This is a genomic window from Exiguobacterium profundum (assembly GCF_001909285.1).
Lineage (GTDB): Bacteria > Bacillota > Bacilli > Exiguobacteriales > Exiguobacteriaceae > Exiguobacterium > Exiguobacterium profundum.
The window spans coordinates 1033482-1148824 of record NZ_MRSV01000001.1 but is presented as its reverse complement, the minus strand read 5'-3'; the positions used below and the strand labels follow the sequence as shown (position 1 = coordinate 1148824).

The window sequence follows — 115343 nt, the reverse complement described above, 5'->3', positions numbered from 1 at the left end:
GTTTCCCTCGTAACGCATTGTCCGAAATTCCGTCCAAAAATACTTTAATGTCTTCCGTTTCGTATCCCCCATGTGTCGGTGAGCCGATGATGACCAGGTCGACATGTGCCAAGTCGCCTAATCCAATATTCAATACGTGTTCCATACGTGCCTCATGGTCTTTCGACAGCTCTTGCTGCATCGCATGAGCAATCTTTTCAGTATGACCATATAGTGAGTCAAAAATAATCAAGATGTTCATGATAAATCCCCCTTTACCGAACCTTTCTTTATTCCCGTTCCCATTTCCACGTTCGTTCATGCTTCTTTTTGGTACAGCGAACTTCGCTTGAAGAACGACCAACTTATCATGATGATGCCCATCCCGAGCAGCAAATAGCCGAAGAAGGTGATAAAATCACGTGAATGATACGGTGCTTCGAATCGATACTCCGCTCGCTTCCATTCCGAACCGTCCTCGACCGCAATGACGTCTTCCACAGACTCCCCGTCGACTTCACGGTACACCGTCCCAATCGGATATCCGTTCGAAGCATTCCCGTAGTAACGTCCCGTCTCATCATTGACCACTGTCTCCACTTCACCGATCACGTCACCGAGTGCATCCTCTTCGATTGTTGTGTCGAGCACTTCATATGCGTTTCGGTCGAACACGACAAACGTATAGGCCCAGGAAAGGGCAGATGCGGGCAGCGCAATCGAGAGTGAAAGGAGCATCAAGAAAATCAGTCGCCTCATTTGAGACTCCAGACGAATGTCGCCGAATCACTGACGTCAATGTCATCTGGTTCTAGTTCGGGCATCCGTGATTCCGAATAGACGACGTCCTGACTATAGAGGACGTTTGTAGGCGAGAACAGATGAATCTCTCCCCATGTGTAGTCAATTTGAAGCAAGTCTCCGAGTTCAGCGCCTGCTCCTTTCGCAAGAAGCTCTGCTCGTTTCCTCGCATTCTCCGCAGCACTCACCAATAGCTGATCCTCGATCGCATTCGGGTCTTTCATCGTGAAGCGAATGGAGAGTGTAGGATTTGCCCGAGATTGACTGATTTGTTCGATGACGTCCGATAGTTTAGACGTGTCGAGCGCAAATTCGAGCTTCGTCTTCTGTTTACAGACATATCCGACAAACCGCGACCGATAATTCTCATCTCGATCACGATAGCTCTCGTATTCCGTATCGATGGAAAAGTCACTCGTTTTGAGGTCCGTCTTGTCAAAACCAGCACGCGTGATGGCTTTTTGAAGATGGGACACCGCACTTGCCGCCTCAGTCATCGTATCTTCGCACCGTGGCGCTTTCGAGACGAGATCCATATGAATCACAATCAAATCCGGTCGAGATGAGACGTTCCCCGTCCCTTTTACGGTAATCTTTCGTTCCATATCCATTTCCCCCTTATCGATTTGAGTTCTCCATTATTCTGAAAATCGCGTCATCATCCAGTCCTCTACTTCATCGAGTGAGTCCACACCTTGTAAGGACGGGTAAGCATCCCGCTCGAACAACAATCCGTTCGGCGTATCTAAAAACAGATAGCGTTCCCCATCCGGAAAACCGTAATCGGCAATGTCTTTCAATCGAAGTGTCGCTTCATTTTGTTCCCAGACAAACTCGTCATCGTATGGAATCGGCATGAAAATCCCTTCCATGCCTTGTTTCACTTGCGAGATAACGGACGCATCTGTTGTCTGTCCGGTTTCCTTGATGGCATCAGCACGAACAATCAAATCTCGCCCGATTTGCACATCCCCACGATACACATTAGATACGTGTATCGTGATAAGTGACTGATATTCGGTCTCTCCATTGAAATCAATCTCGATATGTCGAATGTCCGTGACCGTTCCTCTGACCACGACCGGATTCCATTTCGAAAAGAGTTCATCCTCGGTCATGTCCATCATATTTTCCTCGGAAATATCTGATGTCACTTTTGATTGGTCGACAATGTGAACGGAATTCGCAGTGGAATCCGTAGATAATGGGATGCGTTCGTTCCAGACATTCGATGTGAAGAGCATGAATCCCGCAGCGACAGCGATGAGGAGTCCTGCTCCCCATTTCAGTCGTTGATAAGGTTTTCGCTCTATCATCATCGATTCCTCTATATACCGGTCATCGACTTCCCCGAGTAGTCGAAGGATCTGCTCACTTTTCATACGCGAACTCCTTCTGCTTCAAGCGCTCGCTGTAACGCATCCCGCGTGCGCTTCAAGGTCATTTTGACATGGCTCTCACCGAGCTGATGTGTCGTTGCAATTTCTTGAATCGAGTGTAAATAGAAATAACGTTGCATGAACATCACCCTTGTCAGTCGAGGTAGGTCTGCTAGAAATTCATTCAACACGTCGACGAGGTCTTCGTCTTTCATCGATTCCGTAAGGACATGTTCTAGTTCTTCATAGACGAGCGGTACTTCCCCACCGCCACGTTTTTTTGCATGATTCTTCTTATAACGCTGTAGTGCGAGATTTCGCACGATCTTCGTCAAATACGCTCCGAGTCGAAGCGGACGTGTCGGCGGGATCGACTCCCACGCTTTCATATATAAATCGTTCAAACACTCCTCTGTGTCTTCGCGATTCTGTAGAATATTATAAGAAACACGATGACAATAGCTTCCGTATTTCTTCTTCGTCGCGATAATCGCATACTCCGATCGTTCCCAGTACCAATCGATAATGACCTGGTCATCCATCCAGTTACCCCCTTCGTAATAACCCCTCTATAACTATAGATCCCAATCTCATATCATCCGTCAAAAAAAATCAAAAAAACCTCGTCATCGAGACGAGGAATGTTATCCTGATTCATCATTGCTTCCAAATCGATACGACAAGCCCGCCAATGTAGCCAAACATCGCCCCGCTCGCAATCCCATATGTCAATTGAATATGAAAGAAGAACGAGAGGATTACACCGAGTGTCGTCCCCGCAATCAACCCAAAACAAATGATACAATCTTTCCATTCTGGTGAATCCATCTTGCTCCTCCTAACCTATGCGCTCAATCTGACGACTTCATCTCTCCAATCGCTTTGAGACATTTTAGTGTCCTAACTTTCCGAGTATGATGTTGGACCGCATAAGCCAACATCGCGACGACAGCTATGTTCAATAGGATGGTCCACTGCGCATATGGATTGGAAAGATTCGCTACCACCACAACAAAATTGGCGAGTCCCACTGCTCCATACAGTTGGATGATTCGTTTCTCCCGCTGAATCATCGAATCAAAATCCGAATACAATTGGAACGGTCCGTCACTCGTTAATTTTCGTAAAAAAATCCACCGATACGACGTATCGACCACTTCGACTCCAACTTCATCTAAGAATTCCATATACGCCTTCGACTCGGGGTGAGAAGGTAAGTTGGACAACAATTCGATTCGGTAGGTGAACGTCCCAGGTTCAACTTGTTTGAACACATATCGCATCAAACGAAAGGATTCGAGCGCCCAACCGGTTTGAGCCATCTCATTGAGCCACTTCTCTTCCTTCTCATAATCAACAAATATGCGATAGACCGTTTTCGTCTTCATGTATCCAACTCCTTCGTCCATTCATGTCCGTGCTGCACCAGTTCTTCTAGTCGCCTTAATTCCGACCGAAGTGCCTCTCGACCAGTTGCCGTGATCTCATACTCTTTCTTCCGCCCCGTACCTTCGAGCGCCTGAATCCAACCTCTCTCTACTAGACTACTGAGGGCGCCGTATAATGTACCTGGCGCGAGTTGAACCCGCCCATTGCTCAATTCTTGAACGAATTGCATCATCCCATACCCATGCCTCGGGACTTGCAGAGATAATAATATATAATAAACCGCCTCGGTTAATGCGCCTGTACTTGACTGTTGTGTCACGTATCCCGCTCCTTTGTATCGTTCTTCGTTATATCGTCATCCGATATATCAAAAATATCCTATTTTTGGTTAATTAACAAGAGCTGTGACATAATATTTTTATTTTGGTCGTTCTTCGTATAGTTTTGGCAATCTTGTTTTGTTTGTCATGACATCATAAAAAAGGGACTCAATATGTACTGAGCCCCTTGATTTGTACTTCATGGTTTGTCATGAATTTTTCAATAATCTACTTAATCATTTTCTTGTTTCAATCGGTCGATAATGTTATCTTTCTTTATTTTTGAAACGGAATATAGCATCGAGGCACCCACAATCATGAAAATCATGATGACGACAAACAAAATGCTATTCCACGGCAAGGTAAACGGAGCATCAAACGTATTGATTTGCGCTCGATAGATGAGGTACATGATGAGAAGACTGATGGGAATCCCATACGCAAGGGCTTTCACCCCATAAAAAATGCTTTCATAGTACACCATCTTATTGAATCCTTTCGGAGTCATCCCAACCGAACGAAGCATCGCAAACTCACGACGACGAAGTGAGACGCTCGTTGAAATCGTATTAAAAATGTTCGCAATCGAGATTAGCGAAATTAGCACGATAAACCCGTACACAAATATTGATAAAAGTAACAACATCTGTTCTTGTTGTTCCCGTTGTTCCGATACGTTAAAGACATACAAATCCAAATTCTGTTCCGCTTCAATCACTTGTTGTGTGTCCTCGGGATCATCTGTATTCAACGCGATTGACGGACTCGATTGTTTCATCAAATCCCCGATTGCGTCTTCTTCAAACGTCCCTTCTCGTACTATCACATCGAGCCATCCAAGAGAACCTGTCATCACACCGGTCGGGGCGATATCTGTCATAGCACCAATTTGAATCGTTCTAAGCGGTGCCGCGTCGCCCGTTGCATTCTCGTCCCTCAATTCAAACGTATCACCGATTTCTGCTTCGACCGTCTCTGAAGTGATGAATTTTTTCTGATCCATGTCTTGATACGAGATCTCATCAATCAAGACGGCTCCTGGTACGTCCCCGTCTTCAAAACGACTGACAGGCGCTCCGATTTGTTTCAAGTACGCATTGAAACTTTCATCATCTAATTGATAGAGGGATACGTAGTACATAAATTTTCCGTCAACGATCGTTGATGCCAAATTCTCGTTCTTGGTAATCGCACTCGGTAATTGAGATTTGCTGACCATCGTTTGGACCGTTGCATTTTCAAAATATGTTCCGTTCGTCACATGATCTAACGATTCATAACGTCGTAAATCATTTTGATCAAGCGTTGAACCATTCACAAGAATATCGAAATCATAGTCTGCTTGAGACATGTCAAGGGACTGTTCGAGACGATCAGTGAAGTAACTGACCACTAAAAACAGGACGATACTGATGACGAGCGAGAAGACGGTAACCAGATACCGTTTACGGTTGCGCTTCGTATTCTTCAACCCAATCTCTGCTTCTAAACCGAAAAGACGACGAACTAGTTTTGACGTCTTCACTTGTTTTGACGTCAATCGTACATCTTGCGTTTGCCGAATGGCGTCAATCGCAGAAATCTTTGAGGCTCGACGCGCCGGAAGATAGCAGGAAATGAAAATGGTTACGCTCGAAATGAAGAGAGTTAATAGTAAAGTAATCGGTGTGACGACAACTTCAAACTTCTCCGTCACGTTTAACGCTTTTTTGGCAAATGCATTGATGAATAGGAATGTGAACGCAATACCCGTAATCCCCGCCAGGATACCGAGTGGAATGCTAATCCCCCCAATGACCATCCCTTCAAAATAGACCGAGTTCCGCTTTTGTCGCTTCGTAGCCCCGACACTTGCCAACATTCCGAGGTAACGAGAACGCTCCGACACACTGATGGCGAATGCGTTATAGATTAGAGAAATCGAACCGATCACAATGACCGCCATGATGATTCCACCAAATCCATATAGCGTTTTACGCAATCCATCGTCATTTGTCACTCCATAATAACGAAGCAACGAGGAATTGTAGGCGACACGTTCTATGTTCTGTTCGGTCATCAACTGTTTCGCTTCCGAATAAATCGAGTTGTCTACATCGTTCAAGGCGACGAACGTATCGACTCTTGCTCCATTCAATTCTTGATCATCGATGAATCCGACGACTGTATACCCTGGCGACCAAGTCGGTTCCCAGTCAGGTCGAGCCATCGTTCCAACAACCGTCAATGTCACCGTATCCTCAACGTTTAATTGTTCGAGAATCGTCTCATCTTCTCGGATCAAACCATCATTTTGTGTCAACACGTGACCTGATGACGGATCAATCCGCTCTCCAATCTCAAGTGTCAATTCATCACCGATGTTATAGGTGACGAGGGCATTTTGGCGAATCCCTTCTGAAATGACGACTTCGCCTTCTTTTTCCGGTAGACGCCCCTCAGTCAAGTCAATTGGAAAACTCTTCAATCCGGATGTGTTATAGTTTCGAACATATAAGTATGGTTTGTAAGCATTTTGTGACTCTTCTAGTTGAGCATAACCATCATTTGAAAGGATGACAGCCTTCGTGTTCGCATCATCCCGAATAGCTTCGACTTGCTTTTCGTTTGTATCTAGATACTGAACATGCCATTCTCCGTTATCTGCGATGTCTTGACGAATAAAAAAATCCAAAAAAGAAGATCCGAGCGTTGTGACAGCTGTAATCATCGATACAGAGATGATGACTCCGATGATTGTAACAAGCGAGCGTCGTTTGTTCTCGCGCAAATGCCGAAGTGTCATTTTATTGATGATGTTCATGCGCGGACGACCTCATTCTTCGCAATCTTGCCATCTTCAATCGAAATGATACGATCCGCCTGTAAGGCAATCCGTTCGTCATGGGTAATGATGATGAGCGTTTGATTGAATTTCTTATTGAATAGTTTTAACAGGCTCATGATTTCTTCACTATTTTGACTATCCAAGTTTCCTGTCGGCTCGTCGGCTAAGATAATAGCTGGATTACTAATCAGTGCCCGACCGATGGAAACGCGCTGCTGTTGCCCTCCCGATAATTGATTTGGTAAATGGGTCAATCGGTTTGACAAGCCCAAGATGCCGATGATGCGTTCCAAGTGAGCGATATCCACTTTTTGTTCATCTAATAGCATCGGTAACGTGATGTTCTCTTCGACCGTTAAAATCGGAATCAAGTTATAAAACTGATAAATCAAACCGATTTGTCGACGACGGAAAATGGCAAGCTGCGTCTCGTCCAATGCATAAATGTCTGTTTGATCAATCAACACCTGTCCACTCGTCGGCACATCGACACCACCAAGTAAATGCAACAATGTCGATTTCCCCGAACCCGAAGGCCCGACGATACAGACAAATTCACCTTTCTTCACCGTGAACGAGACGTCATCGAGCGCTCTGACCTCCATCTCGTCCTTGCCGTATACTTTCGATAAGTTTTGTACTTCTAATATGTTCATGTTTGCACCCTCCAGTACTTGATCTACTTCGAGTGTACCGAGTGAGTGTGACTCGTCTGTGACTCGAAAGTGACGATTTCGTCACTTAGCGGTCAGACAACTGCTTTATAGAAGCGAATATGAAAATCCGTTCCGACCCCAGGTTCGCTTCGAACAGTCAACTCACCTTCCTGGCTCATAATGATACTGTGTGCCATGGCAAGCCCAATCCCGACACTTTCTTCGCTCGCATTCACACCTTTATAAAACCGTTGGAAAATGTACGGGAGGTCTTGTTTTGCGACGCCAATCCCCGTGTCACGAATCACAATTTCTGTATACAGCGTATTTTCACTAAACTCGATGAATACATCGCCCTGTTCCGGCGTATGCTCCACGCAATTTTTTAAGATGTTGATGAGTGCCTCCGTCGTCCACTTCAAATCACCCTCGAATGTAACATCTTTTTCGCCTTGAACATGGAGTCGTTGCATTTTAATATCAATCGGTACGAGCATCGGTTCCGCTACGGCTTCAATGAGCGCAGGGACAGATACCAATTCGCGCTTGAAATGTATTGTCCCGGCATCAATTTTTGATAGTTTGAGAAGAGAAGACAAGAGCCACTCCATTCGTTCAAGTTGTACTTGTACGTTATGGGTGAATTCTTGACGCTTTTCCTCGGATAGACGAGGGTCACTGAGGAGATCCGCCATGACGGTCATCGAGGTGAGCGGTGTCTTCAATTGATGGGAGATATCGGAGATCGCATCCGTTAACTTCTGTTTATCTTCTTCAAGATACACGCCTTGTTCAGATAGCATTTTCGTCACTTTGTAGAGTTGGCTCTTTAACAAACTGAGCTCCCCTTCGCGATTATCACGGACATCCAATGTATAGTTGCCATTACTGATTTCTTGAAGATATCCCGAGAGCTGCTCGATTTCTCGATAACGCCATGCCGTGAAACGATACGTAACGCCGAAAAGTATGATTGCTAATAGGACGACCAGAACGGCCGCCTCTATGGACATGAATAAGACGGCAATACCTACAGCTATTCCAATAAAAAATAGACAAGTGAACAAGTATATTCTTATTTCTTGGTTTCGCAACATATTAACGCCCCACCTTGTATCCGATTCCACGCACAGTCGTAATAAGCATCGGGTGTTGTGGATCATCCTCTAGTTTCTCGCGGAGTCGCTTAATATAAACGGTCAACGTATTATCGTTCACGAATTCCCCACCCACATCCCAAATCTGATCGAGTAGTTGGGCCCGTGACAACACTTGCCCTGTATGCCTCCCAAAGATGAGCAACAAACGATACTCGAGCGCTGTCAACAAAATTTCGTCCCCATTCTTTTTTACTTTTGCATCTTGCGTATTGATTTCAACTGGACCAATCGTCAACAGAGGCGAGCGTGCGTTTTTATTGTATCGACGAAGTACCGAGTGAATTCGTGAAACGAGTTCTCGGACACGGAACGGTTTCGTGATGTAGTCGTCCGCTCCCATATCGAGTCCCATCACCACATTCACTTCATCATCGAATGCCGTCAGAAAGATGACAGGGATGTCTTGTTGTTGCTTCACGAGCCGACATAAGTCATATCCACTCCCATCTGGCAGTGACAAATCAAAGAGGCATAAATCAATTGTATGTAACTGTTGTTCAATCATAAGCGTCGCGTCAGCCACGTTTTGGCATAACGTTGTTCTAAATTGTTCTTGTTCGAGTGAATATTGGAGACCGGAGGCGATCGTCCGGTCGTCTTCTACGATTAGAATATGCATGGTATTCCCTCCTGACTCTTCTCCCCATAATATAGCAGTCTTTATTCAAGTGAAATGAGAAATCAAAAATCCCTAACGAGAAATCTCGTCAGGGAGGACAATACGTTATTTGCACGCGGATTAGGATGTTGTAACTCGAAGGCACTCCGGTCGTACGAATCCGACTTCGCCTAAGAATCGTAATGCATCTATCGTCAACTCGTCGAGCTTGATGGATTGAACTTTCGGCTTGGTCTGTTCATCGACCCACACTTTCCAAATCTCGATTTCCTCCGCCGTCTTCAAATGGTCGGTTATATATTCGACGAGCTGTTCGGCTCTCACATCGGAATAACGCCAACGCAACTCTACTATGTGCGGTTTTGAAGAATACGCCTCGACGTTCTCCATCGTATAATAGAGACTATGTTTAATCTCAATCTCGTCAAGTTGCTCTTCCGACTCGACGTTCATCAAAATCTTTTCATCACGGTCGAGGTCCTCGACGTCTGTCAGAATGTCAGGCAACACGATGCCTTTTTTGATGGCCTCGTTGATAGATAAGAACTCACCATATGGATTTTCGACTTCTTTTAGTGGGTGATCGCTCACAATAAATTGGAATTCACTCATGTAAAAGCCCCCTCTTGTTTTAGTAATGGGTCGCTATCGTTTGATCGCACGAATGGATATGAAAAGACCAATCACATATCCGATGATTGAACCGATGACAATACCGTATATAAACGGAAAATCAACTAATAAAGAGATGACGATTCCGCTAACCGTGCCAAATACAAGTCCTAGCCCGACTGCTGATTCGCGCCATTCGCTCATCTTCACCCCTCCTCTTCTTTCCACTCATTACATACGAATCAGCCAGATTAAACGTTTCATCGCCATCTACTAAAATTCATATAAAAAAGGGACCCAGTATTCACTAACCCCCTTCAAAAAACTATTCGACTGTCGAGACCGCCTCAGCGAGTGCTGCCTCTTCTTCATGATATTTCTCGACAAAGGCATCGAGTAACGCTCGTACCTCATCCGTCGATTTCGTTTCCATCAAGTTATGGCGTAGCTCGCTCGCCCCACGGAATCCTTTGACATAAATCTTGAAGAAACGGTGCAAGTTCGAAATCGAACGCGGCACGTCTTCTTGGAATTTATCCTGAAGGTCCAGTTGCAGACGCAATAGATCAAGGTGTTCTTCCATCGAGTGTTCGCGAGGCTCTTTCTCGAACGCGAACGGGTTCTTGAAAATCCCGCGACCGATCATGACACCATCGACCCCGTATTTCTCAACGAGCTCGAGTCCCATTTGACGGTCGAGGATGTCCCCGTTGATGGTGATGAGCGTATCCGGGGCGATCTCGTCCCGCAACTTCACGATGTCCGGGATCATCTCCCAGTGCGCGTCGACTTTACTCATCTCATTGCGCGTGCGCAAGTGAATCGACAAGTTGGCGATGTCTTGTTTCAAGAGATGCGTCAACCAGTCACGCCACTCATCGAGCTTCGCGTAGCCGAGTCGCGTTTTGACGCTGACAGGGAGACCACCGGCTTTTGCTGCTTGAATGAGCTCAGCCGCAACTTCCGGACGGAGAATAAGACCGCTCCCCTTCCCACGTTTCGCCACGTTCGGGACCGGGCAACCCATATTGATATCGAGTCCTTTATAGCCCATCTCGGCCATCCCGATACTCATTTGACGGAAATATTCCGGATTGTCTCCCCAGATGTGGGCGACCATCGGCTGTTCGTCCTCAGTGAACGTCAAACGACCACGGAGGCTACCTTTTCCTTCCGGATGGCAATAGCTGTCCGAGTTCGCGAATTCTGTGAAGAAGACGTCCGGGCGTCCCGCGTGGGCGACGACATGACGGAAGACGACATCGGTCACATCTTCCATCGGGGCAAGTATAAAGAACGGACGCGGAAGGTCGCGCCAAAAGTTTTCTTTCATCGTAAAATCAGTTCCTTTCATCCATACAGTCCAACAAAATCACTCATCTATTCTATTATGTCCGTCGGATTGTATCAACTGACATTACTCATGATCCGTTTCTTTCGAGAAAATGAGTTGAAAAAAGTGCGGGAATCCTTCGGTCAATAAGTAATGAAGCACACGATTCGTGTATTCCGGTTCAATCGTTCCCGTGCGAAGTAGCGTCTGGAGCACCATCCCGTCAATCCCGGCCATCGTCCATGTGGCGACCGCCTGAGTCATCGGCCCTTGCTCGACTCCGTAAGCCCGTACAAAGATCGCCTCAATCCGTGTAATCCAGTCTTGATATTTCTCTCTGAACTTTTGTTCGATGTCCTCATTGCCAATCATCGCTTCGTGGGCGAGATAAAATTGAAGTCGGCTCTCCGCATCTTTTTGAAGGCGCTCCTGCATACCTTCATAGATTTCCTGAATAATCACCGCCGCTTCCTTTCGATCGTCATGGGAGACGGTCTCAATGCGTTTTACCTCACCGAGCCCCTCGTCCATCACGTCATATAGAATCGCCTCTTTGGACGTGTAGTAATGATAAATCGCACCCGTACTGAATCCGGCCCGCTCCGCAATCCCTCGGAGCGTCGTGCCTTTGATGCCCTGTTCGACGATGATTTCACGCGCAGCTTGTAAGATTTTCAACTTTCCTTCGTTCATCATCATCTCGCACCCTCCTCTGTTTTCAACGCTCATTATACCATAATGATGTGGCAAACTTTCGACACTTCCATGTGAGCTCCCACCCCCTATTGACAGCGCTTACAATAGTTTGTTACACTTTTCACATAAACATAACGAACGTTCGGTATGTTTAGTCACTGCATTTATTTCTGTTTATCTCATTTTCGAAAGGAGTGTCATGTTATGTTTTTCTTCGAATCAATGCCTTGGTATAACGTCGTCATGTGGTTCGTCGTCCTTGGACTGCTGATGGGGTTTAACGAGTTCGTCCGTTCTGGTAAACGGGCGAGCCAACTTATGTTCATGGCGTTACCGATCGCACTGACTCCAATCTGGTTGTTTGTCGTCGATTCGGAAATCACGTCGTGGTTCCATTGGGTGAAGGTGTATTCGGCACTCGCCGGCGCGCTCATCTACATGGTCATCCGCTTCACGAACTACCATAAGAAACATCCTTGGTATTTAGTACTCGTCCCGGCCATTCTTGCCATCAATATCATGGAGGCCGTTATACGGGAGTTTCAAGTCGGCTTCATGGGATTTGATGGGGTCGTCGACGGCATGAATTACATCTCCGGTGGGTGGAACTACGTCAACGCCTTCGCCGGAATTTTGAACATCCTCACCATTTGTGGCTGGTTCGGTATCTTTGCGACGTCCGGTAAGCGAGTCGATATGATTTGGCCGGACCAGACGAAATTGTGGATCATCGCATATGGAATCTGGAACATCTCCTACGTCTATTCGTGTGCACCAGGTAACGCATTTTATTCCGGATTTGCGTTGAACATTGCCGCAACCATCCCTGCTCTCCTTTGGGCGAAAGGAACATGGATGCAGAACCGTGCCCAAACGCTCTCGATTTGGATGATGTGGGTCATGACCTTCCCTTACTTCTTTGCGGTCGGCAGTACGTTCAATGTGAGCGTCTCGTATAATCCGGCAGCGAACTGGACGCTCGCCCTCATCAGTCTTGCCCTCAACGTCGTGCTCGCCGTCATGCAGGTATCACGTATTATGAAACGACGTCTCAACCCGTTGAAAGACGAGCTGTGGACCGATACTGAAGAATACAAACGAGTCGATGCGTTACGAGAAACAGAATCTCCTAATCCTAAGACAGCATGAAAAAGACGAGCCGCGGCTCGTCTTTTGAGTTCCTAGAAATCAAGATGTTGTACGCTCAGAGTAGTCGCCTTTCCTCCAACCGTGACGTGTGAGATTTCTTCTCCTGCTACAGTTAGTTCTACCAAAATTTCTGACGGAAATTTCATTCCATATCCTTGCTCCATGACAAGCGTAGACGACTTCTTCAAAACAAGAGATTGCTCGAACAGATAACAAGCCAGCGCACCGTTCGACGTTCCAGTGGCAGATTCTTCATCGATTCCATATAGTGGCGCAAAATTTCGTGTATGGGCGATGCCATCCTCCATCGTTTCAAGAGTGAAAAGATGGTACCCAACCACGTGAGATTGTCGACTGATTTCCTTCACTTTTTCGAAGTCCGGTTGAATAGACAATAGTTCAGTAAGCGATTTGATAGGAATCAGGATATCCCGGAGTCCAGTGAAACCGATCAGAATCGGAAAACGATCATCTAATACCTCAAGCGGAACCTTAAGTGAATCAGCAATTTCTTGATGATTTGTCACGGGTAAAAATTCTGGGAGTCGCTGCTGCATCATAATAGTCAAATCATTTCGGATCTCGACCTCTAACACACCAGCTCTCGTCTCTTGTGTAAATCGTCCACTCCCAAGTAGACCTTGTTCTTTCAATACATGAAACGTTGCAATCGTTGCATGACCACAGAGGTCGACTTCCTCTTCAGGTGTGAAAAAACGGACGCGGACATCCGCATGATGCGATTGACTCACGAAGGCAGTCTCACTGTAACCGACCTTCTTCGCAATCTGTTTCATTTCTAATTCGGTTAAGGCATCTGCATGTAATACGACCCCAGCCGCATTCCCTCCTTCACCATCTTTTGAAAAAGCATGGACAACATATACATCAATCGATAACATGTTTCAATCTCCTTTAGTCAATCTATAGGATTCTGCAAACTCAACTATACGTTATAATTGCAAGAAAACATGATGAAAAATGGGGGGACTTTGATGATTATATGGATTAACGGCGCATTCGGTTCGGGCAAGACAACCTGTGCCAAGCTACTTGAGAAACAGTTGCCGAATGCGTTTCTCTACGACCCGGAACAAGTCGGCTTTTTCATTCGGAACCAATTGCCAAAAAGCCTTCAACAGCCCGATTTTCAGCACCATCCGGAATGGCGGGAGTTCAACTATCGGATGTTGTCGAAGATTGCCACGTCCTTCGATGGGGTCATCCTCGTTCCCATGACATTGGTGGACGCAACGTATGTAGACGAAATCATCGGTCGGCTTCAGCGGGACGGGATCGACGTACGTCATTTGATCCTTGAAGCGCATCGACAAACGCTCGTGAAACGATTGAATAAACGTTTCGAATGGTTCAACTCTTGGGGGAAAGCGCAGATTGTTCGCTGCCAGTCCGCATTTCAATCTGAAATCCATGCAGAAAAAATTGTAACAGATCACCTATCAAAACAAGATGTTGCGCGAGCGGTCGCCGATCATGTCGGTCTCACACTTGCCTCAAAATGATTCAGATTCATACATCGCTTCGGACGGCTCGTCTTCCCATCGGATGACGAGCTCACTTGAATGGGATAGACTCAGCTCCACCGCCTCACACATCGTATCGGTCAACCACATGCAGCGGAACAATAGTTGCCGATATCCGTACAGTTCATCGATGATTTCGAAGCGCCCCATTTTAACAAACTGACCTAATTGTTCGATCGGACATACCGAATAAGACGATTCACCGAAGCGGACGAGCGACGAAGAATCCCGGTCTACGTTCGAGATTGTCACGACGGCACGTCCCGTCCATACCGCTTCTTTCTTGAACAAGTCACGGATGCCATCCGCAAAAACGAGACGGATTGTCGAACCCATAAAAGTCGCTTCCGTGATGACCGCGTCATGCAGGGAAAGCGGGACGTTACGAGTTCGAATCGTATATTGCTTCATTCAATCCCTCCTTTTTTGAAACACATAATTCTCAACTGACTTCGTATACATTGGACCTTTCATCGTCTTCTTCACTTCGGCTACATCGACGTCTTTCCCTTTCGGCAATCGGAAATAATCGTCGAGCCCTGTCTGAATGAGTTCATTTGTACTTCCCATGACCCCAATCAGCTCGAACGTTTTATCGAATTGCGCCAACGTCGCATCTCCATGGCTATCGTTACAGAGCAAGATGCCACGCGGCTTCAAATATTGTTTCGTCGCCTGACCGACAAACCCCGCATATTGCGAGATGATCAAGTCAACGGGTTCGATGTCGAGCGGCTGCGTATAGTCCTGACCAAAAAATTCAATCGTACACGGCTCATTATATTCCTTTCGTTGATCCATCAGCTCCTGTACCGTTTCAATTTGCTTGAAGAAACGAATCGTCCCTTTGAAACTGTCGACATAGATGACATGAGGGATGACGAGGGAAGGGGCGACGTCGACGTGACTCCGGATAGAGCGCCTGCTTTACGTCAAAAGTATCAGCAATCGTTTCATACACTTGTTTTCGGTCCCCGATTTTTTGTTTATACGTCTCATACATTTTTGTCACTTGTTCAAGATTCATCGATATCCCCCTAGTATAAATATCCAAGCAAATCGAGTGTTCCGTCGCTCCATCGTTTGTCTCCCACCTGACGAATCATCAATTCTTCAAACGATGCCTCACCGATTCCGCGTGTCGTCTGATTCTCGTCATTGATTTGAAGCCACGTGCATGTGTTAGATACCGTGTGAAACCCAATGCGTTCGTAGAGGTCTGGTCGGTCTGCGAATAACAGAAGAAAATCGATGGGGTACGTTTCCCCAAGAGCAATGACTTTTTTCATCAGTGCCCGTCCGACCCCACGTCCCCGAACTTCTTCCCGGACACACAGATCGATGATGCCGAGCACGTGAATCGATTCCCCGTTCATATTCATCACACGAAAGTCTAACCCGACTTGTCCAATGATCCGTTCGTCTTCATACGCGATGAGTCGGAAATGGGGTAATTGCTTGAAGTAGCGGCGATTCGGATAAATTGAGGGAAACGCATGTTGTAATAGCTCAGTTAGCTCCTTATCCATCGATTCTGATACGGTCATTTCGAGGTGTTGCTCGATTCTCATATCTTCCCCCCTACCGATTGAAGGCGCCCATACCGAACAACATGGACCCCGTTCGGCATCAGCTGTTGCTCGATCACGTCGAGGTGTAGTGGCAAGATGTTGCCGTCTGGGAAAAGTCGTTTGCCTGAACCGATGATGATGGGATATACAATCAGTCGAACTTCATCGATGAGGTCGTTCGCGAGTAGCGTATGCACAAGTTCGCTGCTTCCCCAGACGTGTAAATCGGGTCCCTCTTCTTGTTTGAGTCGTTTCAACGCTTCGACTGGTTCTGTCAGAAGCATCGTTGACTCCCATCGTGAATCCTGTGATTGCCGTGTTACCACATACTTCATCGCCCGGTTGGCTTCCGGCCAGACGTCATCGTGGTTCGGCCAGTAACTCGCCCATTGGTCATATGTCTTTCGACCGAGCAACAAATCAAACTCACTATGCATTTGCGTCCGAATCCAAATTCCGAGATCTTGGCTCGAAAAAGGTTCCGTCCATCCCCCATGCATGAAATCCCCACTTAAATCTTCTTCTCTCCCACCTGGTGCTTGAATCACACCGTCTAACGACAGGTGTTCCAGAACAATGATTTTCCTCATCTCCGACTCTCCTTTCAGTTATCAATAAATATAGTAGAGAGCAATTAAAAATCTCTTCTTTATTCGACCATGAAAATAAGAATAGGTGCTTAGTCCGTTCACTAGAAAGAACCCTTTAAAAAAGCAGTCACTAAATATTTAATTGAAATTTTTTATAATAATATAAGGGTGATATCTATATAGAAATCACCCTTAATATTATATTCGACTTCTGAAAAATCCAAATCACTCAAAATATTCTTTTACCTGTTGATACATATAGTTCTTATTTAGCCAAAATGCTTGTTTAACCATATAATCATTCGTCAAAACGTTCTCCATATTTTCCGGTCTATTTTTCCAACGAGCAGGCGTAGGAAGGCGACTAGAATTTTTCCCTTCAAAATATTCTGATTTTTCTGCCGATGGTCTTATATGAAGAACTCCAGTGTTATTTGAATTACTAGGTAGATTATTTATTACTACAAATCCTTTTTTGTTATTTACAGGTTTATATGTTAATTCAACACCTTCGATAAGAATTTTTTTTTTTTTTCTCCACGTTTCACTAACCCTCTTCACAAGATCTTCTTCAGGCATATACCAGAACTTTGCCCCTTTGAATATCTCTCCTTTAGAAGTTTCCTCATAAATGAATAATAAAAATTTTGTTGTTGAAAGATAATCATATACTCGCGTGTCTTCCCATTCTAAATCACAAATATCTTTAATAAAGCTAATATCCGACTCAAGTTTAAACCCTTCAGTTGTTAATCTTTTTTTAGATTCCTTTTTCCTCTTATTTGACTTCACGGTAATAATTTTCAAAACAATCCCAGCTTTTTTAAACTCGTCAGTTTCTTCTAAATCATTTTGTAAATTAAACATTTTTTGTGTTATCAATCGAGAACTAGCTTTATCATTCTTAGCTGGTATGTTTACTCCAAATTCTTCCCCTAATATCTTTTTGTTCATTCCATGATATGGTTTTAGTCGATTTAGAATGATTTCTTCAAACGTTTTTGTGTGTAATTCAGATGGGTTAGTTATTATATGTTCTCTAGTGTCATACTGCGTGTCAAATGATTGTTCATGTAGCTCTGGATAGTCAATGACATATGAATCATACGTTGTCGAACTTGTTAACTGTCTATTGACGATACGTCTCGTGATTTCTTTCATATACGACGGTTTCAGCGAAAAAGCTCGTCTATGTGCCCTTTTGTCACTGAAAGGTTGTGATGTAAGGTTTTTTTTTTTTTTTCCTCCCTTAGTAACAGCACCAAGATATTGTGTCATACCTTCAGAAATTTCATCAGCACGTCCTTCCCTAATCATATTCATTATTAATTCCCAGTCATTTCTAATTATATCTAAATCTTCTTCCATTAAGTCGTATAAATTAAAAAGAATGGAGTCAGACACAATAAAATCAGGATAGATTGGATATTCTTTTCCTTCAAAACTATAATATTCAATCGGGTCATATTTATATAACACCAGTTTTATTAAGTTAGATTTTTTTAAAAAAGAAGAAGTTTGAAAATCTTTTTTGTTTTTCTCATCGTAATCAAAGATATTAAGTACTAACCTTTCATTCGCAGCCCAAAAACCATCTCTTTTAAAAAATTTAAGTCCTGCACACTTAAGCTCTACACCTAATGTGTCGAAGTCAGCTTCTGGCCTACTATTATTTTCTAATCCAAACCAATCTTTTTCGATAGAATTACCAATCCACCCTTTATTTTTGGGGTTTACATACCAACTATTAACGCTCTCTTTTGAAACAAGTTCTCGAATCCTCTTTCCTATAGCAGCTTCACCATGTTCTTTTATCTCTCGAACCGACTTGTATTCTTTGTTCATAATAAGCCTCCTTTAAATAAAAAATTTTACATTTTCAATTACTTTCACTATGTACTTCGACTAACAAACTAACAAAGTTAACTTAAATCATAATAATATAGTCATTATCCGAGTTCGTGAAAGTAACATTTTTAAATTCTAAAAAGATACACCATATCTTTTCGGAATAAAACTAATATTTAATTATTTTCATCCTATTCGTATTTCATAAATATTTATAACTTCTTTTTTAACATATTACATAACTAGAGAAATATATACGTATAAACCCATACGTAGTGCACTTAATAATTTATGCTCTATAATCATAAAAATAGGTTGTAAATAATAAAACATGCCCTTGATTGAATCAATCGAAGGCATGTTACATTCATCTTATTCTACTTTCTCCATCCACGCCACTGTCTCCACATGAGCCGTATGCGGGAACATGTCGACCGGTGTCACTTCCATCAAGCGATAGCCACGGTCGGCGAGGTAACGCATATCACGAGCCTGCGTCGCGACGTTACAAGAAACGTATACAATCCGTTTCGGTCCCATCTCGACCATCGTCTCAAGGAACGATTCGGCACAGCCTTTACGTGGTGGGTCGACGACGATGACGTCCGGGTTCACACCGTCTTTCTTCCACTCTGGAAGCACGTCTTCCGCCGCGCCACATGCGTACGTCACGTTATCGATCTCATTGACGAGCGCATTCTGTTTCGCATCCTCGATCGCTTCTGGAACGACTTCAACACCATACACGTGCGCCGCTTTCCGGGCGAGGAACAGACTGATCGTCCCGATGCCGCAATACGCATCGACGACTTGTTCCGTACCTGACAGTTGTGCGTACTCCAGCGCTATCCCGTACAACTTCTCCGTTTGAACCGGATTGACTTGGAAGAACGAGTGCGGAGAGATCGTGAACGTGAGTCCTGCGATTTTATCCTCAATCGTCTCGTGGCCGTAGAGCAACTTGTTCGTCGCCCCGAGGATGACGTTCGTCTTGTCCGGGTTGACGTTTTGCATGATCGACGTCACGTCTGGAAGACGCTCGACGATATCGGCGACGATCTCATTCACACCTTTTAGCTTCGTCGTCTTCGTGATGAGGACGATCATCAGTTCACCCGAATGGTACCCGTAACGGGCCATCACGTGACGGATGACCCCACGTCCTGTCTTCTCGTCATACGCCGGCACACCGCGAGCATCCAACACATCACGGACGACTTGGATCGCCTGATCATTGCGCTCATCTTGAATCAAACATTCGCTCATCTCGACGATATCATGGGAACGAGGACGATAGAAGCCTGAAACGAGACGGTCTCCTTCTTGTTTGAACGGGACTTGCGCCTTGTTGCGGTAGCGCCAAGGTTCTGGCATCCCGATCGTGTCATGGACCGGCACGTCGAACTGACCAAGACGCTTGAGCGCATCGACGACACGTTCTCGTTTCTGGCGAAGTTGTCCTTCATAACTGAAGTGTTGCAGCTGACAGCCGAAAAACTGATAAAAAATCGGGCACGGTGGCTCGACGCGGTCAGCGCTCGCTTCTTTCACGTTCAACAATCGGGCGAACCCGTACTGCTTGTTCGTCTTCGTCACGACGATTTCGACCGTCTCACCCGGTAACGCGTTCGGGACGAACAACGTATAGCCGTCGACACGTGCCACACCCGCCCCTTCATGGGTCAAGTCGTGGACGTGGACATCGAGACGATCATTCTTTTTCACTGGTAGCATACGAATGCTCCTTCCATTGCAAATAGGAATGACAGATGTCGTCATTCCTATCTTTTCACTCTGCTTTATCGAGCGAAACATTGAACAATTGCTTGATCATCTGTTCGCGTTCATATTGTGCATTCAAATCTTCCATCTCGCGAATTCGGGCGTTCGGCGCGAGCACCGTCAAGTGACGGAATAAGTTCCGCATTTCACCTGTGCATTCCCCGCCGTACTCACCGTCGATGTTGAGACTCATCGGCTCGGTCGTCTTCATCCGGACGCGGCTCGTCTTCACATGCTCGACGAGTGAGCTTGATAAGTGCTCACCCCGAAGGAGTAAACGGACGACGTGGATGAATTCGAACAAGTTACATTTCCGTAAAATGAACAGATCGAACAACCCGTCATTCAACGACGCGTGTGGTGAGATTTTTTCATATCCACCGACCGAGTTCGAGTTCGATGTGAGGAAGACCATGACCTCGCCTTGGAACGTTCCTTCATCGTGTTCGAGCTCGATATACGTCGGTTTGATGAGAGGCAGTTTCTCCATCCCTTTCACGTAATACGCGAGCTGCCCGAGTGCTGTCTTCAACTTCGATGGCACCTCATACGAGAGCTCGGTCATGATGCCGCCACCGGCGATATTGATGAAATAGTGAATGTCACCTTTCTCGCCTTCGATTTCCCCAAGGTCGACCGGCATCTCGAATCCGTCACAGATGACGTCGAGTGCACCGACCACACTTAGTGGGATCCGCATCGCCCGGGCAAAGTCGTTCGTCGTCCCGACCGGAATGAGTCCGATCGTCGGACGATTCTCTAGCGGGGCGAGCCCTGAGATGACTTCGTTCAATGTCCCGTCTCCGCCTGCGGCGATGATGAGGTCGAACTCGGCCGCTGAGGCCCGTTTTGCTTCGAGCGTGGCATCACCAATCGCTTTCGTCGCATACGTCGACGTCTCATAACCCGCATCCTCGAGGCGGTTCAAAATGTACGGGAGTTCCCGTTTGATCACTTCTTTACCAGATGTCGGGTTATAAATGACCCGCGCACGTTTCCGTTGCATATTGATTCTCTCCCCTATGCTCAACTCGAGCGAAAAGCGAGACACAAGTGTCTCGCCGCCTGCTTAGCGTTTTGCGATCTCTTCGTGGAACAAACCATCGAGGAGTGCCGGGTTCGCCATCCCTTTCGTCTGTTTCATGATTTGGCCGATGATGAAGCCTTTCGCACGGTCTTTCCCGTTCTTGAAGTCTTCGATCATTTGCGGATGCGCGTCGAACAATTCGAGGATGTAGCCACGGAGTAAGTTCTCGTCCGAGATTTGGGCGAGTCCGTTCGCTTCCACATACGCTTTCGGATCAGCGCCTTCTTCCATCATCGCCGTGAAGACACGCTTCGCGATTTTCGATGAAATCGTCCCTTCTGCGATCAAGCGGATGAGCTCGGCGAGTGATTCCGGTGTCAACTTCATCGTCTCGACCGTTTCATTCGACTTGTTCAAGTGACCGAGCACTTCACCCATGAGCCAGTTCGCTGCCGCTTTCGGCTCCGCACCGGCCGCTGTCGTCGCTTCGAAGAAGTCCGAGAACTCTCGCGTTGACGTGAGGGCTTTTGCGTCGTATGCCGAGAGACCGTATTGGCTCATGTAGCGTTCACGACGAGCTGCCGGCATCTCTGGAATCGTCGCGCGGATGCGCTCTTTCCATGCCTCATCGATTTCGAGACGGACGAGGTCCGGTTCTGGGAAGTAACGGTAGTCCGCTGCCCCTTCTTTAACACGCATGAGAATCGTCTTTTTCGCCGCTTCGTCGTAACGGAGCGTCTCTTGACGCATGACGCCACCTGAAAGAAGCAATTTGCGATGACGCGTCTCTTCATAGTCGAGTGCCTTTAAGACGTTTGAGAACGAGTTCAAGTTCTTGAGCTCTGTCTTCGTACCGAACTTCTCCTGCCCGAATGGACGGACCGAGATGTTACAGTCACAGCGAAGTGACCCCTCTTCCATCTTGACGTCCGAGACGCCAGCGAACGAGAGGACTTCTTTCAAACGCTCGAGATACGCGACCGCATCTTTCGGTGAGCGCATGTCTGCCTCACTGACAATCTCGATGAGTGGTGAACCGGTCCGGTTGAAGTCGACGACCGAGTGCTTCTCGCCCGTGTGGTTCATCTTCCCGGCATCTTCTTCCAAGTGCACGCGCTCGATGCGGAATCGTTTCATCTCTCCGTCTACTTCGACGTCGACGTGACCGTTTGAACCGATCGGCTTATCAAACTGCGAGATTTGATATGCTTTCGGCGTGTCAGGGTAGAAGTAGTTCTTGCGGTCGAACTTCGTATCTGTCGCAATCTCACAGTTGAGTGCCATTGCCGCTTTGATGGCGAGGTTGACCGCTTCTTCGTTCAATTTAGGCAAGACGCCTGGGTGTCCGAGACAAATCGGACACGTCTGTGTATTCGTTTCGGCACCGTAAGTGCGTGAGCAGCCACACCAAATCTTCGACTTCGTGCTCAGCTCGGCGTGCACCTCGATCCCGATGATCGTTTCAAAGTTCATCGTACGTCCTCCTTAGAGCTGTGGCATCTTGAAACCGCCGTTTGCTTGTTCAAAAGCATGGGCCACGCGGTAAAGTGTTGATTCATCAAAGTAGTTCCCGATAATTTGAAGACCGACCGGAAGTCCTTCTGAAAGACCTGCCGGGACCGAGATGGCCGGGATACCGACCAAGTTGACCGGAATCGTCATGATATCGTTCGCATACATCGTGAGCGGATCGTCGAGCTGTTCGCCGAGTTTGAACGCTGTCGTCGGAGCAGTTGGTCCAACGATGGCATCATACTCTTCGAACACTTTCGCGAAGTCCTGCTTCATGAGGGTACGGACTTGTTGGGCTTTCTTGTAGAACGCATCGTAGTAACCAGAGCTGAGGGCATAAGTCCCGAGCATGATCCGGCGTTTGACCTCGTCCCCGAACCCTTGTTCACGCGAATACGTGAACACTTCGTCGAGCGTGTCCGCTTCGGCGCGACGTCCATAACGGATACCGTCGAAACGAGCCAAGTTCGAAGAAGCTTCTGACGACGCGAGCAAGTAGTACGCCGAGAGGGCATACTTCACAGACGGAATCGAAACCGTCTCGATTGTCGCACCGAGAGACTTGAGCGTCTCGATTGCTTTTTCAATTTGTTCACGGACGCCAGGTGCGACACCTTCTGCCATGAACTCTTCCGGAAGTGCGAACTTCATGCCCGTCAAATCCTGGTTGAGCGCTGCCGTATAGTCCGGCACCTCGACTTCAGCCGACGTCGAGTCCATGTCGCAATGGCCCGCAATCGTATTCAATAAGTAAGCATTGTCTTCGACCGTGCGCGTGAGCGGGCCGATTTGGTCGAGTGACGACGCGAAGGCAACGAGACCGAAACGTGAGACGAGACCGTATGTCGGCTTCATCCCGACGACACCACAATACGCGGCTGGTTGACGAATCGAACCACCCGTATCCGAACCGAGGCTGAAGAGGACTTGCCCAGCTGCGACCGATGCTGCTGAACCGCCTGAAGAACCTCCTGGTACACGAGTCGGATCCCATGGGTTACGGACAGGCTTGAACGCCGAGTTCTCGTTTGATGAACCCATCGCGAACTCGTCCATGTTCAACTTCCCGATTGTGAGGGCACCCGCATCATGAAGACGCTCGACGACCGTCGCATCGTGTGCCGGGACGAAGTTCTCGAGGAACGTCGAGGCACATGTCGTCCGCATCCCTTTTGTAACGATGTTGTCTTTCACACCGATCGGCATGCCGAAAAGCGGGTTGTCTGACGTTTTTGCGAGCTCATCCATGCGCTTCGCTTGCTCAAACGCATCCTCATTGAGCGTCAAAAACGCACCGATTTGATCATCCGTCGCTTCGATGCGGTCGAACGACTCTTTGACGAGGTCCGTGACCGTGACTTCGCCTTCTTTTAATAACGTATGCAGTTTCGCTACACCGTGGTCAAATAAACTCATGAAAGGCCTCCTTACTCAAAGACCGCAGGGACACGGACTTGACCGTTCTCCCAGTCAGGTGCCATCCGTTCGACTTCCTCACGTGGAAGCGATGGACGGACCTCGTCTTTGCGTAGTACGTTTTTCAAATCTAGGGCATGGGTCGTTGGTTCGACGCCCGTTGTATCCAGCTCATCGAGTTGCTCGGCGAACTCGAGAATTTTTGTCAATTGCTCCGTGAAGTGCGTCACTTCTTCATCCGTGATCGCAAGTCGGGCAAGTCCGGCGACGTGCCGAACTTCAGCTTCTGTAATACGAGCCAAAATTCCCACCTCCAACAGTTTTCAATACATCGTTCATTATCATACCACTTTATCATAAGACAAAAAAGGAAATCTATCTTGTGAGAAAATGTCTCCTTTTTGAGAAACTAGGGAAATCTTCTCCGAATATTGACCCGCTTTCGAAATCAGCTATACGGTCGATGTGCGATTCTGATTATGCTAATGGTAGAAAAGATTCGTAAGGAGGAATCGTATGTCGATTCGGAATAAACTCATCACTGCGTTTAGCATCATGTTTGTGCTGCTCCTCGGTGTAAGCGGTTACTCATGGTACGCCTTGAACGCATCAAAAGCAGCTCAAGAAGACATGACCGTTTCCTGGGTTCCAGGAATGGACCAGATTCATCAAGTCGATAAGCAACTGCTCGAAATCCGTCGTCATTTGATTCGTCACGCTCTCGTGGATGACGCCGTGACGAAACAAAACATCGAACGGGATATTCAAGCATCCGTCGCCATTTTGGAACAACGGATGGACGGCTATGAAGCGACGATTATCATGGAAGAAGATCAACAGCTCTTCGATGAAGCCCGTGCGAATTGGGATAACTTTCAAACGGTCATGAATGAACTCATTCGTATTTCGAATGAAGACGGTACAGAGGCCGCAGAAGCGTATATTCGCGATACGGCAACCGCAAGTGCCGATACGCTTTCGAACTCTCTCGGTCTTCTCGTCAACTTGAACCGCGAAGCGATTCAATCGGACACCGCCGCAGCAGCTAAGATGTTTGAGCAAGTTCAGTTGACGCTCTTCATCGTGCTTGGTGTCGCGGCTGTCATGACGATCCTCATGATGCTCTTCATCTTCCGCTCCATCTTTGAGCCGCTCAAAGAGTTCAAGACGAAGATGCATGAGCTCGCCACGAGTGATGGCGATTTGACGACATCGATTCCTGTGAAGCGCCGCGACGAGTTTGCCGGACTCGCACGTGACTTCAATCAATTCATCGCCAACTTGCGTCAGTTGATTCTTCAAGTGAACGACGTGACGACAGGCGTGACGAAGCAATCTACTCATATGTATGAAGAGTTGAAAGAACTCGACACATATATGACGACGACCGCTGCGACGACTGAAGACTTGACCGCCGGTATGCAACAGACGGCCGCAAGCGCGCAAGAGATGAACGCTTCCGCCTCGGATATGGAACGGACGATTCATCACATCGTGACGATGGCCGATGAGCGGAAAACCGAAGCGAGACAAATCGATGAGCGTGCCCTCTCCCTCAAGTCACATGCGGTGGAGGCGAAAGAGAATGCCATCAGCGTCCTTCAGTCGACACGCACAAACTTAGAGAAAGCGATGCAAGATGCGAAAGCCGTCCATGAGATCGCGACGCTCACGAACGACATCCTCGACATCGCCGCGCAGACGAACCTCTTGTCACTCAATGCCTCGATTGAAGCGGCTCGTGCCGGAGAGGCCGGACGCGGATTCGCCGTCGTCGCCGACGAGATTCGAAAACTCGCCGAAACGAGCCGGGCGACCGTCGAACGCATTCAAGTCATCTCGACGACCGTCCTTCATTCGGTCGATCATTTGAACGAGAGTTCTGGACAGATGCTCCACTTCCTCGACACAAACGTCTTGAAAGATTATGACCAACTTGAAGAGGCAGCCGGACAATATAGCGAGGACGCAGGTCGCTTCGAAACGACCGCGACCGAGTTCGCCGCCGCTGCCGGGGAGCTCGAACAATTGACGTCGAACATGATCGGTGTCATCCAGGACGTTGCGACGACCGTCAACAACGGAGCGCTCGGTACGCAGGAAATTGCTGAAAAAGTGACGATGTCCGTCGAACGCTTCGCCGAGTTGAACCATGCGACGGAACAGTCGCAACAAAAGATGGAAGAACTTGATTCACTGATTCGCCAATTCAAGGTATGACAAAAACCCGCCGACACGTGCTGTTCGGCGGGTTTTCTCATCAAGCGGCAGATGACTGCCGTTCTTTTTTCCGTTCGAGTTCGAATCGTTTTGTCTCGGCGACGACCACACCTGAGAGGAACAAGAGTCCAATCAAGTTCGGGATAGCCATGAGACCGTTGAACACATCCGAGATGGACCAGATCAAATTCAAGTTCGTCGTCATCGCACCGAGTCCCGCGACTAAAATGTAGAGGACACGATATGGGACGATCACTTTTTCCCCGAGTAAATAATACGCTGAACGTTCACCGTAATAACACCAGCCGAGGACGGTTGAGTAGGCGAAGAAGACGAGCGAGATCGTCACGATGATTTCACCAATAGGTCCTAAGAAGAAAGCGAACGAGGCTTGCGTCAAGGCAATTCCTTCAAGCCCTTCCGTATATTGACCACCCATAACGATCGTGAGTCCCGTGATAGAACAGACGATGAGTGTGTCGATCAACACTTGTGTCATCGAAACGAGTGCTTGACGTCCCGGGAAGTCGGTCTTCGCTGCTGCGGCCGCAATCGGTGCAGATCCAAGTCCTGCCTCGTTAGAGAACACACCGCGCGCGACCCCGTAGCGAATCGCGGCACCTAACGCACCCCCACCGATGGCTTCAGCACTGAATGTGCTCGAGAACATTGTCGATAAGGCATTTGGTACCAATTCAAGGTTCATGATGAGAATCACGAGCCCACTCCCGACATATGCGAAAATCATGAACGGGACGAAGATTCCGACGACTTTTCCGATTGATTTGACACCACCTAAGATGACGAATGCCGTGACCGCCATCATGACGATCCCTGTCACAACCATTGGGATGTTGAACGAGTTGTTCAAGGCGAGACTGATCGAGTTCGTTTGGACCCCGTTCCCAATCCCAAAGGCTGCGACCGATGCAAAGACGGCGAACAAGACGCCGAGCCACTTTTTCTTTAGTCCGTGTTCTAAGTAATACATCGGACCCCCGGCAATCTCACCGCGTTCATCGACGACACGATATTTGACCGCCAGGATAGCCTCAGCGTATTTCGTCGCCATCCCGACGAAACCAGATAACCACATCCAAACGATAGCACCCGGTCCCCCGAGGACAATCGCCGTCGCGACACCGACCATGTTTCCGGTACCGACCGTGGCCGCCAATGCCGTCATAAGTGCTTGGAAATGCGAGATGTCCCCACGTTGCTTTTTCTTCGGTTGTTCTGGTTTTGGTATAAATGCCTCTTTCAGACCGACCCCAAGTCGCGTCACTTGGATAAATCCGAGACGGACGGTCAGGAAAATCCCTGTCCCGACGAGTAATATGAGTAAATGTGGCCCCCAGACGAGATTGGATAAACTCGTCAGCCAACTTTCAATTTGATTCACCGTGTTGCTCTCCTCCTACGTTCTTGATTTGAGCGCTCTCCCTATATTTTTCAGAACATTCACAATCGAGTCAAGGTACACCGCCTAAAGAAAGCGTTTTCAAAACGTTATATAATTGTAATATTTTCGTTGAACCCTTGTATCTAAAAGATTCTTAAAATTTATTTCGAAATATGATTGTAATATATTCAACTGCATGAGCCCGGATTTCATGATCAATACGAACCGTTAATCGATAGACTACATCTCAATCAGAAATGGAGTGGTTGCAACTGTATAAAGCACGCTCGAAACGGCTTGATAGCAACGACCAATTACGGGCAGGCGAGACTCTTAAGGGAACAAAAAAGACTGTAGACCCATGCGTTGTCTACAGTCTGAAACCGTTCATGACCTTTCCTTCAGTTTCTCGTTTTACGAACGAATGGCAGCCACGACTTCTTCGACGTGACCTTTCACTTTGACGTTGCGCCACTCTTGTTCGATATAGCCGTCCTCGTTGATCAAGAAAGTCGAACGGACGATGCCGTAATATTCTTTCCCGTAATTTTTCTTCAACTGCCAGACGCCGTAAAGCTCGGACACTTCATGTTCCTCGTCCACGAGTAAATCAAATGGGAGGTCATTCTTGGCGATAAAGTTTTGATGTTTCTTTTGACTGTCGGCCGATACCCCAAGGACGACCGCGCCTTCCATCTTCGGCAACGCATCGCGGAAATCGCATGCCTCGGTCGTGCAACCAGGTGTCGAATCTCGAGGATAGAAGTATAAGACGACTTTCTTGCCGAGATAGTCCTTTAATGAAACCATCTCTCCGTTTTGGTTCGGTAATGAAAATGTTGGTGCGAGCATCTGCTGTTCCTCCTTAGCCAAACGATGGGTCGACAAGTTGTTCGTCATAGCCATCGATCGCTTCTTCTAATTTTGTCTTTAACGGGTCAAGCACTTCGATATACTCGACTGGATTTTCCGTTGCAGCCGCTTTTCGGAGCGTCTCCTCGTTATCGGTGTACCACGTCTCATACGCTTTGAAATAGTCGGTCATGATGGTTTGGTTCTCCTCGACCGTCAACGTTTCCGCCATGAGCAGGAAGACGTTATTGTCTGCCTCGAGCGCCATATAGTCCGTCTGTGCGTTGACTTGGTCATAGATCGGACCAGCCTCATCTTCCGGAATCTCGGCGAGACGGGCGTTCGCTTCGGCATTCACTCCGTACTCGTTCGCCTGGACACCGATGAGTAACTCTCCGACCTCGGCAATCACGTCTTTTGGTAAAGCGACCGGTGTGATGACTAGTGACCACTCATCCCCTTCCTTCACAGCGATTTTACTGAGTCGGTTCGGGAGCGGGTTCCCTTCTTCATCGATCATCTCATGGACAAGGAACGCCACGTCTTCCTCTTCGTTGACCCAGCTCTTATAAATCTCACCAGGAGACAATTGACGGGTGACGGCACCAGTCGCCGGAATCTCGGTCAACCGGCCAGCATAATCAATTGATGCGAGTGCCTCAGCGTCTCCAGACTCAAGTGCCGTCTGATAGTCTGCGTACACGTTCGTGACAGCGTCCGGCAATGCGCGGTCTGTCTCTTCTACCACCGTCTCTTCCTCGTTCCCACATGCCCCGAGCATGAAGACGAGGAGTAGCGGAATGAACCATTTTTTTATGTTGTTCGTCCTTTCTAAAGCCGTGTTCTCCCCCATCCTATCACGTCTCGATTTCTTGCTCCAATGCCATGTGTTTCTGGAAAATTGTTTCACTAGGATTTCTACGATAATTTCGATACAATACAGACGTAAGCGCTTTAACGCTCAACATCACTTTAAGGGGGAACGAGAATGATTCCATACAAACATGAACCATTCACAGACTTTACACAAAAAGAGAATGCCGAAGCAATCCAAGCGGCAATCGAGAAAGTGAACGGTGAGCTCGGGAAAGACTATCCGCTCGTAATTGGTGGGGAAAAGGTTACGACGGAAGGTAAAATCACGTCTTACAACCCGGCTAACAAAGAAGAAGTGATCGGTCGCGTGTCAAAAGCGAACCAAGAGCTCGCAGAACGTGCGATGCAAGAAGCACTCACAGCATTTGACTCATGGCGCCATGTCGACCCGGCTGTCCGCGCCGACGTCTTGTTCAAAGCAGCGAACATCGTCCGCAAACGTAAGCACGAGTTCTCGGCTTACCTCGTCAAAGAAGCGGGTAAACCGTGGAACGAGGCAGATGCGGATACAGCGGAAGCAATCGACTTCATGGAATATTATGCACGTCAAATGCTCGAACTCAAACCAGGCAAGAAAGTGGAGAGCCGCCCAGGCGAATACAACCGGTATGACTACATCCCACTCGGGGTCGGGATCGTCATCAGCCCATGGAACTTCCCATTCGCAATCATGGCCGGTACAGCAGTTGCGGCCATCGTCGCCGGTAACACAATTCTCTTGAAACCAGCTTCGACGACGCCAATCGTCGCTGCGAAATTCGTCGAAGTGATGGAAGAGGCAGGTCTTCCAAAAGGCGTGCTCAACTTCATCCCGGGACCGGGTGCAGAAGTCGGGGACTATCTCGTCGACCATCCGAAGACACGCTTCATCAGCTTCACAGGATCGCGTGATGTGGGACTCCGCATCAACGAACGTGCGTCTAAATTGAATGAAGGTCAAATTTGGCTCAAACGCGTGATCGCGGAGATGGGTGGAAAAGATACGATCGTCGTCGACGAATCAGCCGACCTCGAGCTCGCTGCACAATCGATCGTGAAATCGGCATTCGGTTTCTCTGGTCAGAAATGTTCGGCTTGTTCACGTGCCGTCATCGTCGACAGCGTGTATGATACGGTACTCGACCGTGTCGTCGAACTCACGAACGAACTCTCTGTCGGAAACACAGAGAAGAACGAACACTTCATGGGACCAGTCATCGACGCATCGGCCTTCAAGAAGATCACATCGTACTTCGATGTCGCAAAAGAAGAAGGACGCATCGTCGCAGGTGGGAAAGCAGACGATTCAACAGGCTACTTCATCGAGCCGACTGTCGTCGCAGACGTCGACCCGAAAGCCCGCCTCATGCAAGAAGAGATTTTCGGACCAATCGTCGCCTTCACGAAAGCGAAAGACTTCAAAGAAGCAATCGATATCGCGAACAACACAGAATACGGCTTGACAGGGGCGGTCCTCACACGTGACCGTATAAATCAAGAATACGCTCGCCAAAACTTCCACGTTGGGAACCTTTACTTCAACCGTGGTTGCACAGGCGCAATCGTCGGCTATCAGCCGTTCGGTGGATTCAACATGTCAGGTACGGATTCAAAAGCAGGTGGCCCGGATTACATCCAACTCCACATGCAAGCGAAAACAACATCTGAAACGTTCTAATCAAAAAGGAGACGCTCCCCGAGGGGACGTTTCCTTTTTAGTGTGCTTTAAATGTCTGCTCGAACATGATGGCGATTTCTTCTTGGTGAACTAGGAATAATTCGAACAAAGTCGGGTCGAACGCTCCTTCCATGTCTCGCATCGCAAGAATCGCATCCTTATGAGTATAGGCCGGCTTATACGGTCGGACCGTCCGTAGTGCGTCATAGACGTCGATGATGGTGACGATTCGAGCCGCGAGCGGGATGTCTTCCCCTTTCAGTCCTTGGTTGTACCCGGTGCCGTCCCAGCGCTCGTGATGATACAGCGCGATGTGATAGGCCATTTGAATGAAGTAGTTCTGAGGGAACTGTGTCTGCAAATCTTTCAACACTTCGCCGCCGACACGCACATGGTCACGCATGAATACCCATTCCTGGTCGGACAGTTGATTTGCTTTGAGTAAAATTGCGTCCGGAACAGAGATTTTACCGATGTCATGTAGCGGTGCCGCAAGACGGATTCCTTCGATAAAGAGCGGTGACACTTCCGGATGATGATGATCGTATAAAATCGTCGCGAACAGCGTCGACAAATCCTGCACCCGCTCGATATGGTTCCCCGTCTCGTTGTTCCGGAGTGCGGACAGACGTAACAGCGTGCGGACTAGCCCCTCTTGATAATCGATCAATTCTTTTTCACGCTCGGCGAGGACCCGCTGCGCTTCTTCCCGTCCGGCCTCGATGCGGTGTCGCTCGACCGCCCCGAGCAGCGCATTGCTGAAATCTTGTAGCGCCTGTTGTTCGTACTCCGTGTACGTCCGTTCCGAGACGACGGAATCAAACCCGACAAATCCCTGACACGACTTCCCTTGCATCATGGGGACCGCGAGCAAACTTTGAATCGCTTGCGGTTCTAAGATGGCGCGGACGGCGCTCCCTTCAGGTAGATTGGCGACCCGTGGAATATACATCGTCTCACCCGCCACATGGGTATTCACCCACTCGGGCAGCACATCAATCGGCACGTCTTGAAGATTGTCCATTTCAGCCGTGATTCCTTCGGCGCACCATTCGAACGTGTTATGGCAGACTTGATTCGTAAAATCGTAATCGAAGACATAGACGCGGTCGACCGCGAAATAATGTCCAAGTTCGGCTAGCGATTGGTCAACCCGCTTTTTGAAATCCGCAATCTCTGTCGTTAAAAAGCGATTGAGGAGTGACGAAAGCAGGTGATGGAGTCGCTCTTGTTGTTGTAACTGTAACGTCAATGATTCGTGCGAAGTTGCCATGTGCCAAACCTCCCTTATCGTTCAAATACATGCATTCGATCCATGAACTTATTTTACCCATTTTTTTTTTTTTTTATCCTAGTTTACCCATTTGAAAAACCGGGTGGTCGCCACCCGGTTTTGATTAGACTTGCTTTAACAGATTGGCCATCTCGATGGCAGAAGTCGCCGCTTCCCACCCTTTGTTGCCTGCTTTTGTTCCTGCACGCTCAATCGCCTGTTCAATCGTCTCCGTCGTCAACACGCCGAAGATGACCGGGACTTCGGATTGATAGCTCGCCTGGGCGATCCCTTTTGCCGCTTCGTTACAGACGTAATCAAAATGCGGGGTCGCACCACGAATGACGGCTCCGAGCGTGATGACCGCGTCGTATTGTTTGCTCATCGCCATTTTTTTCGCGACGAGCGGAAGTTCAAATGCTCCTGGGACGAAAGCGAGCGACACATCCTCTTCCTTCACTCCATGACGTTTCAAGGCATCCTTCGCCCCGTCAAGCAGACGCATCGTGATCAAGTCGTTGAACCGTCCGACGACGATTCCAATCTTTAAGCCTTCTCCAACTAAGTTTCCTTCAAATGTATAGGTCATGTCCATGTTCCTCCAATATGATTCATTTTGAGTTGTTTCGTCAGGCGATACGATTCGTTCGCTTCATGCGCACCGACATGAATCGGAACGCGTTCGACGACTGTGATGCCACATGATTCCAAGGCATCGACTTTATCGGGGTTGTTCGTCATGAGCCGGACACGGGTGACGCCAAGATCACGAAGCATCGCCGCGCTCACCCGATAGTCCCGAAGGTCCGGATGAAACCCTAGTGCCACGTTCGCCTCGACCGTATCCAATCCATTCTCTTGAAGGGCGTACGCCTTCAGTTTGTTCAACAGTCCGATGCCTCGCCCTTCTTGACGCATATAGAGCACGATGCCCGATTCCTGCTCGATTCGTGCCATCGCCGTGTCCAGTTGCGGACCGCAATCACATCGGAACGAACCGAAGACGTCACCGGTCAGACATTCGGAGTGAATGCGAACGAGCGGGACCTCCTCAAGTGTCTCCGTCACGAGCGCCACATGCTCTTCACGGTCCATTCGATTCTCATACCCTATCATGCGAAACGTTCCTTTTGAGGAAGGTAGGGACACGTCCGCAACACGTGTGACGAGGTTCTCCTCCATATATCGGACTAACGCTTCGATAGTGATGAATGCCAACCCGTGGCGTTCAGCGACTTGTACCAAATCAGGTACGCGTGCCATCTCCCCGTCCTCTCGAATGATTTCACAGATGACCGCGACCGGCTCACTTCCTGCGAGTCGCGCCAGGTCGACAGACGCTTCGGTATGACCTCGGCGAACGGAGACGCCTCCCTTCTTCGCAATGAGCGGGAACAGATGTCCCGGACGTTGAAAATCGGATGGATGGGACGATGGGTTCGCTAACTCACGAACGGTGTGAGACCGTTCACTCGCCGAGATACCAGTCGTCGAATCGATATGGTCGACACTGACCGTGAAGGCGGTACCGTGTGGGTCTGTACTGTTCGTCACCATCGGCGCGAGGTCGAGACGAACTGCCACTTCTTCTGCTACGGCGCTACAGACGAGTCCTTTCCCTTCCGTGATCAAAAAGTTCATCGTTTCCGGTGTCATCTTGTCACCGAGTACGACAAAGTCCCCTTCATTCTCACGGTCCTCATCATCCACGACGATGATGGGACGTCCTCGTCTCAGTTCCTCAACCGCCCGTTCAATCGAATCAAACATTACCATCCCGCCTTTCCATATCCTTGTTCCGCCAAAGACTCGAGCGTCATCTTCGACTGCCCGACGATCTTTTCCATATATTTTGCTAACAGATCACATTCTAAATTGACTAAATCACCCGTCTGTTTCATCCCAAGCACGGTCTCGCTGTATGTGTGTGGAATCAAGGACAGGGTAAACCCACGCTCTGACACGTCAAACACAGTCAAACTCGTTCCATCTACAGATATCGAGCCTTTCGGGACAATGTAGGAAAGGAGCGCGCGGTCACACTGGATATCAACATAGACCGCATTCGCGAGAGGACGTTTCTTCGTGATTCGCCCGACCCCGTCGACATGACCGGATACGAAATGTCCGCCAAACCGTCCGTTCGCCGGCATCGCTCGTTCGAGATTGACAGGTGTTCCAGGCTTGACCCCATCTAGACTCGATGCCTTCAATGTTTCTGGCATGACATCGACAGAGAACGTCGCGTCATCAAACGTCGTCACCGTGAGACAGATCCCATTCACGGCAATGCTGTCCCCGAGCTTCACATCCTCAAGCACTTTCACAGCGGACAAAACGAGTCGTAAAGATGGTCCGTTGCGCTTGACCGCTTTGACCGCTCCGATTTCTTCTACGATTCCCGTGAACATCAGAGCGCCCCCTTTCGAAGGACGACTTTCAGGTCGGGTCCAATCGTTTCGACCTGATGAATCGTAAAACGGGATATCACATCGATCGTCCCTTCCTGCTGTGAGCGATAGACGCCATGCTTCCCACCGAACACCCGTGGTGATTGATAGGCGACCCATTCATCCACGTAGCCTCCGTCAAGTAGTGAGGTGACAAGCGTCGGTCCGGCCTCGATCAACACACGCCCAATCCCATTTGCGTATAGCGTCTCAAGAACCGTGCCGAGTGACGTATAATCGAATAATTCGATACCGACGGCTTGAGCTCGTTCACGTCGTTCTGCCTCATCTGACGAAGTGAAGAGGAGCACCGGGACGTCTTCGGCGGTACGTGCTAACGTACTAGCGAGCGGTAACCTCAGGTCACGGTCGAGCACGACTCGTTTCGGCTGTCGCGTCACGCGGTCCAATCGAACCGTAAGCGATGGGTCATCCGCGAGTACCGTTCCAATCCCGGTCAAAATCGCATCGACCGTGGCACGAAGTTCATGCACATCACGACGGGCTTCCGAACTCGTCACCCATTGACTCTCCCCCGTCTCTAAGGCAACTTTCCCATCGAGGCTCGTTGCCGTCTTCAAGATGACGTATGGTCGTTTCGTCTCAAGCGACCGCAAAAATGCCGGATTCAAGGCACGCGCCTCTTCCTCAAGCAGACCCACATCGACTTCGACACCGGCCGCTTGCAGGCGCACGATCCCATTGCCTGCGACGAGTGGATTCGGATCTTTCATGGCGACGACGACACGTTTGATGCCCGATTCTACAATCAAATCGGCGCACGGTGGTGTCTTACCGTGATGCGAGCACGGTTCGAGCGTGACATATAAAGTCGCCCCGGATGCAGCCGCACCGGCCATTCGAATCGCATGCACTTCAGCATGTGGTTCGCCCGCCTTAAGGTGGGCACCCATTCCGACGATACGTCCGTCTTTCACGAGAACGGCACCGACGAGTGGATTGACACCGGTCTGTCCATCGGCTGATTTCGCCAATTGAATGGCCTGTTCCATGTACTGTTTCATCGTTCTCCCTCCTTTTTCCGTACAAACAAAAGACCCTAAGGAGCAGTCCTTAGGGTCTTGGTGGGAGGGTTTCGTCGAATTTTGGCAAGCCAAATAAACGTTTTCTATACAGAAAAGCGTACGACGAAGCACAGGTCACGTGGACCTGTTTTTTGTTTCTTCTCCCATCCAGACTATACTGTCGGCTCTAGAGTCTCACTAGATCCACCGTTCGCACACGTGCGCCCGGGTCACGGACTTAGGGCATAGGCCCATCACCGCCGGTTGGGAATTTCACCCGACCCCGAAGGAATATTTGTTTGTACAGGTTTACTGTATCGCAATTGTTTTTAATTAACAAAACAAAAAACGCTACTCGTGAGAGTAGCGCCTCGATTATGCGAGAAAGAGGACGACGAGAAGCCCGACAATCCAGCAGTAATATGAAAAATACTTCAATTCGCCTTTTGCCATGATGTGCTGGAACCACTTCAATGAAATGGCCGTCAACACGTATGATGCGATAAATGCCAAAAGGAGCGGACCGAACAAATCACGCGTGTCTGGGTTTGTGAACAACGTCGGACCGTCCAAGATCATCGTCCCGAGACTAATCGGAATGAACAGGAAGAACGAGAACCGAAGCGCGGATTCCTGTTTGATCCCGAGGAGCATCGCCATGACGATAGTCGCCCCGGAACGGCTGATCCCAGGAATGAGCGCCACGGCCTGAGCAAGTCCGATCAATACGGCGTCACGTAGCGTAATGCCACCGTCGCCCTTGTTTCCTCGCATGTTCCGGATGAACCAGAGGGCGAGTCCCGTAATGATGAGTGTATAGCCGACTGTCGCCACGCCACCGAGCACCTCGGCGATCCAGTCACCAAACAGGACACCGAGCACACCGGCCGGAACGGTCGCGACAAGTAACAGCCCGATGAACTTCACGTCGACCATCGTCTCATCCGAACGGTCTTTCTTAAATAAAAACGTCCACAAACTCATGATGAGACGAACGACGTCTTGACGATAGATTGTTAAAACCGCAAGAAGCGATGCAAAGTTTACGAAAACTTCAAATGACAATCCCGGCAAGTCAATGTTAAATAGTTCTTGGAAGATGACAAGATGTCCGCTCGATGAAATCGGGATGGGCTCTGTGAACCCTTGAATCAATCCAAGTAACGTATAAAATAACCAAACTGTCATAGTGATGATCCTCTTTTCTGTTTTTCACTCAATGCGGCTATTTTAGCAGAATCGGTCTTTCATTGACCAGCCATTAAAATTTTTTTGCCGTAATTTCAATATTTGATTGATTAGTCTGAAAATTAAATTTATTATAGAAGGGTACTCATCTGGAGCGAAGGCGATGACCCCAACTCTCCAGCTGGGTACTTTTTTTTTAAAATATTACAAATTTGGGTGATTAAAACTTTATGTTTACATTTCTCTCGAAATTCGATTTAATTTGTAATAGAACTGTTACCATTTTTTGAAATTTTTTACTGCGACTTTAGTCCTATCCAATTCCTAGGAATTGTTTAAAATTTTTCAAAATCACGTAAAAAAATCCGAAAAACAATCCGATAGTATGATTGTAGGAGCATTTTTTTTTTTTTGTCGGTTCAGATTTGAGTCCACGGAAGGAGGAACCATCATTGAATCAAACGCTATCCACTAAATCCCATCACTTGTCTACCGAACAGCAAAGGATGATCCATTGCATTCGTCTTCTCGGGGACTTGTTGAAGGAACGTCCACGCCGTTCTGTCTATCGCCGCTTCGCAATGGAACAGAATTGGCCGTCTCCTGAGTCGATCATTCGTCAGTTCGGGTCATGGGCTGAGGCACTTGCCATCGCAGGCTATGAATGGCATGGAGAGTCAACCGTCGAATTGCCAGACAAAATGCCGAAGTATACACGCGAGGACATCATCGAGACGCTCGCCATTTATTCGCGAGACATGGGCTCGATCATCACCTTGAAGAAGTATCAGCAATGGCGAAAGCTCCATCCGAAGGCACCGAGCCATTATCATATAGTCAAGACGTTCGGTTCGTGGCATGATGCCTGTGCCGAGGCAGGACTTGAGGCGAGTGTGACCTATTCGAAAACAGAACTCTCGAACGCCCTTCGTGAAGCCATTCAGGAAATGGGCTTCTCGCTCTCATTCGAAGCTTACCGTGAATGGGCAAAGCGCAACAACAAACCTTCAACGAAAGCGATCTTGCATCGCTATGGCTCCTGGTCAGCCGCCGTTCATGCGGTTGAATCTGAACTTTATAATACGAACTCATAATCATTTCATACGAAAGGAGGATCAACCATTTTGGGGATCCTCCTTTCATCTGACCTCTGTCGACAGATCATGATAGTGGGCGACACGATCTCGCCCGTTAAATTTCGCCCCGACATACATGGCCCGGTCCGCATGTCGCAAGACTGTATCGAGGTCTTCATATTCATAAATCGTTTCAATCCCGATACTCGCCGTCACCGTGATGCGCGTGCCTTCTGTCCCAAAATCATGGCGCTTCAAGGCGTTTCGTATCTTTTCGCCGACCAGATTGGCGGCCGCCTCATCCATTCTCGGGAAGACGAACACGAACTCTTCGCCTCCGTAGCGCGTCACCAAGTCCGTCGCTCGAACATTGCGAGTAAAGAGTTGACCTGCTTCAATCAACACCTCGTCCCCGAATGCATGACCGTATGTGTCATTGATCGATTTGAAGTGGTCCAAATCGATCAAGAAAACAGAGAGCGGATAGGACGCCACATCGTTCAAACGTTCTTTCGTCCAACGTCGTAGTGCCCGCTGATTATGTAATCCCGTTAACGGATCTGTCAAACTCTCGTGTTGCAAACGTTTGCGTTCATCGATGCGTTCGATTGACCAAGATAACGTCTTGAGGAGGCGGTTCACTTCAACCGCAATCGGAGTTTCGTATGCCCCGTTTGCCGTCGTCGATACCATGCAGCTGACCGCCGTCTCCGCTCCCCAAACGGGTTGGATGACGAGCGCCGAATGGTGTAGTTCCTGTTGGTTTCGCTGCAATTCAGGATGCCATTCATGGAGCGAGTCATAGACGAAACACGGTTCGTCCTCATCATGATACCGTTCAATCGTGAAGGCATCCGGCACACTCGGGATGACGCGACCGGTCATATCATAAAACGTCCGCTCCCCTTTTCGATTGACCTGTAGCCAACCACGCTCCACTTCGACGATATCACGTAGACCGTTCCAAAACTTCTCAATCAACAATTGCTCGCTGTCCACGCGGTACAGCTGTTCTTTCAAGCGTTCGACTTGATCGACTCTCGACTTGGTTTCTTCCGTCTCCGTCGCTTTCGACATCGTCATCTTTAGGACAGATAGTACGAAGAACGTGACGATGAGTCCGACATAACCGAAGACGAGATACGACTCGATAGCAATCATCGAGAACAAAAGCTCGAGTGACACGACGAGCCAATCAAAGCGAATCAATCGCCACATAATCGGGAACGGGATCCGTTCTCCAACCATGAAGTAGGATAAAGCAAAACTCATCGTCAAGACGAGGAACAAGGTGCCTAAAAACGCCAACATCGCCACGCCTTGTTGCATCAAATGAATCGGCTCTCCGATCCGTCCACCGAGAGCGATATAGGCGAGCCCCGGCAACAGAACGAGCAGACATTCAATCACCGTGTTGAGCGGATAGAAATGAAGGAACCGTCGTCGCCCGACGCGACGATTGAAGGCTCGCGCCTGAAACGTGAAGAGGAGCAATTGCCCCATCAACAGTGCGGGCGCTAGTCCGTATAAAAAGAATGTGATAAAGACAAACATCTCATGGAACGTGAAGTGAAGATGCCTGCGCTTTAAAGGATTCATGACGAACAATGCCCCAAGCGTATAGATGAACCAAAACAACGGCCAGTCGAACGCCTCAAGGTTTTGGAAAGTCAAATACATCACTCCCGTGAAGACGAGCGTCCACGCGAACCAGCTCCGAACTAGGTACTTCCGAAATCGCATCGTCTTCCCCCCTTTTCTCGTTCATTTTTTCTAGTATGACACGTAATGCAAAAACATTCCAGCAATTGTTTGAAAGTTGAGACAATGAAATATTGAAATGATTCCCAATTTGATGTTTCGCTTTTCTAGATGTCGGCAACAACTTGGATAAAGGGGGCTAACCATGGACTTTTCTCTATTTCTGATCACGTTTTTGATCATCTATTCGCTCACTATCACACTTCTCTATTTGCGGAAACAAAAGAATACGTAAAAGGGCGATCCTCGTAGGAGGACCGCCCTTAATCATTATTTCGCTTTCAAATAAGAAATTCCAATTGACCCGGATCCCGTATGCGCCCCAAGAAGTGGTGCGAGTGTATCAACTCTGATCGGAATCGTGTCACCGAGTTGTTTTTTCCACTCCTCAGCAAGCTCAGGGACATTTCCGTGGAAAATCGAGACGTCCTGACATTCACCGGACTCGATTGCCGCACGTAACACTTCGAACAAATGGGCTTGTGCTTTCTTGTATGTGCGGACCGTTTGATACGGGACAATCAAACCGTCTTCGAATCGAAGTACAGGTTTCAATTGAAGCATGTTCCCGATGAGCGCCTTCGATTTAGAGATTCGACCGCCTTTTTGTATCTGCGTCAAATTTTGAAGCGTCAATTCGATGCGGACGTCCTCGACGCGCTTCTTCATGTATGCTTCCACGTCTTCAAGCGCATCGCCTCTTTCGACGCGTTCAATCAACTCCTCGAACATGAGTCCCATCGTATAGATACCTGCCCGTGAATCGAAGGCGAGCAACTTGAACTCCGCAATCTCAGCCCCTTGAACGGACGCCGAATACGTCCCACTCAGGTCAGACGATAGGTGAATCGCGATGCCCATATCGTACTCTTCTTTCAATTTTTCATAGAGTGTGACGAAATCCCCGATCGCGGGCTGACTCGTCGAGACGCGCTCTCCCGCGTCAATCCACTCGTAAACCGTTTTCGCGTCAACGTCGATTCCATCTTTATACGGCTGGTCCCCTTTGACGACATAGAGCGGGACAATGTGGATGTCAGGATGTTGCGCTAATGCATCTGGAAGGACAATCGTGCTGTCCGTGATGTAAGCAATCTTCATAAAGAGTTCTCCCTTAAAAAAAGTTTTTAGTACCTGGTTATATTATTTTATCACAGGTGAAGCGGTTTCACTATTTTTTCAAAACATCCTATGTGTAGCTCGTCCAATCACTTCTCGAAAAGGGTATACCTTAGATAACAAATAAAGGAGGCGTGTGTGGCATGATCGAACTACGGAACGTCAGCAAAATCTATAAGACAGGCGACGTGGAAACGGCCGCCTTGAAAGACATCGACCTCACCATCCGGGATGGCGCGTTCGTCGTGATCCTAGGTCCAAGCGGGAGCGGGAAGAGTACACTGCTCAACGTCATCAGCGGACTCGACACGGTCACCTCAGGTAAGATCACGTTCGGCGACACCGTGCTGACCGACCTATCCGTCGATCAGATGACTGCTTTTCGACGCGACCATCTTGGCTTCATTTTCCAACAATACAACCTTCTTCAAAACTTGACCGTCTATGAGAACGTACAAATTGGTTCTGACTTAACGAAAGACCCGCTGCCGATTGATGAATTGCTCGAACAAGTTGGGCTCACAGCGGCACGTGATAAATACCCCTATCAACTATCGGGCGGTGAGCAGCAACGTGTCTCCGTCGCCCGCAGCCTCGCCAAAAATCCCGCCATCATCTTTTGTGACGAACCGACGGGCTCACTCGACGAGGAAAATTCGAAGAGAGTACTCGAACTATTGGAACGATTGAACAAAACGTATCAAAAAACAGTCGTCGTCATCACACACAATAATGGAATCAGTGAGATGGCGGACGATGTCATCAAGATGAACTCCGGTCGAATCGTGGAGGTGACCCATCATGAGACCCGGGTCGCGGCACGTGACATCCATTGGGGATAAGGGGGTGGCGACATGCTGTATAAAAACGTCTGGAAGACATTAAATCGGAAGTGGATGCAACTCCTCGCCATCGCCATCATCATCGTCATGAGTTCACTCACGTACACGATGATGTTCTATGGCATAAGTGGAATCGAGGTCCCGACTGAAGAGTATCTGGAAGAATCGAATCAGGAAGACTTTGCGATTGACATGCTCAATCGGGTGACGGAAGAGGAGTTACGCGACCCCGCTGTCGCCACGCTCGCGGAAACAGGAACGTTCACATTGGCTGACATCAAACAAGCCGATGCGGAAGTCTTCAATCGTCTGATCGCATCGCGAATCGCTGCCGTCGAACAGGAGATGCCGGATGCTACGATTGAACTCCGTGACTTAAAAGCCATCACCTACACGTTCGATGATATTGAACATCGGGGATTGATCGTCAAAGAATCAGACACGATCAACCGCTCCTACCTCGAAGCCGGTGATCGACCGAGCGCGAATGACGAAGTAGCCCTCAATAAAAAATATGCAGAGGAGAACGGTATCGACATCGGAGACACAATCGACATCGGCAAACCGTTCACGGTGAGTGGATTTGTCCTCTTTCCGGACTATACGCTCCCACTCTTCGATGATAACTTCTTCAACTTGGACCCTGGTTCACAGACCCTCCTCTTGATGACGGATGAATCGTTCGAAACATTCATCGGGCAAGAGTCTTTCCGACTGTCCGGTGTGACCGATCAAGCGATCAAGACCGACATAGACCTCCCGTTTGTCGTCTCGGTCATGGAGACGGAAAATATTATCCGAAGTGGTGCCATCTACAGTGAGATTTCATCCGGCAAGGCGATGGCGCTCGGACTCAGTCTCTTTATCGTTTCCATCGCTGTCATCATCGTCGCCATCCTGATCTCAAATATGCTCGAGGCGGAACGAGGACAAATCGGACTGTTGAAGGCGATTGGTTATAGTCGTCGGCAAATCGCATCGCCTTACTTGGTGCTCATCTTGGTTTTCGCATTCTTTATGCTCATCATTGGTTATTTCCTGGGGCTTTATTTCGCGAACCCGTTGAAAGAACTCTATCTCGACTTCTATCTTTTACCGTCCATCACCATCGCCCAAAGTCCACTCGTGTTCGTGACAGCCGTGTTCGCCCCGCTCCTCTTCTTTGCGCTCGTTGCAGGAGCTGTCATCTATAAAATTATGGGTGAGAGCGCCCTTGCCCTCTTGTCACCACGGGACAATGTCTCATTGAATCGACTCAGTCGACTTGTCAGTCGCCTGTTGAGACGGGCGAGTGGCAAGACGAAGTTCAAATATTTGTATGCCGTCAAGAGCACGGGGAGTTTTCTCATCTTCTTTCTCGGGATCCTCTTCTCGACGATTCTCATCGTTTTCGCCCTCATGATGAACGGCTCCGTCGACCGTATGACCGTTGGCGGATTGAACGAAGCGGTGTATGAATACGAGGCGTATACAGACGGGACACCGGTTTTAGAAGCGGGACAAGAACCGTTCCTCACCTATCCGTTCGCCTTTGTCGAAGATAACCTGATCACCTTGAAGGGACTAGACTTCGACAACACCTTGTTCCCACTCCAAAACGAAGATGGGGATGTGTTGACACTTGAACCCGACGGCCTTGTCGTCTCCTCCTCACTCGCGCTAAAACTCGACCTCGATGTGGGTCAAGACATCGATGTCGCACTCGACGGGGACACGTTGACCTATCCTATTATCGGGATTGCCGATGAATTCTCTGGCGACTTCGCCTATTTGCCCCGGGCGACGTTAAGTGAACTTCTCACCGCTGGCGCAACGGATGACCTGTTCAACGGTATCTATGCGACGGAGCGTCCGAGCGAATCGGACTATTCGACTATTCTGTCACGCCAAGGGTTGATCGATCAGTCCGAATCGATCAACCAATATATGAATTTCATGATGAATGTCTTGATTGGTGGGGCGTCCCTCATCGCTTTCAGCATCCTGTTCGTCTTGACGGCACTGACGGTCGAGAAGAACTATTACGTCATCTCCTTGTTGAAAGTGATGGGATATCAAAAACGGGAAGTCCGCTCGATGATTTTGAACAGCTACTTCATCTACGCGCTCATCTCCGCCCTCTTGAGCATCCCCATCGCCCTGTTGACGCTTCGGGTCATCGTCGTCGTCTTCGCGGAAGATTATGGGCTCGTGCTCCCACTTGAATTTGAATGGATCTATATCGTCTATACGCTCGGTGCAGTCGTTCTCCTCTTCTTCATGAGTACATTCATCAGCCGCCGAAAAATCGATCAAATCCCACTTCAGGAAGTTTTAAAGACGTATCAAGAATAATTCATGCCAAAATAGGGCATAATAAGAGATAGACCAGGTCTCTCCTGAGGAGAGACCTGACTTTTGCAGAAAAGGATGATACACATGAATCGTACACAAGTCATGCTCGCCATTCCCGGAAACTGGTCTTCCGCAGAAGGCGTCAGCGAACAAATCAGTTTACATAGTGAAGGCTACACGATGGCCGGTCTGTTGTTGCTCGAAGATGAGACAGGGAAGGCGTTCACCGTAGAAGTCGTCGAACGTGACCCAGCTCTCGCCGAGGCGATGATTCACGCGAGTTCTGGCGGGTTCACCCCGAAAGTCGCGAAAGGAATCGCTCGTCATACGCATGTCGTCTACTTGATTGTCGACGTCAACGATTTGACAGACGTCGCCGCTGCACGTCGTGCCGCAAACGCCGTCTTAAACGCAGGTGGAGTTGGCGTCATGGTCGAGTCAGCTGGTGTCTCTTACTCGAAAGACGAGTGGCAAGAATCAAAAGAAGAAGACCTCGCACTCGACTATTCGCTTCTCACGGCTATCACAGAAGAAGAGAACGCCTATATGTCATGGGGAATGAAAGCGTTCGGTCATGCAGACGTGGCTGTGCCGATGACACTCGACATTGAAGATGCCATCCACGTAATCCATTCGTTCAACTTCCACCTCATCTCAGGTGGCGCGATGTTCGGCGATGGCGACCATTTCGCCTTTGAAGACGGTCGCGCCTTCACGGTCGAGATGGGAGAAGATGAGCGGACGACCATCGACAACTTGTTGCATAACCCGTTTGGCTTGATTTATCTCGTCCCACAAGCAGCAGAATAAGAAAATGGAGCGCCCCACGGCGCTCCATTTTTATGTGGTCGTCAGTTTCGCATAGATGGCGAAGAAGATGGCGAGTTCAATCATGATGATTAACGGTGAGACGAGGACGAATAGATGGAGGCCGGTAAACACGAGAATGAGCGCGACGAAAAACACGAAATAGCCCCAGTGCAACCGGCTTTCCGGGAAGCGATGATTGTGAAACACGAGCGTCGTCGACAAAAAGTAGACGAGAACGGCACCGAACGTCACCATCACTTCAAAGCGCTCATCCAACTCCCCGAGATACATCAGTTTCATCATGCTCGCCAGAACGCTGAGTGACATCCAAATGAACAGATGACCGTACAAAATGATTTGACCGGTCCCGACCGCGTCTTTGTCCACTTTCTTTTCGATGTTGTCAAAGTATTGCCACCAAATGGCGATGAGCACGATGAATGCTAAAATCGAAAAGCTGATAGACCGAATATCCCCGTCTTGCGGCTCGAGCACCGCCAAGATACTGATAATGGATTCCCCTAAGACGATGATGGTCAAAAGACCAAAGCGTTCGAGCAAATATCCTAAGTTTATGGGCGTCATGGCCAAGCGTTTCCGACCGATGATCGGTACAATCAAATCGATGATGATCCCGAGATACAGCACGACGTAGCGCAAGCTTCCATCAAAAAAGATGGACAACGACGAGACGCCGAATCCAATCCAAAAATAGGTGCCTAAAAAGCGTGCCGCCGGGTCTTGAATACGTCGATTTACCATCGTATACTGCAAGACCGTCATGACGCGCAAACCTAAGTAGCCAATGAGAAATGAATAGTAGTAGTCATCAAAATCCACGCTCAAGCTCGCCGTCATAATCAATACGAAGATCATCTGTCCAATTACGAACAGCCGCTGGTGAATCGCATCTTCGAAAAAGCGGTTGATGAACATCGTCTGCCCCACCCACGCCCACCAAATCGGGATGAACATGAGGACGAACTTCGAGGCATATTCGAACGGGATGACACCATGATGGGTATGAAGAAGGACATGGGTCGCCGTCGCAATCGCAGCGACATAAACCAGGTCATAGAAGAGCTCTAACCATGTGGCTCGTTTTTCTTCCATCTAGCCCACCCCGGTTCAGTTCGCCAACACGTCGTGATACTCGGCATGTCGGTCGAACTGATTTTTCGTAAAGGGACAGAGTGGGATAATCGTCTTTCCTTCTTCCCGAGCATATTCGACCACGGCGACAACAAGTTTCTCTCCGATTCCCTGTCCTCGAAGTTCATCACTGACATACGTATGATCGACAATCAGTTTGTCCGCCCCCGTCGGCACGTAGTGCAGTTCTGCCGATGGCTTCGCCTCGTCCCCGACGTAAAACGTATTTTCCTTCTGTTTAATTTCCATTTACTCACCACTCTCCTCTTCTAGTTTTAGCGGGATAAAGAAATGGTCACGCATCGTCCAATCCATCTCGTCCATCAAGATGTCAAACGATGTAGACAAAAACGCTTGGACTTCCCCACTCGTTCCTTCAAAAAGCGGCAAGAAAAATTCACTCTTCTCCGCGTCATAATAAGCCGCTTCCGGCTTGAGCGTATCGGTCGGTAGCGGTCTGAACAGGAACGGATAAGGCAAGACAAAATAGCTCGGTCGTTCCGTCACATCATCCCCAAGCCAAAATCCGAATTCAATCAACTGTTCATCGAAGGCGACGCGCTCGATCACTTTGTCTTCCGGAAACGGATGCTCGATCGGATAGATGACGAGCGAGGACACGTCGAACGTCCCCCAAAAGAGTGCCGGTTTGATTTTCCGGCATCGTAGCTTCGATAGGTACGTCAGCTGTTCGTGCGCCGCCCGTTGAAACAGCCTTAATCCTTGCCGGGCATACGCCGCATCATAAGCGAGCGGTGTCTCATCCGTATCGAGAAGTCCTTGGAAGGTCATCTCCTGTGGTTTCGGGTTGATGCGTATGTCGACCCCATGCGTCCGCAGTCGATTGAATAAGTCGTCATGATAGGACTTGATTGTCTTCCTCGCTTCAATCGGGATGGCGTCTGTCTGATCTTCGACATGAACGACAAGGCAAGAACTTAGTAGATCCACATCAAGCTGGAGTGCCCGTTCCCCTTCAAACAACAGCCCCGTCGTGAACCCATTAACCGTGAGCGGTAGCGAGACATGCCCCCATTGCGGCTCAGGTGGGGCCAGTTGGAGTCTAATCTTCCCTAGTAGTTGGGAAATCAAATGCAAGGTCAACTTTGTATCATGCCAGTCCGAGTGTAGTGGAATCTGCATCATCCATCATCCTCTCATCCTTTACACGCGCCACTATGGTCGCAAATCGGTCGCTTCCCGGATTGTCCACACCCGCAGAGCGTGGCCCGATACGTGGAGATGACCTCATCTCCTTGCTCGATTTGAAGGTCGCCACGCACCTCGATTTGTTGCCAGTCGTTTAATTTAACAGACGTCGGGACGTCCGGTTCCTCCGCATCTCCACCATCCTTCCGAACGAACTGCAGCGCACCGCTCGGGCAGCGTTCAATCACCGTCGCGACATCAGGAGCCTCGGCCCCATCCGGTAAGATCCACGGCTTCCGTTTCGTATCGAACACTTCCGGCAATCCCCGTACGCATTCCGCCGCATGGACGCAGAGCGACACATCATAGTACACATCAATCGATTCTCCCACGTATTGTTTGCCTCGCATCGAATCACCCCTTATGTGTTTGCGGGTATTTACCCGAAACAAAAAGAAAAAAACCCATCATCCCATGACAGGATGATGGGTCATATTCACGCTTGTCTCATTTCTTGCATGCGTTCGAGTTGATGCGTCAGTTCGCCGATCGGCACGAATCGTGCCCGGCGGAGCATTTCTTTCCCGTTGATGAAAAAGAGGACGACCGGCACGGTAAAGATGGAGAAGGCGCCTGCGACTTCCGGCACTTCATCCGAGTCTACCGCGACCGCCACAATTTCTGGGAACTGATGGAGCATCTCTTCAATCTGAGGTTTCAGCGCATGACAGACACTGCATCCCGGATGTGACACGTAGACGAGCAGCTGTTCCGTGCTCGCAATCCGTTCATTCAATCCAGTCAAGGTTGTCATTGCTTCCATCTTGCATTCCTCCTACTTAATTAAGAGTTGAGCCACAAGACACCGACCGTCTCAAATCCGGCATGTACCGCAATCGAGGGACAGAATCGAGTCCGTACGACTTCAAGATCTGGTAATTTCGACTCGATGAGTGCGACGAGGTCATCTTGCATGTTCGGTGCGAGTGCCGTCTGAACGAACACCCGATTGTCCTTCACACCGTTTTCCGCGTGACGACGTTCGAGTTCACCGACCATCTCCGCATAAGCCTTCTTCAATGAACGGGCCTTTTTGAACGGGATGACTTTCCCCGTCTCATCGAGGGTGATGATCGGCTTGATGTTCAAGATGTTCGCAAGGAACATCTCACCGGAAGAAACACGACCGCCTCGGCGCATCGTTTCCATGTTTCCGATGATCATGAAGAAGTTCTTCTTATCACGCCATGCTTCGAGAAGGGCGACGATTTCCTCCACTGACTTGCCTTCGGCTTCAGCGGCCTTGCCGATTCGGACGAGTTCTTGTTGCGCCTCGAGTGCGGCATGCGAGTCGATGGTATACACGGTAAAGTCAGCCGCTTCGGCAGCTGCTTTCGAATTTTTCGCCGTACTGCTCAATCCATTCGAGCAATGGACGGCGATGGCACAATCATATCCCTCTTCTTTCAAGCGTTCGTAGCGGGCGATGAAATCTCCGAAGATCGGTTGTGACGTCTTCGCTTCTTTCTTTTGGTCAATCATATACCGATGTAGGTCTTCGAGCGAGAGTTTGGTTTCACTATAGCCGTTCCCGTCCACGATCAATTGAATCGGAACGATATCGACACCGAGACTTGCTGCCTCTTCTTGAGAGAAGTTGGCCATACTGTCGGTAATCCATGCGATTTTTGTCATAACTAAAAAGCCTCCAATAGTCGTTCATTTTTTTTCAATCCCATTATACCTTATTTCCCGCCGCTATTCCTACTCGACCAAACGGGACGAAAAAACAGAGCGACACACGGTCGCCCTGCTCCTCTTCATTTGGTCGAGATCAATTTTGTATGGGCGAACTCATCATGCGGCAACTCGAGGTCTTTATTCGACTTCATCTGTTGAAGTGCACGGATGAGCGGAATCCCAAGCGTCGCCGGGTAGACGACGTCTTTATAGAGTGTCCGCTTGATGACTTGCTCCAATGAAAGCGGGCGTCCATCCGCACTCACGACCTTAATTCCGACGACACGGTCTCCTATCGTCTGACCGTTTCGATACAACATACAATAGACTTCTCCGGCCATCGTCACAACGGTCGGTAAGTAATACCGTTTCACTTCTTTGTCTGGCCAAATCTTCTTACGGACTGCCTTTTCAATCAGTTTTGCCGGTGTCTGAAAGACGAGTTGGTCGATTTGACCAGCGACGGCTCGTTTCCAAAGTGGGACTGCCACAGCAATCATCCTTTCTCTCGGTTCTAGCCTTTCAATTCCTCTTTTACCGGCTGACGAAACCCTGAGAACGGACATCCACTTCGAGCAAACAGGTTCGGTGTCTTGATCTGATTGTCGTAATGCTCGTGAAAAACGTGCGTCGTCGCAGGAGAGAGAGGCGGGATGAGCCAACTCCATTGCCCGGTGACGTCACGCCCCGCGTCCCGTTCGTTTTTTTCGAACCGCTTGAACTGTTTGGCAGCCGTATGGTGGTCGACAATGGTCACACCTTCCCGCTCGAACGATTGCAGGACGGCGATGTTCAATTCGACGAGTGCCCGGTCGCGCCAAAGCGACCGCTCTTTCGTCGTATCGAGCCCGAGTGACCGTCCGACGAGCGGCAACAAATCATAACGGTCCGTATCGGCCAAATTCCTTGCCCCGATTTCCGTCTCCATATACCAGCCGTTAAACGGGACCGAGGTAAACCGTAGACCTCCGATCTCTAGTTCCATATCCGCAATCGCTGGGACTGCGTGCCATTTGATGGTCCGTCCGTCAAACAAGTCCACATCCTCGTGCCGAATGTCCACCTCAAGCACGGCCTCACTCGGCAACTCAAACAAGCGGACGTCTCGCCCGTCCGTGATCATGAGCGGGAGGATATCGAACGGCGTGCCGGCTCCGACCCATCCGAGTTCTTTCGCGCGCTTCGTCATCGTGACGGACATCGGGTCTCCGATGATTCCGTCAGGTGTCTCATATCCCGCGTACCGAATCAATTGTGTGTTCAATAGTTTGAACTCGTTCGGAAGAACCGTCATCGTCGAACGGATTTTTCCGCCGTTCGTGGCGAACCGAAGGTGGTCGACAAGATGGGTGTAGACAGCCTCAAACGTATCGGCGTCCCGTGCGTCAATCACATGGAGTGTCTGCCAAAACAAGCGGCCGATGCAACGATTCGAATTCCGCCACGCCACCTTGGCACCCTCACACAACTCTTCCGTCGTCAATGAATAGGTGCCCGTGCGCTCAATTTCATCTTTGATTTCTCGGAGGCGTTCGGAAGGGTCGTCATGCCATTGCCGCATCCAGTCGCTCGCTTGTTCATACAGATTCATATCTAAGGTCTCCTCACTCGATTCTCTCTTTCTCCATCTTAGAGAAAAGGAGACCCCTGTTTCAACTATCTATTCTCACAGAAGACAAGTCGGATACTCAAGACCGCTCTGGCTGATGGACGAGTTCGATGTAGTCGGTGACTTCTTCGTTTTCGCTCACTTCCTGCTCGAGGGCGGTCATTTGCGCCTCGATGGTCGGACTTGATTCGTAGTCGGCGGCATATTGATACAGCCCATTCGTCACTTCAGTCATTCGACGTAAGCGGACAGGCAAGTCTGTACCGGATGCAAAACGAATGATGAACGTGACGTCTGAATTGCTTGAGTCAACCGCTCTCAATCGTCAGGATGAACCGTTTCTCGGGTTAACGCCTGTTCGTGATACGGCGCAAACTCTTCCGCATCGGCTGGAGATCATGCGCAGTTATCGAACAGCAGTCCCATCTTTTCATTCGAATCGATTAGTCGACCATTTGTATCGAGCACGTAAATGGCATCCGGATACTGTTCAATCAAGAGCGAATCCACATGGAACGGGAGAATCGGTCCAGCTGACAGCATATCCGTGACATCACCATTGACGCGATGAATCCACTTTTTGAAAATCGCCATACAACCTCTCCTTTCGAAAGAGATGGAAGTTTCAAACGGAAATTCTCGTATTCATACAAAAAACTAGTTTTTAAAGCATCAATTACCAATTACCCATAATTGTTCCATTAGAAAACCCCACTCGTTTCAAAGTGGGGTCAATGATTAGTTCCGTTCGAGGACGAACGTCTTGTATGCAGGCACGCTTACTTTTCCAGTTGCGCGCTTGATTGTCTTCGTTCCGGAACGGTCGCCATCGACAATCACGTTCCAGTTCCCTTTAGGAAGGGTGACTTGGACATTTGTCGGGTTGGCGTTATGTGTGATGAACAAGTCGTTCTTTTGACCCGGTGCATCTTCGTCAATCGTGTATGTGATGACGTTCGCTTCCGCTTTGTGGAACGTCAAGAATCGTTTTACATCGCTCGCTTTTGTCATCCGAAGACCTGGGTTGGCTTTACGCATCTCAATCAGGCCTTTCATGTATTGAACGTCCGCCTTGCGGTCGGCCGCCCGTTTCCAATCGAGCTGGTTGATTGAGTCTGGTGATTTGTACGAGTTGTGGTCGCCTTCCTTCGTGCGCATGAACTCTTGTCCAGCGTGGAGGAATGTCGTCCCTTGACTCGTCAAAATGATGCTTGAAGCGAGTCGGTGCATCTTCGTCTTGTTTAATTCTGATGCGGTTGGGTTCGTCAACTCCAGCTTATCCCATAACGTGTGGTTGTCATGGGCTTCAACGTACGTGATGGCTTGCGTCGGCTCTTTCGTGAATCCTTTAATCGTGTCGCTATAAGCGATCTCACCGACGATTCCCGTCTTCACGCGATTTTCCATGCCCTCTTTTCCGTTGACGAATCCTTTGTCCTCATCGAAGAAGACGCTGCCTTTCAAGCCGTCACGGATGTTGTCATTGAAGTGGGCGATGCCCGGCATGTCGTAGGCGTTCTTTTGATTTGCTTTTAATTCAGCATCGAGCGGCGTACCGAGGTCCCATCCTTCTCCGAAGACGAGAATCGACTTGTCAACTCGATTCAATTCCGAACGAACCTTGTTCATCGTGTCGACGTCATGGATTCCCATCAAGTCGAAACGGAATCCGTCCCAATGGTACTCTTTTGCCCAATAGACGACCGAGTCGACGATCAGTTTTTGCATCATCGCCCGTTCGGAAGCCGTATCGTTTCCGACACCTGTTCCGTTGGCAAAGTCACCACCCGCTGTGTAGCGGTAGTAGTAACCCGGTACGATTTTATGCAAGTTCGACGCCTGTGCATCGAACATATGGTTGTATACGACGTCCATGATGGCACGTAAATTGTTGTCATGCAATCCTTGAATCATCTGTTTCATTTCCATGATGCGTACTTTCGCATCGTAAGGATTCGTTGAATACGACCCTTCTGGTGCATTGTAGTTTTTCGGGTCATATCCCCAGTTGTACGTCGCCATCGGATTCGTCTCATCGACGGAGGCCGTGTTGAAGTCATAGACCGGAATGAACTGAACGTGTGTCACGCCGAGATCTTTGACGTGATCGAGCCCTGTCTTTGTTGCCGTTTTCTTTCCGTCAACGAGAAGACGCGTTCCTGGTTCGATGACACCGAGATACTTTCCTTTGTTTTGGATCCCTGAGTCGTATTTGTCCGTCTTCACATCAAAGATGGAGAAATCACGGATATGCGTCTCATAGATGATCGCGTCCGTCGATTGTTTCAACTTCGGTTTCATCGAATTCCAACGTTTTGGATCTGTCTCTTTCAAATCGACGATGACACCTTGGTCACCGTTCACGCCGACAGCCGTCGCATACGGATCGACCGCACGGACCTTCCCTGTCGCATGGGTCACTTGGTACGTATAACCGATGCCGTCCAGGTCACCACGAACTTCCGTCACCCACGTGCCGCGCTCACCGCGCTTCATTTGAATCACTTTCTTCATATCTTTGTCGTTCGTCGGTCGGTTCGTCGGCATGTTCCACAGTTCGAGCTCGACTTGTTGAGCCGTCGGTGCCCAGAGGACAAACTTCGTTTTCGACTTTTGGTACGTGACACCGAGTTTACCGTCGTATGCATATTTCGCATCGAATTCTTTCGAACGAAGAACTTTGCCGGCCTGGAGCGTCTGTTCTCCGAACTCCGGGTGCGAGGCTTTGATGACTTTCGCTAAATCGATGTCTGCTTTGAATTGAATCGTCACCGACTTGTCGCTAGCTTTTTTTATCGATTCCACCGTTGCCCCGTCTACGCTCAATTCATCGATGAACGCATCCGTGATGACGCGATTCGTTGTGAGTGTTGCTTGACGGAACGTGTCCGCCGAGAACGAGACAAGTTTTGGAGAGCGATCGATTTGTGGCTCTGAATAGTAGATTGTCGAATCTCCTTCAACGAGCCAAATCTCTTTCGCAGTCCCGAGAACGAATCGGTCTTCCCCATCCTTCTCCGTCCATTCTCCTTTTTTCGTGATCAAGCCCATGAGTTTCTTCGATTCCGGGTTGGCGAGTTTCACGTTCGCGACGGCACCGAAATCATCAGCCTCATCGAAGGCGATGCTCTGCCCGTCCCCACCTTCCGGCCAAGCCCAAAGACCCCAGTCCGTATATGTATTGTCGTAACGGAAATAATGAACTTTCATATCGATTTCCGTCGAAGCCGTCTCCCCGTCCGGGTTCGATGTATAGATGGTCGGATCGCCCGACTTGATCCACACTTCAGCGACACCATCTTGAATCATATCGCTTGTGATGAAGCGGTCGTTCTCAGAACCTTTATCTTTGTCCCAATTATCCGTGCGGACGATGAGACCGATTTTTTCAGGTGAATCGACTGGGAATTCGTAAGCCGCCACCTTTCCGAATGCATCTTCCCCGTTGAATGTGAAGCCTTTGTTCGGGAAGTAATCTGGGCCGTTCGCCCAAAGCCATAAGTTCCAATCCTTTTCGTTATCCGGCGCCTCTTGATAATGGACGACGACAAGCGTCGACTTCCCTTTATCTAAAGCAGACGTCGACATCGGAAACATTGACAGAATCAGTGCAAACGTTAGCACAACTGCCCATACGGGTTTCCATTGCTTTTTGACCATGAGGGTCCCTCCTTGTAGCACTATTTTGAGAAAACGCTTACACAGAAATTGTAAACGGTTTCTTTTAGTGAAGCAATGTTATTTTAGTAAAGTAGAGCATTAAACACCTTTCCTCCACAATAAGGATTGCTTTCCGAGAGTTCAACCTGTATATAGAATTTAAGGAGGAAAAACTTAATTGCTATCACTTACAAACTTAATTAATAACCTAATTGCCAACGCGAGCCTTTTGCTCGTTGGTCTATATCTGATCTCACGTTTTACCAAGCTCGGTTTCACAAATAAATTACCGATTCGGCGTCAGATGACCATCTCCATCCTCCTAGCAGGACTCTCTATGATCATCACGCTTCATGGTGTACTTTGGAACGCTCAAGCGGACTTTCAGTATGGATTTGTCCCACTCATCATTTCTGCTTTGTACTTTGGGATATCTGGTCTGCGTATCACGTATGTGACGAGTATTATCCTACTTCCGTTTATCGTTCCCGGAGAAATGCTACTTCTGATCACACTCCTAGATTATTCCGTAGCAGCTGGAACAGCATTTCTGTTCTTACGAATGCGCGAACGGACCCAGCCGACACAAGATATTCGAATCGTAAATATGATTAGTCTTACGTTCATTGCACTCTTCTCTATTCTCAACATGACGAACTATAAGGAGCCAAGTGCATATTTTATAACACTCATCTGGTTTTTATTCATCGGTTACGCGGCAGGATTCTTTTTGCATATCGTGTATGGTGGCATACGAAAAATCGAACGCTCTGAACGTCTTATCACAAAATATAAAGAAGCGGCTTATACGGATACATTAACGGGGTTAGGTAATAGAAGACAGTTTGATGAGGAAATGAAACGCGTCGATGAAGAAGTGTTCACGTCGCCGAACGAGATTGCGTTGTTGTTAATCGATATCGATCACTTCAAATCAGTTAATGATACGTATGGACACGATGCGGGTGATGCAATTTTAGTCGAGCTCGGTCAACGTCTCTCTGGAATCGCGCGAGCAGATGACATGGTCTGCCGAAACGGTGGAGAAGAGTTCTCTGTTTTACTTGCCGACTGCAACCTTTCGCAAGCCATGTCGATTGCGAATCGCTATTTGACCGAAGTCTCGAAACAACCGTTTCAATTACCTGACAGTTCGACGCTTGAGGTCACCATTTCAATCGGAGTATCGAGCACTTCTGAACGAAAGGTCATCACGACCGAAAAACTAATCAAAAAGGCAGACATCGGTCTTTACGTCGCCAAACGGAACGGACGAAATCAAATCGGCAAATGGAGTCAACAGAAAGCAAACTAACCTCTCACATTTGTGAGAGGTTTTTCAAAGTTTATTCCATTCATCGAGCGACTCCAAGTACCACCGATAGCTCATCTTGATTTCTTCATCTGTTAAGTCCGCTGGTAAGAGTGAACGTGGGACTAAACCTGTGAACTTGGCGCCTCCGACATGTGCAAAAATATAAGAGGCGACTTGCTCTGACATGACTCTTGTCAAAAAACCGGTCACATACTTTCCATCCTTGCTCTCGAAGACGATGTCGAGTCGGCGACCTTCCTGTTCATCGATAATCAACTGGTTGTAAAGTCGATGTGCCTCATCTTTGTGCTTATATACCATCCCACGCCTCGCATTGTCATCAATCTCCCACTGATGGTCTTTTCTCTCTTTCGCCGTGAAGACTTTATCAAGCATTCTTGGGTCATCAATCGTTAAGCAACAAAAGATATGTTCATACGACAGTTGATCGTCGTTCACTAAGTCCATGATGTCCGTCTTCGGGATAATCCTTGCCTTGTAGCGTACCATGACACGACGGACGACTAATTCTTTGTCAAAAATGAGCCACTGCTTCCGTCGCTCAAACTTCTCATGTAACATCTTATAATCCATCGACTTCACCTCACGTACAGCATATCAAAAGACGACGTCCGGCAGTTGCGGACGTCGTCTTGCTTAGTTCCCGTATTTTTTGAACAACTGATAATTCTTATTTCCACCTGACAAGTTGTACACATCGGTGAATCCGAGGTTACGGAGCACGTTCTGTGCCGCGTTGCCCGTCACGCCTCCGTTACAGTAAACAACGGTCGGTTTGTCCTTGTCCATGTCTTTCGCCGCTTCCCGAAGGTTACCGAGTGGGACGTTGACCGCACAATCGACACACGCCTTCTCGAACTGTGCTGCTTTCCGCGTATCGATGATTTGCATGTCTTCCCCGGCATCGATTCGTGCCTGAAGTTCGGCCGGCGTGATGAGTCGAGCCGCCTTGTCGATACTGTTCGAAAGCACCATCCCCGTATACATGACCGGGTCTTTCGTCGTCGAGAACGGTGGTGCGTAGGCGAGGTCGAGATGGAACAAGTCGTCCACTTTCGCCTTAAGGGTGATGGCCGTGACGAAGACGTCGATTCGTTTGTCGACTCCTTCAAATCCAACGATTTGGACACCGAGCAGTTGACGCGTCGCACGATCGGCGACCGCTTTAATCGTCATATCTTTTCCACCCATATAGGCAGGCTTATCCGGTTTCGTGTTATGAAGTACCTCGATATCGTATCCGAGTTCGCGTGCTTCTTTTTCGGCGAGACCCGTCTGTGCGACGGCAAGTCCGAACACTTTGAAGATGCCCGTTCCGAGGATGCCCCGATGTTCGAGGTGACCGCCCGTGATGACGTCCCCGGCGGTCCGCCCCATCTTGTTCGCTGTCGAACCAAGTGGACGCCAAATCGGTTTCCCTGTCACGATCGAGAAACTCTCCGCGACGTCTCCTGCCGCATAGACGTCTGGGATGTTCGTCTCCATCCGCTCATTGACGGCGATCGCACCCGTTTCACCTAGTTTGACTCCCATGTTCATGGCGAGCTCGACGTTCGGACGGACTCCGACAGACAAGATGACGAGGTCGGTCTCAATCGTCTTCCCACTCTCCGTGACGACCCGTTCGACGTGTCCGTCACCGACAAGTTCTGTAACGGTCTCTCCGAGCATGAGCTCGATTCCGTTCTTCTCGAGGTGTTCCTCAACGCGACACGCCATATCCTTGTCGAGTGGTGGCATCACTTGCGGCACGCGCTCGATAATGGTCACGTCCACACCACGAAGCTTCAACTGTTCCGCCATCTCTAGACCGATGAAGCCGGCTCCGATGATTGTCGCATGTTTCGGGTCTGTCGAATCGACGAAGGAGCGTGTCGCCTCCGCATGTTGGATGTTTCGAATCGGGAAGACGTTGTCCGACTTCACCCCTGGAATCGGTGGGATGATGCTCGACGCTCCCGTCGCAAGGACGAGGACATCATATGAGTCCGTGAACGTGACACCCGTCTCTAAGTTTTCAACCGTCACCGTCTTCGCGTCTTTGTCGACAGCTGTGACGTTATGGCGTGTCATGACGTCGATGTTGTAGCGCTTCTTGAAGAAGGCCGCATCGCGCGGTGTCAAATCGTCACGTGACTCGACTTCTCCGCCAACGTAGTAAGGAATCCCACAACCAGAGTACGATATATCGTAATCTCGATCGTAAATCGTGATTTGTGCGTCTTCGTTGTTCCGACGCGCTTTCGCCGCAACCGATGTCCCTGCAGCGACTGAACCGATGATGACTAGTTTCATATATAATCCACTCCTCAATAAAGTAATAAGCTGATGTATAGGCCGAGCAACGTGATAGCCAATGTCGGAATCGTCAAGATGATCCCGACTTTAAAGTACTGCCCCCATCCGATTTTGAGGCCTTTCGTACGAAGGACGTGGAGCCATAGAAGCGTCGCTAGCGACCCAATCGGGGTAATCTTTGGACCGAGATCGGAACCAATGACGTTCGCATAGATTAACGCTTCCCGAATCTGTCCGGTCGTATGCGTCAAGTCGATGGCGAGCGCATCAATCATGACGGTCGGCATATTGTTCATGACCGATGACAAGATGGCGGCCAAAAAGCCCATCCCGAACGTGGCACTGAAGCTGTTAACCGCGAACCAATCGATAAAGTTCGCCAATACTTGAGTGAGTCCGGCATTTTGTAAACCGTAGACGACAATATACATCCCGAGCGAGAAGAAGACGATGGCCCACGGTGCACCTTTGATGACTTGCATCGTCTGGACCGCTGACGAGCGGTTCGCCATCACGAGGAAGAACAAGGCGATGACACCCGCGACGAGCGAAACGGGGATCTCGACTAAATCACTCGTGAAGTACCCGATGACCAGTAAACCGAGTACAATCCAGGATAAGCGGAACATCGTATGATCTTTAATGACGGACGAAGGTTCAGCCAACTGTGAGGCGTCATACTGTTTCGGGATATCTTTTTTGAAATAAAGGTACAACACGAGCAGACTCCCCGCGACCGCGAACACGTTCACGAATACCATCCGCGCGGCGTACTCGGCGAACCCGATACCAAAGAAGTCGGCTGAGACAATGTTGACGAGGTTCGAGACGATGAATGGAAGACTTGCCGTATCGGCGATGAATCCCGATGCCATAACGTATGCCAAGACGACCGCATCCGGCAGTTTGAGAGCCCGGACCATCGCCAAGACAATCGGTGTCAAGATCAGCGCCGCCCCGTCGTTCGCAAACAATGCTGCGACGAGGGCACCGAGTAGTGTGATATAAACGAAGAGTTTCACCCCGCCGCCTTTGGCGATTCGCGCCATGTGTAACGCGGCCCATTCAAAGAATCCAATCTCATCTAAAATGAGTGAAATGATGATGATTGCGATAAAGGTGAACGTCGCGTTCCAAATGATGCCCCATACCGTTCCGACGTCATCAAGATTGACGACGCCCGAAACGAGAGCGATGACAGCCATCCCCATCGCCGAGTAACCGATGCCGAGGCCTTTCGGTTGCTTGATGATGAGGAAAAACGTCACAAGAAAAATTAAACTAGCAATCCACTGCACAATGTAATCCTCCAATAATCTCTATTTATTTTTTAGCAACTCGGCTGCAAACCGTGCAATACGAGTGTCATTCCCTCTTCTGTTGATTCAACGTCGAGCGTGACGTTTGCGGACAACGCTGTAGCTTCGTTCGCCACGGCAAACGTAAGGTCGTCGAAGTGCTTCACCTCATCGGTCGCTTCCGGTGTCGCTACGGCCAAACCTAGTGTCGGTCCACAGCAACCGGCCTCCGTGATGATGCGGACCGATTTTGTCTGCTCCTCCTCTAGCGCTGTTTTTAAGTAATCGATGGCTTCATTCGTGATGTTCATTTCACTTCCTCCTTCAATAGTTGGGATAACGCGGAATATCCGACTGGCAAATGTTCTTGCCAGGCGAGTATCGTCGGACGCCGATAGCTGTTCACACGTTCGAGCCATAGGACTTCATTCGCGACTTTCGCGGTCAATAGTTTGCTCGTGACATCGAGTGGCGTGAACGATTGATTAACGACCCAAGCGAACGGTAGAATCTTAGCCCGATTCAAATCTGCTACGAGTCGTTCAGCTTCATATACCGGCGTCGCTTCAGGCAAGGTCGTGATGATGACGTGCGTTTGTTTCGGATCACGTAATTTCGGCAACAAATCTCGGACTGCTTCCGGGACAACGCCAGTCGAGCGTTCGAGTTCGCGATGATAACTCTCGGTCGCATCTAACAGAAGAAGCGTGTGTCCGGTCGGTGCCGTATCGATGACGACAAAACGGTCTTTCGCTTTCGCCACCTGATTCGCAAAGGCACGGAAAACGGCGATTTCTTCGGTGCACGGCGAACGCAGGTCCTCTTCGAGCATCATACGTTGCTCTTCATTCAGGTCCCCTGCTTCCTTGAACACATCCTGTCGATACCTCTCAATTTCAACTTTCGGGTCAATGGCATCGACCGTGAACGTATCTGCAATGTTTGTCCCAATCGTGAAAGCGACATGAGCTGCCGGATCCGTCGTCGTCAAATGAACAGAGTGCCCTCTTTCATGAAGCGCGACCGCAATCAGCGAAGCAAGTGTCGTCTTCCCGACGCCACCTTTCCCCATCGTCATGATGACACTTGGACCGTCCGCCTCAATCTCATCAACGAGTCGATCAAGTGATCCGTAACGACTCGAGTCATAGCATGCATCTGCGACAGCGACCGTCTCTCCGTTCACAAAGCGCCGAAGTGCAGAGACACCGATCAGATTTTCGTAAGCATATGGAAGTTTGAATGCCTCGAGGTCAGTTATGCCTTCAGGAAGTTCACGGAGTGCTTGTTGCTGACTCTCGATGAGCCGCTTCATGTATCGGTCTGCCCCTTCATCCTGTTGGATAAGACCGTTGACGATGAGCTGCATTCGCTCGATGCCGATGGCGCGAAGTTCGGTCGCGGCACGCTCCGCTTCGATGAGTGTGGATGTTTCGGGACGGGCAACGAGAAGTAGTGTCGTCTCTTTACCATCAGTGAGCGTCTCAACTGCCTTTTTGTACTGCAATTGTTTGTCAGCTAAACCGGCAAGCGGACCAAGGCAAGACGCACCTGTCGTGTTCGTCTCCAAAAATTCATCCCATGCACTCGGCAAGGTGAGTAGGCGCAACGTATGACCGGTCGGTGCCGTGTCAAAGATGACGTGATCGTACGTCTCACGGGCTGACACGGACGTCAACAAGTCCGTAAATTGGTCGAATGCCGCAATCTCAACCGTACAGGCACCGGATAATTGCTCTTCCATCGACTGAATGGCCACGTCCGGCAATACACCTCGATAAGGTCCGACCATGCGCTCCATATATTGTTTTGCCGCTTCTTCGGGATCGAAGTTGGCGATGGCAAGCTTTGTTTCCGGAACGAGGCGCGGCGTCTCATCGAGTTCCATCTCAAACACGTCTTGTAAATTACTGGCCGGGTCGGTCGAAACGAGTAAGACACGCTTGCCACGGTCGGCGAGCGTCAGGGCGAGGCTTGACGCTGTCGATGTCTTCCCGACGCCACCTTTCCCGGTCAAGAACACATAACGGGTCGGTTCAATCGTATGAAAATCAAATGTCTTCATGAGCATATCTCCTTATTTCTTCAGTGAGATGCGAACTTTCGGCTTTTCTCCATCTTTCTTGGCAAATGCGCCAACCGGTAGTCCCGTCAACTCCGCAATTTCTTCATCTGTTAAATAGGCACCCCGTTTTACGATTTTTTTATCAACTACTGTGAGCGGGAGCATCTCGAGCCCGTTTGCAATTTCAGCTTGCACCTTGACATTTTCAACGAATCGATTCGGTTCCGATGCCAGATTATAACGAGCAACATCGAAGCCTCGCTGTTTTAACACGTAGTGAATTGTCGCCACTCGCGTCAGTTCTGGATCGATGGATGGACCACATAATCCTGTTGGACAGCACATTGCCGGTTCAAACACTTCAAGTTTCATCGTTGACTCCTCCTTAAATTGCACATTCGGTGTCACAGTCGCAACTCACATCGATTGTCTCAATCTTGTCGAGCAAATCGACGACAATCCCATAAAAAGGGCTCGTCTCATTCAATCGATAGTGGATCCATTGTTTGTCTCGGCGCTCTAATAACAGTCCAGCCTGACGCAACATCTTCAAATGACGGCTGATTGCCGGCTGTGAGATGTCAAAACAGTCGACGAAACTACACGCACACTGTTCTCCCGCTTCCATCTGTTTCAGCATGGTCAATCGAGTCGGATCACCGAGCACCTTGAGTACTTTGCTTAATTCTTCTGCAGTGTACATTTCCACTTCCCCTTCCTGTATAACCTAATTGTTATATAACGTATCCGTTATGAAATTACCATACTTTTCAACTTCATTCAAAAAACATTTCAAAAAAAATCCGTTATGATGAAACACGTTGTGAAAACACGTAACGTTGGAACATTTCCTTTCATATAATGTGGCATTTGATCTTCGTGAGACTCGAAGATCAAAGTCAAAATATAAAGAGAGGTGTGAACTTCTTGGAAAAAATGAATACAATCAAACAAGACTGGCTCGGTAACGTCCGAGCAGACGTCCTTGCGGGGATTGTTGTCGCTCTCGCCCTCATCCCTGAGGCGATCGCGTTCTCACTCATCGCTGGCGTCAACCCGATGGTCGGGCTCTATGCTTCGTTCATCATCGCCATGGTGATTTCAATCGCAGGCGGTCGCCCTGCGATGATTTCGGCTGCGACCGGTGCGATGGCGCTCGTCATCGTCTCACTCGTCGCCGACCATGGTCTTCAATATTTGCTGGCCGCTGGGATTCTAACGGGTGTCATTCAAATCGTACTCGGTTATCTCGGCATCGCCCGCTTAATGAAGTTCATTCCACGCGCCGTCATGGTTGGCTTTGTCAATGCGCTTGCCATTCTGATTTTTCAAGCGCAACTATCCAACTTTGAAGGGGAAAGCTGGATCATCTGGGCAATCGTCGCCGCGTCACTCGCCATTATCTTCTTATTTCCACGAGTCACAAAAGCCATCCCTGCACCACTTGTCGCCATCGTCGTCATGACGATTTTAGCCATCACACTCGGACTCGATACGAAAAATATCGGAGACATGGGAACAATCTCAGCAACACTCCCGGAATTTTTATTCCCGAACGTCCCGTTGACGTTTGAAACGTTGTTGATCATTCTTCCTTACTCGATTTCCCTCGCATTCGTCGGATTGATCGAGTCGCTCTTGACGGCACAAATCGTTGACGATATGACAGGAACGGACTCAAACAAAAACCGTGAATCGCGCGGACAAGGGATTGCGAACATCATTGCTGGGTTCTTCGGTGGGATGCCAGGATGTGCGATGATTGGGCAATCGGTCATCAATGTCTCATCGGGTGCTCGTGGACGTCTGTCGACACTTACAGCCGGTCTCGCGCTCTTCGTCATGATCATGACAATCAGCGACGTGCTCATGCTGATTCCGGTCGGCGCGCTCGTCGGGGTCATGTTCTTCGTCTCCTATGCGACGTTTGACTGGGGTTCGCTCAAAGCGATGCGTACCGCCCAAAAATCGGATACGGTCGTCATGCTCGTCACCGTACTCGTCACCGTCGTCACACATGATTTGTCACTCGGTGTACTCGCCGGGATTTTGACAGCAGCAATTCTCTTCGCTGCTAAAATCTCAAAAATCGATCTCGAGCGAAAGATCGATGCCGACAAGGCTCATTACATGGTGAACGGTCAGCTCTTCTTCGCCTCGACATCTGAATTCGTCAATCAGTTCGACGTGACAGAGGATGCTGAAGCCGGTATCCAAACAGTCACCATCGACTTTGCGAACACGCATCTTTGGGACGACTCCGCCATCGGGGCAATCGATAAGGTCATCTTCAAATATCGGGAAGTCGGAATTGAACCGGAACTGCTCAACTTGAACAAAGACTCGGAAAAACTGCTCAACACGCTCGCCCTTCACTTGAAGCAACAAGACGCGAACGCAGGGAACTGATTCATCATTTCCCCGTTTCGCCAAATCACCTATACTAAAAGTAGAACGTGCGAAAGAGGAGGAGTTTTTCATGGGAAAGGTATTTTTAGCGGCAGATGGTTCTGCCCACTCGAAACGTGCGCTAGAAAAAGCGATTCAGCTCGCAAAGGCGTCGAATGCATCGATTGATATCGTGCACGTCATCAGTGCGAAGGAATCGAAAGAAGCGGCCCTCAATTCGACAGGGAAAATCGACTTGGAGACGAAGCGAAAGCAGATGCTCAAGCCACTGTTCGATTTGACGGAAGCAGAAGGCATTGCCTACGAATACATCGAACTTCGTGGGGAGCCGGACGTCGAGCTCGTCAAATATGCGAACCATGAACCATACGAATACGTCGTCGTCGGATCACGTGGATTGAACACGTTCCAAGAGTTCGTGCTCGGTAGCGTGAGTCATAAACTGGCCAAACGAGCTCTCGCTCCTGTCATTATAGTGAAATGACGCATCGTCCCCATCTCCGTCGTGAGATGGGGATTTTTTGTGTCACATACAGGGGACATACCCTTCATGTAGAATGTTTTAAAGACAGCTAATTCAAAAGGAGGTTCTCGCGATGGACATCGCAAATGACCCGAATACACTTTTTCTTATCTTACTACCTGTTTTGATTTTGCAACTCATCCTGCTCGTCGTCGCCTTGATTGACTTGTTCAAACGTGACGTGACGAACGGTCCGAAATGGGTATGGCTTCTCGTCATCGTCTTCATCAACATACTAGGCCCAATCGTATACTTCTTATGGGGACGGACTCCGCGATGAAAATCACACATGTAACGAAGCGATTCGGCGCCTTCACGGCGCTCGATGATGTCAGTTTCGAATTACGACCGGGTTGCACGTCCCTCCTTGGAGAAAACGGTGCCGGGAAGACGACGCTTTTGAACTTGCTCGCCCGCGTCACCGAACCGACAAGTGGCGATATGACCGGACACGAACGTATTCGGATCGGCTATTTGCCTCAGCGCCCTGCCCTCTATCCATCGTTGACTCCCGTTGAGACGATTCGGTATGCCGCTGAATTGACGGGGACCAAACACGTCGAGCCGATTCAACTATTGAAACGAGTCGGGCTCGAACCGGTCGACCGGCCGGCAGCGAACTTATCGGGAGGGATGCGACAGCGTCTCGGGATCGCCCAAGCGCTCGTCCATGACCCGGAACTCTTACTGCTCGATGAACCGGTCTCGGCACTCGACCCACGCGGTCGACGAGAAGTACTCGATCTATTGAGTGACTTGAAACGAGAGCGAATGATCCTGTACTCGACGCACGTCCTGCCGGATGCCGAAGAGGCAAGTGACTGGGTGCTCCTGCTTCGACAAGGCAAATTGCTCATGGAAGGAACCGTGACCGACCTGCTCGGTTCGAAGTCGACCATTGAGCTACGTCTCTTTGACGATGGGACGACCGATGCAGACTGGACGCAGTTAGAAGGCGTGACCCGAACAACCAAACGTGGTTCGACGTGGACGTTTGAGTCAACGGACCGGAATCTCGCCGAACGGGCGATTTTGCGGCGCATCCTGGAACGGAATCTCATCATCCAATCACTACACGTCGGGCACCCGTCACTCGAATCTTTATTCTTGGAGGTGAACGCCTGATGCGTACCGCAATCTTTAAACAGGAATGGCGAGAGTCATGGTCGAACAAACGACTCATTTGGATCCCAATCGTGCTCATGCTCCTTGCCTCGATGCAACCGCTCACGCTCTATTTCCTACCAGATATCCTCGCTTCCGGTGGCAATTTACCGGACGGCGCCGTGATTGATCTCCCGACACCGACACCAGAAGAAGTGTTGATTTCAGTCAGTGAACAGCTTCGCCAAATCGGTCTTCTCGTCGTCTTGTTGTCGGCGATGCATACGTTCAGTCATGAGCGGACGAACGGAACGCTCGCTTGGCTCAAGTCGTTACAAATCCCGACGTCTCGCATCGTTATCAGTAAATGGGCACATTACGTCCTATTGACGGTCGGTGGTCTCGTACTCGCCCAATTAGCGGCCGCTTACTATACGGTTATTCTTTTCGAGGCGTTTGATGTAACCGCATTTCTCATATCTACAGCACTTCTTGTCTTTCATTTTGTCGTTCAGCTCTCCATCTTCATTCTCCTCGCTGCGATGATCGAGAGCGGTGTCGTTGCGGTCGTCTTGACGCTCGGTCTTCATTTCGTCATGTCGCTCCTCATCGGCTGGGTCGACCTCGATTGGATGCCATGGATGCTCGGTCCACTATCGAGTCAGATGTTCTTGACAGAAGTGAATCTCGTGTGGCCGATTGTGACCGGAACCGTTGTCGTCATCCTATCCCTGTATATGGCGTCGAAACGACTTCGGTTCATGAGTCATACGGCGTAAACGTCTGACCTTACAAATGATTCATTTGCCACAGCTTCATCTTGGATAAATATGGGTATCTCTTCTGTATGCATACAGAGGAGGTCACATGAATGACATGGAAAAGAAGGGTCGGCATCGGTCTGTTAATCGGTGCAGTGTGGACGAGTCCACAGTTCGCGTCCGCTGAGGGTTCATTCCAACAGACGGAGGATGGCATCGTCTATACATCGAGTGACGGGACGGTGTTGACAGGGTGGCAAGTAATCGAGGGTCATACGTACTATCTGAATGAAGATGGTACCCTCCTCACAGGTTGGCAGGAAATCGAAGGTGCTACATATTATTTTGAGACAGACGGTCGACTCATCACGGGTCCCCATGCGGTCGACGGCACGACATACACATTTGACGAGAACGGGAAGCTACTCACCGGATGGCAAGAACGCGATGGTCTCGTCTATTATTACGACGAAACCGGTCAAGCCGTCACCGGCTTCCAGACAATCGAAGGCAAACGATATTACTTCAACGAGGACGGGGTCCGACTCTCGGGATGGCAACAGTTTGGTGACGCCAAACATTATTTCTTCCCAGACGGCACCATTCGTACAGGCATGTACACGATTGACGGCAAGAAATATTATTTGATGGAGCAAGGAAAGATGGCGACCGGATGGCAGACGATCGGCACACGACGCTATTATTTCGGGACTGACGGGGTACGTCGACAAGGTCTCACCCGAATCGGTGAAAAAGTGTATGGATTTCATCCCTACTATGGGTATCGCCTCGAAGGGTTGCATCGGATTAACAATAGTCACTACCTGTTCGGAAAATACGGCGATCGTAAGTATGGCCTTCAACAGGTAAATGGTGTTATGTACGGCTTCCATCCGACCTATGGCTACCGACTAGAAGGTGTCCACACATTGAATGCACGCGTCTATTCATTCGATCCATATGGACGTCGTGAGTACGGATTTCAAACGGTCGATGGGAAGAAGGTCGGATTCCACCCGACTTACGGATACCGCTTGAAAGGGAAATTCCGATTAGATGGAAAGACGTATCATTTCCATTCGACCGGTGTGCCGGAGAAAGGATGGAAATATACGACCCAGTACGAATATTATGCTCAAACCTTGACGAAAAAGACGGATTGGCAAGCCATCGACGGCAAGTGGTATTACTTTGATACATACGGAAAGATGTATCAAAACCGTCGTGTCGGAAACGCCTCATTCGATGCGCGTGGTGCCTATTCTCAGGCACTGTCCGTCTATAAGATGAGCGTCCCGCTCTATCGTCAGTTCCCGATGGGGTATCCGTCAGGCTGCGAGTTCTTCTCTCTCAAAATGGCACTTGAAGAAAAAGGGCGTGCCGTCAGCGCCTCGACCTTATATAACGAGATGCCAAAGAGTATGTGGAACGCTCGCTATGAGAACCGTCTCTATCGCTGGGTCGACCCGAACGTCATGTTCACAGGAGATCCGAAAGGGACGCTCGGAAAATATAAGAACTATGGGATTTATCCAAAAGGCATGATTGAATTCGCCAGTAAGTATCGTCCGGTGAAAGACTTGTCCAATCAAGGGCTCGGCTCAATCGAACGCGAACTGTCGATGGGCAACCCGGTCATCGTCTGGGCGAGTGTCGACTTCAACAAACCATACGGCTACTTCAACTGGTATACCGCTTCGAACAAGAAGTTCACCGGCTACGTCAACTATCATGTCATGTTGGCAACCGGCTATGACAAGTCAAACTTGTATATCAACGACCCATATCGCGGTCGCTTGGTCATCCCTAAGTCAAAAGTGAGCGCCGTCATGAGCGCGACGGGATGGAAAGCGCTCGCGGTCAGATGAGTAAATAGGAACGTGTCTTTCATCGAAGGACACGTTTTTTTATGTTCGATTAGGAGAAAAGTACGAAATTAAGAAATATAAATTCCTATTTTTATGATTAAATATTGAAATTAAATTTCTGAATGGTACACTCCTGTTAAGAAATTGAAGCGCTTACATGAATCGAAGGAGGAGTTTCTGATGAAAAAGTGGTTGGGTGGTATGGCTGCGTTGACGATTCTCACGACTTCCATCGTCTGGTTGGATGCCGATGCGAAATCTGAACCGAAAAAACCAAAGGTCGAACTCGGGGTCGACCGGTTGATGGAAAACCCGGAAATCTTGAAAGGAAAACGGGTCGGACTAATCACGAATCCGACCGGGATCAACGCGGAGAGAACGAGCATCGTCGACCTATTTGACCAGTCCGATGACTTCGAGTTGACGGCATTGTACGGACCAGAGCATGGCGTTCGGGGAGATGCCCAAGCCGGATCGACGGTCAGTTCCTACATCGATGACGTGACGGGGTTGCCTGTATATAGCCTATATGGTGCCACGAAGAAACCGACTCCTGAGATGCTACAAGATGTCGACGTGCTCGTCTTTGACATCCAAGACGTCGGGACACGCTACTATACGTATATCTATACGATGGCGTATGCGATGGAAGCCGCTGCCGAGAACGGGATTCCGTTTGTCGTCCTCGACCGTCCGAACCCGCAAGGCGGGCTTCGCGTTGACGGTCCGGTGCTCGACCCGGATTACTCCAGTTTCATCGGTCTCTATCCGATTCCACTAAAACATGGGATGACCGTCGGTGAACTCGCGCGACTGTTCAACACCGAGTATCAGATTCAAGCCGACCTTGAAGTCGTAAAAATGAAAGGTTGGAAGCGTTCGATGATGTATGAGGACACGGGACTCCCGTTCGTCATGCCGTCCCCGAACATGCCGACGACCGACACGGTCAATGTTTACCCTGCGACCGGATTGTTTGAAGGAACGAACTTATCCGAGGGGCGCGGGACGACGAAACCGTTTCAGCTGATCGGCGCGCCGTATATAAAAGCGCATGAATATGCGAATGAGCTGAACGGGCTCGACTTGCCAGGTGTCGCTTTCCGGGCTGCCTCGTTCACGCCGACGTTCTCAAAACACGCGGGCAAACTGACGCACGGGGTTGAGGTCTATGTCACTGATCCAGCTCGATTCGAATCGACAAGAACTGGGATTGCGATGATTCAAACGGCTCACAGCATGTATCCGGACGACTTCGAGTTTTTAGCGAATGACTTCATCACGAAATTGACAGGAAACGCCTACGTGAAAGATATGATTCTCGAAGGAGCTCCGCTTGAAGACATCCTGACGAAAATCGAGGACGAGCGGGACGCGTTTCTCCCAATTCGGAAAGAGTATTTAATGTATAAATGAAACGAGGATGGGCTCACGAAGAGTCCATCCTTTTTGTAATGAAAAGGTAAAACCAAAAATCACCCAAACGATATAGAATATAGGGAGTCCCACAAAAGGAGTCGATTCCATTGAAGAAGCATATCTCTCTACTACTCACCATCATTCTGACACTCGGTGTGATCGGGTCGCCCTTCTCTACCGACCGCGTCCAAGCCTATTATGAGACGTCGATCAACACGACCGGTTACGTGACCAACATCAGTCAACTCAACGTTCGGCAGTCGCCTTCTTTGAGTGCGAAACGACTTGCACTCATCCCACGAGACGGTTCGATGCGTGTCCGGACTTCGTTCCAATTGGACGGTGTGCGCTGGTATAAGATTCAATGGGGCAGCGGCTACGCTTACCTGCCCGCCAAGTATGTCCGTTTGTCCACTGCTGAGGTGAAGTTCACGAAACCGACGTACGTCAAGCCGTCGAGCATTTATTTAAAGTCACGTCCGCTCACGACCTCTTCGAACGTCAAGTTCGTCCGGCAGGGTACAGAACTTGAGACCGTGTCATATCGCTATACCGGCACATCACGATGGTACAAGGTGCGCTACGGTTCATACACTGGGTACATCCTCGCCAATCATGTCAGTTTCACGTCGCCCGTCAACGTGTTGACTGAGACAAACAAAGAACGGAAGGCTGCCGGTCTCTCTCTTCTCGCCGCTTCGAGTGAGGCGAACCGTGTCGCCCAAGTCCGTGCCGATGAGATGGCGCGTACGGGTCAATTCTCGCACACGCTCAAGGAGAACGGTACACCCGGGGACACGTTAGACGCTTACGGCGTCTCGTATCGGGGCTGGGGGGAGAACATCTATAAAGGATCGAGCGACCCAGTCCGAGCGGTCGATGCGTGGATGAACAGCAGCGGTCATCGCGCGAATATCTTGAATGCGAATTATACGCACCTCGGGATTGGCAAAGCGACCGATGCCCAAGGGTCGACCATCCATGTTCAAATCTTTTTGACGAAATAACCGCCGAAGGACAGTCACGTCGTGGCTGTCTTTTTTTCGCCAATTAAAAAAGCGGATTCGCATCCGCTCTCGAGCCTTACGCACTTCTTATATCTCATGCTCTTTCACGAGCACACGAAAACGCGGTCGGACGGTCAATTCGATTGACGTCACGGTCCGCTTTCGATCTTCAGCTAGGACGATCAATAACTCTGCGTGGTCTCGCCGGTCTTCTAAAATCTCGACCTTGCTGACGGTGCGGAGCAGTTGATAATATACGAGCTCCCCGTCCCCACCTTTGATATTGATTTCAAACTCGTGATAGCTCGGTGATATTTTAAAGTAGAACGTCTCCCCATGCTTATAAAAAAAACGAAAAATCGACTCATCATAATAGAACGGGAGTGTCGAATCCATTCGTTTCGGTTCGACTGTACAAAACGCAGAAAGCACGATTTCGTCCGGGAACAATGCCCCCTCTTGTTTGTTGAATTGCCATCCTTTCATCCAAATCCCTCATTTCAACACTATAATTATCTGAATAATTAGATTATTGCACATTTCAAGTGTTCCGGACAGGTAAATTCGTGACAATCCTCGAACACCTTTGTTTAGAACGAGAAACATTTCACATGAGAAAGGAGTATCACGATGTCCATTATCTCGCTCGACCATGTCACGAAACGGTTCGGGGATACGATTGCCTTGAACGACCTCACTCTGAAAGTGGAAGAAGGCGAACTCTTCGGGTTGCTCGGACCGAATGGTGCCGGGAAGACGACCGCCATTTCGGTCATGTTGAATCTGTACGAGGCGGACTCCGGTTCGATTCACATTTTTGGAAAAGCGATACCAAAAGACGAACTGGCCATCAAACGCCGCGTCGGGATCGTGCCGCAACACGTCTCCGTCTATGACCAGCTGACCGTCTATGAGAACATCCAATTTTTTGCTTAGCTGTATGGATTCAGTCCGAAAGAAGCGAAACAAAAGACCGAGGCCGCGCTCCACTTCGTCGAACTCGATGCCCATCAAAAGAAACGTCCGCCCGAACTGTCCGGCGGTCTCCTCCGTCGCCTCAATATCGCTTGTGGCATCGTCCATGAACCCGAACTCATTTTCATGGATGAACCGACCGTCGCCATCGACCCGCAGTCGCGAAATACCATTTTAGAGAACATCCGCGAACTGAATCGCCGCGGTGCCACCATCATCTATACATCTCATTACATGGAAGAAGTCGAACTCCTCTGCGACCGAATCGCCATCGTTGATGAAGGAAGGATCATCGCAGAAGGCACGCAGGACGAATTGAAAGACCGTATCATGACACTCGAGACGGCCCGGATCAAAGTCGATGCGCTCACACCAAATTTGCTCGAACGTCTCGATGCACTCAAACACGTTCAAAAAGTAGAGTATGAAGAACCGTATATCGAGGTGTCGTTAGACAAAGACACGCCGCTTGCCCCGCTCCTTGAGACGCTCCATCAAGAACGCGTCCACTTCACCGCCATCACGGTCGACCGCCCTTCCCTCAATACCGTCTTTTTGGCATTGACGGGGAAGACGCTCCGGGAATAGGAGGGACGTCATGTGGACTTTCATCAAATATGATGTGAAACAGCGGCTTCGTGATCGTGCCACTCTCTTTTGGATGCTCATCTTTCCGCTCATCCTCATTTTCGGACTCGGGACGATGCTGTCGGCCGTCTTCAGTGACACGTTCAAACTTCCGGTCACGAACATCGCCTACGTCGAATCGTCGACCGACCAGTATCGAGCACCGCTCGAGGCTTTTTTAAATGAGGAAGACATTCAAGCCTTCATCCGACTTGTCCCATACGTTGACCTCCAATCTGCCGAACAAGGTGTGAACGATGGCGATGCCGATGTCATCTTGCAACTCGATGGACCTGACATCACACTCTTCTATGAGGAACCGACGACGGTCGAGTTCGACGTCCTCGATGCCATCCTCGGTCAGTATACAGCCGTCGCCAATCAACAGATTACGCTCGCGGAAGCAGGCGTGTCGGCCCCATATGTGAATGAGGCTTGGCTCGATACGGAAAGTGTCGACTTGGCAGGACGTACCCCGACCTCGCTCGAGTATTTCACCGTCACGATTTCAATCATGACAGCATTGTTCGGGTCGTTTTATATCACATCGATGGCACGAGAAGAGCAACCGAATACAGGCAGTTACTTACGCATCCAAGCGGCCCCAGTCCGAACGGTTCAATATCGACTTGCGCGGACGTTCAGTCGCTACGTCATCATCTTGTTGCAGCTCATCCTCTTGTTTTGGTTCAGCCATTTCGTCTATCGCACATTCGACTTGGCGAACGTACAGTTCGGCTATCTGATTCTGTCTTGGCTCGCCTTGACCGCGTACGGGGTCGCCATCGGATTTCTGATTGTCAACTTGCCGAAGTTGAGCGCGACGACAAAGGATGCGATCGTCAACGGCTTCGTCGCCATCCTCATGATCTTATCCGGTGGCTATGTCCCCGGTTTTGACCAAGTGACGCTGAACTATGCGCCGTGGGCTGCCTACGTGTTCATGCCGATTTTCATGCGGGACGGGATGCTAGCCGTCCTCCTACGTGAAGGTGACATGAATCTGTATTGGCAAAGTCTCGGATTGCTCGGGATTCATCTCCTCATCTTGATTGCATTCAGCTACATTCTCTCGAAAGGGGTGAAGCGTCATGGTTCTCATTAGACATGTGGCCAAACGGATGCTTCGAAAGAAAGGGCTGTGGGTGTTCACCTTCGTGTCGATGTTCGGTTTCGCGCTCATCCTCTCCTTCGTCGGTGGAACGTCCAGTTTGAACGCATCCATCGGGATTGTCGACCGGGACGGTGGACTTCTCGCCGAACGCCTCATTGACGAGGCCGAACGGTTTGGTCGGGTCACGTTACTCGAGTCGAACACGGATGATGTCTTGTTAGAAGGAGAAGATATCGTCCTCATCATTCCTGATGACTTCACGAAACAGGCGTTCACAGGAGAGATGCCTCGCCCTTCCTTCTCTGCAATCGCCGGGAGTGATGCCTCGTTGATCGAGCAGGCACTGAACGGTCATCTGTCCCGCGAACGCCAACTGCTCGAAGCGAGCGGCTACGATAAAGCGACGTTCGAACAGCTTGCGTCAAAAGAGACGTCGAACGGTTACACACTTTCAAGTGAACCGTTCCAGGAAAGTGTCGCCACGACCGCCCGAACACAGGCCTTCTTCGGTCTGTTGTCGTTCATCATGATGTCGACCTTTCTCCAGTTCATTCCTATGTTTGTCGCGGATGATCGGGACGAGAAGATCTATGCGCGGTTGTTCGCCTCACCGGTGACACCAAGGCGTTACTTCGCCTCCCTGCTACTAGCCTTTTATCTCGTCGGCTTCATCTACGTGATGCTGTTGATTGGCGTGAGCCTCGCTTTATACGGTCAGGATGTATGGACACATCTCCCGACCGTGTTCGCCTTGTTTTCTTCCTATCTGCTCGTCTGTCTAGCCCTCGGTGGCCTCATCGCCGTGTTTGCGACGAATCGGGAGAAGGCGAACATCTTTCAAATCTCGGTCACGATGGCATCCGCCATCACCGGCGGGGCGTTCATCAGCCTGCTCTGGTTGCCGGATTCATTGAAACTTGTCGGTCGTTTCCTGCCGACCTATTGGTTGAATAACGGTGTCATCACGATGTATGAGGGACAATTCCCGTATCTCTCCATCCTTGTCATGATTGGCATGACCGGAGTCGTCTTCCTCCTCACCATCCTCGTGTTGAAGAAACGACCCCTGACCGTCTAATACAAAAGCGAGTCCCCCATATTCAGGAGGACTCGCTTTTTATTGTTGAAGTGTCGGTACGACTTTTTCAAAGAAGACGTCGACGAGAGATGGGTCAAACTGTTTGCCCGCCTCTTGTGAGATGATGGCGAGTGCCTCGTCAATCGTCTTCGCCTGTCGATACGGTCGCCCCGTCACCATGACATCGAACGTATCCGCAATTGCGATGATTCGTGAAGCAAGAGGGATCTCAAAATCTTGTAGCCCTTTCGGATAGCCTTTCCCGTCCCATCGTTCATGGTGCGCCAAGACAATTTCCGATAAGGCGACATATTCGGGTACGGTACTTAAAATATTGTAACTGATTTCCGGGTGGCGTTTGATTTCATACCATTCCGATTCGGTCAGCGCGCCCGGTTTATCCAAAATATCGTTGCTGATTGCCACTTTTCCTATGTCATGGAGAATAGCGGCCGTTCGAATCTCATTCACTTCGGCATTCGTGAAGCCCATCGCTTCTGCCAGTTGCCCCGCTAAATTGGCGACTCGTTGAGAATGCGCTTCTTCTCGTGGAATCTTCTCATACAGCGTGCGCATGATGATTTGAATGGAATGGTGGCGTCGACTCTGCTTTTCAGAAACCTTGTGGTGATACATCCGATCTTCCGCTAAATTGAACACCTCGGTCAATTCGACATTCGAGTCATGTTTGACCGCTTCACCGAATGATGCGGAAATCGGTAATCCTTCAACCGTCTGCTCGTGGAAGAGACGACCGAGACGATCCGACAGCTGTTTCGCCTCATCGAGCGTCGTATTCGGAGAGATCACGACGAACTCATCGCCTCCGACTCGTGCCACTTCATCTTTCGCGCGCAATTCATTTCGCAAAATATTCGCCGCTTCGACGAGCAGCTGGTCTCCGACCAAGTGTCCGAACGCATCGTTCGTGAGCTTCAACCCGTTGATATCGATGACGATGAGTGTGAGCGGATAAAAGTGGTCATCATCATAGCGCTCCAACGCCTCTTCAAAGTAACGCCGGTTTTTAATGCCCGTCAATTGATCGTGGTAACTGAGATACTCAATCTCTTTCTCATATGTTTTCTTCTCCGTGACATCTCCGATATAACCGTGCCACAACACGTGACCATCCGCTATCTTTTCCGGACGGGATGATCCTAAAATCCAGACGGTTCGTCCGTCCTCGGTCAAGACGCGAAACTCAGCATCCCAAATCGTCAAGTTGCGATAGGACTCATCAATCGACTGCATGACAAGCGGATAATCATCCGGGTGCATCCGTCGGAAGACAAGACTCGCGTCCGTCTGTACCTCTTCTGCCGAAATCCCCAGCATATCTTCAAAGCCTCGGCTAAAGAATGGGAAGTTGAAACTTCCATCAGGCAATAATTCGAATTGATAGATGGCACCCGGGATTTGATCGGACAATTTCGTCAAAAGCCGATCTCGGTCTGCCAACTTTTCTTCTAACTGAACTCGGTCCGTCACGTCTTTCGCGACCGCATAAATATAATTCCCTTGAAGTTTGCAATGCCACTCGATCGATCGATACGTATCGTCGATCGTCCGGAAACGGTTGATGAAGCGGAACAACTCACCACGTTCCTCAAGTTCCATAAACGCCGCTTCCGTGATGGTATCATCATCCGGGTGAACTAGACTAAGAAAGTCGATATTCTCCAGCTCATCAAGTGAAAACCCTAAAATTCGTTCCCATGCATCGTTCAAATGGAGCACTTGTCGTGTGTTGAAGGCCATGATGCACTCCAAGTCGAGGGTCGCGAATCCACCAAACATCGATTTTTTCTTCTCTCCGATTTGATGATCGGCTTTCGTCAATTGCTCAAGGACGTGGACGAGATATAACTCTACGAGCCCTAGCCGATTGGCGACCTTCCCTTTTTCCATCACAATCGTCAAGTCTCCGTATAAAATACCGTCTTTCTCGATTTTGAAGAGAACGACTTCTCCAAGCGAGAAAATTCGAAGTAGATTTTTGACGAGACGTGTTGGAAGCGCACCATCAATAAGTGGACCAATCCCATCAAAGACACGAGGATTTGATTGTTTGAACAGGTCGCGTCGTTGGTCCGTCATTGGCCACTTCTTCCCGACTGGATGAAATCCAAGGATGTCGAGGCTTCTCTCTAACATTTCATCGATTCCTGATAATGCCACTGTCGTATACGATTCGCCATCCGCATCCATCAAATTGAGAGCGACCGCCTTCGCTCCGGTGAAGTCACGGATTTGGTCAAGAAATTGTTGATTCATTAACAAGTCACTACCCGTCGAGACGAAGCGATGCGATACGTTGACGAGCTGTTTTAACGCATTGTTCTCTTGGACGTGTGGCGTGATGTCGTGAAACATGACGGACACAAACCCCGTTCGTTGACTAAACACGGACATCTCGAACCAACATTTATTACGGCGAGAATAGTGTTCAAACGTTACCGTGCCGCCATCACTGACGACGTGTGCCACTTGAATCATCCATTCCCGCTCACTATATTCAAAGTCTTTTAGGGCGCTTGACACTTTTTTTCCGATGAAGTGTTTTCGCTTCCCTTTCATGATTTTCTCAAAGGCAGGATTCACTTCAAAGAATTCATAGTCAATCGGCTCCGAAGCGTCGTCGTAAATCACTTTAAACTCGACGTAGCCTTGGGGCATATAACGCAACAATGTATCGTATGAAGAATGAATGGGGTTTGTCACGTCACTTCCTCCTCAGCAAATAAAATCTCTACCTATTCTACCTCATTTGTGATAGATTCCCTATTTTTTCCGAAGTCATTCCCATCTTTTCATTTAAAGTTTTCGTAAACTGCATGCTCTTTCCTTGTCCCGGTTCCTATCTTTTGTTAAACTGATTTCGAAAATCGATATCGGATTTCGATATTAAGGAGATGACACGTATGGAAGACCGCGTCTTGCGGAAACTGTTTCTCGGATTCATCCACATCCATATTTTGCACCACGCCGCGGAACACCCCGTGTACGGAGCATGGATGGTCGATGAGCTTCGGGAGCACGGGTACGAAATCAGCGCCGGGACGCTCTATCCGATCTTGCACGGGATGGAGAAAGACGGGCTCTTGATTCGTGAAAACGAGACGGTCGATGGACACGTTCGCAAAAACTAAATGACGACCGAAAAAGGACTTTCTGTGTTGGCGGAAGCCCGTCAAAAGGCATACGAGTTATTCAAAGAAATTAAGGAGTGAAGATATGACGACACAACGTGTGACGTTCAAGACGTTACTAGAGATTTTATTCGTTTCAACGAGGCTCGGTCTCACCTCATTCGGTGGTCCGGTCGCCCACCTCGGTTACTTCCACGAGGAATATGTGAGACGACGCAAATGGATGGATGAGAAAGCTTACGCCGACCTCGTCGCCTTATGCCAATTCTTGCCCGGACCGGCGAGTTCACAGGTCGGGATCGGGATCGGGATTGTCCGCGGTGGCATATTAGGTGGGATCACCTCATTCATCGGCTTCACAACGCCGTCGGTCGTTGCCCTCATCCTATTCGCTTTATTGTTATCCGGACTCGACGTCTCCGATGCAGGCTGGTTATACGGCTTGAAAGTCGTCGCCGTCGCTATCGTCGCCCATGCCATCTTAGGGATGGCGAGTAAATTGACACCTGATACAAAGACACGAACGATTGCCTTTTTTGCCTTGGCAGGCGTCCTACTCTGGCAAACGACGTTCAGTCAGGTATTATTCATTCTCCTCGCGGCCCTCGCAGGATTCCTGATGTTCAAGCCGGACCGCCTCGATACGAAATCGAGTGCGTTCCCGATTTCGAAACGTCTCGGGGCCGTTCTGCTGTCGATTTTTGGGGCACTTCTCGTCATCTTACCGATTTTACGGGAGACGTTTGAGAATCAGGCGATTGCCTTGTTCGATAGCTTTTACCGGGCCGGTGCCCTCGTCTTCGGCGGCGGACATGTGGTCTTGCCACTACTAGAACGAGAACTTGTACCAGCTGGTTTCTTGAGTGAAGAAGCCTTCCTTGCAGGATACGGTGCCGCTCAGGCCGTTCCTGGTCCGCTTTTCACGTTCGCTTCTTATCTTGGAACGGTGATTAACGGTGTGCCGGGTGGTATCCTTGCGACGGTCGCGATTTTCTTGCCGGCCTTCTTGCTCATCCTCGGGGCACTTCCGTTTTGGGACGCGCTCCGTCACAACCCGAAAGTCGCCGGCGCCCTCATCGGTGTCAACGCGGCAGTGGTCGGAATTTTGATTGCGGCATTCTACAGCCCGATCTTCACGAGTACCGTCAACGATGCGGTCGACTTCGTGTTCGCTGCCTTCCTGTTCGTGATGATTGCTTATTGGAAGTTACCACCGTGGTCACTCGTCATCGCCGGGGTACTCGGTGGGACGTTGATTAATCTGATGTAAAGTGCAAGGGACCTCGTGTCCCTTTTTTTATTGGATTTTTACGTCATTTGATTGTTAATCTTTTGAAACCATTCCCTCCTCCACGCTCGTTATACTGAAAAATGGATTCAAAAATAAGGGAAATGTCCGCTTTACTAGAAAGGAAGTGGGGGCATGCAACCACTCAAACATACAACGTATATGCCTGGTCTCGACGGCTTGCGCACGTTCGCCGTCTTGGCTGTGATTTTATATCATTTAAATGTACCTTACATACCCGGGGGATTCCTCGGTGTCGATGTCTTCTTCGTCCTGTCCGGTTACTTGATTACCGGGATCTTGATTCGCGAATGGACGAAGACCGGCACAATCGATTTGAAAAAGTTCTACCTCGCGCGTTTCCGTCGTTTGTTGCCGGCACTCGTCTTGATGCTGTCGGTCGTGATGACGTATGTGACTCTGTTTGACCGCTCCTTGCTCGATACGGTGCGCCAAGATTCACTGGCGGCACTCGCCTATGTGAACAACTGGTGGTATATCTTTCACGAAGTCTCCTACTTCGAGAGTTTCGGAAAGCCATCACCGCTCCAAAATCTATGGTCTCTCTCAATCGAAGAACAGTTTTATGCGTTCTGGCCGTTGCTCCTACTCGTCGGTCTCGCGTTCCGAAAGCGATTGCTTCAACTGCTCGCCGCGCTTCTATTCGTCTCCGCCGCCTGGATGGCGTTCCGATATGTCCCGGAAGCCGATCCGAGCCGCGTCTACTACGGGACCGACACGCGATTGTTCGGTCTGCTTATGGGAGCCGTCCTCGCCTTCGGTTGGCGTCCGGACACGTTTAAAGAAACGATCCCGAATATTGGACGCCACATTTTGAACTGGACCGGCGCCGTTTCGCTCATCGTCATCGTCGGGATCATCAGTAACGTCAACGCCTACGATACATTCCTCTATTACGGAGGTTTCTTGCTCGTCTCTTTCCTATCCGCCCTATTGATTGCCGCTGTCGCCCATCCGGCGACCATTTGGTCACGACTGTTTGGAAGCGTTTGGCTTCGCGTGATCGGTACACGGACGTATGGGATTTACTTGTGGCACTACCCGGTCATCATTCTATCGACACCGCTCGATCGACTCGGGACGTTCTCGCCACTTCTTTCCGTCGGGCAAGTGGCGTTGACGCTCTTGATCGCCGAGTTGTCGTATCGCTTCGTCGAGACACCGATTCGTCGAAACGGATTCAAACAAGCGTTCCGTCAGCTCGTCTCAACACCGACGCACCCAAACGCACGCTTTGCCGCCACGGCATGTGCGACCGCGCTCTCACTCGTTCTCGTTGGGAATTTGACCATCCTGGCGTTCTCTGAGTCGAAGCCGGTCGAAGATGAAATTCCTGTCGTGAAAGTACCGATGCCAAAAGATGAGACAAAGGACGTTCCGAACGAACCGGAATCCAAGGAGACAGAGGAAGTCCCGTCTGAAGATCAACCGACAGAAGAAAACAAAGCACCAACTGAAAAACCAGAAGAACGAACATGTCCACCGGCTCTCGCGATTGGCGACTCGGTCATGCTCGGATTGAACGAATATTTGGCAGATGCTTTCCCGAACATGAAAATCGACGCCCAAATCGGACGTCAAGTTCGCGATGCGATTCCAGTTGCCTCTCAGTACCAATCGTATAATGCTCCAGGTCACGTCGTGTTCCTCCATCTCGGAACGAACGGCGCCTTCAAAATGGAGCAACTCGAGACGTTGCTCAAGCAGTTCGAACGAGCAGATGAAATCTATTTGATCAACACACGTGTCCCGCGTCCATGGGAGAGTGAGGTCAATAAAAAACTCGCCCGGGCCAGTGAGCTTCATGAGAACGTGTCCCTCATCGATTGGCATGAACGCTCAATCGGAAAGGAAGCGTACTTCGAAAGTGACGGGGTCCATTTAAATATTAAGGGCGCCGAAGCGTTTGGCCACGTACTGAACGAAGAAATCGGCTGTCAACCAAACTAGGCTCTTGCGAGTGCAAGAGCCTAGTTTTTAATTGACTCAAATACATAATCCCTCATTTCAGAACTCTTATGAAAGAGGTAAAATAATACTAAAAAATGGAAAGAGTGATTACTATGAATAAATGCACAGCATGCGGAGCGACTCTGAAGCGAGGGCAATCCCACTGTTCACAATGTGGCACGAAAATCGAAACGTCATCGACCCGACTTCCCCTTTGGAAGTGGACCGTCCCGCTCGCCCTTGTGGCCGTGATTGGATTAGGGGTATGGTTATGGTCGGAATGGAACGAACCACTCGCCTCAAAAGAGACGACGACAGCAAAAGATATACAACAATCGTTCTCTGCTTCGACGGAGGAAGAAGAATCAGAAAAAGCTTCTGAAGTCGAAGAGGACGCCGCTCTCCCGGATACCGAAGCAGAAACGGGTGTGTTCTATGAATCAGTTTCCTATGACGAAATCGATCGGTTTATGTATTCTTTTATAGACGCTTTCACCAGTGCGACTTATTCAACGGATACATCCGAAGTCGAAACATTCCTTGCTGAGGGATCAACGTTCCAGTCACAGACATTAGATTACTTGAACAACACGCTCTTCGTCAAAGGCATCAAAGAAGACCACATATACACAGAAGTCATCTCTATTCAAGTGAACGGTGAAGATCGTGACTCGATTGAAGATGATGAAACCGCGACCGTCACCACGAATGAAGAGTACCGTATCATCAAAGAAGACGACTCTAGTGTGAGAGCGACATTCGAAACGACGTATGCAGTCCGGTATGAGGATGGCGACATGAAGATTGTGCAAAACCTTGGTTCCAATGAATTATCACGGGAAGAAGAATATTGAAAACAAGCACGGACAGGAGGCTGTCCGTGCTTGTTTCGCTTAGTTGATATTCAATTTTTTCATTCCCCAACCAAGGAGCGCCCCCATCGTGATCAAGACGAGCGCAATGAACGTTCCTGCGATACTCATTCCGTCCGTGGCAACGCCTAAAATCCGAACCCCGTTCAACTCAACGAACATGCCGTTATTCAAGAACCACTGCCAGACGATGAATGCAAGGAGTGCCGGAGCCACAAACCAGATTCCTGCCTGCCATGAGTGAACATGCCCCTTAGCGAACATAGCATAAATCACGACATTCAAGACTAATAATATCAGCAACCAGGAGAAGACACCGTCCTTGTACAACGCTTCAGAACGCGTTTCATCATTTGCGAGATCCGCCTCATACATTTCGGTCAACGTCCCAAAAATCATCGGTGAGACGGTGATCATATCGACAGGCTTGCCAATTGAATTGGCCGGTCCTTCGGTATCGGAGAATGATTGCCACAAGACATCCTCTACCCCACCAAATCCTTCGCTTACTGTTTCAATTGAATTCTCAATTTTTTTTTTTGCGGTCTCCCCAAACAACGACATGCCAATTTCATAAGAACCTAATGGAGATTGAAGTGAGAGTGCTTGCTCTCCTCCATGTCCGATAGTCTGCCAATTCATACTCGCCGCTTGTCCAGTCAAATACAGCATTTCTTCGCTGTCGACAAACTCGAGGCGTTCTCCCTCATCGATTTTACTGAGTTGAAGACCAAAGTAACCAATACCGACGAACGTCGATACGAGTGTGACGGTCAATAACGCACGAACGCCTTGTTGCGCAATCTTCCACTCTCCCTGGAACGGCATCGTAATCAAATAAGCCAACCCGAGAGCAAAGAGGACCATCAACGTTGTCGCCGCAATGGTTTTGATCCATGCGACTTCAAAGAGTGGTGGATGAAAAGCGAAGGCGTAAATCAATCCATACCCGACGAGAACCGTCACCATGAATCCCGCCATACGACTGAACACATCGCTCAACGTCGATGTCTGTCGAATCAAGACATACACAACGGCAATCATCAAGAATATTCCACCATACATCATAAAGTAGTTTCCAAATTGAGCATCCACAGCCCCTTCGATTCGCAAGAAATCTCCAATCCCTGCACCGAGACTCGCGATAAACTGATTCACCTGTTCTGTCGTGACGGACCAGTACACTTTCGCACCGATGAGAAAAGCGAGGAACATCGTTGCATTAAACGACGAAATGTTAATTTCGAGTTCATCGGCAAGTGACGGAATGGCCTCCGCCGGTAGCATCGCGACTAGACTTCCTGCAATCAACAGGAGAACAAATAAAAATCCAAGACCGAGCACTGATCCGCGTATCACGTCTGTCTGATTGATACGTAATGACCGGAGCGATTCAGTTGAAAAGGACAACTTCATTGCGCCGTCTCGTTTTCCGGCCACTCGTCTCAATTGTGACATCACTTGTGTCCCGGTCGCGGCGACCGTACGAAGTGACTCTTCCATCCGATTGACACTTGTCGACGGTTCGAGTGCCGTTTGGCCGCAAGCATGACAATATAATTCATGCGCTGCCCTAGCATTGCCACAACTCGTACAAAATTGACCGGTCGATACGTCAAAACGATACGACGTATCTGTCCCTTCTAGTTGGACACCGTCCCGTTCACAATATTGATTGTGGTCCTCATTTGCATGACCACATTGGTGACAATACCTCATGCAGTCACCTCCATCTTCCCTCCACAGCATGCACAATACGAGGCATCAAGCGGTTGTGGGGAACCACAAGAATTGCATGCTTGTTTCGGACGGACGTCCGGTTGCGGGACCGGTGTACCACATGAACCACAGAATTTTGCATCCTTATCGAGCGATGCGTCACACGATGTACAGCGATGTGGTTTAAGCGCTTCTTGCATATCTCGGATGCGCCGGCTCGCCTCATAGATGAGGACATCCTGTTCCATGATCTTCGTCACTTCTTCCGAACGTCCTTGCTGCATCAATTGACGATACTGCTGTTGTCCGAGTTCAAGAAGCAATTGCCCCCGAGCCTTTTTTGTTTTTTCCATTCGAGCCTGTAAGTCCTTGATACTCTCCGCTGTATCTAATAGCGCAGACTGTTGTTGCCACATTGTCATGTTCATCTCTCCTATTCTAAATATGTCGCTTCTACGATATGATACGTTCCATCATCATATGGTTCGGCGATGACATAGCGAAACCTTGATTTCACTAAACGTTGAGGCGCGTCTTCTTCGCCATCCGTCATAAATTGACTGTTAATACCAATGACCGCTTCCGTCTCAATCGCCATCTTTTTATTCCATGTCGTAAGTTTCGTTTTTTGGTTTATCACTTCTACCCCATCGAACGAGCCATACCATTCCTGGTTTTCTGATTGCATGATGTCATAAGTTTTTTTTTTTTTGGCCAAGTAAGCCTCATCCGTGACAACCGTCAATGCACTCAAGTCCTCGTAATACATGAAGTTCACCCATTCTTCGGCGTGACGCGTGATGATGTCCTCTGTGAACCCAATTGTGTCAGCATCCACTTGCGGGTCAAACTTGACCGGCTTACTACCCGGCTTAGCGAGAACCTGTTTGGATTCTACCGTCCCCCATGGCATGTCAATATAAGTACTCAACGTTACGCCTTGTTTCGGAACGGGTCCGTATGTCTTCCATTCTCCAATCGTTTTGCCTGAGTCTTCCCCATTCACAATCAACGGAGCGTCTTCGTAGGTTTGATCTAGCTCGACACTCAATCCTTTGAATGCGACCATGAACGGTTCATCTGAATTGGACGACTCCAGACTATTGAACGTTTTGACCGCTTGATCTTGTCCATATTGACCATCGTATTTCACAGCGACTTCGACCATACCAGGAAACGCATCCCGAATGACGACTTGATCTCCTTCAGAAGCCAGTTTTTCTTTCCCATATGGGTCAGGCAAAGACACTGTGATGGCATCAAAGTTACTCGACACATACATCGTCTGAGGAATCAACTCAAGACCATATCGCTTGAATACACCGTACGATTTGCCGATCTCCCGTAAACGAAGCGGAAGTCCCTCATTCGATGCTCCGATGGAACGACTAGCACGGTCTAAATAGTCCACTGTCGATTCCATCAATTCCGCTTGGCTCAATCCTGTCAATAAGGCCGTTGCCTGTCCCTCTGTCACGTCTGCTTCTTTGAGTCGCAATAACGGGGCGAGTGCCTTGGCATCCTCACTCGTGATAGCTTTGCGAATCTGTTCGATTTGTTTTTCAGGGGTATACATGAATCGATAAAATCCAAAATATGTCGCACCTGCAATCAATAATAAAGATAATGCCGTAATCAATAAGCCTTTTCCGACTCGTTTTTTGGAAGATGGAATCTTCGTTTCAACGGGTGGTGTCGGTTTCACTTCTTCCATTGAAGCCGTTGTTTCCACCTTCGTGCCGCAATTTGGGCAGAACTGTTGCGTGGTACTCAGTTCTTTTGAACAATTTGGACAGTTCATAATTCACCTCTCTATAGCATAATACGAGTTATCTTACCATATTTTATATAAGTATACCGTTATTTATTTACAATAAAAATAAAAGAAAAAGAGTAGAATTATCTACTCTTTCCTCGTCCATGTTCGATTAAATACGTAACGTCCCAACAACTTCACATACGCCAACATTTCACGAATCATATATCGCCCTTTCGCAAGCGGTGGGGTCGGTGCATACAAAGCATCACTCTCGAGCTGAAAGTACAGTCTCGCAATCAGACGAGCGCGCGGCACATGAAAATCATTCGTCACGATCGTCACACCGGACGCCCCGTCCCAAATTGAGCGGCTATGCTCAAAGTTCTCAATTGTCGACGTCGATGTCGCTTCCACATGAATCCGTGTTGCATCGATTCCTTGCGCCATCAGTTCTCGTTCAATGACACGCGCCTCCGCCATCCCTTCATCTGGTCCCTGTCCACCTGTTGCGATCAGTTCGACATGAGGATGTGCCTTCGCATAGGCGGCCGCTACATCAATTCGATGTTGGAGCGCGCGAGACGGTCGAGTCCCATTCACTTTCGCCCCAAGGATGATGACGAACCGGTATGTACCAGTCGCGTTCTTTCTCATATTGTCACCTCATATTCGTCCATTCTCTTTTAACCATACTTAATCAAGAGAAAGATTGCACGAATCCATTCTTTTTACAAATTATAGTCAGTGTTTTGGGATATATATGAAATAAAATTACCAAATAACCATAAAATGTTTTAATATAAAGGAGATAAGACTTTTTGAGGGAGGACTGGTGACCCATGACAGATTCAGATAAATGGTTATCCACCCGCTTCTTGTATACACGTGATGCACAATTGTTTGCAGAAATCGAAGTCGTCGAGCTCGACCCATCTCACTATAAGTTTGTGATTCATCCGACACCGCTTGGCGCCGGGGAATCTCCTTATATGCGACAAGGTCCCCTCGACTCAGACCATCTCCCCTCTGCATTTTCTGATGTGAGCCGTGTTTATACGAGACAGCTGGATTGCCTACGTGCAGCGACACGTCTCGTCTCTTCGATTGGACCCGCTCGCTTCACAACACATTGACTAAAAGAACGGAGTCGCATCATGCGACTCCGTTCTTTGTTATCGTTTCGATAATTTGACGATAAATGGAATCGGTTGATCGATTCCTTCATATTTCGCTCGTAAGACAACGATATGCTCTTGGTCATCTCGTTGGATGGTAACATTGGATCCTTGAACCGTCACGAGATCCGGGTGTGAACTCTCCCAATTCGTGATGCTCTTCGCCCCGATTCCAAGTAAACCTCCATACTGCGTTGGCAGAGTGGCTGTTTGCGCATTACCCGTCAATGCGCTCACAACTGGATTCAAAAGGGTTCCAAGCGAATCGAGCAACCCACCGAGTAACCCCGTATCGACATCTTGTGTGGACATATTGATGATTTGATTTGTACTAGCATTGCTGACGGTCAAGGTAAATGGCGTGACCACATCATTTTCTCGAACGTCCCCCGTACTCGTCATCAGCGCCGGGTTACTTGAGGTCCATGTGAGCGGAGTACCATTCAAGCTCGTTGGTAACGACAAATCAAATACCGGATACAGCGTCCCGAATGACGACTTAACTTTCGTCACATCGTCTGCTAATACCAACTGAACATTCGCTGCAACCGACCCACTAAACGTCTTCGTCCGAGTCAATCCGTTCTTTGTGACCGAAGCCGTCAGGATGAACGATTTCGCATCGGTCGGATCTTGTTGAATCACCCCGGTGTTCGAGATGACACCCGGTTGATTCGAGGACCAACTGACATTGATTCCGTTTGATGCGGACGGAAGTGAGATGTTGGTCGACAGGTTAATGAGACTACCAAGGTTGATGGCATTTAAAGCCGCGTCGAGCTCGGCTGTCAACAACGCATCATCTTTTGGTACGAGCAAGTTCGAGAAGGTACGTGATTTCGTCACACCGTCCTTCGTCGCATTGACCGTAATCGACACCGTTTGATCCGTCGTGCCACGTGTGACAACCCCACTGTTCGAGACGACCGCTGGATTCGATGAGGACAGCGTCGTTGTACCACCAGTGAATGGCGGTAGGACAATGTTCGATGTGAGTGGACTTGTAATCGACAGTGCTGCCAAGTAGTCATCTACTACCCCTTCAGCCCCGCCTTCTTTCTTCGGTACAAGTAAACCGAGGAAAATTTTCGTTTTCGTGACCCCATCTTTTGTCACTGTGACGACGAGCGAAACGGATTGGTCCGTCGTACCTCGTGTGACAATCCCACTGTTTGTAATAACCGCTGGATTCGAAGACGTCAAGGTCACAGTCGCCCCAGCAAGAGGTGGGAGTGTGATATTTGAAGTCACTGGGCTTGAGATGACCAGTCGATTCAAGTAATCATCAATGATACTGTCCGCCGATGAATCTTTTTTCAGTACGAGGATATTCGGGAAGGACTTCGTACGCGTCACCGCTCCCTTCGTTGCCCGTACGGTCAAATTGACATACACGTCTTGATTTCCTCTCGTAACGACACCAGAAGTGGAGACGACTGATGGATTGCTCGATTCAATCGAGAAGACGACACCCGGATAGGACGGCAATTCGATATTCTTCGTGAGCGGGTTATCGATTTGAATGCTGTTGAGCCAGAGGTCGAGCTCTTCTTCGTCCGTCTGGGAGCGCTTCGGAATCAAAATGTTATTGTAGGTGATTGATTCCGTGATGTCCCCACGTTTCGCTTGAATCGTGAACGTTACAAGTTCATCATTCGTTCCGCGCGTCACTTTACCAGCACTCGACAAAGCCGACTTGTTTGAATCAATCGAGAATGTCACACCGTCAATTTGCGGGAAGACGATGTCATTCAACAATGGATTCGTCACTTGGATATTCAATAATAGACCTTTTAATAGATTGCGAATATCCGATTCCGAATCACCCGGAACCTGTCCGCCTTTTAATGAAACGACCACCGGTGATGTCCGCTTGACGCCCGACTGGACATACATATTATAGGATGCAGGTTTGAGCGGTAGAGATGCCACTTTGTAAGATCCATCTTGTTCAGGATAAATCAACTTTTTATACTGTACTTTGGTTTCTCTGTTTTCAGCAATCAAGTAGTGACGTACGCCTCGAGCCGGATAATGAATTTTACCTACGGCCTGAATCTGTTCATTGTTAATAAAAAAAGAAAAAACGGGTTGGGTCAATTGAACATCTCGCACCACAAGCTTCGCTTTTCCACTGAAGTATAAGTTTAATCCACGAGCTTTATAGCTGACCATTCTAGTTCCTAGCTTACTTGTGTACGCCGGGCCCCACTCCAATGGATAAGTGGAACGTTGACCATTTGCAAAATAAGCAGTTAATTTGGTCGGCAAATTCACCTTTTGACCTTTTCCGACCGCACGAATGATTGGCGTTGAAACCTTGATCGGATAGTTCTTCACTCTCACATACCAGGTCGCTTTCTTGTTCGTGCCCTGAACGCTTCCAACGATTCGTTGAGTTCGATTCAAGTACTCTTTTTGAAAACTAACTTTCGACCATTTCACTGAACGATAAGCGTACCGCCCGTTAGATAATTTGACTTTCACACTTTTTGTTTTAGTAAATTTCTTAACCGCATACGTAACTCCTCCATAGTGTGTATACGATTTTGGTGAGTAGACATGGGTCACAGATGAACTTGCCTCAACCTTCGACCCTGGTACAACGGTAAATCAAAAAAGTAAGAAAAAAAACAAAAAAAGAGCAACGACTTTTTTCATTTATGCATCCTCCTTTACTAAAAACAAGGCGACAGGTATACATGATGTGCGTGCCTCTAAGGTGTTAATCATTTTTACCCCGAAAACGAAATAAATATGTAAATTTTGTAATATAAATAATACAAAATTTACATAATAAATACTTATTTTGACTATTATGGCTGTAGAATACTTTTGGTGATATTTATCATATAAACAATGAAGAAGTTCGCTATATTCAAAAAGAGAACTTCTGATTCGAAGTTCTCTTTCCATAAGTCGCTATTCCATTTCATTAGATAATCGCTGAAGTTCCATACGTAGCTTCTCGATTTCCAACGACTGTTCCTCATTCATCATAAGCAGTTGGTCGAGCTGTCGTTTGGTCGTCACTAATTCATCGCGTGTCTCTTCAAGTCGTTGTTCCCGATCTGTCAATTTCCATGAACAGATTCGGTTCGAACGACGAGCATGAAGTTGATCATAACGAATATGAGGGTAACGCTCGACCAAATCGATTTCTCGAGCACCTTCTTCTATCACCTGTTCAAGCACCTCGAGTAGGCGTTGTTGCGATTGTTCGTCTCGAAAATGTTGATCGACGAGTGTAGCCGAGAAGCTCGCAAGGTCCCGTCGCTTCGTCTCATCCATCAACTCGAGAATCGCCTCACCGATTTGTCCTGGTGAATACCCTTCATACTTATTCCCGATGCCTCCGAAGTTCGTACTCGCGATATCTTGCCACGTCGAAGGAGTGACCAAGCCTTGATAGCTTTTGCTCCCGACAGCGATGGTCGGTTTACCGAGTGCCATCCCTTCCAGCGCAGACCGTCCGGGACCGATGATGAAATCGGCACGCCGCATCGCTTCAGGGAGTTGGCTTTGTTCTAGCCACCCAAGCCATTCGATGTTCTGACCTGTCCCTGCCAGTGCAGCTTCATAACGCTCGGCGTATTTATCTCGCTGTGTTCCGTCACCGATAATCAACCAGTCAATCGGTAAAGACCGCACCCTCTCGTCTTCTAGTGCATCTAAGAAGACATCTAGTATAAACAGTTTGTCCGCATCCAGGCGAGACGTGAATAAGCCCACGATACGTTCTGATGACGATGTTTCCTCCGACGGAACAAAAGTCGAATCGACCCCATTCGGGATGACAGTAAGTTTTGATTCGATTTCCGGACAGTGCTCAGTCAGGTGTGTAGCAATCCGTTCCGATACCGCAATCACTCGCGAAACGCTCGGATGATACTGCTCAATCTCATCATAATACATCCCGTGGATGACGAGGATGAACGGGATTGCGTTCGCCTCCGCCACCGCGAGACCAAATTGACGCGCGTCGAACGGATGCGCATACACGACATCGAACGGCTGTGATCGGATTTGATCGATGACACATTGCACGTCCTCACTCGAATAGTCCGTCTCGACGACTTGCCCGCCGATTTTCCTTACTTCATCGGCAAAGGGACCAGGTTTACAGACAACGGTCACCTCATGCCCCTCTCGTAGAAACACTTTCAAAGAAGATAAGATATGGAGGTGTAATCCTCCCAATAAGGAGTGAAAAAACACCGGTAGTAATATGTTCATAATGAGCACCTACCTTTTCTCCGTAATCGATTGATTAGGGTTACAAGCCTTCTTGATACATCGAACCAAGACCACGGATGCGATCGTTGTGAACGAACAGCACCGCATCTACCTCATTTTCTTTTGCATAATCCGCAATGCTGACATCATAGTCGTCGAAGTAACGGACATCAAGCGCTGACACCGTTCCGAATGACTCTCCAAGATAGCCAAGCATCGGGTTCGCATACGAATCTTTTAAGACGAGCAAGTGATAATCATTTTTTTTTTTGTTTTGTGTGATTTTCGATTGGGCATAGTTATCACCCATGAACAAGTTGTAGTAGTTCGTGAATTTCGTCGAGTTCTTCAAGACATCCGTATCTAGGACCGAATGACCACAGTCGTCGCCATTTCGACAGACTGTCGTAGTAAATCCGTCTTTCGGTTCAAGGTAAGTAAATTGATCAGGTGACTCGACGTAAGGCATCGAAATTTCACGGGCATGAGATCCATAAAACGGACCGTCTACCGATTTGATTTCCATATCCTCCATCGATAAGGCAGGAGCATCAGGGAACTGCTCGCTTAAGCGTTCCATGATTTGTTCATAAGCCATGAATGCCCCTTCCGGACGCCAGTGGTGATCCGTCTTAAAGTAAATATCTTTTCCTGGCTGATCGCCGAGCGTTTCTTCTAAGTCGATGAGCGGAATCTCATTCTCTTCAAGACGAGCATGAAGCTGTCCGCGGTTTTCTGCATCTGCCGACTCGATGTAATCTGGGAAGATTCCTTGTCTTGTCGCATAGACCGGTTTACTTGGGGCCGATGCGAAATAAGATGGAATGTCAGCTTCGCTCATCTCTTTTTGTAATTCTTTAAAGAAGACCCCAAGTGACGAATAGTCGCTCGCCACAGGATCTGGTGCATACAAGAACTCATCGATACTGATGACACCGTTGTTCATCTGTTGTTGCAGAACGTTACGTTGCACCCAAGCTTGTGTCTCAATCCACATGTAACGCTCAAACACCTGATCGTTTGCTGATGCCTCGAACTCTTCCATATACGTTCCATCCAGAATCGTCTCGACAGATGGATCCGGGCGCTGTGCTAGCATCCGTCCCTCACTATCCGAACGTGCTTGTTCGGTGCCAAAGGCGTAAACGGCGAGTCCATAAAAGATGGTGCCAAGGAAGCCGATCAATAGGATACTGTTGACCACCCAAGAAAGGCGCCGCCTTTTCGAACGGACTTGTTCGCTTTTGGTTTGTTGTTCCATTGTCAGCCCTCCTTAGAACCGGAAATAAATGAATGGGTTAAATGTACTCGATACGACATATGAAATCGAGATACCGAAAATGAGCATGATATACGCCGCTCGTGCAAGACCAGCGCTTGCAGCAAGCACAGGACGATCCGTACTCACTTCATGACGCAAGAAGCGGGCGACTAGCATTTTCGGAAGCGGTGTAGCAGCAATCATCGAGATGACAAGCACGACACCGTACTGAACAATGTAGTAATATGCCGTTTGATCGAATACTTCACCTCCGTGTAATCCGAACATCACTTGCAGATACTCTGTTGCGTACGTGAAGTTATCGGCACGGAAGAATACCCAACCGATGACGACGATGAAGAGCGTGAACGCGTGGGCGAGCCATGCCGGCCATGCGGCAAGCCATTTCCCAAGAAATGCCCGTTCGAGCATGATGAAAATCCCATAGTATAATCCCCATGCGATGAATGTCCAACTCGCACCGTGCCATACCCCGGTCAATAACCAAACGATGGTCAAGTTACGATATGTCTTCCATGGGCCTTGTCGATTCCCGCCGAGTGGGATGTACACATAATCTCGGAACCAGCTCCCAAGTGAGATGTGCCAGCGACGCCAAAACTCAGACACTGATTTTGAAATATACGGATAATTGAAGTTCTCAAGGAAATGGAACCCAAACATCCGACCGAGACCGATCGCCATATCCGAATAACCTGAGAAATCAAAGTAAATCTGTAGCGAGTAAGCGATGACACCGATCCAGGCGAGTGTCGTCGACAAATCCCCAGCCGATTGACTGAATACCTGATCCGCGACGTATCCACAACTGTTCGCTAGAATCATTTTCTTCCCTAGACCAATGACGAATCGTTGAATCCCAGAGACGAAGTCATCGACTGTCTCACGGCGGTCCACGATTTCATCTGCGACCGTTTGATAACGGACGATCGGTCCGGCAATCAATTGTGGGAAGAACGATACGTAAAGTGCCAAGTCAAACAAGTTCTTCTGTAGACGCCCATCGTTTCGATACACATCGATGACATAACTCATCGCTTGGAATGTAAAGAATGAAATCCCGAGCGGAAGAGGAATATCCGGGTCGTTCAGCGAGAAGCCAAATACCGAGTTGACGTTCTCAACGAAGAAACTCGCGTACTTGAAGACCCCAAGCATCCCGAGGTTCCCGAGAAGCATGAGCACCATCGTCCATTTGATTTTCTTTGCATCATCACGATACTTGTCGACCATAAAGCCGAACACATAGTTCATGACGATCGATGCGAGCATGATTAAGACGAACCGTGGTTCACCCCATGCATAGAAAAATAAACTTGTGACGAGTAAAATCGTATTTTTTAACCAGCGTGGTGATACGAAATACAGCAGCAGCACGACCGGTAAGAAATAAAATAAGAATACCGTGGAACTAAATAACATACCGTATGGTCCCTTTCTCCCTTAAGACTTGCTCCGCTTAGCGGAACGTCACATAGAGATCATCAAATCGTACAGTGGTCGGTTCAAGCGTTTCTACGATGTATTTGTAGGACATCTTGAAATACTTGGCATCTTCCATCTGTTTGACGACTTCTACAACGGGGTTCACCCCTGGGTTCAATGTGAGCATGAAACGCTTATTCGATAAACGTTCTTCGTCTGAATACTGCATGACGTACAATTCTAGTCGGATGGCGCGGTCGCCTTCGACATAAACGGATGTGTTGACTTCCATCTCTTCCCCTTCATCCATCTAGGCATCAGCCAAAAAGATTTTCGATGGGGGAATTTCAAATTTCAAGTCAAATAGTTGAACATAAATCGAGTCCTTTAGCGATTGAGGTAAAAAAGTGACCTCTGTCTTGTATTCCTCTTCGCGCATCGACATATGATTTTTATGTGGTCCACGCGGATAGTAATGGTAAATCGCCGGACGAATTCGCTTCGTTGACATGCAAGCACCTCCGAATCATTAGGATAATGATACAGAAAAGAGTTGCTGTGCCGGGCACAAAACAACTCTATTCGTTTTCATTTAGTTGGCAAGGATGGCATCGACGATTCGACGTGACGCCTCACCATCACCGTACGGGTTCGATGCTTGTGACATCGCTTTGTATGCCGTTTCGTCAGACAAGAGCTCATCCGCGAGTGAGAAAATGTTTTCTTCTTCAATCCCTGCGAGTTTGAGTGTTCCTGCAGCTACACCTTCTGGACGTTCTGTCGTGTCACGAAGGACGAGGACAGGTACACCGAGAGATGGTGCTTCTTCTTGTACGCCACCTGAATCCGTTAAGATCAAGTGCGACGTCGCCGCATAGTTATGGAAGTCGAAGACGTCGAGCGGTTCGATCAAGTGGACGCGTTCGACATCGTGAAGAATCTCGTTAGCGAGTTCACGAACGACCGGGTTCATGTGGACCGGATACACGACTTCAATGTCATCATACTTCTCGATCAAGCGACGGACCGCACGGAACATGTTACGCATCGGCTCACCCAAGTTCTCACGACGGTGTGCCGTCAACATGACGAGACGACGACCTTGTGAACGGATGCTGTCGAGCAATTCGCTCGCATAGTCGTCGCGGACTGTCGTTTTGAGTGCGTCGATTGCCGTGTTCCCTGTGACGAAGATCATCTCTTCGTTCTTGCCTTCACGAAGGAGGTTGTCACGCGACGTTTCCGTCGGTGCGAAATGAAGGTCAGCCATGACACCCGTCAATTGGCGGTTCATCTCTTCCGGGAATGGTGAATATTTATTGTGTGTGCGCAAGCCAGCCTCAACGTGACCGACTGCGACTTGGTTGTAGAAGGCTGCGAGTGATGCCGCGAATGTCGTCGTTGTGTCCCCGTGGACCAACACGATGTCTGGCTTCGTTTCAGCGATGACCTCGCCCATCCCTTTCAATACGCGTGATGTGACATCGTAAAGCGTCTGCTTGTCCTTCATGATGTCGAGGTCATAGTCCGGTTTGATTTCGAACAACTCGAGCACTTGGTCAAGCATTTGACGGTGCTGCGCTGTCACGACGACAATCGGTTCTACCCCTTCACGTTTTTTCAACTCAAGTACGAGTGGTGCCATTTTGATGGCTTCTGGTCGCGTCCCAAAGACGGTCATGACTTTTTTCATAGGTCGTTTCGCACGGTCTGACTTCGCCGTGCTTCCTCCTCCCAATTGCTCACGCTTCGTTCGATACAGCGACCGACGAATGGCGTGTTTGTAGTTGTTCTTCTGTCAAAGGCGGTAAGATGTATGTCTCTCCGAGCTCTGTCGCATCGACGACCGTCGTACGACGTTTGAGCTTGTCGGCTTTAAACGAGTCTTGTTGCTCTTTAGACAAGTTGCGGAACCATTTCAAAAACTTGTTGTACTCCCGAACGACTTCATCGACTGGTCCATATTCGCGCACTTCTCCGAACTCGAGCCAAAGGCCGAGCGTACAGAATTGGCGAACTTGTGAGACCGAGTGACTGATGAAGAAAATCGTCTTCCCACGATCTTTGAACTCGTTCATCTTGGCGAGACACTTGTCGGTGAACGTTTGGTCCCCGACCGAGAGCGCCTCATCGATGACGAGAATGTCCGGGTCGACGTTGATTGAGATGGCGAATCCGAGACGAGACTTCATCCCGCTCGAGTACGTCTTGACAGGCTGATTGATAAAGTCACCGATATCGGCGAATTCAATGATGGCCGGTGTCAAATCGATAATCTCCTGTTTCGTCATCCCGAGCATCAACCCTTTGAGCTCGATGTTCTCGAGCCCAGTCAAGTTGCCGTTCAAACCAGAAGAGATCGCAATCAACGCCGTCTTTCCGTGAAGTTCGATTTTCCCGTGAGTCGGCGGCATGACGTCAGCCAACAAGTTCGACATCGTCGACTTCCCTGACCCGTTAATGCCGATAATCCCGACCACTTCCCCGGGTGGAACTTCAAATGTGACATTGCGAAGCGCGTAAAACTGTTTGCCCCCTGCTTTACTGAAGAAGATCTCTTTCAGCTTATCAGATTGCTTGTTATAAAGCGTATATCGTTTCGATACGTTTTCAAATTTAACCTGGTACATAAGGTCCTCCTCAAATGTAATCGATGAAGTGTCGACGGAAACGCAAATGAATCATCGACCCGACGAAGAAGAGAACGAAGACGATGGCCCAGTAATAGAGACCGTAAGCCCAGTTAGTCGCCAACCAGTCGGTTCCGAGGAACATCGACCGATATCCTTCGACTAAATAATAGAGCGGATTGATTTGTAGGATATTCGCGAGCTTCGCCGACGGCACCCAAAAAATCGGTGTCAAATACATCAACATCCGCATCATCGACTGAAGAAGGTTTTGAAGATCGCGCACGATTGTCGTGAGCGCGGACGTAATCAAGGCGAGCGAGTAAAGTAGTGCAAGCGCACTGAACGCCAAGTAGATAAACCAGAGCGAATGTAGCCCCATCGGGAATCCGAATGCCCACATCAAGATAAACGAGACACCGACTAACGCCACGTGGCGATAGAAGAGTGCGAGCAAGACGTATGCCGGAATCGTCGAGATTGGGAAGCTCATTTTGGAGACCATGCCGATTTTCGAATAGACGGACCGGGCCGTCGAGGTGATCGCCGAGGCAATAAAGAACCAGACGACAATCCCTGCGACCAACCATGGCAGAAACGGCACGCCATCAATCGGCCTGCCGCTTCGAATACCAAATCCAAATACGAACCAGTAAACTCCAATCTGCAATAACGGTGTCACGAACTCCCATAAAAATCCGAGGTACTGCATCGAGTTGTTGCTTCGCGTCTCATACGTGGCGAGACGGAAAATCAAGTACAAGCTCGACTTTAGCTCTGAAAGAATAGCTTTCGCGGATTTAAACATGTTCATTCACCTGAATCAAAGAACGAGATTCGTTTCCTTTGTATATTTGTAGAGGTTGCCGTAGTTGACGACCGCTACGTCTTCACCTTCTGGTTTCACGATGTTACGTGTGTCGAAGATCATCGGACGACGCATTGATGACTTGAGCTCTGCAAAGTCGAGGACTTTGAACTCGTTGTGGTCAACCAATACGAGGACGAGGTCTGCGTCTTTGAGTGCTTCTTCTTTTGAAACGAGCTCGAAACGGCTTGATGTTGATTTTTCAACGTGTGAATCGTGAACAGAGATGTTCACACCACGGTCAAGCAAGATTTCAGCGATTTCAACCGCTGGGCTTTCACGCATGTCGTCGACGTTTCCTTTGTATGTCACACCAAAGACAGCGACTTTCGCGTCTTCGATTCCAGCAGTCAACTTCTGAACGTTGTCTGCAACGTAGTGTGGCATCGAGACGTTCGTCTCACGTGACAAGTTGATGATTTTCGCGAGGTCAGGTGATTTCGCGACGATGAAGTACGGGTCGACCGCGAGACAGTGTCCACCGACACCTGGTCCTGGGCTATGCAAGTTGACACGTGGGTGCTTGTTCGCCATCTCGATGACGTCAAGAACGTTGATGTCTAAGTCGTTACATACTTTTGCGAGTTCGTTCGCGAGTGCGATGTTGACGTCACGGAACGTGTTTTCCATGAGTTTCGACATTTCTGCCGTCTTCGCATCCGTTTTCACGATTTCACCTTCAACGAATGTACCGTAGACGCGTGCGCCTGCTTCTGCACATTCTGTCGTGATCCCACCGACGATGCGGTTGTTGTGCACGAGCTCATGAAGGATTTGTCCAGGCAATACGCGCTCTGGGCAGTGTACGAGATAGATGTCTTCACCGACAGTGAATCCAGCTTCTTCAACGAGTGGTTTGACGAAGTCGTCCATCGTACGTGGTGCGATTGTCGACTCAACGATGATGACGTTGCCTTTTTCAACGAATGGCAACACTTTGCGTGTCGCATCCAAGACGTACGTCAAGTCACATGATTTGTGCTCGTCGTCGTTGTTCGGTGTTGGGACCGCGATGATGAAGGCATCTGCTTTCTCTGGAGATAGTGATGCACGGAACTTCCCTTTTGCCACGACGTCTGCGACCATTTCGCCGAGACCTGGCTCTTCAATGTGGATCTCTCCACGGTTCAATTTATCAACAACATGTTGTGAGATATCGACTCCGACGACGTCGACGCCATAGTTCGCAAAGACAGCCGATGTCGGTAATCCGATATATCCAAGACCTACTGTACATACTTTCATTGTGTGGTAACCTCCAAATGTTTTGACGCGCTTTTTAAATAGCGCATTGTCCATCATTTTATTTCACATTCGATAATAAAACAATACTCATTATACTCTTGAACAATTCTTTGGTGCAATTACATTTTCATGACAATGTCGTCGCAAATTGTTCGTGTGTTTTGCCTGAAATGATTTGTTCCATCTCTCGATAGAGACGATCGAGCGCGAAATGTTTACGGGCATACGCCTGATAGGCTTTTGCGTCCGTCTTCAGCTTCTCGGTATCTTCTTTATAAGAGAGGATCGTATCGACAAATTTCGACGTATCCGTGACGAGTAGTTCGTCTGGGTAAATTGTTTCCGCACCCGTCCAGTGGCGGATGAGCGGGTATGACCCTGCTGCCATCGCTTCGGCCGGTGCGAGATGGAAACTTTCCAAGTCACTCGTCGAGAAGACGAATCCGATCGATTGGAGCCACGTATCGACGTCATTGCCGTGACCATCGAAGTGGACGTGGTCGCGAAGTTCTGACTCCTCGATGCGTTTCAGTAGCGCCTCATAGTACGCGCTCTCCTCTTCGCGCTTCCCGATCCAATAGACGTCTTTTGGATGGTGTCCTTTGAAGTGGAGATGGTACCGCTTGTCCGTCTTCAGCAGCTCTTCGAGGACGTCGAGCGCGAGGTCCGGACGCTTCAGTTTCGGGTTCATGCCGATCATACCGAGACGGAACGTCAAATCGTCTGCCTGTTTCGGTTTGTCGAGCTTGTCCGCGTCGACGGCGTTGTAGATGACCGTCATCTGGTGACGCGGGATTCCGAACAGACGATGCATCTCTTCTAACATATACGGTGAGACGAGGATGATACGGTCGATGTTGTCGAGCGCATATTCCCGTGGAAATGGTGTTTCTTTCTCCTGACGATGAATCCGGACGATGAGGCGTTGATGCGGCAACTTATGTTGCGAGTACCAGACGGCGTTGCCGAGGCCCCATTCACAGAAAATGACGTCTGCTTGTGCGAGACATGCCTTGCTGTGATTTACATCATGAATCTTGTGTCCATCCCACTGGTCGATGAGGACCCGGTAGCTCGGGTCGGCCTCAAAGCGTTCCATGAACATGCGGATGAACTTCAAGTCGTGACCGGCGAAGAGGATCGTCGTCTTCTGCATCTCCCAAATCGCGTCACGGAGACGTTCGAACGTGCTGGCGAACGTATAATTCTTCGCCATGTTGTAGAGCCGTTCCGCCGCATCCTTATAGATGGCTGGATGCGTGAAGGCGAGTTCAACCTTTTCGATGAATTCGTCTTCCGAATTGACGAAGAGCGGGTAGCTCGAGCCGAGCAACATCTCGTGCATCTTGTTGCGGTTAAGGAGGACCGGCTTCCCGAGCGCCCCATATTCGAGGAGCTTCGTCGACAACTCGAGGCTGTCGTCAAGGTCCGGGTGACGCCACGAGATGCCGATGTCGCTCTCTTCGATGAGCGTCTCGACGTCCGCACGCGGGATACCTTTCAACCAGTGGATCCCTTCGTCCGTTTGAAGACGATGCGTCACTTCTTTACGGAAGTTCGGATTGTTCGGGTCTTGGTTGAACTTGTCTCCCGCCACTTTCAATTCGACGTCCGGCATCCGGACCCGTACTTTCTCGAGTGCGTCGAGAATTTCAGCCGAATACCAGAGTGGCGCGAACTTTCCTGTATAGACGAGACGTTTCGCCTGACGTTTGAACGTCGGCGTCGCCTCACGCATGTTCGGGATCATCGGGTTCAAGATGAGGAACGGCTTCGGCGTCTGTAAAAACGTCTCGAAGTACGCCTTCATCTCCGTCGTCTGACAGAGCATGCGAGCCGAACGGTCCGCAATCTTCTTCAAACGTGCCAACTCTTCCTGTGACGCGGCCGATGAATCATGCGTGAAATCTGTGAGATAAGTCCACGTCTTTTTCATCGTATGTTCATAATCGGAGAGCGCATAAGCGAGCTGGAACCCACGGATGAACGTCATGTCATACTGTTTCGTCTCGACGAGCTCGTGGATGAGTTGGGCCGCCTCTTCCGGCTGGAGCACCTTCTTCTCATAGTACGGCTCGTCTTTCTTCGTCGAGTCTTCCGTGAAGACGTCGATGAAATTGACGCGGTCGAGCTGTTTGATCGACGCCGTCACTTCCGGTTTCACAATCGAGCGCTTCAAGAGCACGTCGACCTCGATGTTCGGGTCCTGGTTCAACATATGCACGACCGACGTGAGCCAGATGGCCGATCCGTCGATCAAGTTCAAATTGACGTCCCCGTATACGAGGATTCGGAGCGGTTGCTTCGTCATAATGTTACCTCCTGAAGGTCCGCTTCATCCATGGCGGCACCGGCTTTCACATATTGATACGGGTCGACACTGAAGATGCGTTTGCCAGAACGAGCAAGCTCGTTCAAGCTCTCATCCGCTTCAAAGATGTGGAGTGCCTCCTCCACCGTATAGAAACGGAGTGCCGACGGCTGCACGATTGAGCGGGACGGTGTCGCATCAAACACATAACGATACGATTCGTCATGGTCCTGTTTGACGAGCTGACCGTCATACATATAGTAGTCCTCTTTCGTCAGAACGTCCGCTTCTGCGTAGCGTGCCGCGAGCAGATAATCGCTCAAGTAGTTCGGACCGTAATAATCGTCCGACTTCAAGTGGGCGACCCAATCGTACGATTCGACCATCTCCGTGAACGAGGTATAGTGCGTCAAGTAGCTACGCATATACGTCGAGATCGACGGCGTGTTATACGTGTTGTATACATCGATGTGATCCTCGAACTTATCGAGGAACATCATGAGATGTTTATGCTCATAACGTTGCGCCTCGAACTGAGCGACGACGCGTTCTGCCTCTTCGCGCGACTTGATGAAGGCGACGACGGCAATCTTCTCGTGGTCGACACGGTACGGGATGCCGACGTCTTGGACGATTTTCGCGAGACGTTGCGTGTACGTGTGATACGTCAACACGTGACGCATACCACGCATCGCGATGTCCTCATAGAATGAGTCATCTGTCATCAAACGGCGGAATGTTTCATCCAAGTCAGATTCTCCGTCGTCAAGGAAGACGTAATCGCCAAGCATGGCATCAACCCCGACCGAGCGTGTACTGACGACCGGTGTGGCGCAGGCGAGTCCTTCGAAGACGCGACGTGAGAACATCGTCGGTGAATCGTTGACCGAGTTGACATTCAACATGACTTTATACCCTTTATACGCCTTGGCAATCTGGTTGTATTTCAAACTGCCGCGAATCGAGTGACGGAACTGTTCCGGGAATTGAAGTTGGTCGCTCTCCCCGCGTTGGTTGATCGCATAGTTGCGGTCGTAAATCGCAAGACCATACTTGTCTGCCGCCGCGAACAGTCTGTCCATGTCAGCTTTACGCGATTCGTGGCGGTTCGCATAATACGAACCGGCGAAACACGCATACGGCTCACGAGTCCCTGGTAAGCGGATCGGATTATGTTCTTTCGGCTGCGCCGCGAACGGTAACGCATCGACACGGTCATGACCACAATCTTCTTTATAGTTCGGAACGCGGTTCATGTCGGTCGTATACACATAGTCGAATCGCTTCGCCGTCTCAATGAAACGGTCGTAGTGAATCGGGTCTTCTTTGTTCCAAAAGACGGTCGGGATATTGTGATAACGGCACCAAGCGAGAAGCGCATCGAGCTCTTCCCATGTGTTCGTGCCATATTTGACGATTTTCTTCTCCCATGCACCGGCGTTCCCTTTCCACGCCGATTCGACGACGAGGACGTCCGGTTGCTCATCGAGGAGCACCGTCTTCCAGTTGTCCGGTGTGAACGTGATGAGCTGACACTCTGGTTTGTAGGATGCCATCGTAAACTCATCGAAGATGGCCGCGACCTTCAGTTCGTGTAGTTCACGTGGGATTGGTGCGAAGAAGCGAGCCTCGCGCACGTCCATCCACGTCGGGTTTTCTGTACCATCGCTGACGAGTTCTTCAGCGACACGGATGCGGTCGACCTGAGCCTCTCCGACACCGTCGACACGGAGGGCGAAACGGAGGAAGCGGATGCCCCGGTCAAAGTAGAAGACTTTCTCGCTTCCGATTTGAACCTGTTGCATAATCTGACGCTCCGTCGCCGAGTAGGCAATGATGTAGAGGACAACATTCGCCCCTTCATCGGCTACACCATCGAGCGTGACACGGTAACGACTGTTCGCCTTCACTTCATACGGGAACTCTGTCGGGAGCAGTTTGAAGCTGTTGTTCATCTCTGCATACGAGATGTAGCGGCGCTGATCGTCCTCGCCTTTCAACTGGACGACGAGTTGGTCATCTCGACTCTTCAATTTGATGAGGTCGGGTGCCGGGATCGTCCACATGTCCGGTTTGAGGGACAAGACGTCTTCACGGCGGACACTCTTTTCGCGAATCATGCCGATATTCAAGTTCTCAAGCTGTCCTGACCCGTTCACGCGGATGAAATAGCGGATGGAACGGTGTGACGGTGCGATGCGGACGATACCGCTCAGTCCGAGTGGCACTTCAATCAAACGATCCTGCCCAGACACCGTATACGTCGCGATGAATAGCGAGGCGTCCGCTGTACCCGTGCGGTCCCCTTTCAAATAGAAACGATACAAGTCATCGTCCATATCACCCGTCTCAAAATCGATGCCACGTTCTGTATCGACGTGTGGTAGCGCGATCTCATCGACGCCATAGTGCGTGTATTGGTTCCCTTCGGCACGGACGACGAGCGTGTCTCCGTCGAAGTGAGCAATCTCACTCTGTGGTTTGAGAGAACGGAGTGACGACGACGTAAGCGGATAACGGAAATCAAAAGCATCAAGTGATACGTTCGCAGCCGTCCCTTCGACTGTCCAAAGCGACAGCTTGCCGAGCATGAGCTCGACGAGGCTGAACGCTCCTGCCCCGTTGACTTCAAGATGAGCCCGGACGATTTGTTCACCCATGCCGAGCGTCACATCGACCTGATCGCCGTCCTGTACCGTCACGTAACGAGTACGTCCACCTTTACGCACGACTTCTAACGTCAACGTTGGCATCAGACCTTCGCGCGATTTGACACGCATCATAGCCGTGAACGTCTTTTGACCTGATTCGACGAGGTCGTTCACCGAGATGATATCTGAACTCGCGTTCGGTCGGTACGTGACGGTGACCGGCTCGTCCCCAGAGAAGACAAGGTCCGTCCCTTCAACGTGTACGTAAGGTGAGCGTGTATACCAGTTCGGTACGAGTTCACGTAGTTGATGCGATTTGTTCGGGCGTTTGTTCAACACTTTACGACCGAGTCGCTTCGACCGTTGTACCCCAAGGTAAGCGGCGCGACGTGCTTTTTTCTGCCAATCCATCCTCATATCCTCCAAATCATCGAGTCTTTCGAGCTCGATTCTTTATTTGCGAATGCGTCGTGCAACCGCCTGTGCCTTCAAAATCGCTTTTCCGGCTTTCGATTGCACAAGACGACGATACTTCTGATTCAACACATCATATTTACGTTTCAAGTCACTGAGCGCTTGCTCTTTCTTCTCGAACGTCTTCACGGTCCATTCAAACGTGTACAGAAGATCTCCATACTTTTGAACGAGTCGTCGATGCTTTTGACGTAATAGACGTTCATCATGTTTCAAATGACGAATCTCTTCTTCCTGCAGTTTGATTCGTTGTTTCAACAATCCGATTTCTTTTTCAAATTCGTTGCTCATGCTCTCACCTCACAAGTATGCGTCAAAGTAGAGACGCTTCAATTCTTCTGTTTGTCCTGATTCATATAAGTCGACGAATTGTTTTACAATCGGCGTCTCTAATTCCATCGGACGATACTGTTCGATGATTTCATAAAGCATACCGGCATTGTCGACAAACTCTTCCGGTTTGCTTCGGCGTAAGAAGACCAAATACCACATCGAGAAGAAGCGTTCGAATCGTGTGGAACGGTATTGATCGAGTACACCTTCCCGGGCGAATGCTTTTGCCCGTGCCGTTTCCCGAATGACACACTTCGTAAAGTACTTCTTCGTGATCGTGTTGACTGTCGAACCGGCGACAGCCGCGTAATAATCATGAATCGTCAAGTCGAGAAGAGCGACGCGTCCTGCGCTGAGGAACATCTCTTGGAAGAAGAGCGAGTCTTGCCCGACCGCACCGATGACCTGTTTCAAATCGTGCTTCTGGATGAAGTCTTTTTTGATGACCATCGTCTGGATACTCTGTACCTTGAAGTTGTGCTCGAGCAAGTACGCTCTTGGGTCTTCGATGACGCGAACACCATCTTTTTCAAGGCCGTCTAGCTCAATCATGGCCTCGCGGTTCGCAAGCTTCAACATACTTCCGACTGCGAGGTCAAGCGCGTCATTCTCTTTCATGATACGGAATAGTTCCGCATAGCCGTCGTTGACCGCTTCATTGTCCGGGTCAAGGAAAGCGATGTACGGTGTCGTTGCCAATTCGACGCCTTTGTTTCGCGGACGCGACGCACTGCCGCTGCCTCCGTCGTTGAATGAGTACGTATAGACGTTCGGATACTTCCGCACGAGGCGTTCGATATAGCCGATCGTCTCTTGGTCCGTCGAACCGTCGTCGACGAGCCAAATCTCCATGTCTTCAAACATCGAGCTACGGCGAAGACTAGAGAAACATTTGTTGTAGAGATAACGACCGTTGTTATAAATCGGTACGATCATTGAAAGCGCATAGTCGCCCGGTTCGTTCGGGACGAGTACGTCATCTGCCGCGAGCAGTTCGAAATGATCAATGGCATAGCCTTGTCCCTCGATACGCTGGTCGTCCCGAAGCGTCTCAAGCGACAGGTGGCTTGCCGCAAACATCGTTAACGCGACGTCATCGTATCCCTCTACGAATTCATGTACAACGTCCTGCCCTTTCGTCACGAAAGCGACGTCCGTGTATTTGAAGGCATTGACCATATCCTCTACATAATAGTCGAGGTAGTGATAACGGTCGTCAAATACCGTCACGAAGTCGGCTGTGCGTAAATCGACTTCTTGTAAATCTGCTTCTGCGACAAAACGTTTATGCGGATAGGATTGGCGCTCGAACAGCTCACGTGTCGCCGTCACGTCGCCGCGACCGATGACGAGGACGTCACGACGGACTTCGTGGTGAATGCCGAGAACGAATAACATTTCGTTGAAACGATCATAGATTGTATGGTTCGAGAAGATGGTGCGGACACCAGATAGTTGATGCTCGAGACGCTCTTCGTCTGTATCGAACATTTCTAAAATCCCTTGTGCATCCAATGCGCTCGTCGCGATGAATACGTTCGGGAAGTCGTTGTTGACGGCCACGTTGTAGTTCGTCAAGACGAGTTGTCCCCGTGCCTGTGCCTCATAGATGGCTTGCGCACTCATCGTCGGACTGTTTTTCACTTCATTGACGTGAAGAATCCAGTTCGAGGTTTCTTTCAACGCCTCGATCTCCTGTTGGTCCCCATGGACGAGGACATCTTGAAGTGATTTCGGTGCGAACGACACCTTCGATTCATCCGCTTCGCGAATCACATAAAGAGACTTATTCGCATCACGAACACCTTGTGCGAGCGTCTCCAAGTCTTTTGCGAAACGTTGTACCGGGAAACGGTTCGTGACGACGACCGAATCCGACTGAACACGCGTCATCCCGATTGGATTGAAGCGAAGTGGGTCGATTCCCGGACGGATGACAAAAACGCGCTCATGTCCGGCTTCTTCGATATAATCCGTCACACGCTCCTCGTTTGCCGTAAAGATATAGTCACACTGAGCGGCGAGTGAGGAGAAACGATCGTAGTGATTCGTATCGAGAGTAGTTTCAAACACGACACGAACATCAATTTGTTTGGCTTTGCGAATCAAATTCTCCAACCAGTGACGGGAGTGCGAACGCGGCGAACCCATGTGGTGGAATGCAGTCGTCTCATCTTCCACTAGCGCGGCCGAGATGAGAAGGAAATCAATCTTTTCGATTTCAGCCAGCTCTAAGAAGCCCGTCACATTCTCAAATAAATGGACATGACAAAGCCGCTCTAACTCTCTCGCTCGTTTGACCGGACCGACGAATGCCACTTGTACGTCCGCCTTCTCATAAAAATTGCTCCCATTCGATGCGATACGAGTCACATCTTGTTTCGGGAGTCGCGCTCGAGCTGATTCGAGTTCCGTTTTTAAGGTAGCTTGCTGTTCTTCAAACAATTTATCGTCAAGACGCGGGCGTTGTGCCTGTCTCGACAATGAAGGAAGGTCCTCAAGGGTGATCAAGTCATCTCCGTTCAATGCTTCTCTCCGGTCGACCCGTTCTTTTTCTTCTTTCAACCACGCAATGTGCGCTTGCACATCGCGCAGCGTCGCTTTTACATCCATACGTCCGCTCCACCTTTTTTAAGTAATCAGTATTTCTTCATCTTATCGTATCTTAACAGAGTTGTATGTCGGTCGCAATTTGATGACAAATGTACACGCCTGAATTTCCTATAAAAAAGACGGACCCATTCCTGGATCCGTCCGAAAGCAACCAATGATTGTCTTATTCAGCTGCGTTGACGTCGACGATACGTCCTTCAACAGCAGGTGTGACTTCTTCGCCGAGGCTGATCAAGTGATCGCGGAAGTTTTCCCAGTCGATGAGACCGAGGTCATTGACGCGACCGTCTTTGAATGCCGTTTCAAACTCAACATAGTTGTCTCCACCTTGCGCTGTGAAGAAGTTCGTTGCGACTTTGTAGCTCGTCGCGTCTTCGACATCGACAAACTCTGTGCCGTTGTTGTACTGCAAGCTAACGATGCGCTCGCCAGCCGGTTTTGAGCTGTCGAACAATACTTTGAATCCAGATACGTGGAGGAATCCACCGTTCTCGATTGGGTAAATGCCAACGCTACGCTCGAAAGCAGCTTTTAATTCGCTACCTTTCAAGTCCATGATGGCAAGCGTGTTTCCGAATGGAAGTGTCGTCAACACTTCACCTGTCGTGACAGGACCTGCATCGATTGATGCACGGATTCCACCACCGTTTTGAACAGCACCGATGACAGCAGAATCATACTCTTTCGCTTTCGTGAGCATACCGTCTGTAATCAAGTTACCGAGGGCTGTTTCATTTTTACGGACACTCGGTGCCGTTTCGTCACCTTTGTCACGTGGGTTATCGAGTGGAGCTGTGAGTGAGACACCGATTGGGTCTTGGCTGATTGTATCCACGACATCTTTAAATGGTGCGAGCAATTCTACCGCATATGGATCTGGTTGAAGTGCCTTCACATCAATCAAACTACCCGCATGTTTGATGACTTTTCCATCCTTGTCGAACTCGACATCAACCGTTCCGAGGAAATTGCTGTATTGGTCCGCTTGAACGATGACCGTTGGCTCTGTTTTTCCTTCTGTGATGAGGACCGGAGCGCTCAAACGAGTATGCGTGTGGCCACCGACGATGATGTCGATCCCATCTACGTTTTCAGCAAGCAACAAGTCGTTGTCGAACGCCGGGTTGTCGTTATACCCAAGGTGTGAGACAGCTACGATTTGATCGACGCCCATCTCTTTGAACGCGTCGACTGCTTTTTGTGCTTCTGCGATGTAGTTTTGGAATTCAATTGGGCCTGGGCTAGCGATGGATGCCGTCTCTTCTGTTGTCAAACCGAAGAATCCGACCTTCTCGCCATCCACTACTTTGATGACTCCTTCATAAAGACGACCGTTGTACGCTTTTTGTGTAACTTCGTCACGGTAGAGGCTCTTCATGTATTGGTCATTTGCATAGTTGACGTTCGAGCTGACGAACGGGAAGTTCGCATAGCGGACGAAATCAGCAAGTTCCTTGTGTCCTTGCTCCGTACCGAGATCGAATTCGTGGTTACCCGGCACCATCAAATCGTATTTCATGTAGTTCATGAGTTTGAGGTCAGCTTGACCTTTGAACTCGTTGAAGTAAAGCGATCCTGAGAAGACGTCCCCTGCGTCGATCAAGAGGCTGTCTGGCTTCTCTGCACGGATTTGCTTGATGGCTGTCGCACGTTTCGGTGCGAGATCGAGCGCGGCGTGCGTGTCGTTCGTGTGCATGATCGAGAGCTTGTATCCTTCTACTGTATAAGGAACTTCAAGTGTGATTGTTTTACCACGGTTTGTATATGTAGCCGTCGCGACGAATTCGCCGACTTCACTCGTGTCGATTTTGCTCCAACGTACTGCTTTTTCATACGTCCCACTTGCGAATTTCACTTGTTGCTTCACGATGCCAAGTGCCGGTTTCCCTTGTTTGAACACGAGTGGCTCGCTCGGTGGTAAAATCGCAATCGGGTGATCGAGGACGCGGACGCGTTTCTCAATGTACTTCCCTTTGCCTTTGACGATTCCCTTAGCTGTTTGGAATGTACCTAATTTCTCCAAGTTGACGCTCGATTTATACCAATGGATCGGCGCGCCCTCATATGTAGCATCGAGTGCAGCATCCAAGTCCCCTGCGTACACATACGCTGATTTCGCTTTGACGACTGGTGCTTTCGACGCAGCTTCTGTGACAACAGCCGGTGCGAGCGATGCAGTCGATACGGCCGCTACAGCGAGTGCTGTGTACAACTTACGAGATGATTTCTTTGTCATGTCCAATTCCCCTTTCAGATTTGCGAAGAGGACACACAAGAGAAAGCGCTTACATCATTCGACTTTTTACTTACCTCGATTACCCCAAAGTCGTCCGTTTTTCCCTTATATGTACAAATCGCTCTAGTTCTAACGTAACGGAAACGCGTCCAATAAACAATCACAAATTGAAGATTTTTAAGGTTTTTACAATTTCCACAAAAAACGATTCCCTCATTATGTAAAGGACGACATCACTTCGTGAGAGCGTCGTGACGGTTTGTCCTTTACACGTCACGACTTTCCTCACACGGCACATGAATGACATGCTTTCCCCCGTTTTCAATCCAATACGAGACGATGTACACCCCATCCCGCTCTTCGACCTTCGTATCGACGACACGCTTCCCGGTCCGGTCTAGTCGAATCAGAGTCAAAAAGCGAACTTCGCTACCATGTTCAATCGAAACGACTTGCTGGCGGGGAGTCCACTCCAAATCACGCATGGATACATGGCTCGGTTCAAGTGCCATATAAGCCTCTTCGCTTTTTAAAAGCTGAATGAATTGAATGGCTCGATTCGAGGCATCTTTAAATCGAACGTTGTGTTCTTCTGGTGTACCCGATACCAGGTCCAAACCGGGTGCCAGATGGAAGCGCTGGACAAAGAGGTCCGCTTCCGGCGCGACAATCCGATCAAACACGACAAGCGTTCGCGCCTTATCGTACACGACATGCCTAGTATGAATGGCCCCTTTTCCAATCAGACGGCTCACTCCGGTCGCCGTCATCTGTTTCCGCGCCTCTTTCACCTCTAGGATTCCGCTCTCTCCGATTCGCTCGATCGACAAGTCGAGCTCTTCTCCGAGTCGATGTACCGTATTGTGCGCCGCGACACGTAGTGCTTGCGCACGCTCAGGTCCGTCCACATAGCCATACCGACCAGTTTCGACGATGAAATCCCGCCCCAATCCATATAGTTCGAGACTCAAGTCGTCGGCATGTTTATGTGCACCCCCATGGTATCCCGCTGTCATCAGAATATAGGTGGCGTCACGAAACGGACGCTTTGCATGGTGCCAATATTCACGCATGACCGCATATTGAGAGCCTAGATTCGCCAGCAGTTCTTCTGGGCATTGTCCTTGTGTCCCTCCACTCATGGCAAAGGCTAGTTCGGGAAACGTTTCAATCCGAGGAATTAAACGGCTTCCGCGAAGCTGTCCTCCCGTATCCCCCACGATCGGCAAGGTTTGGTTCGGTTTAATGAAATGCAAGAGGCGCTTTGGCATCCGGTCGATGCGTCCAATCCCTTCCGGCAACGTGAATCCATTTAAATCGGCCCAGTCTCTAAATCGACTTAGCGTATGGTACACGTAAACGTGATAGCCGGGCGAGTGCTCCAAATGGGTCCCGTCCTCCGAAAGGCAAATGTCGAGTTGCTTATTCAACCGCGCACGCGCAATCCTTCTCCAATCCGCACTGCGATCAAACTCCGGAAAACAGGAAGCAATCGCAAACAGTGCCATATCTTGAAAGAGCCCATGGTTATGGAGCGGACGATAAAAGGTAGGGGTCGCCAGTAATGTCGCATGTTCATATAACAGATGTAACAAGCGGCACGTCACACGGGCATCATGATGGATCGGTGCCTGGCGATACGCTTCAAAGAAACGGAGTATATGGAATACTCGAATCGCCGTACCGTGCGCATGGTATGCTACACGCCCCCGCGGACCGCCATGCAGCGGATGATGGCTCTGCCAGCTATCGATGATTTGGTGTGCATAGTGCAAGTATTTTTCTTTTTTCGTCACCTCATAGGCATGAGTCAGTTGATTGACCGTCGTCAAATAGTGGAGTTGGAAAAGGAACGAGTTGTTGTTCACAGGTGGTAACATTTTGTTCCAATCGAACGTCCGAACATCACGGACGGCCAATGTATGCGGAAGCGATGGGATATACCATCTTCCGTTCAACGTCTCTTCCGCAAAATGAACCGCCTGTTCATCACGGATTTGTTCATAATGGTACGAAGCGAATGTGCGCTTTTGTTTCATATAGTCACGGACGAGCAGTCGCTCCATCTTGTCCGTCAATTTGATTTTCGAGAGGGGTTCGGTCATGAGGAGCATCACATCCGTCGCGCGGACGAGTGCTTCCCTTCCTTCTCTATGGACAATATAATATCGACCGTATGGACGGATGAGCCGTACCGTCTCGGTCGTCTCGAGCCGACTGTCTGGCACCATTCGTCTTCCCTTCCATTGATAGCACATCGTCCCTGCCGAGATGACGACGTCCCAACCATCGCTCGCTTTCCCCGAGAGCGAACCCCGAAGTTGAGCCACGATCTGTTTTGCATGTGAATGTTCCATTCGTTCCCTCACTTGTCAGTTGTTCTACTTGAAAATTCTACCTTAGCAAATGGTGGGATTCAACAACTACTCTCATCGTCCACGTAAAAAAGCCTGGCAGTCGCCAGGCTTCAATCATTTTGGAACGTCGAGAGTATGGGTATCGCCGTTGGAAAGTGTATAGGTAAGTTCATACTGATTAGCTTGTTCCTTGACCGCCGTGTCGACAATCGAGGTGTTCGTCCGGTCGATCCGCATGAGTGTGATGTAACGCACGTCCGTACCGTATTCAATGGAGACGACTTGGTCGCGAAGCGTCCACTCCGCATCACGGACCGAGAGATGACTTGGTTGAACGGACATATATGACTCTTCGTCCGTCTCGAGCTGCATCAGTTGAATCGATCGACGGCGGCTGTCTCGGAACGTCACGTTCTGTGCCTCGGTCGTCCCTTTATATAGCTTCAGACCCTCTCCGAGGTGGAAGCGCTGGACGAACATGTCCGGCTTCGGTGAGGTGATGCGGTCGTAGACGACGAGCGTTTTCGCCTTGTCATAGACGAGGGTGCGGCGATGCGTGGCCCCTTTCCCGATCAACGCGCTCTCTCCGATGGCGAGGCTTGTCTCTCCACGGTCTTCAGTCTTCACGATACGGCTCCGGCCGATCATGCCTTTGCTTAAATCCAAGTTTTCCCCGTATCGGTGGACGGTGTTATGGGCCTCGACTTTAAAGACTTCCTTCCGTTCCGGTCGTGCCGAATAACCGAAGCGACCCGTCTCGATGATGAAGTCACGCGCCAGTCCATAGAAGTCGATGCTCAAGTCATCGGCATGCTTGTGGGCACTGCTATGATACCCGGCTGTCATCATCACTTGTGTCGCACCCGAGAAAGCCTCAGGTGGACGCGACCAATATTCGCGCATGAAGCTGTATTGGTCCCCGATTTGCTTCGTCAACAGGGTCGGTGCCACGCCCTCTGCCCCTCCGCTCACTGCGAAACTGAGCTCCGGATATTCGTTCGTCTTTGGAATGATGTTCATCCCTTGAAGGTGCCCCGTCGTGTCACCGAAGATCGGAAGCGTCCGATTCGGCTTCAACATGTAGGTGAGCTGATCCGGCATCTTCTCGATATAGCCCGAGCGTGAAGGCAGAACGAACTGGTTAGCCTCGGCCCATTCGATAAAGCGCGACAACGTATGATACACATACACGTGATATCGAGGTGAGTGTTCAAGGTGAACCCCTTCCGGCGAGATGCTATGGGCAATCTGCGCCTGGAGCCGCGTGCTGGCGGTCGATTGCCAAACCTTACTCCGGTCAAACTCAGGGAACGTCTGGGCGATGGCGGTGAGCGCCATGTCTTGGAAGATGCCGTGGTTATGTTTCGGTTTGTAGAAGTCGGACGAGGCCAAGATCTCCCCATGCTCATACAATGTTTTCAACATGAGCTCGGTGAAGGCAGGGTCCCGATAGAGTGACGTCTCTTTATACACATCCCAGAAATTCAACAAATGGAACACACGAATCGCCGTTCCTTGGTCATTGTATCCCCACTTGAGTCGTTTGTAGTTATAGGCCGGGTGTGCCTTCGTCCAACTTTTGATTAGTCGTTCGCCATATTTCAGATAGGCGAGGTCACCCGTGTCATTGTACGCTTGCGTCAACTGATTGAGGACCGTCAAGTAGTGGAGCTGGAACGGGAACGAGTTGCTGTCCACGGCCGGGACGTCCTTATGCCAGTTGAACGTGTCGATGTTTGGGACCGACAGATTGTTCGGTTTCGTCGGGATATACCAGTTGCCGGCGAGCGCCCGATCGGCGAACTGTTTCGCCTGTTCTGTCGACAGTCGGTCATACTCATACGGGATATGGGACTTGGTCTGCCCCATGTATGTATGGACGAGCGGACGGTTCGTTTTCGATTGGATGCGTGCTTTCGTCAACGAACGGGCCGGAACGACCTCCGCCTGGCTTTTCTTGATATAGATCCGTTTGCCGCCGGACATGGCAAGATAATACCATCCGGACGGGCGCACGATGCGGTATTCTTTCGTCGTGTTCGTCTTCTGTAGTGGGACCAGTTTCTTCCCCTTCATTTGGTGCAGCGTGGTCGACGGAGCGACGCGCACGTTGAAGTCCGAGTTGGCCGAAGCCGTCGTCATCGGTGCGAACAGGAGCATCCCGCTCAACATCCCGATGGATAATCGTCTATACAAAGGTTTCATGATTTTCCTCACATTTCCGGTTTGATTTCACCCTGTAAATTATATCCATTAAACGAATACTAAACAACTAAAACTTGGATATCATTTACCTCTTGATCAAATCATCACCTGACATCCTCCTATAATGGTTGTTATAGAGAATCGATGCTTCCGATGGATAAGGGATTCAGGTTGTGCCATACAGCATTTCCTTGCTGTGTCTGATTTGGGCTGACGAAACTTCAACGTTCGTGAGGTGCGAAATCTGCATAACAACCATTATGCTGTATCCACCTAGGAAACTTGAGACGCGCGCGGGAAAGCAGGCCACCATGCCAGATGCTAACGAACAAATCAGAGAGTGGGAGCCGATGATCTTTTACGTCATCCGACAGCTCCATCTCCATCCGAACGAAGTCGACGATGCCGCCCAAACGGCACGAATCGCCCTATGGCGTGCCCTTCAAGACGGAAAAACGTTAGGAAAAACGTACTGTTTCATCCGTATCCGCGGGGCCATCCTGAACGAACGGGCCAAACAGGCGAAGACGCTCCAACACGAGGTCGCGAGCGAACGACTCCCCGAACAAGTCGACCAGCGCGAAGTGCCCCTCTCGCTTTGGCTAGACGACAAGCGATCCACTTTACCAAATCGCCATTTCACCTTACTCTGCCATATGCTTCACGGGACCGAGGCATCGCTCGGGTACTCGCCGAGTCGACTACGCGCCTATAAGGCCGAACTGCAACGGATGCTCCGTGATGACAACGAGTAAGAGGAGACAGGAAGATGACCTTACACATGAAAGACGCCGTCGCCCAGCACATCCACTATTTACGCATGACCGGAAAATCGTACAACACGGTCAGCCAGGCGACCTATAAGTTTGCCCGATTCGAAGCCATCATGGGAGAAGGCAGAACGCTCGACGAATTAAAAACGAGGCAGGACGTCATGCCGTATATCGACACGCTCCGTTCGGAAGGCTGTCAACCGGTGACCATCAACAACTACTTGAGCGCTCTTCGCGGCTTATACGATTGGGCCATCGCCGAGCATCTCGTCACCCATAACCCCTTTCATCAGTTACGGGTGAAAGTGACCGAGCGCCATTCAACGGAGATCCCCTCCCCTAGACAATTGTCCGCTGTCATCGATGCCATCGACGTCCCGTTGTATCGTACGTTTTTAACCGTTCAGCTCCATACGGGCATGCGGATCAACGAGGTCCGGCTGTTAAAACTCGATGCGATCGATTTGCAGGAGCGGTTACTCTATGTCCGAGAATCAAAGACGGGAAAACCTCGGAGAATCCCGTTGAATGACAAGATTCACTCCGTCCTCTCCACCTATCTCGATGAGGAGAGACGTCCCGTCGACTCGCCCTATGTGTTCCCATCTGCACGAGGCGCCTTGATTTGTAAGACGACCATCAATCGTCACCTGACGACGGCTGCCACAGAAGTGCTCGGCTATCCTGTCACGTCTCATACGCTCCGCCATGCGTTTACGACGCACCTTTATGACAAAGGGGTCATGGAGACGACGTTATCTGAATTACTTGGCCACTCCGAGCCGAAGACGACACGTCGGTACATCCGCGTCCGCGAGAATCATCTTCGCGATGCGGTGGAACGGTTGACGTTGGACTAAAGACCATACAAAGAAGACCGACCTGTGAATTAGATCGGTCTTCTTTTTACAATAAAGATGATATAGAAAATTAAGGGAATAAACACACCTCATGAAAAACTTTGAAAAAGAAGTAAATCCAAATTTATTGAGGTGTATGCATGAAACGAATATTACTCGTCCTCGTCTTAGTAGGGGCTTGGGGCATGACCCCGACAGACTCCGTCCAGGCTGCGACGAACCCTTTCGATATCCGCTCCATCCCGAATGCGATCGTCTATGAAATGAAGAACGGTCGATTGACGAAAGTGGCAGCGTATTCGACAACAAAACGCTATACAGCCGTCAGTACGTCCGGCTGGTACTACATCGCACTGAGTAATACGAAAAAGATCTACATAAAGAAAAGTCAGGCCAAGCTCTTACTCGGTGACCCACTCACCGCTTCGAATTTGAAGTCGAGTGGAACGGCACGACTCGCGCATGAGTATATGAAACAGATGCCACTTCACGCGCCATATGAATATGAAAAATTGACACCTGCGCGCGCCGTCGACTACGCCAACCGTGCGATTCGTGGGGATTGGTCGATCCCGTCCAAACCATATCAATTGTCCGTCCCGAACGTCGATACGTTTAACT

General features: G+C 49.3%; 106 protein-coding genes, 3 pseudogenes and 1 riboswitch (2 of these 110 cut by a window edge). Of the genes and pseudogenes, 28 read left to right on the top strand and 81 right to left on the bottom strand.

Annotation, left to right across the window (positions count from 1 at the left end; genetic code table 11):
- The 16 genes from BBB58_RS05990 to BBB58_RS05925 all read right to left on the bottom strand — a co-directional run.
- On the bottom strand, positions 1-241 hold the 5' portion of the coding sequence (locus BBB58_RS05990) for a flavodoxin family protein (RefSeq protein ID WP_074036151.1). It extends 227 nt beyond the left edge of the window; the window shows 241 of its 468 coding nt (coding positions 1-241); its start codon is at positions 239-241; its stop codon lies off the left edge, out of view.
- Positions 242-297: 56 nt separating this feature from the next.
- Positions 298-738, bottom strand: coding sequence for a hypothetical protein (locus BBB58_RS05985; protein WP_074036149.1), 441 nt, complete (start codon positions 736-738; stop codon positions 298-300).
- Entirely contained in the window at positions 735-1385 is a 651-nt protein-coding gene (locus BBB58_RS05980) for an SIMPL domain-containing protein (RefSeq protein ID WP_074036147.1), read from the bottom strand. The genes BBB58_RS05985 and BBB58_RS05980 overlap by 4 nt, the downstream gene beginning before the upstream one ends.
- Positions 1386-1418: 33 nt before the next feature.
- On the bottom strand, positions 1419-2162 hold the full coding sequence (locus BBB58_RS05975; protein WP_074036145.1) for a hypothetical protein: 744 nt from the start codon (positions 2160-2162) through the stop codon (positions 1419-1421).
- Positions 2159-2701, bottom strand: a complete 543-nt coding sequence (locus BBB58_RS05970; protein ID WP_074036143.1) for an RNA polymerase sigma factor — start codon at positions 2699-2701, stop codon at positions 2159-2161. Before BBB58_RS05970 ends, BBB58_RS05975 begins: the two co-directional genes overlap by 4 nt.
- Before the next feature lie 115 nt (positions 2702-2816).
- Positions 2817-2987: a hypothetical protein gene (locus BBB58_RS15170; RefSeq protein ID WP_167365517.1), complete on the bottom strand. Its 171-nt coding sequence runs from the start codon at positions 2985-2987 to the stop codon at positions 2817-2819.
- A gap of 23 nt (positions 2988-3010) precedes the next feature.
- A complete protein-coding gene (locus BBB58_RS05965) occupies positions 3011-3547 on the bottom strand; it encodes a DUF2812 domain-containing protein (RefSeq protein ID WP_074036141.1) in 537 nt (178 codons plus the stop codon).
- Entirely contained in the window at positions 3544-3867 is a 324-nt protein-coding gene (locus BBB58_RS05960) for a PadR family transcriptional regulator (protein ID WP_074036140.1), read from the bottom strand. Before BBB58_RS05960 ends, BBB58_RS05965 begins: the two co-directional genes overlap by 4 nt.
- Before the next feature lie 233 nt (positions 3868-4100).
- A complete protein-coding gene (locus BBB58_RS05955; protein ID WP_074036139.1) occupies positions 4101-6671 on the bottom strand; it encodes an ABC transporter permease in 2571 nt (856 codons plus the stop codon).
- Positions 6668-7351: an ABC transporter ATP-binding protein gene (locus BBB58_RS05950; RefSeq protein WP_074033830.1), complete on the bottom strand. Its 684-nt coding sequence runs from the start codon at positions 7349-7351 to the stop codon at positions 6668-6670. The genes BBB58_RS05955 and BBB58_RS05950 overlap by 4 nt, the downstream gene beginning before the upstream one ends.
- A gap of 92 nt (positions 7352-7443) precedes the next feature.
- Complete coding sequence (locus tag BBB58_RS05945) at positions 7444-8448, bottom strand: sensor histidine kinase (RefSeq protein WP_074036138.1); 1005 nt, start codon at positions 8446-8448, stop codon at positions 7444-7446.
- Position 8449: 1 nt separating this feature from the next.
- Positions 8450-9130, bottom strand: coding sequence for a response regulator transcription factor (locus tag BBB58_RS05940; protein WP_074036137.1), 681 nt, complete (start codon positions 9128-9130; stop codon positions 8450-8452).
- Between the two features lie 120 nt (positions 9131-9250).
- On the bottom strand, positions 9251-9742 hold the full coding sequence (locus BBB58_RS05935) for a hypothetical protein (RefSeq protein WP_074036135.1): 492 nt from the start codon (positions 9740-9742) through the stop codon (positions 9251-9253).
- Positions 9743-9775: 33 nt separating this feature from the next.
- Entirely contained in the window at positions 9776-9946 is a 171-nt protein-coding gene (locus BBB58_RS15165; RefSeq protein WP_159562708.1) for a hypothetical protein, read from the bottom strand.
- Between the two features lie 121 nt (positions 9947-10067).
- The gene (locus tag BBB58_RS05930; protein ID WP_374193976.1) at positions 10068-11075 is read right to left on the bottom strand and encodes a tRNA dihydrouridine synthase; all 1008 of its coding nucleotides are present in this window, start codon (positions 11073-11075) and stop codon (positions 10068-10070) included.
- Between the two features lie 84 nt (positions 11076-11159).
- Complete coding sequence (locus BBB58_RS05925) at positions 11160-11774, bottom strand: TetR/AcrR family transcriptional regulator (RefSeq protein WP_074036133.1); 615 nt, start codon at positions 11772-11774, stop codon at positions 11160-11162.
- A 201-nt stretch (positions 11775-11975) separates the two neighbouring features.
- Here BBB58_RS05925 and BBB58_RS05920 point away from each other — a divergent pair, with 201 nt between their 5' ends.
- Positions 11976-12920, top strand: a complete 945-nt coding sequence (locus BBB58_RS05920) for a DUF5692 family protein (RefSeq protein WP_074036132.1) — start codon at positions 11976-11978, stop codon at positions 12918-12920.
- A 32-nt stretch (positions 12921-12952) separates the two neighbouring features.
- Here BBB58_RS05920 and BBB58_RS05915 read toward each other — a convergent pair whose 3' ends face one another.
- The gene (locus BBB58_RS05915; protein WP_074036130.1) at positions 12953-13822 is read right to left on the bottom strand and encodes a PhzF family phenazine biosynthesis protein; all 870 of its coding nucleotides are present in this window, start codon (positions 13820-13822) and stop codon (positions 12953-12955) included.
- 93 nt (positions 13823-13915) lie between these two features.
- On the opposite strand from BBB58_RS05915, the gene BBB58_RS05910 reads away from it, so the two are divergent.
- Positions 13916-14443: an AAA family ATPase gene (locus BBB58_RS05910; RefSeq protein ID WP_074036128.1), complete on the top strand. Its 528-nt coding sequence runs from the start codon at positions 13916-13918 to the stop codon at positions 14441-14443.
- Here BBB58_RS05910 and BBB58_RS05905 read toward each other — a convergent pair.
- The 11 genes from BBB58_RS05905 to gatC all read right to left on the bottom strand — a co-directional run bounded on the left by BBB58_RS05905 (position 14435) and on the right by gatC (position 24512).
- Entirely contained in the window at positions 14435-14875 is a 441-nt protein-coding gene (locus BBB58_RS05905) for a hypothetical protein (RefSeq protein WP_074036127.1), read from the bottom strand. The genes BBB58_RS05910 and BBB58_RS05905 overlap by 9 nt on opposite strands.
- On the bottom strand, positions 14876-15265 hold the full coding sequence (locus tag BBB58_RS05900; RefSeq protein WP_074036126.1) for a hypothetical protein: 390 nt from the start codon (positions 15263-15265) through the stop codon (positions 14876-14878).
- Between the two features lie 16 nt (positions 15266-15281).
- Positions 15282-15491 (bottom strand): hypothetical protein, encoded by a 210-nt coding sequence (locus BBB58_RS05895; RefSeq protein ID WP_074036125.1) that lies wholly within the window; start codon positions 15489-15491, stop codon positions 15282-15284.
- 10 nt (positions 15492-15501) lie between these two features.
- Positions 15502-16035 carry a GNAT family N-acetyltransferase gene (locus BBB58_RS05890; RefSeq protein ID WP_074036123.1) on the bottom strand — a complete coding sequence of 178 codons (534 nt, stop codon included), beginning with the start codon at positions 16033-16035 and terminating at the stop codon, positions 15502-15504.
- Positions 16032-16625 carry a dihydrofolate reductase family protein gene (locus tag BBB58_RS05885; RefSeq protein ID WP_074036121.1) on the bottom strand — a complete coding sequence of 198 codons (594 nt, stop codon included), beginning with the start codon at positions 16623-16625 and terminating at the stop codon, positions 16032-16034. Before BBB58_RS05885 ends, BBB58_RS05890 begins: the two co-directional genes overlap by 4 nt.
- A gap of 225 nt (positions 16626-16850) precedes the next feature.
- Positions 16851-18470: a MutH/Sau3AI family endonuclease gene (locus tag BBB58_RS05880; protein ID WP_074036119.1), complete on the bottom strand. Its 1620-nt coding sequence runs from the start codon at positions 18468-18470 to the stop codon at positions 16851-16853.
- A gap of 375 nt (positions 18471-18845) precedes the next feature.
- Positions 18846-20207, bottom strand: a complete 1362-nt coding sequence (gene rlmD, locus BBB58_RS05875; RefSeq protein ID WP_074036118.1) for a 23S rRNA (uracil(1939)-C(5))-methyltransferase RlmD — start codon at positions 20205-20207, stop codon at positions 18846-18848.
- Positions 20208-20262: 55 nt separating this feature from the next.
- The gene (locus tag BBB58_RS05870; protein WP_074036117.1) at positions 20263-21261 is read right to left on the bottom strand and encodes a diacylglycerol kinase; all 999 of its coding nucleotides are present in this window, start codon (positions 21259-21261) and stop codon (positions 20263-20265) included.
- A gap of 63 nt (positions 21262-21324) precedes the next feature.
- A complete protein-coding gene (gene gatB, locus BBB58_RS05865; RefSeq protein ID WP_074036116.1) occupies positions 21325-22755 on the bottom strand; it encodes an Asp-tRNA(Asn)/Glu-tRNA(Gln) amidotransferase subunit GatB in 1431 nt (476 codons plus the stop codon).
- Between the two features lie 12 nt (positions 22756-22767).
- Complete coding sequence (gene gatA, locus BBB58_RS05860) at positions 22768-24210, bottom strand: Asp-tRNA(Asn)/Glu-tRNA(Gln) amidotransferase subunit GatA (RefSeq protein WP_074036114.1); 1443 nt, start codon at positions 24208-24210, stop codon at positions 22768-22770.
- Between the two features lie 11 nt (positions 24211-24221).
- On the bottom strand, positions 24222-24512 hold the full coding sequence (gene gatC, locus BBB58_RS05855) for an Asp-tRNA(Asn)/Glu-tRNA(Gln) amidotransferase subunit GatC (protein ID WP_012727041.1): 291 nt from the start codon (positions 24510-24512) through the stop codon (positions 24222-24224).
- Positions 24513-24726: 214 nt separating this feature from the next.
- Between gatC and BBB58_RS05850 the strand changes: the two genes are divergently transcribed.
- On the top strand, positions 24727-26430 hold the full coding sequence (locus tag BBB58_RS05850) for a methyl-accepting chemotaxis protein (protein WP_074036113.1): 1704 nt from the start codon (positions 24727-24729) through the stop codon (positions 26428-26430).
- A gap of 40 nt (positions 26431-26470) precedes the next feature.
- On the opposite strand, the gene BBB58_RS05845 is transcribed toward BBB58_RS05850, so the two are convergent.
- The 3 genes from BBB58_RS05845 to BBB58_RS05835 all read right to left on the bottom strand — a co-directional run bounded on the left by BBB58_RS05845 (position 26471) and on the right by BBB58_RS05835 (position 29537).
- On the bottom strand, positions 26471-27832 hold the full coding sequence (locus tag BBB58_RS05845; RefSeq protein ID WP_074036112.1) for an alanine/glycine:cation symporter family protein: 1362 nt from the start codon (positions 27830-27832) through the stop codon (positions 26471-26473).
- Positions 27833-28246: 414 nt separating this feature from the next.
- Positions 28247-28684: a thioredoxin-dependent thiol peroxidase gene (gene bcp / locus BBB58_RS05840; RefSeq protein WP_074036111.1), complete on the bottom strand. Its 438-nt coding sequence runs from the start codon at positions 28682-28684 to the stop codon at positions 28247-28249.
- Positions 28685-28697: 13 nt separating this feature from the next.
- A complete protein-coding gene (locus tag BBB58_RS05835) occupies positions 28698-29537 on the bottom strand; it encodes a hypothetical protein (protein ID WP_244150687.1) in 840 nt (279 codons plus the stop codon).
- A 135-nt stretch (positions 29538-29672) separates the two neighbouring features.
- On the opposite strand from BBB58_RS05835, the gene pruA reads away from it, so the two are divergent.
- On the top strand, positions 29673-31217 hold the full coding sequence (gene pruA, locus BBB58_RS05830; protein ID WP_074036109.1) for an L-glutamate gamma-semialdehyde dehydrogenase: 1545 nt from the start codon (positions 29673-29675) through the stop codon (positions 31215-31217).
- A gap of 37 nt (positions 31218-31254) precedes the next feature.
- Here pruA and BBB58_RS05825 read toward each other — a convergent pair whose 3' ends face one another.
- From BBB58_RS05825 to BBB58_RS05800, 6 genes are all read right to left on the bottom strand, one after another.
- Entirely contained in the window at positions 31255-32490 is a 1236-nt protein-coding gene (locus tag BBB58_RS05825) for a GAF and HD-GYP domain-containing protein (protein ID WP_074036108.1), read from the bottom strand.
- 124 nt (positions 32491-32614) lie between these two features.
- The gene (ribH, locus tag BBB58_RS05820; RefSeq protein WP_074036107.1) at positions 32615-33079 is read right to left on the bottom strand and encodes a 6,7-dimethyl-8-ribityllumazine synthase; all 465 of its coding nucleotides are present in this window, start codon (positions 33077-33079) and stop codon (positions 32615-32617) included.
- Complete coding sequence (locus BBB58_RS05815) at positions 33076-34260, bottom strand: bifunctional 3,4-dihydroxy-2-butanone-4-phosphate synthase/GTP cyclohydrolase II (protein ID WP_074036106.1); 1185 nt, start codon at positions 34258-34260, stop codon at positions 33076-33078. The genes ribH and BBB58_RS05815 overlap by 4 nt, the downstream gene beginning before the upstream one ends.
- Positions 34260-34901, bottom strand: a complete 642-nt coding sequence (gene ribE, locus BBB58_RS05810; RefSeq protein ID WP_074036105.1) for a riboflavin synthase — start codon at positions 34899-34901, stop codon at positions 34260-34262. The genes BBB58_RS05815 and ribE overlap by 1 nt, the downstream gene beginning before the upstream one ends.
- On the bottom strand, positions 34901-35965 hold the full coding sequence (gene ribD, locus BBB58_RS05805; RefSeq protein WP_074036103.1) for a bifunctional diaminohydroxyphosphoribosylaminopyrimidine deaminase/5-amino-6-(5-phosphoribosylamino)uracil reductase RibD: 1065 nt from the start codon (positions 35963-35965) through the stop codon (positions 34901-34903). The genes ribE and ribD overlap by 1 nt, the downstream gene beginning before the upstream one ends.
- 152 nt (positions 35966-36117) lie before the next feature.
- Positions 36118-36260: riboswitch (FMN riboswitch) on the bottom strand.
- A gap of 80 nt (positions 36261-36340) precedes the next feature.
- Positions 36341-37153: an undecaprenyl-diphosphate phosphatase gene (locus tag BBB58_RS05800; RefSeq protein WP_074036102.1), complete on the bottom strand. Its 813-nt coding sequence runs from the start codon at positions 37151-37153 to the stop codon at positions 36341-36343.
- Between the two features lie 452 nt (positions 37154-37605).
- On the opposite strand from BBB58_RS05800, the gene BBB58_RS05795 reads away from it, so the two are divergent.
- Complete coding sequence (locus tag BBB58_RS05795; protein WP_074036101.1) at positions 37606-38247, top strand: homing endonuclease associated repeat-containing protein; 642 nt, start codon at positions 37606-37608, stop codon at positions 38245-38247.
- A 45-nt stretch (positions 38248-38292) separates the two neighbouring features.
- Here BBB58_RS05795 and BBB58_RS05790 read toward each other — a convergent pair whose 3' ends face one another.
- Together BBB58_RS05790 and BBB58_RS05785 are read right to left on the bottom strand one after the other, a co-directional pair.
- The gene (locus tag BBB58_RS05790; RefSeq protein ID WP_074036099.1) at positions 38293-39972 is read right to left on the bottom strand and encodes a sensor domain-containing diguanylate cyclase; all 1680 of its coding nucleotides are present in this window, start codon (positions 39970-39972) and stop codon (positions 38293-38295) included.
- A 288-nt stretch (positions 39973-40260) separates the two neighbouring features.
- Positions 40261-41091: a DegV family protein gene (locus BBB58_RS05785; RefSeq protein ID WP_074036097.1), complete on the bottom strand. Its 831-nt coding sequence runs from the start codon at positions 41089-41091 to the stop codon at positions 40261-40263.
- 161 nt (positions 41092-41252) lie between these two features.
- Between BBB58_RS05785 and BBB58_RS05780 the strand changes: the two genes are divergently transcribed.
- The 3 genes from BBB58_RS05780 (at position 41253) to BBB58_RS05770 (ending at position 45095) form a co-directional block, all read left to right on the top strand.
- Entirely contained in the window at positions 41253-41951 is a 699-nt protein-coding gene (locus BBB58_RS05780) for an ABC transporter ATP-binding protein (protein ID WP_074036096.1), read from the top strand.
- A 12-nt stretch (positions 41952-41963) separates the two neighbouring features.
- Positions 41964-44285: an ABC transporter permease gene (locus BBB58_RS05775; RefSeq protein ID WP_074036095.1), complete on the top strand. Its 2322-nt coding sequence runs from the start codon at positions 41964-41966 to the stop codon at positions 44283-44285.
- An 84-nt stretch (positions 44286-44369) separates the two neighbouring features.
- Positions 44370-45095: a hypothetical protein gene (locus BBB58_RS05770; RefSeq protein WP_047795005.1), complete on the top strand. Its 726-nt coding sequence runs from the start codon at positions 44370-44372 to the stop codon at positions 45093-45095.
- 30 nt (positions 45096-45125) lie between these two features.
- On the opposite strand, the gene BBB58_RS05765 is transcribed toward BBB58_RS05770, so the two are convergent.
- The 11 genes from BBB58_RS05765 to pulA all read right to left on the bottom strand — a co-directional run bounded on the left by BBB58_RS05765 (position 45126) and on the right by pulA (position 54405).
- Positions 45126-46208: a low temperature requirement protein A gene (locus BBB58_RS05765; protein ID WP_074036093.1), complete on the bottom strand. Its 1083-nt coding sequence runs from the start codon at positions 46206-46208 to the stop codon at positions 45126-45128.
- A 15-nt stretch (positions 46209-46223) separates the two neighbouring features.
- Positions 46224-46496 carry a GNAT family N-acetyltransferase gene (locus BBB58_RS05760; protein WP_074036091.1) on the bottom strand — a complete coding sequence of 91 codons (273 nt, stop codon included), beginning with the start codon at positions 46494-46496 and terminating at the stop codon, positions 46224-46226.
- Entirely contained in the window at positions 46497-47390 is an 894-nt protein-coding gene (locus BBB58_RS05755) for a DUF5996 family protein (RefSeq protein WP_244150686.1), read from the bottom strand. It abuts the gene before it with no gap.
- Positions 47391-47404: 14 nt separating this feature from the next.
- Positions 47405-47806, bottom strand: coding sequence for a (4Fe-4S)-binding protein (locus BBB58_RS05750; RefSeq protein WP_074036089.1), 402 nt, complete (start codon positions 47804-47806; stop codon positions 47405-47407).
- 86 nt (positions 47807-47892) lie between these two features.
- Positions 47893-48219: a thioredoxin family protein gene (locus BBB58_RS05745; protein WP_074036088.1), complete on the bottom strand. Its 327-nt coding sequence runs from the start codon at positions 48217-48219 to the stop codon at positions 47893-47895.
- A gap of 20 nt (positions 48220-48239) precedes the next feature.
- Positions 48240-49091 (bottom strand): DegV family protein, encoded by an 852-nt coding sequence (locus BBB58_RS05740; protein ID WP_074036087.1) that lies wholly within the window; start codon positions 49089-49091, stop codon positions 48240-48242.
- Positions 49092-49216: 125 nt separating this feature from the next.
- A complete protein-coding gene (locus BBB58_RS05735) occupies positions 49217-49636 on the bottom strand; it encodes an RDD family protein (RefSeq protein WP_074036085.1) in 420 nt (139 codons plus the stop codon).
- A gap of 14 nt (positions 49637-49650) precedes the next feature.
- Positions 49651-50727, bottom strand: coding sequence for a nitric oxide synthase oxygenase (locus BBB58_RS05730; protein WP_074036084.1), 1077 nt, complete (start codon positions 50725-50727; stop codon positions 49651-49653).
- 97 nt (positions 50728-50824) lie between these two features.
- Positions 50825-51067, bottom strand: a complete 243-nt coding sequence (locus tag BBB58_RS05725) for a hypothetical protein (protein WP_074036083.1) — start codon at positions 51065-51067, stop codon at positions 50825-50827.
- Positions 51068-51141: 74 nt separating this feature from the next.
- Complete coding sequence (locus tag BBB58_RS05720) at positions 51142-51339, bottom strand: hypothetical protein (protein ID WP_074036082.1); 198 nt, start codon at positions 51337-51339, stop codon at positions 51142-51144.
- Positions 51340-51483: 144 nt separating this feature from the next.
- Positions 51484-54405, bottom strand: coding sequence for a type I pullulanase (pulA, locus tag BBB58_RS05715; RefSeq protein WP_074036081.1), 2922 nt, complete (start codon positions 54403-54405; stop codon positions 51484-51486).
- Positions 54406-54583: 178 nt separating this feature from the next.
- On the opposite strand from pulA, the gene BBB58_RS05710 reads away from it, so the two are divergent.
- Positions 54584-55720 carry a GGDEF domain-containing protein gene (locus BBB58_RS05710; protein WP_074036080.1) on the top strand — a complete coding sequence of 379 codons (1137 nt, stop codon included), beginning with the start codon at positions 54584-54586 and terminating at the stop codon, positions 55718-55720.
- Between the two features lie 24 nt (positions 55721-55744).
- Here BBB58_RS05710 and BBB58_RS05705 read toward each other — a convergent pair whose 3' ends face one another.
- From BBB58_RS05705 to BBB58_RS05675, 7 genes are all read right to left on the bottom strand, one after another.
- Positions 55745-56314 (bottom strand): hypothetical protein, encoded by a 570-nt coding sequence (locus tag BBB58_RS05705; protein ID WP_074036078.1) that lies wholly within the window; start codon positions 56312-56314, stop codon positions 55745-55747.
- Positions 56315-56377: 63 nt separating this feature from the next.
- A complete protein-coding gene (locus BBB58_RS05700) occupies positions 56378-58036 on the bottom strand; it encodes an FAD-dependent oxidoreductase (protein ID WP_074036076.1) in 1659 nt (552 codons plus the stop codon).
- Positions 58037-58050: 14 nt separating this feature from the next.
- Positions 58051-59337, bottom strand: coding sequence for an arsenic transporter (locus BBB58_RS05695; RefSeq protein ID WP_074036074.1), 1287 nt, complete (start codon positions 59335-59337; stop codon positions 58051-58053).
- Positions 59338-59369: 32 nt separating this feature from the next.
- Positions 59370-59648 carry a Fe-S cluster assembly protein HesB gene (locus tag BBB58_RS05690; RefSeq protein ID WP_074036072.1) on the bottom strand — a complete coding sequence of 93 codons (279 nt, stop codon included), beginning with the start codon at positions 59646-59648 and terminating at the stop codon, positions 59370-59372.
- Positions 59645-61402, bottom strand: a complete 1758-nt coding sequence (gene arsA, locus BBB58_RS05685; RefSeq protein WP_074036070.1) for an arsenical pump-driving ATPase — start codon at positions 61400-61402, stop codon at positions 59645-59647. The genes BBB58_RS05690 and arsA overlap by 4 nt, the downstream gene beginning before the upstream one ends.
- Before the next feature lie 12 nt (positions 61403-61414).
- Positions 61415-61774, bottom strand: coding sequence for an arsenite efflux transporter metallochaperone ArsD (arsD, locus tag BBB58_RS05680; protein WP_074036068.1), 360 nt, complete (start codon positions 61772-61774; stop codon positions 61415-61417).
- A gap of 13 nt (positions 61775-61787) precedes the next feature.
- Entirely contained in the window at positions 61788-62105 is a 318-nt protein-coding gene (locus BBB58_RS05675; protein WP_012727076.1) for an ArsR/SmtB family transcription factor, read from the bottom strand.
- Between the two features lie 233 nt (positions 62106-62338).
- Between BBB58_RS05675 and BBB58_RS05670 the strand changes: the two genes are divergently transcribed.
- The 8 genes from BBB58_RS05670 (at position 62339) to BBB58_RS05635 (ending at position 70493) form a co-directional block, all read left to right on the top strand.
- The gene (locus BBB58_RS05670; RefSeq protein WP_074037888.1) at positions 62339-63811 is read left to right on the top strand and encodes a SulP family inorganic anion transporter; all 1473 of its coding nucleotides are present in this window, start codon (positions 62339-62341) and stop codon (positions 63809-63811) included.
- A gap of 70 nt (positions 63812-63881) precedes the next feature.
- Complete coding sequence (locus BBB58_RS05665; RefSeq protein ID WP_047794988.1) at positions 63882-64295, top strand: universal stress protein; 414 nt, start codon at positions 63882-63884, stop codon at positions 64293-64295.
- A 112-nt stretch (positions 64296-64407) separates the two neighbouring features.
- A complete protein-coding gene (locus BBB58_RS05660) occupies positions 64408-64614 on the top strand; it encodes a PLD nuclease N-terminal domain-containing protein (protein WP_074036067.1) in 207 nt (68 codons plus the stop codon).
- Positions 64611-65459 (top strand): ABC transporter ATP-binding protein, encoded by an 849-nt coding sequence (locus BBB58_RS05655; protein WP_074036066.1) that lies wholly within the window; start codon positions 64611-64613, stop codon positions 65457-65459. Before BBB58_RS05660 ends, BBB58_RS05655 begins: the two co-directional genes overlap by 4 nt.
- Positions 65459-66217, top strand: coding sequence for an ABC transporter permease (locus BBB58_RS05650; protein ID WP_074036065.1), 759 nt, complete (start codon positions 65459-65461; stop codon positions 66215-66217). Before BBB58_RS05655 ends, BBB58_RS05650 begins: the two co-directional genes overlap by 1 nt.
- A gap of 92 nt (positions 66218-66309) precedes the next feature.
- The gene (locus tag BBB58_RS05645) at positions 66310-68067 is read left to right on the top strand and encodes a C39 family peptidase (protein WP_074036064.1); all 1758 of its coding nucleotides are present in this window, start codon (positions 66310-66312) and stop codon (positions 68065-68067) included.
- Positions 68068-68268: 201 nt separating this feature from the next.
- Positions 68269-69483 (top strand): exo-beta-N-acetylmuramidase NamZ family protein, encoded by a 1215-nt coding sequence (locus BBB58_RS05640; RefSeq protein ID WP_244150777.1) that lies wholly within the window; start codon positions 68269-68271, stop codon positions 69481-69483.
- Between the two features lie 110 nt (positions 69484-69593).
- Positions 69594-70493, top strand: a complete 900-nt coding sequence (locus BBB58_RS05635) for a CAP domain-containing protein (protein ID WP_074036061.1) — start codon at positions 69594-69596, stop codon at positions 70491-70493.
- 87 nt (positions 70494-70580) lie between these two features.
- On the opposite strand, the gene BBB58_RS05630 is transcribed toward BBB58_RS05635, so the two are convergent.
- Complete coding sequence (locus BBB58_RS05630) at positions 70581-70979, bottom strand: hypothetical protein (protein WP_074036059.1); 399 nt, start codon at positions 70977-70979, stop codon at positions 70581-70583.
- A gap of 144 nt (positions 70980-71123) precedes the next feature.
- On the opposite strand from BBB58_RS05630, the pseudogene BBB58_RS15570 reads away from it, so the two are divergent.
- From BBB58_RS15570 to BBB58_RS05615, 3 genes and pseudogenes are all read left to right on the top strand, one after another.
- A pseudogene (locus BBB58_RS15570) lies at positions 71124-72056 on the top strand (ABC transporter ATP-binding protein).
- Positions 72057-72066: 10 nt separating this feature from the next.
- Entirely contained in the window at positions 72067-73200 is a 1134-nt protein-coding gene (locus BBB58_RS05620; protein ID WP_074036057.1) for an ABC transporter permease, read from the top strand.
- Entirely contained in the window at positions 73187-74287 is a 1101-nt protein-coding gene (locus BBB58_RS05615) for an ABC transporter permease (RefSeq protein ID WP_074036055.1), read from the top strand. The genes BBB58_RS05620 and BBB58_RS05615 overlap by 14 nt, the downstream gene beginning before the upstream one ends.
- Before the next feature lie 39 nt (positions 74288-74326).
- Here the strand turns inward: BBB58_RS05615 and BBB58_RS05610 are convergent, their stop codons facing one another.
- Positions 74327-77011 carry an HD domain-containing phosphohydrolase gene (locus BBB58_RS05610; RefSeq protein WP_084543046.1) on the bottom strand — a complete coding sequence of 895 codons (2685 nt, stop codon included), beginning with the start codon at positions 77009-77011 and terminating at the stop codon, positions 74327-74329.
- Between the two features lie 200 nt (positions 77012-77211).
- Here BBB58_RS05610 and BBB58_RS05605 point away from each other — a divergent pair.
- From BBB58_RS05605 to BBB58_RS05590, 4 genes and pseudogenes are all read left to right on the top strand, one after another.
- Positions 77212-77520 (top strand): annotated as a pseudogene (locus tag BBB58_RS05605) (PadR family transcriptional regulator).
- Between the two features lie 4 nt (positions 77521-77524).
- Positions 77525-78709 (top strand): chromate efflux transporter, encoded by a 1185-nt coding sequence (chrA, locus tag BBB58_RS05600; RefSeq protein ID WP_074036054.1) that lies wholly within the window; start codon positions 77525-77527, stop codon positions 78707-78709.
- Between the two features lie 153 nt (positions 78710-78862).
- Positions 78863-80698, top strand: coding sequence for an acyltransferase family protein (locus BBB58_RS05595; RefSeq protein ID WP_074036053.1), 1836 nt, complete (start codon positions 78863-78865; stop codon positions 80696-80698).
- 113 nt (positions 80699-80811) lie between these two features.
- Complete coding sequence (locus BBB58_RS05590; protein ID WP_074036052.1) at positions 80812-81552, top strand: zinc ribbon domain-containing protein; 741 nt, start codon at positions 80812-80814, stop codon at positions 81550-81552.
- Between the two features lie 39 nt (positions 81553-81591).
- Here the strand turns inward: BBB58_RS05590 and BBB58_RS05585 are convergent, their stop codons facing one another.
- From BBB58_RS05585 to BBB58_RS05570, 5 genes and pseudogenes are all read right to left on the bottom strand, one after another.
- Positions 81592-83289 carry a zinc ribbon domain-containing protein gene (locus BBB58_RS05585; protein ID WP_074036050.1) on the bottom strand — a complete coding sequence of 566 codons (1698 nt, stop codon included), beginning with the start codon at positions 83287-83289 and terminating at the stop codon, positions 81592-81594.
- Positions 83286-83711 carry a zinc ribbon domain-containing protein gene (locus BBB58_RS05580; protein ID WP_074036048.1) on the bottom strand — a complete coding sequence of 142 codons (426 nt, stop codon included), beginning with the start codon at positions 83709-83711 and terminating at the stop codon, positions 83286-83288. Before BBB58_RS05580 ends, BBB58_RS05585 begins: the two co-directional genes overlap by 4 nt.
- An 11-nt stretch (positions 83712-83722) precedes the next feature.
- Positions 83723-85003: a TcaA 3rd/4th domain-containing protein gene (locus BBB58_RS05575; protein ID WP_084543044.1), complete on the bottom strand. Its 1281-nt coding sequence runs from the start codon at positions 85001-85003 to the stop codon at positions 83723-83725.
- Positions 85004-85024: 21 nt separating this feature from the next.
- A pseudogene (locus tag BBB58_RS15635) lies at positions 85025-85090 on the bottom strand (zinc-ribbon domain-containing protein); the annotation flags it as partial.
- A gap of 102 nt (positions 85091-85192) precedes the next feature.
- Positions 85193-85702: a YdcF family protein gene (locus tag BBB58_RS05570; protein WP_074036046.1), complete on the bottom strand. Its 510-nt coding sequence runs from the start codon at positions 85700-85702 to the stop codon at positions 85193-85195.
- A 185-nt stretch (positions 85703-85887) separates the two neighbouring features.
- Between BBB58_RS05570 and BBB58_RS05565 the strand changes: the two genes are divergently transcribed.
- The gene (locus BBB58_RS05565) at positions 85888-86181 is read left to right on the top strand and encodes a hypothetical protein (protein ID WP_074036045.1); all 294 of its coding nucleotides are present in this window, start codon (positions 85888-85890) and stop codon (positions 86179-86181) included.
- Between the two features lie 39 nt (positions 86182-86220).
- On the opposite strand, the gene BBB58_RS05560 is transcribed toward BBB58_RS05565, so the two are convergent.
- From BBB58_RS05560 to BBB58_RS05485, 17 genes are all read right to left on the bottom strand, one after another.
- Positions 86221-88632, bottom strand: coding sequence for an immunoglobulin-like domain-containing protein (locus BBB58_RS05560; protein ID WP_143180227.1), 2412 nt, complete (start codon positions 88630-88632; stop codon positions 86221-86223).
- 513 nt (positions 88633-89145) lie between these two features.
- Entirely contained in the window at positions 89146-90459 is a 1314-nt protein-coding gene (locus BBB58_RS05555; RefSeq protein ID WP_074036042.1) for a glycosyltransferase family 4 protein, read from the bottom strand.
- Positions 90460-90499: 40 nt separating this feature from the next.
- On the bottom strand, positions 90500-91720 hold the full coding sequence (locus BBB58_RS05550) for a DHHW family protein (RefSeq protein WP_074036041.1): 1221 nt from the start codon (positions 91718-91720) through the stop codon (positions 90500-90502).
- A gap of 12 nt (positions 91721-91732) precedes the next feature.
- Entirely contained in the window at positions 91733-93163 is a 1431-nt protein-coding gene (locus BBB58_RS05545) for an MBOAT family O-acyltransferase (protein WP_074036040.1), read from the bottom strand.
- 37 nt (positions 93164-93200) lie between these two features.
- Positions 93201-93458, bottom strand: coding sequence for a hypothetical protein (locus tag BBB58_RS15355; protein WP_244150684.1), 258 nt, complete (start codon positions 93456-93458; stop codon positions 93201-93203).
- Between the two features lie 18 nt (positions 93459-93476).
- Positions 93477-93677, bottom strand: coding sequence for a hypothetical protein (locus BBB58_RS15350; protein WP_244150683.1), 201 nt, complete (start codon positions 93675-93677; stop codon positions 93477-93479).
- Positions 93678-93758: 81 nt separating this feature from the next.
- Positions 93759-94859, bottom strand: coding sequence for a non-hydrolyzing UDP-N-acetylglucosamine 2-epimerase (gene wecB / locus BBB58_RS05535; protein ID WP_012727108.1), 1101 nt, complete (start codon positions 94857-94859; stop codon positions 93759-93761).
- 49 nt (positions 94860-94908) lie between these two features.
- Positions 94909-95796: a teichoic acids export ABC transporter ATP-binding subunit TagH gene (gene tagH / locus BBB58_RS05530; protein WP_012727109.1), complete on the bottom strand. Its 888-nt coding sequence runs from the start codon at positions 95794-95796 to the stop codon at positions 94909-94911.
- Positions 95797-95806: 10 nt separating this feature from the next.
- A complete protein-coding gene (locus BBB58_RS05525) occupies positions 95807-96604 on the bottom strand; it encodes an ABC transporter permease (RefSeq protein WP_074036039.1) in 798 nt (265 codons plus the stop codon).
- Positions 96605-96619: 15 nt separating this feature from the next.
- Positions 96620-97909 carry a nucleotide sugar dehydrogenase gene (locus tag BBB58_RS05520; protein WP_074036038.1) on the bottom strand — a complete coding sequence of 430 codons (1290 nt, stop codon included), beginning with the start codon at positions 97907-97909 and terminating at the stop codon, positions 96620-96622.
- Positions 97910-98036: 127 nt separating this feature from the next.
- Complete coding sequence (locus BBB58_RS05515) at positions 98037-100220, bottom strand: glycosyltransferase (protein WP_084543042.1); 2184 nt, start codon at positions 100218-100220, stop codon at positions 98037-98039.
- Positions 100217-103282, bottom strand: a complete 3066-nt coding sequence (locus tag BBB58_RS05510) for a CgeB family protein (protein WP_074036036.1) — start codon at positions 103280-103282, stop codon at positions 100217-100219. The genes BBB58_RS05515 and BBB58_RS05510 overlap by 4 nt, the downstream gene beginning before the upstream one ends.
- 42 nt (positions 103283-103324) lie before the next feature.
- Positions 103325-103636 (bottom strand): hypothetical protein, encoded by a 312-nt coding sequence (locus tag BBB58_RS05505; RefSeq protein WP_074036034.1) that lies wholly within the window; start codon positions 103634-103636, stop codon positions 103325-103327.
- Positions 103637-103645: 9 nt separating this feature from the next.
- Positions 103646-106291 carry a glycosyltransferase gene (locus BBB58_RS05500; RefSeq protein WP_074036033.1) on the bottom strand — a complete coding sequence of 882 codons (2646 nt, stop codon included), beginning with the start codon at positions 106289-106291 and terminating at the stop codon, positions 103646-103648.
- Between the two features lie 163 nt (positions 106292-106454).
- Positions 106455-108527, bottom strand: a complete 2073-nt coding sequence (locus BBB58_RS05495) for a bifunctional metallophosphatase/5'-nucleotidase (protein WP_074036032.1) — start codon at positions 108525-108527, stop codon at positions 106455-106457.
- A 266-nt stretch (positions 108528-108793) separates the two neighbouring features.
- Complete coding sequence (locus BBB58_RS05490) at positions 108794-110884, bottom strand: alginate lyase family protein (protein WP_074036031.1); 2091 nt, start codon at positions 110882-110884, stop codon at positions 108794-108796.
- A 114-nt stretch (positions 110885-110998) separates the two neighbouring features.
- On the bottom strand, positions 110999-113089 hold the full coding sequence (locus BBB58_RS05485; protein WP_074036030.1) for a heparinase II/III family protein: 2091 nt from the start codon (positions 113087-113089) through the stop codon (positions 110999-111001).
- A 311-nt stretch (positions 113090-113400) separates the two neighbouring features.
- Between BBB58_RS05485 and BBB58_RS05480 the strand changes: the two genes are divergently transcribed.
- The 3 genes from BBB58_RS05480 to BBB58_RS05470 all read left to right on the top strand — a co-directional run.
- Positions 113401-113844, top strand: coding sequence for a sigma factor (locus tag BBB58_RS05480; RefSeq protein WP_074036028.1), 444 nt, complete (start codon positions 113401-113403; stop codon positions 113842-113844).
- 14 nt (positions 113845-113858) lie between these two features.
- Positions 113859-114722, top strand: a complete 864-nt coding sequence (locus tag BBB58_RS05475) for a tyrosine-type recombinase/integrase (RefSeq protein ID WP_074036027.1) — start codon at positions 113859-113861, stop codon at positions 114720-114722.
- 140 nt (positions 114723-114862) lie between these two features.
- Positions 114863-115343: the 5' end (the start) of an alginate lyase family protein gene (locus tag BBB58_RS05470; RefSeq protein ID WP_074036026.1), read on the top strand. The gene runs 1601 nt beyond the window's last position; the window shows 481 of its 2082 coding nt (coding positions 1-481); the start codon lies at positions 114863-114865; the stop codon falls past the right edge of the window.

Excerpts from the sequence above, each read along its gene's own strand:
- gatA (WP_074036114.1), bottom strand. The coding sequence starts at position 24,210 with ATGAGTTTATTTGACCACGGTGTAGCGAAACTGCATACGTTATTAAAA.
- ribD (WP_074036103.1), bottom strand. The coding sequence starts at position 35,965 with ATGAAACAGTACATGGAACAGGCCATTCAATTGGCGAAATCAGCCGAT.
- BBB58_RS05750 (WP_074036089.1), bottom strand. The coding sequence starts at position 47,806 with ATGCGAGGCAAACAATACGTGGGAGAATCGATTGATGTGTACTATGAT.
- BBB58_RS05770 (WP_047795005.1), top strand. The coding sequence starts at position 44,370 with ATGAATCGTACACAAGTCATGCTCGCCATTCCCGGAAACTGGTCTTCC.
- BBB58_RS05780 (WP_074036096.1), top strand. The coding sequence starts at position 41,253 with ATGATCGAACTACGGAACGTCAGCAAAATCTATAAGACAGGCGACGTG.
- BBB58_RS05825 (WP_074036108.1), bottom strand. The coding sequence starts at position 32,490 with ATGGCAACTTCGCACGAATCATTGACGTTACAGTTACAACAACAAGAG.
- BBB58_RS05590 (WP_074036052.1), top strand. The coding sequence starts at position 80,812 with ATGAATAAATGCACAGCATGCGGAGCGACTCTGAAGCGAGGGCAATCC.
- BBB58_RS05665 (WP_047794988.1), top strand. The coding sequence starts at position 63,882 with ATGGGAAAGGTATTTTTAGCGGCAGATGGTTCTGCCCACTCGAAACGT.
- BBB58_RS05525 (WP_074036039.1), bottom strand. The coding sequence starts at position 96,604 with ATGTTTAAATCCGCGAAAGCTATTCTTTCAGAGCTAAAGTCGAGCTTG.
- BBB58_RS05630 (WP_074036059.1), bottom strand. The coding sequence starts at position 70,979 with ATGAAAGGATGGCAATTCAACAAACAAGAGGGGGCATTGTTCCCGGAC.
- BBB58_RS05980 (WP_074036147.1), bottom strand. The coding sequence starts at position 1,385 with ATGGAACGAAAGATTACCGTAAAAGGGACGGGGAACGTCTCATCTCGA.
- BBB58_RS15355 (WP_244150684.1), bottom strand. The coding sequence starts at position 93,458 with ATGGAAGTCAACACATCCGTTTATGTCGAAGGCGACCGCGCCATCCGA.
- BBB58_RS05790 (WP_074036099.1), bottom strand. The coding sequence starts at position 39,972 with ATGCGATTTCGGAAGTACCTAGTTCGGAGCTGGTTCGCGTGGACGCTC.
- BBB58_RS05500 (WP_074036033.1), bottom strand. The coding sequence starts at position 106,291 with ATGGATGTAAAAGCGACGCTGCGCGATGTGCAAGCGCACATTGCGTGG.
- BBB58_RS05970 (WP_074036143.1), bottom strand. The coding sequence starts at position 2,701 with ATGGATGACCAGGTCATTATCGATTGGTACTGGGAACGATCGGAGTAT.
- BBB58_RS05800 (WP_074036102.1), bottom strand. The coding sequence starts at position 37,153 with ATGACAGTTTGGTTATTTTATACGTTACTTGGATTGATTCAAGGGTTC.
- BBB58_RS05570 (WP_074036046.1), bottom strand. The coding sequence starts at position 85,702 with ATGAGAAAGAACGCGACTGGTACATACCGGTTCGTCATCATCCTTGGG.
- BBB58_RS05765 (WP_074036093.1), bottom strand. The coding sequence starts at position 46,208 with ATGGAAGAAAAACGAGCCACATGGTTAGAGCTCTTCTATGACCTGGTT.
- BBB58_RS05490 (WP_074036031.1), bottom strand. The coding sequence starts at position 110,884 with ATGGAACATTCACATGCAAAACAGATCGTGGCTCAACTTCGGGGTTCG.
- BBB58_RS05930 (WP_374193976.1), bottom strand. The coding sequence starts at position 11,075 with ATGAAAGAAAACTTTTGGCGCGACCTTCCGCGTCCGTTCTTTATACTT.
- BBB58_RS05730 (WP_074036084.1), bottom strand. The coding sequence starts at position 50,727 with ATGAATCTGTATGAACAAGCGAGCGACTGGATGCGGCAATGGCATGAC.
- BBB58_RS05925 (WP_074036133.1), bottom strand. The coding sequence starts at position 11,774 with ATGATGATGAACGAAGGAAAGTTGAAAATCTTACAAGCTGCGCGTGAA.
- BBB58_RS05850 (WP_074036113.1), top strand. The coding sequence starts at position 24,727 with ATGTCGATTCGGAATAAACTCATCACTGCGTTTAGCATCATGTTTGTG.
- BBB58_RS05555 (WP_074036042.1), bottom strand. The coding sequence starts at position 90,459 with ATGAACATATTACTACCGGTGTTTTTTCACTCCTTATTGGGAGGATTA.
- chrA (WP_074036054.1), top strand. The coding sequence starts at position 77,525 with ATGACGACACAACGTGTGACGTTCAAGACGTTACTAGAGATTTTATTC.
- BBB58_RS05755 (WP_244150686.1), bottom strand. The coding sequence starts at position 47,390 with ATGCAGATTCCACTACACTCGGACTGGCATGATACAAAGTTGACCTTG.
- BBB58_RS05585 (WP_074036050.1), bottom strand. The coding sequence starts at position 83,289 with ATGAGGTATTGTCACCAATGTGGTCATGCAAATGAGGACCACAATCAA.
- BBB58_RS05645 (WP_074036064.1), top strand. The coding sequence starts at position 66,310 with ATGACATGGAAAAGAAGGGTCGGCATCGGTCTGTTAATCGGTGCAGTG.
- BBB58_RS05895 (WP_074036125.1), bottom strand. The coding sequence starts at position 15,491 with ATGAATCTTGAACAAGTGACAAAAATGTATGAGACGTATAAACAAAAA.
- BBB58_RS05690 (WP_074036072.1), bottom strand. The coding sequence starts at position 59,648 with ATGAACATCACGAATGAAGCCATCGATTACTTAAAAACAGCGCTAGAG.
- BBB58_RS05745 (WP_074036088.1), bottom strand. The coding sequence starts at position 48,219 with ATGGAAGCAATGACAACCTTGACTGGATTGAATGAACGGATTGCGAGC.
- BBB58_RS05760 (WP_074036091.1), bottom strand. The coding sequence starts at position 46,496 with ATGGAAATTAAACAGAAGGAAAATACGTTTTACGTCGGGGACGAGGCG.
- BBB58_RS05580 (WP_074036048.1), bottom strand. The coding sequence starts at position 83,711 with ATGACAATGTGGCAACAACAGTCTGCGCTATTAGATACAGCGGAGAGT.
- BBB58_RS05485 (WP_074036030.1), bottom strand. The coding sequence starts at position 113,089 with ATGAAACCTTTGTATAGACGATTATCCATCGGGATGTTGAGCGGGATG.
- BBB58_RS05615 (WP_074036055.1), top strand. The coding sequence starts at position 73,187 with ATGGTTCTCATTAGACATGTGGCCAAACGGATGCTTCGAAAGAAAGGG.
- BBB58_RS05670 (WP_074037888.1), top strand. The coding sequence starts at position 62,339 with ATGAATACAATCAAACAAGACTGGCTCGGTAACGTCCGAGCAGACGTC.
- rlmD (WP_074036118.1), bottom strand. The coding sequence starts at position 20,207 with ATGCTACCAGTGAAAAAGAATGATCGTCTCGATGTCCACGTCCACGAC.
- BBB58_RS05480 (WP_074036028.1), top strand. The coding sequence starts at position 113,401 with ATGCCAGATGCTAACGAACAAATCAGAGAGTGGGAGCCGATGATCTTT.
- pruA (WP_074036109.1), top strand. The coding sequence starts at position 29,673 with ATGATTCCATACAAACATGAACCATTCACAGACTTTACACAAAAAGAG.
- BBB58_RS05910 (WP_074036128.1), top strand. The coding sequence starts at position 13,916 with ATGATTATATGGATTAACGGCGCATTCGGTTCGGGCAAGACAACCTGT.
- arsA (WP_074036070.1), bottom strand. The coding sequence starts at position 61,402 with ATGAAGACATTTGATTTTCATACGATTGAACCGACCCGTTATGTGTTC.
- BBB58_RS15170 (WP_167365517.1), bottom strand. The coding sequence starts at position 2,987 with ATGGATTCACCAGAATGGAAAGATTGTATCATTTGTTTTGGGTTGATT.
- BBB58_RS05700 (WP_074036076.1), bottom strand. The coding sequence starts at position 58,036 with ATGAAACTAGTCATCATCGGTTCAGTCGCTGCAGGGACATCGGTTGCG.
- BBB58_RS05945 (WP_074036138.1), bottom strand. The coding sequence starts at position 8,448 with ATGTTGCGAAACCAAGAAATAAGAATATACTTGTTCACTTGTCTATTT.
- BBB58_RS05985 (WP_074036149.1), bottom strand. The coding sequence starts at position 738 with ATGAGGCGACTGATTTTCTTGATGCTCCTTTCACTCTCGATTGCGCTG.
- BBB58_RS05495 (WP_074036032.1), bottom strand. The coding sequence starts at position 108,527 with ATGACAAAGAAATCATCTCGTAAGTTGTACACAGCACTCGCTGTAGCG.
- BBB58_RS05885 (WP_074036121.1), bottom strand. The coding sequence starts at position 16,625 with ATGAGGAAAATCATTGTTCTGGAACACCTGTCGTTAGACGGTGTGATT.
- BBB58_RS05545 (WP_074036040.1), bottom strand. The coding sequence starts at position 93,163 with ATGTTATTTAGTTCCACGGTATTCTTATTTTATTTCTTACCGGTCGTG.
- tagH (WP_012727109.1), bottom strand. The coding sequence starts at position 95,796 with ATGTACCAGGTTAAATTTGAAAACGTATCGAAACGATATACGCTTTAT.
- BBB58_RS05975 (WP_074036145.1), bottom strand. The coding sequence starts at position 2,162 with ATGAAAAGTGAGCAGATCCTTCGACTACTCGGGGAAGTCGATGACCGG.
- BBB58_RS05520 (WP_074036038.1), bottom strand. The coding sequence starts at position 97,909 with ATGAAAGTATGTACAGTAGGTCTTGGATATATCGGATTACCGACATCG.
- BBB58_RS15165 (WP_159562708.1), bottom strand. The coding sequence starts at position 9,946 with ATGAGCGAATGGCGCGAATCAGCAGTCGGGCTAGGACTTGTATTTGGC.
- BBB58_RS05505 (WP_074036034.1), bottom strand. The coding sequence starts at position 103,636 with ATGAGCAACGAATTTGAAAAAGAAATCGGATTGTTGAAACAACGAATC.
- BBB58_RS05735 (WP_074036085.1), bottom strand. The coding sequence starts at position 49,636 with ATGATTGCTGTGGCAGTCCCACTTTGGAAACGAGCCGTCGCTGGTCAA.
- BBB58_RS05935 (WP_074036135.1), bottom strand. The coding sequence starts at position 9,742 with ATGAGTGAATTCCAATTTATTGTGAGCGATCACCCACTAAAAGAAGTC.
- BBB58_RS05720 (WP_074036082.1), bottom strand. The coding sequence starts at position 51,339 with ATGGCGATTTTCAAAAAGTGGATTCATCGCGTCAATGGTGATGTCACG.
- pulA (WP_074036081.1), bottom strand. The coding sequence starts at position 54,405 with ATGGTCAAAAAGCAATGGAAACCCGTATGGGCAGTTGTGCTAACGTTT.
- BBB58_RS05965 (WP_074036141.1), bottom strand. The coding sequence starts at position 3,547 with ATGAAGACGAAAACGGTCTATCGCATATTTGTTGATTATGAGAAGGAA.
- BBB58_RS15350 (WP_244150683.1), bottom strand. The coding sequence starts at position 93,677 with ATGTCAACGAAGCGAATTCGTCCGGCGATTTACCATTACTATCCGCGT.
- BBB58_RS05785 (WP_074036097.1), bottom strand. The coding sequence starts at position 41,091 with ATGAAGATTGCTTACATCACGGACAGCACGATTGTCCTTCCAGATGCA.
- BBB58_RS05915 (WP_074036130.1), bottom strand. The coding sequence starts at position 13,822 with ATGTTATCGATTGATGTATATGTTGTCCATGCTTTTTCAAAAGATGGT.
- BBB58_RS05775 (WP_074036095.1), top strand. The coding sequence starts at position 41,964 with ATGCTGTATAAAAACGTCTGGAAGACATTAAATCGGAAGTGGATGCAA.
- BBB58_RS05565 (WP_074036045.1), top strand. The coding sequence starts at position 85,888 with ATGACAGATTCAGATAAATGGTTATCCACCCGCTTCTTGTATACACGT.
- BBB58_RS05950 (WP_074033830.1), bottom strand. The coding sequence starts at position 7,351 with ATGAACATATTAGAAGTACAAAACTTATCGAAAGTATACGGCAAGGAC.
- BBB58_RS05740 (WP_074036087.1), bottom strand. The coding sequence starts at position 49,091 with ATGACAAAAATCGCATGGATTACCGACAGTATGGCCAACTTCTCTCAA.
- BBB58_RS05815 (WP_074036106.1), bottom strand. The coding sequence starts at position 34,260 with ATGTTTGATTCGATTGAACGGGCGGTTGAGGAACTGAGACGAGGACGT.
- BBB58_RS05905 (WP_074036127.1), bottom strand. The coding sequence starts at position 14,875 with ATGAAGCAATATACGATTCGAACTCGTAACGTCCCGCTTTCCCTGCAT.
- BBB58_RS05890 (WP_074036123.1), bottom strand. The coding sequence starts at position 16,035 with ATGAGAATCGAGCAACACCTCGAAATGACCGTATCAGAATCGATGGAT.
- BBB58_RS05575 (WP_084543044.1), bottom strand. The coding sequence starts at position 85,003 with ATGGAAGAAGTGAAACCGACACCACCCGTTGAAACGAAGATTCCATCT.
- BBB58_RS05660 (WP_074036067.1), top strand. The coding sequence starts at position 64,408 with ATGGACATCGCAAATGACCCGAATACACTTTTTCTTATCTTACTACCT.
- wecB (WP_012727108.1), bottom strand. The coding sequence starts at position 94,859 with ATGAAAAAAGTCATGACCGTCTTTGGGACGCGACCAGAAGCCATCAAA.
- gatB (WP_074036116.1), bottom strand. The coding sequence starts at position 22,755 with ATGAACTTTGAAACGATCATCGGGATCGAGGTGCACGCCGAGCTGAGC.
- BBB58_RS05870 (WP_074036117.1), bottom strand. The coding sequence starts at position 21,261 with ATGCAACGGAAACGTGCGCGGGTCATTTATAACCCGACATCTGGTAAA.
- BBB58_RS05475 (WP_074036027.1), top strand. The coding sequence starts at position 113,859 with ATGACCTTACACATGAAAGACGCCGTCGCCCAGCACATCCACTATTTA.
- BBB58_RS05510 (WP_074036036.1), bottom strand. The coding sequence starts at position 103,282 with ATGGATTGGCAGAAAAAAGCACGTCGCGCCGCTTACCTTGGGGTACAA.
- BBB58_RS05920 (WP_074036132.1), top strand. The coding sequence starts at position 11,976 with ATGTTTTTCTTCGAATCAATGCCTTGGTATAACGTCGTCATGTGGTTC.
- BBB58_RS05650 (WP_074036065.1), top strand. The coding sequence starts at position 65,459 with ATGCGTACCGCAATCTTTAAACAGGAATGGCGAGAGTCATGGTCGAAC.
- BBB58_RS05835 (WP_244150687.1), bottom strand. The coding sequence starts at position 29,537 with ATGGGGGAGAACACGGCTTTAGAAAGGACGAACAACATAAAAAAATGG.
- bcp (WP_074036111.1), bottom strand. The coding sequence starts at position 28,684 with ATGCTCGCACCAACATTTTCATTACCGAACCAAAACGGAGAGATGGTT.
- BBB58_RS05705 (WP_074036078.1), bottom strand. The coding sequence starts at position 56,314 with ATGGATTATAAGATGTTACATGAGAAGTTTGAGCGACGGAAGCAGTGG.
- BBB58_RS05675 (WP_012727076.1), bottom strand. The coding sequence starts at position 62,105 with ATGTACACTGCAGAAGAATTAAGCAAAGTACTCAAGGTGCTCGGTGAT.
- BBB58_RS05900 (WP_074036126.1), bottom strand. The coding sequence starts at position 15,265 with ATGGATCAACGAAAGGAATATAATGAGCCGTGTACGATTGAATTTTTT.
- BBB58_RS05620 (WP_074036057.1), top strand. The coding sequence starts at position 72,067 with ATGTGGACTTTCATCAAATATGATGTGAAACAGCGGCTTCGTGATCGT.
- BBB58_RS05955 (WP_074036139.1), bottom strand. The coding sequence starts at position 6,671 with ATGAACATCATCAATAAAATGACACTTCGGCATTTGCGCGAGAACAAA.
- BBB58_RS05550 (WP_074036041.1), bottom strand. The coding sequence starts at position 91,720 with ATGGAACAACAAACCAAAAGCGAACAAGTCCGTTCGAAAAGGCGGCGC.
- ribH (WP_074036107.1), bottom strand. The coding sequence starts at position 33,079 with ATGACCTATACATTTGAAGGAAACTTAGTTGGAGAAGGCTTAAAGATT.
- BBB58_RS05940 (WP_074036137.1), bottom strand. The coding sequence starts at position 9,130 with ATGCATATTCTAATCGTAGAAGACGACCGGACGATCGCCTCCGGTCTC.
- BBB58_RS05655 (WP_074036066.1), top strand. The coding sequence starts at position 64,611 with ATGAAAATCACACATGTAACGAAGCGATTCGGCGCCTTCACGGCGCTC.
- ribE (WP_074036105.1), bottom strand. The coding sequence starts at position 34,901 with ATGTTCACGGGAATCGTAGAAGAAATCGGAGCGGTCAAAGCGGTCAAG.
- BBB58_RS05595 (WP_074036053.1), top strand. The coding sequence starts at position 78,863 with ATGCAACCACTCAAACATACAACGTATATGCCTGGTCTCGACGGCTTG.
- arsD (WP_074036068.1), bottom strand. The coding sequence starts at position 61,774 with ATGAAACTTGAAGTGTTTGAACCGGCAATGTGCTGTCCAACAGGATTA.
- BBB58_RS05640 (WP_244150777.1), top strand. The coding sequence starts at position 68,269 with ATGGCTGCGTTGACGATTCTCACGACTTCCATCGTCTGGTTGGATGCC.
- BBB58_RS05515 (WP_084543042.1), bottom strand. The coding sequence starts at position 100,220 with ATGACGAAGCAACCGCTCCGAATCCTCGTATACGGGGACGTCAATTTG.
- BBB58_RS05880 (WP_074036119.1), bottom strand. The coding sequence starts at position 18,470 with ATGAACAAAGAATACAAGTCGGTTCGAGAGATAAAAGAACATGGTGAA.